Here is a 111,679-nt window from a genome sequence, read left to right as displayed (position 1 = left end):
CCCGGAAACCCCCACCCCCACCCACCCCCACCCCCACCGGGCCTCCGCCCCCCACCCCGGGACGGAGGCCCCACCCCCACCCCCACCACCGGCACACCACCCGCCTCTCACACAAGACCGAACCAGAAACGCTCAGCACGGCCCTCCACACCGAACTCACGGAACAGAGAACGGAAACTGGCCGAAACCCGTTTGCAGGGACAGCCCTCCGGAAGGAGGTTTCTTCCCCTTCTCACCCCTTGCGTCAGGTAGCCGAAAGCCTCTATAAGGTTCCGTGTAGGCATCGGTTGGGATGGCCGGAAAGGTATCCATGCCGCCGACCAGGGGGGACCCTCCACTTCCCGCCGGAAGCACCGTGCGCGCACGCGTACCGACGGAGGACGTAAGGCCATGACCGACAACGACGCCTTTCGCGATGCCATGACCCGTCTGGCGGTCGATTCCACGTTCGCGGAGCAACTCGACGGCGACCCCGAGGAAGTGGCAAGCAGACTCGGTCTGACGCCCGAGCAGGTCACCGAGTTGCGCCGGCTCCGCGTGGAGTCCGGTACGGCCGAGGGACCGTCCACCCTCGACGCGCGGCTGTCCAAGTCGTCGCTGTTCTTCGGCAACGCGGCCCATGCCCTGGCCGCCCACGACGTGCCCGTCGAGACGGGCCCGCACGACGCGGCGGACGCCCTGGGCGATTATCGCGACCTGTCCGGCCAACTCGACGGGACGGCGTCCGACGTCGCCGGCCTGATCGGCGACGCCCTCACCGACACGCCCGCCGGCGACGACGGCTCGCTCCTCGGCGACCTCGGAGGGCTCGGGGAGCTCGGCAACCCGGACGGCATTGGAGACATGGGGGGTCTGGGCGATTCCGGGGACTTCGGAGCCTTCGGGGACTTCGGCTCCTTCGGTGACGGCGATGCAGGCTTCGGCGAGGCCGGACTCGGCGGCCAAGAAGACGGGTTCGGCGACGTGCTCGGAGGCGGATTCGGGGACGGCCACGAAGGCGGACTCGGCAACGGCTTCGGCGGTGGTGCCGGAGACGGGTTCGAGGGCGGCCACGGCGGCGGATTCGGTGACGGCTTCGGCGGCGGCTTCGGCGACAGCACCGGCGGCCACGACGGCGGCTTCCACGGGGGCGGTGCCGAGGGCTTCGGCCACGGCGGCATCTACGAAGAGGGCGACGGCGGCTCCGGGGGCGGCGAAGGCGGTGGAGGCGACTCCGGGGGCGGCGACGGCAGCAGCAGCAGCAGCAGCGAGAACGGACGTCGGCCTGGGGGTGGCGACTCCGGCGGAGGCGAAGGCGGAGGGGACTCCGGCGGCGGAGGGGACGGCGGAGGGGACGGCAGCAGCAGCGAGAACGGACGTCGGCCCGGCGGAGGGGACGGCGGAGGCGGTGAAGGCGGCGGAGGGGACGGCGGAGGCGGTGAAGGCGGCGGAGGCGGCGGCGAAGGCAGCAGCAGTGAAAACGGACGCCGACCCAGTGGAGGAGGCTCCGGCGGCGGCGACGGAGGTGGCGACGGAGGCGACGGAGGCAGCAGCGAGAACGGACGCCGGCCCAGCGGTGGCGGCGGGCGCTCCGAGACGCCCGGTCCCGACTCCGACAGCGCGCGCGGCGGGCTCGTCCGTCCAGGTCTCGACCGGCTCGGCGACAGCCACCTGCACACCGCCGGGCCCGGTCACGACGCGCTCGGCGGCCCGGCCGGCGGTTCCTTCGCCACGGGTTCCTGAGGCGCCGGGCCCACCACCATGCTCTGCCATGCCTGTCGCGTGCACGTGCGGCGCGACTTCCCGTACTGCCTGCGCTGCGGCACCCTGCGCCGGGGCGCGGCGCCGACGTCGTTCGCCGCGCCCCGGCTGCGCGGCCTCGACGACCCCGGCCTCCTCGTACCGCTGACCGGCGAGATCACGACGCTGGGCCGGGGCGCGGACAATGACGTCGTCCTGGCGGACGGCAGTGTGTCGCGCCGTCATGCCCGGATCGTCCGGGACGCGTCGGGCTTCCGGGTCGAGGACCTGGACTCGTTCAACGGCACGGCCGTCGCAGGGGCGACGCTGCACGGCGGTTCGGCGCGCCTGGACGACGGTGCCGAACTGTCCGTCGGCGACGTGCGGATGGTGTTCGAGCAGCCGCGGGACGCGCGGATCGGATCCCGGACCGTCATGGTCGGCACGCAGCTCACCGGGCTGCCGTCCGGCGCAGGCCCCGAGCTGGACGCACCCGAGGCGCACGGCCCGCTCACCACACGGCCGCGTCGCCGCGGCGGCTGGGCGCTCAAGCAGGTGCCCACGAGCGGCCGCGCGGAGCCGTACTGGGTGCTGAGCAACACGCGGACCGGCGGGTACCTCCGGCTCGACGAGCGCGAGGTGTTCCTGTGGAACGCCCTCGACGGCGACGCCACCGTGCGGGACCTGCTCTTCGCGTACGCGGACCGTTTCGGGGAGCTGGCGCTGCCGCGGATCGAGGCCGCGCTGGCGGCGTTCGCGGGCGCCGGGCTGCTGCGCGGCCTGCCGGGGCAGCGGGAGGGGAAGGCGGAGTCCGGGCCGCGTCGGCTGTGGCGGGCTGTGTACCGGACCCTGCTGAAGCTGGAGGTGTCCGTGCCGGGCCTCGACGGGGCCGTGACGCGGCTGTACGCCGGCGGCGGCTGGCGGTTCTTCACCCGTACCGGAGTGGCGCTCGTCTGGCTGTCATTGCTCGGCGGTCTGGTGGTGTTCTTCGCGGTGGCGCAGGGCCGGCAGCACCTCCTCGACTTCGGCGGGTCCGGCGCCTGGGGCCCGGTGGCGCTGGCCGTCGGCTACGTCTCGGCACTCGTGGTGCACGAACTCGCGCACGCCCTCGCGGTGAAGTCGTACGGACGCAAGGTCCGGCGGGGCGGCTTCATGCTGATGATGGGGATGCCGTTCGCGTTCGTGGACACGAGTGACATGTGGTTCGGCACCCGCTGGTCGCGGGTCGTGGTGGCACTGTCCGGGCCGGTGTCGACGGCCGCCCTGGCGGGCTGGTGCGCCGTGGGCGCGGCGTTCCTGCCGGTGGGGCCGGTCTCGGCCGTGCTGTTCCACCTGGCCTTCGGGCTGTACCTGAACACCCTGTACAACTTCAACCCGTTGATGCCACTGGACGGTTACCAGGCGCTCACCGACGCGCTGCGCGTGCCGCGGCTGCGCGAGGAGGCGAGCGCGTACTTCCGTACGGGGTTGTGGCGGGACCTGCGGACGGGCCGCCGGCCGGGGCCTCGGCAGATGGGTATGGCCGCGTACGGCCTGGCCGTGGTCGTCGGGACGTACGGCTTCCTGGTCCTCGCCCTGCTGGCCTGGCGGTCCCGGCTCGGGGAGTGGCTGGAGGGGCGGGTGGCCGCGCCGTGGGACACGGTGATCGTGGCCGTGGTCGTGGCCCTGGTGGCGTTCCCGGTGTGGTCGGCGCCGCTGCGGTGGCTGGTACGGGTGGTGAAGCGGCGTCGCGCGGCGGCGGACGGAGGCAGGGCGCGCCCGGCGGACGGGGTGGGCGTGGACGGCACGGCCGTGGAGGGGACGGCATGAGCGACGTACGGAACGGCGTACGGAACGACGTACGGAAGAACGCACGGAACGGTGGACGGCCCGACGCCCGGGTGACGGACGGCGGTTGGGCGGTTCCCGGCTACGAGGCCGTGCGCACGCTCGGCCGGGGCGCGGGCGGGCGGGTCGTCCTGGCACGCCACGAGGCGACGGGAGTGCCCGTGGCCGTCAAGTACCTGAGCGAACGGCTGCACGGCGACCGGGACTTCCTGGCCCGGTTCCGCGCCGAGGCGCGGCTGCTCGGCGAGTTGCGGCACCCGTGCGTGGTGCGGCTGTACGAGTACGTGGAGGCCCGGCGGGGCGCGGCGATCGTCATGGAGGCGGTCGACGGGGTCACCTTGCGCGAACTGCTGCGCGAGCACGGGGCCACCGGCCCGGAGGCGGCGCTCGTCCTGCTCAAGGGCTCGTTGCTCGGGCTCGGCGCGGCCCATGCGGCCGGGGTGGTGCACCGCGACTACAAACCGGAGAACGTGCTGGTGCGCGCCGACGGTTCGAGCGCACTCGCCGACTTCGGCATCGCCGTGCGCGCGGGTCGCGAGGCGGAGGCCGCGGGCACGCCCGCGTACATGGCACCCGAGCAGTGGGACGGCGAGCCGGCGAGCCCGGCGGGCGACGTGTACGCGGCGACGGCCGTGTTCCACGAGTGCCTCACCGGTCGGCAGCCGTTCGTCGCCGACGACCTGATCGCGCTGCGGCTCCAGCACCTGCGGGCACCGGTCGAGGTGGCCGACGTGCCCGAGCCGGTGCGCGACCTCGTCCGTGCCGGCCTGGCGAAGGACCCTGCGGACCGGCCCGGCATCGACGCGTTCCTCGCTGGCCTCGAACACGCCGCCACGGCCGGCTACGGCGCGGAATGGGAGGAGCGCGGACGCCGCGGGCTCGGACGGCTCGCCGCCCTGCTCTCCCTGCTGTTCCCGTTCGCCACGACGACGGCGGTGTACGAGGCGACGCCGGCACTGACGGTCCTGGGCCGTCTGAAGGGCGTCCTCGGAAAGACCCTGGCCGGGGCGGCCGTGCTGGCCGTGGTCGCGGCCGGTGCGGCAACGGTCGCGAAGGCCGGAACGGTCGACGACACGACGACGACCGCGGCGATCTCCGTCCCGTCGAGGACTCCGGCATCCGGTGTCCCGGCCCCGTCCCCGTCGTCCCTCCCGCCCTCCGCCTCTCCGACACCGAGCGGGTCGCCGTCCGGCAGCCCCTCGGCCGAACCGACACCGAGCGACACGACCACGGCACCGGTCACGGACGGCACGCCGACCACGACCGCACCGGGACCGGACCCCACGGCCTCCACCCCGACCCCGCCCCCCACCACCCCTGCCCCGACCACGCCGCCTCCGGCGACCACGACTCCGGCGGCACCGACGCCGGGCACGGTCACGATCGTCATCGGCTCCCTGCGCCGCGGGCCGGGCAGCACACTGCTCGCCGACGTGACCGTCGACACCACCGGCACCGGTCCGCTGACGCTCACCGCGGACTTCTACGCCAACACTCCCGCCGAGCCCTACGGTTCGCAGTCCCGTCGACTGTCGGGCGGCACGCGGTACTCCCTGACCTTCGAGGGCGACTTCTCGAACCACCCGTGCCGGGGCACCTGGAACATCGCCGTCAGCAGCGATCCGCAGTCCCCGGGCGGAACACGGACGGCCTCCGCCGACGCCCCTCCGTGCTGAACCACCACCCAGGAGAACGAGGCACGATGAGCACACCTCTGACGCCGCCGACACCCCCGGTACCCCCGGCACCCGCCACGGTCGCCGGGCGCGCGCTGTCGGACTGGTCGCGGGACGGCCGGTTCGGCACCTGGTACGCGCTGGGGCCCACCGGCTCGGAGGAACCGCCCCTCGGCGTCCTGCGGATCCACCGCGACCTGCTCGCGCCGAGCGGTGCGCGGGAGCGGCTCGCCGCCGCGGTGCGCTCCGTGGCGAAGCTGCGGCTGCCGGGCGTACCGGCCACCGTCGACCTGCTGCAGGAGGCGGGAGACGTGTGGCTGATCGTCGCGCGCCCACCGGCCCGTACCGTCTCCGACCTGCTCGCCACGGGCGCACCCGGACTCGACGAGGGCAGCGCGGCGAGCGTGCTCAACGAGACCGCGCAGACACTGCTCGCCCTCCACACGGCCGGTCTCGCCCACGGTTCGCTCACCCCCGACCACGTGGTCCTCGCCCCGGACGGCACCGCACTGCTCATCGAGGCGTCACTGGCCACCGCACTGGGCGAGGCCGACACCTCCACGGCCTCCCTCCAGGACGCCGACATCGCGGCGTGGGCGGCGCTCGCCCGTACCCTCGGCACGGCCTGGGCGACGCCCGGTACACCGGCGGCCGACCTGTTCACCCGCTGCTCCGCCACGGCCGGGTCCGCGGGCCTCGCCGCCGCACGTACGACACTCACCTCGACGCGCGCGGCGCTGCCCCGGGACTTCCTGCACAGGACTGCCCTGCGGACGGCGGCAGCCGCCGCCCTGACGGAACTGGCCGGGCTGCCCACGGAGCCTTCGGGTCCTTCTGAGGTGACGGGATCGGTGGAGGACGCGGAGGCGGTGGAGGACACGGGGACGGTGGAGGGCACAGGGGTGGTGGTGGGCGCGGGGGCGGCGGTGGGCACCGCGGCGGACGCCCCTGCCGGCGTCGCTTCGGACGAGCAGGGCACCATCCTCGGCAAGCGCCATCGGAGCGCACCCGCCACGCCTCTTACGCCCCTACCTGACGAAGGCGAGGACGACGGCGAGATCGTGCTCCGTTTCGGCCCCGGCGTCCCCCGCTCCGAGGAGGAGGCCCTGCGCGCGCTGTGGGCCGCCCCGGCATCCGCGCCCACCCCCGTGCGCCGCCGCCGACGGCGCCGCGCCGGTCTGCTCGGCGCCACCGCCGTGCTGGCGGCGGTGGCGGTCGTGCTCTGGCTGCTGCTGCGACCGACGACGGGCCCGGCGGTGACGGCGGTCCGGGTCACGGCCCCGCCGCAGCAGTTGACGTGCGGCGGAACCGCCGAGGTGACCGGTGTGGTGACCACGGACGGCCACGCCGGCCCGTTCACGTACCGCTGGCTGCGCAGCGACGGCCAGCGGTCCGGGGTCCTGACCCGTACCGCCCGCCGCGGCGAGCACGAGGTGGCGCTGCACCTTCGCTGGACCGTCCGCGGCCCGGGCAGGTTCCACGGCGTCGCCCGCCTCCAGGTCCTGCGCCCGGACACGACCCCGCTCGAAGCCGAGGCCGCCTTCACGTACGCGTGTGCCGGGTGACGAGCGCCCTGCCGTCGGCCGGTTTCGGCGAAGCGGCGAGGCCGCGTACGAGACCGGCGGGTGCGGTCGTCTCCGGGCAGGCCGCAGACCTCGCCGAACTCCTCGAAGCCGAACTCCTCGAAGCCATGGTCGCCCCAGACTCTCCGGAGTCCCCCGCCCACATCCGGCAAGCCATGGCGGCCGCCGCCGCACAGCCGGAAGTGCCCCACCGGTTCACCAACGCCTACGCCGACCTGCGCGACTGGCTGCTCCACCCGGCCCGCACCATGTATTTCCTCGCTGCCGTGGCGCAGTGAGCACACGCGTGGCCGAGGCCCCGGGGAACGGACGGTCCCCGAGGCCCATCGGGCGGCGGGCCGACTGCCCCGGATGGTTGACCGCCTGGCCGCGCGGGGGGGGGGCCGGCGGGGGGGGCGGGGGGGGGGGGGGGGGGGGGGGGGGGGGGGGGGGGGGGGGGGGGGGGGGGGGGGCGCGTCCCCCCCCCCCCCCCCCCCCCCCCCCCCCCCCCCCCCCCCCCCCCCCCCCCCCCCCCCCCCCCCCCCCCCCCCCCCCCCCCCCCCCCCCCGCACACGCGGTGGGAGGAACCGGGCGAGCCGTTACGGGACGCGGTCGGCGCGGCGGGCCGCCCGGTACGCACCCTACGTGCGCTACGGCGACCTTTGTGCCCAAGCCGCCGTCGCAGCCCTGAGCAGTCACGCGAATCCCTCGTAGGGACCGGCCGCCGTCCGGTCGTGGGGCCGGGGCCCGTGGTGGGAACGCGGTCTTGAACACCGGCTGTTCAGGATGGCTTGATGGCCTGCGGAGCCGTGGCGTTCGCGGCCCGAAACCCGGGGGGGGCGGGGCCTGTATGAGCGGCGAGCGCGGTGTGGACGTGCTGGTGGTGGGGGCCGGTGTGCTGGGTCGGTCGGTGGCCTTCGCGTTGGCCGCGGAAGCGCCGGGCATCCGTGTCGTACTGGCGGGTGACCCCGTCCGAGCGGGTGCGTCGCGGGCAGCGGGGGCGATGCTCGGTGTCCTGGGAGAGGTGACACCCGCATCGCTCGGGACCCACCACGGTCGGCTCAGGCTGGCCCTGGCCGTCGAGGCGGCACGCGTCTGGCCCTCCTGGAGGCGACGCGTACGGGAGGCGGCGGGTGCCGGGGCTGCCGTCGACGGATGGGGCGCGGGCACCTACATGCTGCTCAACGCGGTGTCCTCCCGCCTCGACGACGCCGCCTTCGCCGCGATCGCCGCCGCGGCGGACGAGTACGGTCTCGGCTGTCACGACGCCGACCCGGACGACATCCCCGGATACCGGCCGCTCGACAACGACCGTGCGCTGCGTGCTCTGTACCTGCCCGGTGAGCGGTTCCTGGACGCACGGACCTGGCTGGCCACCCTCGATGCCGCCCTCGACACCTTTCCCGGTGTCGTCCGCACCGGACCGGGCGACCTCACGACGACCCCGGCCGGCCGGTACCGTCTCAGCACGCCCGAAGGACACTTCACCGCGCCGCGCGCGCTCGTCTGCGCGGGGGCCTGGACCACTCCCCTGCTGAGTGTCCTGGACCCGGATCTGCCCGTCGTCCCCGTTCTCGCCGCGGCCGGCACCGCTCTCACCGTCTCCGCCCCGCAACCTCTGCCCGCCGTGCTCCGCACGCCGAACCGGGCCTACGCGTGCGGCCTGCACGCCGTCCCCCAGGCGGACGGCACCTGGTACGTCGGCGCCACCTCCCACCCTGCCCTGACGCCCTCGACCGCAACGACACCCGGCGCACTGCGGTCCCTCCTCGACTCCGCTCTCGGCCAGCTCCATCACGGCATGACCACCGTCCAACTGACCGCGCTGCACCACGGCAACCGACCCATCGGCCTCGATGGACACCCCGTCATCGGTCCCACGCTCCGCGAGGGACTGTGGGTGGCCAGTGGCACCCACCGCGACGGGCTGCACGCCTCCCCGCTCCTCGCCACCACCCTTGCCCAAGGCCTGCTCACCCCCACCTCCACCGGTCGACCACTCCCCGAACCGCTCCGGCCGTGGGCCCCGTGCCGGACACTGATCACTGATCTCACCCGCGAACAGGCAGCCGCGGAGGCGGCCGCCCATCACGCGGCACTCGCTGCGGAATCCCGCATGCGCCCGCCATTGAGCGGCAGTTGGCCCGACGCGCTCACCGAGTCCTACCTGCACATGATGGAACAGGCCTACACCGCCATGCCCGACGGCTACGTCCCTCCACCGGACCTGGCCCCACTGGCGTACGAAAACACCAGGCCGGCCCTGGCCAAACTCGCCGCCGCCCACCTCGACCGCCACCACCGCAGCACCCGCTAGCCCCACGTGCTTGGACCGAACCGACGGCAGCACCGCCCGGGGCCGGCGACTGCGATCGATCCGCCGACGCCGCCACCCCTCGTCGAGGCCATACGCAGAGCCGTCCGGGAGCCTGCCCTGCATCGCCACCCGCCGTACGCGGCCGCTCCAGAACCGTAGGGCTTCGGCCGATCCACAGAAGAGGTGACCTTCAGCAAGCCCTTGTCGTCGTACAGGCCGGTGTCCTCGTCCCATCAGCCGGCCGACCTGGCCGCCAGGACCGTCTCTCATTTCCTCGGGCCGTATCTGTTCAGGAACAGCACCGGGCCGCCCAGGTCGGCTGTCAGCACCGCGGCGAACGCTTTCACGGTGTACACAGGATCCAGTCGCACGCGGGCGGCCTCGGCCGCGTTCACAGCCGCGGCGGCGTCTCTCCCCCAGCGCCGCAACCTGCTCGCCCAGGCAGACACCACCACCCGGCCCCGCCAGATCGGAACGACCCAGGTGCAGCAGCTCTCCGGACACCTCCTCCTCGACTACGACGACAGGTACCGGATCGGTCGGGTCGGGTCGGGTCGGGTCGGGTCGGGTCGGGTCGGGGTCTATCTGTCCCGCCAAGGCGGCCTTCTGACATGGGCTGTGCCTGACTTCTTCCGCGCCCTGGGCACGGGGATGCCGCTTCCTGCTTTGCGTGTGGCCCTTCGAGACCGTCTACGACAAGCTGACGGCCCCGCTGACGCAAAGCTCAAGTCGTGATCACACGCGCAGGTGGGGATGGCGTTCACCGCAGGCTGGTGTGGAGGAGTCGGCCGGGGTGCGGCCGTTTACAGGGTGCTTCACCCGAAACCGCCGTCCCTGTGGGAGAAGCTCAACCCGGTGCTTCTTCTCTCCTGAGAAGGCCCGGTCAGCGATGGCGAGAGCCAGTCGATCATCCGACCGGCCAGGACTCCGAGGGTGATCCAGTACGGCCAACCAGGTCATGTGTCCCGGGAGCGGAGCGGGCGAACGTGAGCAGTGCGAGAGATTGCCGGGGTTCGCTGCCCCGGAGCCGGTTCGCAGGGTTCGGGAGTCCGTCTCTGACCTACCTGCGGGTCTGCCCACACGGCCGGCTCCGCTACCGGAAGGTTCTCGATGCCCCAGGGCTGCCCGCGGTCGCCTCGTCCATGCGGGGATCCTCCTGACTGCTACTGCGCTCGCGGCGTCCGGATCCGCGGGCGCGCAGGCTGGATCCGTTGCGCCGAGCCGCCCGACGGCAGGGATGTGCTTCCCTGAGTACCCCTGCGCGTCGACGGCGAGGGCAGGGGGCGGAGGGCGGAGGGAACATCGGAAAGACCCAGAGCCGCAGGACAACCGCCGCCGATCACAACCGACCGGGCGGAACGCAGCTCGCCGAGTCCCGCAACATCCACCGGATCGTCCCCGGCGACCTGTTCTGCTCACGCATCGCCCGAGCGCGCGTGCCCGACCTCTTTGGGAGTGACCGGATGTTGAAAGGGCCCTACCGATTCTCCGTCGCGGAGAACCAGTTCTATCTCCTCGACGATGGCGACCTCGACCACGTGAAGAACCGCACGGTCACGGCAGCGGGTAGGAACGGCCTGGTCGCCGGCAGTGAGAACCATGCCGTTGTCCTCGCGGGAATCAGCGCCGGAACAGCGATGATCTCCTACGACCTGTCGCCCGAGCGGCTTGCTGCGGACGACTCGCAAGAGTGGGAGGAGGCCGCCGAATTCGACTACACCTCCACCACCGGAGTCACCCACCTCGCCGCCTGCATGGGGCCCGACGAGGAGTCCGACGACATGGAGGCCTACGAGGTCAACCTGACTTTCAACGGTCCGGGCGACTACCGCATGCGCCTCCACGCCCTGGGCCGGGGGCTCTCCCCCGACGGCGTCCAGGACGAAGACGAGCCCATCGCCGAGCACTACCTGCTGCAGGTCTGGCCGACAACGGGCTGACGGGCGTGGACAGTCATGCACTTCCCCGAGGCCTGTGGTCACGTAATTCCCAGGTCCTGGCTGTGTGAGGGACCAGGTTGGTGAGCATGACGGCGCGGGGCGGATGCATCGGTATGGGGTCCGGTCGAATTGACCGAGCCGTTCACGTTCGTCGTCGATGCCGGCGGGATGCTGCGACTGGCTCCGCGCCACAGCGAGCACGTGGTGTGCGCCGGCGGGAAGGGGCCCTGAGCACCGGTGAGATCAGCTTCCGCGAGGAGTCCGGGCAATGGGTGGTCGAGGAGGTCAACAACCAGTCGACCGGCTACCGCCCGGACGTCATCTCGTGGCTGGCCGTGGTCGATGCCCTGGAACGGATCGGGATGCGTCACCTGTCCGGCTTCGCGCACAAGGTGGTGTTCCGGTGCCGCCGCCCCTGCCGCTCGAAGACCAGTTCGTAAAAGTCGTCGGCCTGAGTCGCACTCAGCTGCCGCATGGCGAAGTCGTCCAGGATGAGGACGTCGGTTCGGATCAGCTCTCGCATGCGCTTGTCTCTCGTATGCGCTTGTCCCAGGTGCGGTCCGCGTGGCCGCCGGCGAGCTCGGCCAGGATCCGGCTGGTCTCCGTGAAGCGGACGTTCGCGCCCTGTCGGACGGCGAGGTGGCCCAGGGCCTGGGTGATGTGTGTCTTGCCGATTCGGGCAGAGCAGCCTGTAGGCGGTGCGGCAGTCCGGGGCCGGTGAGGGCAAGATGTCGTGGGGATGTCAGGTCCTCCTGCGCTCCCGGCACCGCAGAGCCTGTCCTCCCTCGGCGGCGACCGGATCGGCCTTCCGGCCCGGAGACATGCGGCACACGGTCGCCGGACACTACACAGACGTCCCCGTTTGCGTCTCTCTCGCTCCACTTCGACGCAGGCCTTTCCGGGCCGGGTGGCTCGGACCTGCCCATCACGCCCGGCGGGCACTCTGGCCTCACCCGGACGTGGATCCGAGCGAGACGGTGGAACCTCCCTGATGCTTCGGGTTCGTCATGGCGCGGCGGTGTCGATGGTGTCGTCACAGGCGGTGTCCGGCAGGTAGGCGTTGACGACGGCGGTGGCCCACCGGTCGTCGTCGGCTGGAGCGGAAGCGCCTTCGGCTCCCCAGACCCAGCGGCCGCCCTGGTCGGTGCTGTCGGTGACGGCGATGGCGAAGCGGCCGCCTTCGGTGAGCGGCTGGTAGAGCTGCTCTCGGGTGGCGTACGTCCCGGCGCTGGTGCGGGTGACGGACTGGGCGACGGTGAGGGTGGCCGGGGCGGTGCCCTTGAGGATCCTCTCCACGCTTACGGTGCTGATGGCGACGCCGGTGCCCGGATCCTCCGTGTCGGGTACGTACCGGGCGGGGCTGGTGACCGTGCCGATGACGACCGTCGAGGCGAATGCGGCAACGTACTCGGGCTTGCTCGTCGGCGGAACACAGACCGATGACGTGATCAGCCCGGTGTCTGCGGTGTGGAGGTAGTAGGCGGTGCCGGACAGTCCGAGGGCGAGGGCGGCGGCGCCGGCCGCCACGATCCAAGTGCGTTTGGGCATGGTCATCCCCAGAGCTTGCGGTAGTTGGCCTTGTCGACGGCCTGTGGACCGGTGAGCGGTGGGTCCTGGATCGCCTTCCTCATCAGTGACTTCACGCTGTCGGCCTTGTGGCAGAGACCGAGGGCGTGGCCGATCTCGTGCGCGGCGGCGGAGTTCTGGTAGTCCCTGGTCCGGTTGGCCATCATGGAGGTGTTGAAGGTGACGAAATCGGTACCGCCGATGCTGGGGTCGCGTTCATAGCGGGCGACCCACGCGCCGTCGGCGAACGGCCCTTTCAGGTCACGGAACTCCAGGTCGTTGACCGTCAGTGCACTGTCCGGCGCGAACGTGATCTTCGCCCCGCTGTACCGCCAGGCTTTCATGGCGTGCTCTCTCGCCCGGTCGTACTTCGTCTTCTCGGTCCAGCGGATCTCACCGTCGTCGACCGCCGACTTGCTCCGGCTCTCGCTCTCGCCCCGGACACAGGGAGCCGCGCCCACTGCGGCGGCTCGCGCCGGCGGGGGCACGGCGAGCAGCATGGCAGAGGCCACCGCACACGCCAGAGGTAACGTTCGGCACGTCCACATCACAGTGCGTGACTGTAACGGGAACGAAAGAACCCCGCCGCCGAAGCTCACGTGTGAGTGACGCCCGATCAGGCCAAGATCGGTCGGCCGCTCACCGTGGGACGCCAGTTCTTTCGCCCCGATACGAGCCCGTCACCGCGGCGATATACCCGGCTGGGTCGACTTCGAGGACGAGGCCCGAGCAGTCGATGGCGCCGCCGCGCGCCATCAGCTGGGGACGCAAGGGCTCCACGCCGGCGGTCCGGGCCCGCGGCCGGGGCTCGGGCTGTGTGTCCATGGCCGGGCTGATCCGCTGCAAGCCGGGGAAACCTCCCCCATCACCACTGATGCTTTCTACGGCAGAATCGCCCACAGTCCCTTTGAATCGAAGACGTGGGGGCGGGAAGCTGCCTTCGGTTGAGCGGGTTCTGCTTCCGGCTCGCGGCAGTCTCCAGAGCTCGGATGGATCGACTGATGGGCTTCGGTCCGGACTCTGGGATCGAGCTCGCGGTTCGGAGAGGCGGAGGCACCGAGTGCTCAGGGCCTTGTTCTCGGCGTGGGTGACTTCGGCGAGGATGACGAGGCGACGACGCAGATCCCCTGGCTCCCGCGAACATGTTGGAGGCGCTGCCCTCCGTGAGGCACCGGCCGTCGCCGGCTCGACCGTGCAAACGAAGTTTCCCTTCTTGGCTCTTCCAGGCGACCCCGGCCCGGTCAGGCCGGGGGTCAGGAGCGGTATGCGCCCCTGACTCCCTGCTCCCTGCCGTGACCGCAGCGGTGCGGGCGGGCCAGCACTGGCTTGCAGGACCGGCCGGGCGCGCGGCACCCTGAGAGTCGAGGGCAGGTGTCGGCATGCACACCAGCGACGAGATCTACCACCGGGTGCTCTGGGACCCGCGTTTCGACCCCGAGCGGTTCGTGATGGGGATCGCCGAGCGCGGAGCCCCGCCCAAGCGGGTCCTGCTCGGCGACTTCGTGCCGGGCGGGGAGGTCCCCTGGCACCGGGTGGTGTTCTTCGAAGCGGACGGCCAGGTCGTCTGGGACCGCGCCTCGGGCGTCGATCGGCTCGACGAGACCCTCGCCGGGCAGGCCGGTCCCGTGCCGGCTCCGAAACCCGGCGACATCCTCGCCGTCCCGCCGACGAACCGCACCGCCGTCGCCTGGCTGCCGCCGGCGGCGCTGTGGCCGCCGATCCAGCACATCCGCCGCGCACACGACCGGCAGATCCGCCGCTGGCCGCCGCACGTCAACGTGCTCTTCGGTTTCGTCCCCGAGGCCGAGTTCCCCCGAGCCCTGCCGCTGGTCGCCGCGGCACTCGCCGAGACACCGCCGTTCACCGCCCGCCTGGCCGGCGTCCACTGGTTCGGACACCGCGAGGACGCCACCGTCTGGCTCGACCCGGCCGCCGCCGGCCACGAGCCCTGGGCACGACTGCGGGAATCCCTGGAACTCCGCTTCCCCCTGTGCGGATCACACTCGCACGGCTTCACTCCTCACCTCTCCCTCGGCCGCACCCCGGACCCACACCCCCTCGCCCGCAAGGCGGAAACCCTCCTCGGCCCCATGACGGCCCGAGTCGACCACCTGGTCCTGCTCTCCCGCAACGACGACGAACCGATGCAGGTCCGGGCCCGCGTCCAACTCGGCAACGGCGACATACGCCACCCGGAGAACCAGACCCGTCCGGACGACCCTCCGCCACCACCACCCGTCTAGTCCGGCGCTGCACGGTTTCAGCCAGCCCGGCCGGCCAGCCGACCCGGATTCATGAACACCTCGCCCCATCCCCTGCAAGACCAGGCGAGGGATGCTGCTGAGGAGGCTCAGCTGCCTGGCGGACTCGGGGATCGGAGACCCGGCAAAGCCGATCGGCAACGTGGTTGGCCTGTCCGAATTGCACTATGCGGGTGTCGTCGCCGTTCACATGGTCGGCCGACGCGCCTGCAGGACAGTCCGCGCAGGAGGGCTCTCGTACGAGGGTCGGTTGCGCCTGGTTCACGGGGGGGGGACGGTGAGGACATCGACGTATACAGCTCGTGGTCGCCCGCGTGGTCGATGAGCAGGCTGAGAAGTGCGCCGGCGGTGCCTGCGGCGTCGACGGCGGCCTGCTGGATGAGGCTTGTCACTCGCGCGTGGGGACACGGCGGACGCTCGCGGTCGGACCGGCCCGGGCGGACGCTCTCCGCCAGCGCGCTCGCCACGCCGCCGGCGGTAGCCCTGGAAGGCGCCGGGCAGTACCTGTACGTACCGGAGTCCGCCGACGACCCGCCCGCCGGTCGCCGACGGGGCGGGCTGCGGCGGACGCCGGCACGCTGCACCTGTTCCTGCTTCTCGCCTTGATCTCCCGGTCGTCCTCGGCTACCGGGCGTGGGTCCCGTGGCCCTTCCGCGACCAGGTGAACCCGTGTGATCTGGGCTGGTACGCGCAGGGTCTGCCGAGGGCGACCGATCTGTCAGCCGGTCAGCCGGTCACTGTGATCTGCTGGGCCGGGTCTGTGGTGTCGGTGAGCTGGTAGGTGGCGCTGAAGGTCGCGGACTGGTTGCCGGTCGGGCAGAGGAAGCCGCCAGTGGCGGTCGCTGGCACGGGGGCGTTGCTGATGGCCAGGGAGGACGGGGCGCCGTTGGTCCAGTTGCCGTTGACGGTGGTGGGTCCGGTCGGCGAGGCGGTGATGGTGCAGCTGGCGAGACCGCTGGTCTTGAGGACGACGCCGCCCTTGGGAATGGTGAAACCGCCCGTGGCGGGGGCACCGTTCTGGAGGGAGAGCGTCCAGGGGCCGTTGGTGGCGTTGCTCGTGATGGTCACGTTCACGCCGAAGATGCTGGTGGTACAGCCGCTGAAGCTGGGCGGGTTGACGGGGACGGAGATGGGGCCCTCGGCGTTGTGATTGCCCGGGGCGGCGGGGACGGCGTTGTTGGCTCCGCTCGTCGGTACGGACGCGGAGACGGTACAGGTCATCGTGGTCGACCCGGCGACGAAGGTGGCCTTGCCGGTGAGCTTGGCGGCGAAGGAGTGGCCGGCCGGTGAGACGGTGGTCGAGGCGGCCTGGGTACCGGCGGCTCCGAAGGCGAGGGCACTGGCGGCGGCGAGGCCGGCGAGGGGGACGAGCAGCTTGGGCATGAGATCTCCTCGGTGATCGACGGTGGGGTGCGAGGAGGTGCGGGTCGTCGCACGGTGGGGTTGTGCGAGGCATGTACACGTGGTGCGTGGGGGGAACGCGCAAAGCGACTCGAGAGTAGAACTGGCCGGTAGGGGTGTCCAAGCAAGATTTTCGCCACTACTGACAGATCGTCAGGAATATTGACCCGACTCCATACTTGACACCCGGACGGCCGGAGGCGCGCCGACGCATGGCGGGGTCGCCCCACCGGACCGACAGGCGGCGACGGGCTTCGGCGGGGCGATACGAAGGGGACGGGCTGACGCCACCCCTGCCCCTGCGCCCACCCCTGCCCCAGTCGCGCCGGACAGCCCCGCACAGCCCGCAGCAGCACGGCGGCGCGGCTATCACGCTCCGACAGAGGGCTGCGCCGACCTTCCGAACGGCGGTGACGCGCCGACCCCTCGAACTCCCCAAGGTTCCTTGACGACTCAAGAGCCTGGGCAATGCAGTCGATCTTCCCCGACAAACAGGGCGAAGACCTGACGCACCGGACAGTCGATTTCCGAAGTCGAGCAAAACCCCTTGCCCAATGGTCAAGAAGTGTTGACCATTGGGTGCATGCCTACCGATGATCTTCCCGAGACGTTCCACGTCACCACTGACGAGCAGCTACGCGCCGTCTCCAATCTCACGCGTCACCGGATCATGGCCGTGCTCCGCTTCGAGCCCGCGACGATTACGCAGATCGCCGAGCGCGTGGGCCTCGCGAAGGGGAGTTCCAGCTACCACGTACGGCTGCTGGAGCGGGCCGGCCTGGTGAAGGTGGTGCGAACGCGGAAGGTCCGGGGGGTCACCGAGCGGTACTACGCCATGGCCGCGCGGACGATCGAGCTGCCGGATCCGGGCGAGGGAGGCCCGGATGTGCTGATGCGGCATGCGGTGGCGGACCTGGAGGCTTCGCCGGCAGATGGCGAGCGGCACGTACGGATGGCACACCTGCGGCTCACCGAAGAGCAGTTCGCGGAGCTGGGGGCGCGGCTGCAGGCACTGGCGGACGAGTACAGGGAACTTTCCGATCCGTCATTGCCGGATGCGTCACTCGTCTTCGCACTGTTCCACCCGACATCGCGCCAGCAGGCCGAGGAGGACGCCAAGTGACTTCAGAAGGAAGGAAGTTGCCGACCGGGTTCGGACGGCTGTGGACCGCGCAGACGGTGTCCTCGCTCGGTGACGGGGTGACGCACGCCGCGCTGCCGCTGCTCGCGTTGACGTTGACGCGGGATCCGATGGCGCTCGCCGTCGTCACGGCCGCCGGAACGCTGCCGTGGCTGCTCTTCGGGGTACTCGGCGGTGTGCTGGTGGACCGCTGGGACCGCCGGCGCACGATGTGGGTCACGGACGCGGCGCGTGCGGTGCTGCTCGCGATACCGGCGGCAGCGGCCGCGCTCGACGGCTTGAGCGTTCCGCTGCTCGCGGCCGTCGCCTTCCTCCTCGGCCTCGGCGGACTCTTCTTCGACACGGCCGCCACGGCCTATCTGCCGGATCTGCTCGGCCGCGACCCCGCGCTCCTGGAACGCGCCAACTCCCGCCTGCGCGGCACCCAGACCGCCGCGTCCGGCTTCGCCGGGCCGCCCGCGGGCAGTGCCCTGCTCACACTCGGGCGGGCGGTTCCGCTGCTCGCCGACGCGGTCTCGTTCGCGGTCTCCGCACTGCTCGTACGATCGCTGCCCGCCGCACCCCGGCCCGTACCGCAGCACCGTGAGTCGCTGCTGCGGCAGGCGCGGGCCGGCGCCTCGTACGTCTTCCGGGATCGGTTACTGCTCGGGCTCGCGCTGCGGCCGGCGGTCGGGAACATCGCCTTCCTCGCCGTGGAGACCGTACTCGCCCTCTTCGCGCACGACCGTCTCGGCATCGACACCTTCGGCTTCGGCCTGCTCCTCACGGCGGAGGCCACCGGCGGTCTGCTCGGCGCGGGCATCGCCTCCTTCCTAGGCCGACGGCTCGGCACCGGCACCGCGCTGACCTGCACGGCCGCAGTCGAGGGACTCGCCGTCCTGGGCCTCGCCGCCGCCCCGAACCCGTACGTCGCCGGCCTCGCGCTCGCCGTCTGCGGCGCGGGCATGGGCGCCACGATGGTGCTCGCCCCCTCCCTCCGGCAGGCGATCGTTCCCGCCCACCTGATGGGCCGGGTCGCCTCCACCTCCCGCATGCTCGCCATGTGCGCCGCCCCGTTCGGCGCCTTCCTCGGCGGCTGGCTGGCCACCACCTACGACGTACGCACCCCGCTCTACACCGCCGCCGGCCTCCTCCTGGCCGTGACCACCGTCACCGCGAGCATGACCAGCAACCGCCGGGTCGAAGCGGCGCTGCGTGCCGCCGCCCCGGCCAATGCCCCAGACCACCCGGAGTCCCGGGATCCCCTTCAGGAGCGTTCCGTTGAGGACACCGCAAGGTCGTCGAGCCAGCGCTGAGCCCGGTTCGGCGTCCCTCGCCTCGGCCCCGGAGCGTCGGCGCCCACTCCGTGGATCTGTTCGGAGTGGCGCCGGGTGGGTGGTCTCAGCTGATGACGGTCGAGTCGTACACGTTCTTGGCGAAGGCGCGAGCGGTGACGCAGCCCATCCCGGTGAGCCTGGAGGACGCGAGTGCGGCCATGGCCTCCGCGATCTGCTCCTTGGCCCGGAAGGCGCTCTGCGCCACGTTGCCGGCGTCGCGGACGACACTGGACGCTGTCCCCGGCCTTGTCGATCCAGTCCTCCGCCTTCACGGTCCAGGACTCGTCGAACTTCTTGGTCACCGGCTTCACGGTGAACGTGGGAACGACCTTGAGCATCGTACCGCCGTCCGCGTCGGCGGTGACGGTGACGGTGACGGTGACGGTCAGCGGGGCTGTTCCACTCCAAGATCCGTCGATCCAGCCACAGCGGTGCCCGTTGAAGCCGTCATAGGCCCGCTTGTCGTCGTAGGCGTAGACATGGCCATCGAGGGGGATCGTTCCGTTCGCGATGGTGGCCTTGAACGTGTCCTAGCGTTTGATCCCGATGACGGAATCCCGTGTGCGGTCCTCGCGCTGTCCGCCGTCGGCCACGACGAACTCGTAGAACTTGTACGCTCCGTCCGTATGCCACCCGGGGTCGGCGTAGCTGTTGCGACCCACGCCGGTGTCCTCCGCGAAGGGGCTCTCCAGACACCCGAGTCGGCCTTCTGGCTTCTGTAAGAGCGATTTGAATGAGGCGGGTCCCGGTGAAGTCGCCGGACCCGATGGCCATCTTGGCCTGGCAGCCCTCCCCCGCGCGCGACCAGCTCTCGTCGATGCCGGGCGAGGTGCGCGTCTTCAGGTCCACGTTCTTGCGCGACCGGGTGACGGCGCTGAGGTTGAACGTGCTCCGCCACTGGTTCCCCTTGTCCAGATACGCGCTGTACAGCGCCCGGCAGGCATGAGCTCGTCCGGGAACTTCGCCGTGGCCGCCGACTTGGTGGTCCCGGCGACCTCCATCGGGCAGCCGAGGACGCCGTACACAAAGAGGAACATCCCCCGCATCCGGTCACGCGGGCCGGGCGGGCACCGTACCGGCGAGCCCGAGGTCACAGTCCACGTGGAACCTGCACCGCGGCTCCTCGGCCCTCTCCCGTCGCGTACCACAGGATCTGCCCGACCAGACCGACAAAACCCCACGCCTGCCCCACGGTGTACGCCCCGACCCGCTCGACGCGGATCGTCAAGCTCGTGGGTGGGGTCTGTAGGGTGTGTTCGTGGCGAAGTTCGATGAGGTCAAGGCGACGTTCTGGGGCGAGGGGCTATACGAGATTCAGCCACTGTTGACCGACGCGGTCGTCAAGGACGCCGAGCGTCGGCTCGGTGTCCGTCTGCCGGATTCGTTGCTGGAGATCCTCCGGATCCAGAACGGCGGCGTGGTGGCGGACGCGTGGAACGCGTTCCCGACCGATGTGCCGACGTCGTGGAGCGAGAATCATGTTCCGCTCGACGAGATGATGGGCATCGGCCGTCACGACGGCCCGTTGTCCTTGCTGGACACGGCCTACTTGGTTGAGGAGTGGGGTCTGCCTTCGCCCCTGGTTCTGCTGTCCGGTGATGGCCACTGCTGGATCGCTCTCGACTACCGGACATGCGGCGAGTACGGGGAACCGTCCGTGACCTGGTTCGACGTGGACGACAACACGGAGCTCCCGCTGGCTGCGGACTTCCACGCGTTCGTCGAGCGGCTGACCGCGGCAGCGTCGCTCGATCTCGATCACACGGACGACGCCCCGTCGGCGTCATGATCTTGCTCCGGCCGAGCCTGCTGTGCTCACGGTGCCGGCGCTCGTGAGGTGCCTGCGGACCTCGCGGGCGACGAACCTCTTGAGGTACCGCATGATGTCCCTGGTGGATACTTCCTCGGCCGTGCGTCTGACCACGTAGTCCGGCGTTCGCCGGTCGTACTGCATGCGGACCAGGACGATGCTGCAGAGGACGCTGTTGGCGTACCGGTCTCCGCCACCGTTGATGCGATGGCGGTTGGTGCGGCCTGCCGAGTCGATCACCGCGGCCTGGTGGATGTCCATGCGGGTGCCGATTCCGCCGATCACCGCTGTCCCGGGCGCTGTCATGCTCGGCTCCGCTGTCCTTCCGCGTGAGGCAGGAACAGCGTGTGCTGCCCGGGCAGACGGACAAGACAGCAATGAGACTGGGGGCCAAGCTCCTATGAGGTCACGGACCCGCGAGCACACGCGGTGGCATCCCGCGAGGGCCGACAGTTCAACAGACAGACAGTCAAAGAGTCAGGCAGCCCCTGCGTCAGACCCCCGACCCCCGACCCCCGAGCGATGCCGCCTACATCCTCACTGTCAGACCTGGGTGCGAGCGTGTGTACATGAGGGGAAAACGTGACGTGCAGCCGGGCGTAGGAGGGGAATCGGTGACAGCAGTGAATGACGGTTGGACCGGCATGGGCTGGGACTGGACCGACCACGACGACATTCGCCGGCGCCTCGACGAGGGCGCCGATCCGGAGAGATGGAGCGGGGGTCGGCCGCTGCATCGTGCGGCATTGTTCGGCTCGCCGAAGGTCGTCGCCGAGCTGGCCGGTCGCGTGGCGGACGTGGACGCGCTGGAGGGCGGGGTGACGGCCCTGTGGGAGGCCGTCGTCTCCAGGAAGCCGGAGAACGCGCGTGCCCTCGCCGCTGCCGGAGCCGATCCCTGGCGGCCGTCGATCGGCGGCTGGTCACCGGGGAGACTGAGCCTCGCCGGACCGACGCCGGACCTCTTCTCGGTACCGGCGCAGGTGTCCCTGACCGCCGTGGAGCGCGCGGCGGCGCAGGAGGCCGACCGGCTCATCACGGCGCTGGGTGAGTTCCACTACGACGGCACGGGGCTGGCCTGCGTGGCCGGGATCGACGCGGCCGAAGCGGTTCGCCGTCTGGAGGCGGCACCGGTGGAGGGCGAGGTCATCGACGAGTTGCTCGAAGCCCCGTACGAGTACGACATGGAGGAGAGCCTGCGTTTCATCGGCGTGACATCCGTGCCGGGCGGCTGTGTGGTGACACAACCGTGGGGATACGCGCCGCAGATGCCTGGCGTGCTGACCCGGCTGTCCGCCAGGACCGTCTGCTACGGCCTGTACGCCAATCCCAAGAGCGGCAACCAGGGCAGCATCGCCCGTCACGGAGCCGTCGAGGGCTGGGACCTCCACCCGGGTGGTGGACCGGACGAGAACGACGCTCCCGCGGAGGTGCTGAACGCCTACCTCTACCAGTACAAGGCCGTGGCCTACGCCTGCGCTTTCGCGGGACTGCGTCCGACCGACGCGCGCGCCGTCGTCGGCCCTCCCGATGTATGGGTCGAACTGCCGGACCGTGACTACTGGACTCTCTGAGCCGAGCGAACCGCCCTCGGGCGCCTCCCGCCCCGGACTGCCCCCACCGGAGCATCAGGGCGCCCGGCATCTGCCCTTCGAAGGACTCGACCAGCCAGTCGAAGACCATCGGGCCTCACCCGTACGGGCCCCGGCAAGCTCCCTGGCCGCCGAGGGGCGACGCGCTGGGCGTCCTCGTGCGTGTTGTCGGCGCTCGGCAGCCCCGTCCCTATGCCGATGAAGGACGAAGTGTGCGCCGGCCCGTCACAAGTCCCGAAGCACGGGCGTCCTGAGCAGGTCCTCCAACACGGCATTTCTCGATTCAGCCGTCGACCCTTGCCCGCGTGGTCCCGTTCGTGGTCGCCGCCCCGGTCGCACTCGGCAATGACGCCGTCCACCAGAACGGACTCGGAACGCGTGGCGCAAAGCCCGGGTCAGGAACCTGCTCTTGAGGCGAGAAGTTTGATCACGCTCTGTACGTAGGAGTGGGCGGTGCCCTCGCTGATCCGGAAGCCTACGGCGAGTTCCTCGTAGGCGGTGTACTCGCGCGGGTGGACCAGGGCGACGACCGCGCGCCGCGAGTAGCCGCAGCTTGCACTGGCGGCCACCCTCACGGGTGACGATCAGCAGGGATCGTTCCGGCCGCTTGAGTGTAGGCGTGCACGTGAACGTACCCAGTCAGGTACAGACGAGCAGGCCTTCTTCGCTGACCTTGTGACGGCGAAACACCTACGGGGCGTACGAGTTACGACTTAGAGGATGTCTCACGTGGTGAGCTTCGCGAGCCTCTTGTAGCAGGCCAGGGCTGCGGCGAGGCCGAGGAAGGCGAGGAAGTGGCTGCCTTTTCGTTCGTACCGGACGGTGAGGCGGCGGTAGCCGAAGAGCCAGGAGATCGACCGCTCGATCTTCCAGCGGTGCCGGCCGAGGCTCGCCCGACTCGATACCGGGTCGGGCGATGCGCGCGACGAGGTTTCGGCTGCGGAGTCAGCGGAGGTGATCTGCGGAGTAGTACGCCTTGTCCGCCCGGACCGTTACCGGCTTCCTCCGACGTGGTCCGTGCCGGGAACGGACGGCGGGGATACCGAGAATCAACGGCTTGAATGCCTGACTGCCGTGCAGGTTGGCGCCGGACACCGCGACAGTCAGCGGCAGGCCCTGAGCCTCGGACAACACATGTAGTTTGCTGCCCTTCTCGCAGCGATCGACCGGATTCGGCCCGGTCAGCGAGCCCCCCTTTTCGCCCGCACCGACGCGGCATCGACGATCGCGGACGTCCAGTCCAGCTCACCCCTGGCGCCGAGCTCGTCCAGCACCGCCCGGTGCAGCCTGCGCCACAGCCCGGCCTCGGTCCACGCGGTGAACCGGCGGTGTGCGGTGGCCGGCGAGACCCCGAACGTCGGCGGCAGATACCGCCACGCGCATCCGCTCGTACACCACGGCCGTGGACACCGCCCGCTCTTCCACCGGAGCAGTACCCCCACCCTGCGGACGGGACGTGAACCTCGGCGCCAACGGAGCTGCCAGCTCCCACGGTTCGTCCGGAACCAGCCGACGCGACAGATCAACCCTCACGGTGCAGCATCATGCCGCACCACCCGAAGCACCGCATGAGACATCCTCTTAGAAGGCGCCTGGGCGGACAAGGCGCGCGAGACCGAGCGGGACAAGCTTCTGCTGGGCGACCTCCGCAAGGCGGTGAAGTAGCTCAAGGAGCTCTTCACCGAGCTGCGGGAGTAGCGTATGGAACGCTTCGCCGACGCCACGCAGGGCATCTAGGAGCGCCTGCGGCAGGAAAGATGTGACCTCACGGTCGTGAGCCTGAAAGGCAGCAGGGCAGCGAGAAGGCGAACGTCAGCAAGCTCGGTCATGGCGGCCTCCGTCGACGGCCAGGACGCCCCGGACTCGACGTCATGAGCCAGGGGGAGCTTCCTCCCTCGGACTCTCCCTCTTCCTCTTCCTGCCGAGGGCCACGACCGCGGACAGCCCGTTCGGCTTCCTCGTCATCGACGGCCTCGTGCAACCCAAGGACCCGGCCAAAGGGCACGAACTCGCCCAGGTACTGCACGGGTCGGGAAGGTGCTGGCAAATCGTCGTCGCCCACACCCCCCGCCTGCAGAAGTCGTTCACCGAACAGGAGTTGCCGGTCACGGTCTTCCAGGTGACACGTGGCGAGGGGTACCGGGGAGGTCGATCGCGTCGACGACCCGGTCGCCCGGGCCATCGGCGACGCCCGGGCCATCGCCGCCGCCCGAGGCCTTCCTGTCGGGACGTACAGCCACGTACTGACCGGCCTGTGCCGTATCGCCCTGGAGGACGTCTTCCTGGAAGCCGCGTGAATCCGCCACCACCGCACCGGCGGATCGGAGCACGGCCTCCAGGCCGCGATCGACACCGCGAAGAGGGTCCAGGAAGGAGGCCGCGGCCTTCGCCCTCTCCGGCGACGTGAGCGCGATGGCGACGTCAAGGCCGAGGTGTGCCACCGCTACGGGTACCTGGCACGGCTATTGATCCAAACGTGGCAGAAGGGGCCCACCTCGACGGCGCCTTGGCTTCGTTGGTGGGTTGCCAGAGCGCCTGTAGCTCAGTGGCGAGAGCTCCCTCGTTCACGGGAAAGTGATGTTGCCGAGTTTTTGAGAGCGGCTGCGCGCTTGCTTCGAGACCACGGAGGTGCTCTGCACGACTGGTGCGATCGGATCCCACCGATTCATCGGATGGCGTACCCGTCCCACAGCGGGCCGCCGGCCAGGTCCAGTACTTCCGCCACGACCTCGGCGAAGACCTTCGTATCCCCGGCGATCGCCTGCGGGGCGGCTTCGGACAACGCACGGTGCACGCCAGGGTCGGCCGTAGCCAGCCGCCTCGACAACCATTTGCCTGCGCCGAGCCAGTGCCCGCCGACCAGGAGGACCAGCTCCGAGGCACGCTGCAGCATGTGCGAGACCAGGTACACCCGCTCTGCGGGGTCCGTGCAGCCGCGTAGGTCATCGAGCAAGTCGGTCAGTATGTAACGCTGGTAATCACGCTCATGGTCCGAGAGCGGTGGCGGGCCCGCGGCCCAGCGCTTTCCCGCCTCGTCCTGGAGCGAAGAGCCCAGCCCGTCCGCGTCCACCAGAAGCATGCCGTGAGCACACATGGCGAGCAGCGGTGAACGCCGCTTCGCGGTCTCCTGGTCGGCAAAGCTGTGCCAGACGGCCTCCGTCTGCACGAACAGCTCCACCGGCCAGCCGCGATACACCAGGTTCTCCCGGCTGGGGGCGGGCGGCCCATCCAAGATGACCACGATGTCCAGATCGGATGTGGGTGTCCGGCGGTCGGTCAGCACGCTGCCGGCGAGGAAGGCCGCCCGGGCGGCGGGAAACCGTTCCTGCACCAGTTCACGGGCGGTGAGCACAGGGTCATCCATGATCGCAGCTTACGTGCCGACGCCCGTCCCATACGAAGGCGGGCGCACCGCACCACAGAGGCGCTCGTACTTCTCATCGACTTTCATGCGCTCTACGGACACCGAGTGACGCCGGAACCCAGCGACCAGTGATCTCGCTTCTCGGTTCTGGCACAGATCTTGGGAAGCCGTCGCGGAGGGTGAGAGTGCTGTTCGGTTGAGAGGGGTTCAAACCCCGGTGGCTCGACGTGAGGGCTTACCTCGTACCCTCCGCACATGACCAACGATCCGTTCCAGTGCCGCTGTGTCCTCTGCCATGACTACGGCGACCGGGGACGAGGCGGACCAGATGGATCTGACGGTCATCAAGCACGTGCAACAGCACGGATGGCACGTCGTGATGGTTCCCGAAGACGAGATCGGTCCTGGATTCGCCTAGACGATCGGCCTCGCGCACACGTACGCCGGACCTGAACTCGCCATGTTCGGGCTCGATGTCCACGCCATGCACCGCATGCTCGACACCCTCGGGGAGAAGACCGCCGCGGGCGAGGCACTGGCGGACGGCCAGAGCCGTCCCGATGTCGTCGACGGCTGTCACGTCGCGCTCAGGCGTGTTGATCGCGGCTGGTACCGGACCTTCTTCGGACGGGCGATCGCGTTCTACCGACGGCCGCCTCTGCCCGTGCTGCAAGTCGCGTGGCCCGATGCCGAGGGCCGCTTCCACGGGGACGAGCAGGCTGACGAGAGTCACCACGCGTCACAGCCTCAGCTGTGGCTGCCTCCGGGCGACCACCCTGTCGGGGTCTGGACGGCCGAACTCTGATCTCGGAGCACCGTGAGGCGAGCGTTTCGGCGCAGGACGCCGAGGCCTGCCCGGCGGATCAGGGCCGGTTCCCGCTTCTGATCCGTCGGGCAGGCTCTGTAGAGGCGGTTCCCGCCCTACTGCCTTACGTCAGCTGCACCGAGCTGGCACGGTCGTTCATCGCGTCGCCGACGTACGGCGTGGCGTTGGTGTACAGCTGGTTCGTGCCGTTGTAGTAGATGTCCGAGTACAGCGCGACCCAGCAGTTGTTCGCGGGGAGCACGGAGCTGATCGCGTCGTTCCAGCCGCTGAGGTCGGTGTAGCCCCAGTCCCACGTCCCGTTGTCCTTGCACCTATCGGGGATCTCCATGGTCCAGGACGCACCGCCGTAGTTCCAGTCCCAGTAGAAGACGGCGCCGACGACGCCGCCTTCGGCGTTCATCGCGGCGCGCGCGCCGGCGGGGGCGTTGGCGGGGGCGTTGAGCTCGGCCACGAACGCCTTGTCCTTGGCGGCCTTCTCCGGCACCGCGGGGGCGTCGGTGACCCGGCCGTTGGTCGCGTCGGCGATCGCCTCACGGAAGGTGTCGTAACACGTGGTCGTGTGTGTGCTGACGTGGGCGACGCAGTGGGCGCCGGCCTTGGCCCGAGGGGGTGTGGTGGCGGAGGCGGTGGCGGCGGTGCTCGCGATCGCCAGTCCTGTGGAGGCGATCACGATCGCCGCACGCCGTAAGTTTCGTGCGCTTCGTGCGGAGGACATAGGAATCTCCCGAGAACGGTTGGCTGTCTCTTTCGGTTGTGCTGCCTGATGGCAGAGATCAGTGCAACCGCGCTCCGTCCACGATCCGTAAACGATGACTGAACGACGTAACGTGACGTTCCACTCACGTGCTGCGTTGTCGGGGGGCGGACGATCTCGGTGATCGAGCGGCATGCGGGGCGTGGCCGCAAGACGATTCGCACCCACCTCAAGGGCAACCAGGTCCCTGGCCGGTGCCGTCAGAGCCCGGACGCGTTCTCATTCTTCCCGCAGACTGTCCGCTGGCATCGGACCTGGACCGGCTGCCGCCGAACTTGGATCGGTTTCCTGCGGGGCCGTGGCCGTGGCGGTGACCGGGAGGCTTCATCTGTTCGTGCGATAGGTCATGAACCAGTGGGTGTCGAAGTAGTGGGCCATCGTGAAGGGATGATCCTTCTCAAGGAGGATGCGGCAGACGAACTCTGCGGTTGAACAGTCGAAGGGGACGTTCTCGCCGTCGAATGTCTGCATGGTGACGGGCCAGTGGTCAGGGTCTCCGCCGTCGATCCGCCAGCAGTACAAATTCTCGTGCTCGGTACCTGCCCAGACGAGCAGGCCGTCCTCCTTCCAGTCGGTCCACGGTTCCTGGTTCAGCCGGAGGTACGCGTCGAAGGCTCCCTCCCCGAACGTCTCCACCATGCGCTTGTAGTCGCCGGGAAGACGCGTGCCCATGCGCGCCTCGATCTGCACCCAGTCGATGTCCGGTCGCTGGGGCGGCAGGATCCAGCCGGTGATGCCGATGAGCCGCTCGACCCAGTCTTCGTCCTGGCCGGCGGTCCCTGCGGGCAGCACTTGTACCTGCCGCGGGATGACCGCCAGCACCGGCACGATGTCGCCTTGCGCATCCCGTGCGGTCCCTGCACCGATCCACTGCCCTGCATGGGCCCAGGCCATTACCGTCTCGCCCCGGCCTTCGAGAAGGTCCAGGAGACCTGCGCCATGCACCTCGCGCACGCCCGGGTCCGTGATGCCATCGAGGACCAGAGTCCGTGGTGCCCCGTGGCGGGAAGCCAGCTCCTCGACCAGCACATGGGCGTCGATGTCCTGCGAGAGGTACAGAAGCCCGCTCGATTCGGTGGGCCGGGCCAGCAGGCCGTCGAGCATCGGATGTGTGAACTCCATGGAGGACAGGAAAGCGCATCCCACTGACAAGGGCCCGAGATCCAACTTCGACGGCAGTCGGTCCACGTCCGCTGTCCGAGGACACGGACTGCCGGCAGGCGGGCTCGCTGATGACCCACATCGGTGGGCCCCGATCCTGTTCGCCGAGGTCAGTCGAAGCGCCACCGCCTCGCGGTCCTAACCAGCTTGCGGACCACCCGGTCGAGCTTCGCGGGAGCATCCCCGTACAGGCGGGGAGCGGTCGTTCTGATCGCCAGGTCTGTCACTCCCTCTTGAGCCACCCCCGCAGGCGGGGGGCGAGGGCTGCTTCGGGACGTGGCCGGGGTGCTGGGGCCGGGCCGAAGTCGCATGCTCGCCGCCGTACCGCCGTACCGCCGTACCGCCGTACGGCCTCAGCGGCCGGGGATCCGGTGGAGCTCTCATGGTTCGACGTAGTCGACGGCCTGCATCATGCCGAGGTCTTCGTGGTGCAGTTGGTGGCAGTGGGTGATGGTGCGGCCGGTGAAGTCCTCGTACTTCACGAGGAAGGTGACGGAGTCTCCGGGGCTGCCGCCGGTCAGGCCGATGGTGTCGTGCCAGATGGGCGGGTCGAGGCGTTCGCCGTTCCGGTGGGTGAGGAGGACCTGGTTGGTGTGGAGGTGGAAGGGGTGGTTGTGCGCGGGCAGGGTTTCGTCGGTGCGGACGGTCCATCGTTCGACGGTCCCCAGGCGCAGGGTGTGGTTGATGTGATCGGGGTCGAACAGGCCGTAGGCCGGGTCGCGGGTGAGGTCACCGTCGGGGGCGGCCGCGGGGGTCGGGTTGGTGCCCAGGATGCGGAAGGCGTTGGGGAACGGGCCGGGGAAGACCCCGGCATCGGCGTGGAAGACCACTTCCCGGTCTGCGCCGGGGTTGGCGATGTCCCTCTCATCGAGGAACGGCTTGCCCGGCGGCAGCGACGTGGGCAGTCGCATCGGCGGCTCGACGGGCTCTCCCGCGACCTCGATCGTCATCAGGGGGCCGGGTACGCCGTCGGCCCGCAGTTCGTACGCGCCGGGTGCGTGGCCCCTGATCAGTACGTCGGCGCGGTTGCCCATGGCCAGGTCCACCTGGTTCATGGCGACGGGGCTGCTGAAGGTGACACCGTCCTGCGCGATCTGGTGCATCGGCAGGCGCGCGCCGTCTCCGATGACCTGGAGTCGCAGGGCGGTGAACGCGGTCGCGGCGACCAGCCGCCACCGCTGGACCTCTCCGGGGCGCATCCGCAGGGTGGGGTTGACCGTGCCGTTGACCGTGAAGGTGGAGGGGATGCCGGTCACCCAGCCCCCTGAGGTGAAAGCGGGGACCTTTCCGTCCTTGACCTTGAGTTCGTTGATGCAGACGACGATGTCGGCGGCCGCCCTGATCTCGGGGATCTCGTCGACGTCGCCTTCGACGATGATCACACCGGCCATGCCGCCGACGATCTGCTCGGCGATGGCTCCGTGCAGGTGCGGGTGGTACCAGTAGGTACCGGCGGGATGGTCGTCCGGCACGTGGATGACGGTTGCGTATCGCGGCTCCGTAGCTCCGGCGGCGGCCTCTTCCGGGGTGCGCGGGGCGAACTCGCGCAGGACGTTGTCGGCGTGCCCGGACGGGGAGACGTGCATCCCGTGGGTGTGGAGGTTGAAGCTGTTGGGCGAGTGCGGTGTGTTGTGGCCGCCGGTGTGGGGCGGGTTGGGCGGAAGGCCGTTGATGTGCGTCAGCCTCAAGGTCTGCCCGCCGCGCAGGCGCAGGGTCGGGCCCGGGATCGTCCCGTTGTACGTACGCGTGGTGATCCGGCCGTAGCCCGGCACGAAGACGTCCGTGAACCGCACGTCGAGCGTCTGTTCCACCACCGGCGCCCCCGCACCGGACACCGGCCGCGAGGTCGACACCACGGGCTGCGGAAAGGGCCCCGGCGCCGCGACCGCGCGCCGCCCGGACGGGAAACCGCCGGAGACCGCCGCGTAACCCACGGCGGGGAAGGCCTTCAACACCGATCGACGACTGACGCCACCGTTCTCTCCCATGAACGTGCAAACTAGATCAGTTCGGTCAAGGTGACCTGGACGGCACACCGTTCATCCCGCGCACCACCACGAACAGACGACCACCACCAGCCGACCGGCCACGAGCGCACGCACGGTCCGGCGTCGGCCGGCCGACTCCGAAAATGTTAGGTGGCAGCCGAGTCGACGTGGTCGGTCGGGGCGTTCAGCAGGTCGCTTGCCGACCGGTGGATCTTCGCCAGGGCGCTCAGGAGGTGCCTGCGTTCGGCTTGGGTGAGGTCCGCCATGACGTTTTCCTCCATGGAGCGCCGTTCGGCCTCGATCGGTTCCTGCAGCGCGCGCCCCGCGTCCGTGAGCCAGAGTCGGACCAGGCGGTTGTCCCGGTCGTCGCGGCGCCGGGTGATCAGGCCGGCGGTGGTCATCCTGGTGGCCATTTTGACGACGGTGGGCGTCGTGACGTTCAGCGCCGCGGCGACCTCGCCGGGCGTACGGCCGTCCTGTTCCCACAATGCCGCGAGCAGGAGGTTCTGCCCGAGGTGCAGTCCATGGCGGCGCATCGCTCCTTCGGCGAGGGTGCGGAGCGCCTTCGTCGTCCTGCTGTGCAGGTCCAGGAACTCGGGCATCGTCGCCTCCGGTGGTGTGGAGCATCGGCTGACCAGGCAGCCTCGCAAGTCGATTGACGGCTAATCAGTTCCCGGCTAGCGTTCTCGCGAAAATCGCTAGACGGCTAACAACTCTAGGGGGACTGATGATACTGATCACCGGGGCCACCGGAAACATCGGCCACGAGCTCGTCCGCGAACTCGACACGAAGGGCGTCGAGGTCCGTACTCTCATCCGCGACCCCGCCCGCGCCACCGCACTGCCCGCGCGCGCCGATCGCGTCGTCGGCGACCTGGATGAGCCGGCCACGCTGGCACCCGCATTCGCCGGCGTCGACAAGCTGTTCCTGCTCACGCCGGGCATCGGCACCGACCACGCCGTCGCCGCCGCAAAGGCCGCCGGAGTGAGCCACATCGTGCACCTGTCCTCCGCCAACGTCCTGGGCGACCCGATGCCCGCGATGGGCCGCTGGCACCACGAGCGCGAAGAGATCGTCCGCGCCTGCGGCATACCCGCCACGATCCTGCGGCCCGGCGGCTTCATGACCAACGCCCTCGAATGGGCGCCCACGATCCGGGAGGAAGGGTACGTCCTCGACCCGGTCGGTCCCGGCCGCTACGCACCGATCGATCCCGTCGACATCGCCGCCGTCGCCGCCCTCGTCCTCACCCAAAGCACCCAGAGCACCCAGAGCACCCATCAGAACAAGGAGTACGTCCTCACCGGCGACGAGGCCCTCACCGTCACCGAACAGGCCCAGATCATCGCTGCCACCATCGGCCGCACCATCGAGGTCCGCGAAGCCCTCACACCGGCACAGGCCATCCGCTCCCGCTTCCCCGACGGAGTGCCCCAGGCGCTCGCCGACGCCATCATCGAAGGGTTCACGCTCATGCGCGCCGACATCGTCGGGTTCCGCACCGACACCGTGGAGAACCTCCTCGGCCGCAAGCCCCAGACGTTCGCCCACTGGTGCGCGCGCAACGCCGACGCGTTCCGACCGGCCGCCAACGCCTGACCCGGCAGACGACAACGCCACCGTCCACACCCTCCCGCACGATCCCTCGCCGATGCCGCGATGCTCCAGGAGATCCACGAAGGGTTGCAGGTGAGGGAGGACCGGAACTCCAGTCGAGTCCACGGCCCGCCTGTTCCACCAGGCCCTCCCTCCGCCGAGTACATGGAGGTCGATTCCTTGACATCATGGAGCCGTGAATGCCGATGACCTGCTTCTCCTCCCCCTGCTGGTGGTGGACGGAGCCAACGTCGTGGGATCGGTGCCGGACGGCTGGTGGCGCGACCGGCGCGGAGCCGCCGAGCGGCTGCGTGACCGGCTTGCCGCGACCGGAGGACCGGCCGACGGCCCGTACCCGCGACCGTACGAGATCGTCCTGGTCGTCGAGGGCGGTGCCCGAGGCGTCGCCTCAGTTCCCGGCGTGCGAGTCGAGGAGGCTCCCGGCAGCGGTGACGACCTGATCGTCGAGCTGGCCCGGAACGCGAACGGCCGGCCGTGCCTGGTGGTCACGGCCGATCGCGAGCTACGCCGACGAGTGACGCAGGAAGGCGCCCGCTGTGCAGGCCCCCGCAGCGTTCTCCAACCACCCACGTAGGATCCGGAATCGGCATCCCACGTATCCCGCATATCCCGCGCAGCTGCGCTGTTTCAGCCAACGCCTCCCTCTACCTGCCCTTGTGGGGATCAGTGGCCTCCAGCGGGTCAGCCCGGCCGAGCAGCTCCGCGAGCGGGGTGCCGGTCCGAGCGGCGACAATGCGGCGGGCCCGCAACTGGGCACGGGTACGTGGGCGGAACTTCGGCTCCCGCCCGCAGCCACAGGCTTCGAAGCCTTCGTAACGCAACCCGGCGCCCAGGACCGCCGCGACCACCGACCACGCCTTTCGGTTGCTGCGGCGGGGTGCCGCGAAGTCGTGTCCGGCACACAGCAGCGGTCCGGAGCAGCGCGGGCATGTATGCCCAACGTTGTGGGGGTGCCGTTTGAAGCTGACCCGGCACGATACGCACGCGTAGTGCAGCTTGTCATGGACAAAAGCGTAGGTGCACACGCATGAACCGTATCGACGGTGCTTCGTCGTGGGCCAGCACTCAGCAGCGGTGCGATGGCTGGACTGGCCAGAGATGTCGCCGGAAGGGTAGTGGGCTGACGGCATGCCAGGGGTGGACTTGCCGGACCACTCCTTCGACGAGTGGCATCACCGGCTGTCCGACCGAAGTCGGTGGTCCTGAGCTCTTACGGCCTGACGGTGGCCCGTACCGCATAAGGCGTCTTCGGGCAGCTCGACGCCTGGCTCGGCATGCCCCTGACCACCGAGGACCGGGCCGCCGGGCTGCCCTCTCCCCCGGATCACGCCCGTCGGCGAACCGCGGCTCATCGACGAGTCGCGCCGCCTCGGCGAGGTGGACTTCTCCACGGCTGGTACAGAGGACCGCTACCCGGACGTGTTCAGCCTGCTGCCCCTGACAACTGGCGACGCCGATCTCCTCGGTCAAAGCCCCGTACACGCCCCCTGACAACGCGGTCGAACACCGTCTGCCGCCGAGAATGCTCATTACCCTCCAGACAGGGCGGCCACGCTGACAGGATGATCAGCATGACGATGATCGACGGTGAGATAGCACCCGGATTCGAAGCTGTGCGCGAGGCGTTCGCGGCGAACTTCGCCCAGTACGGGGACATCGGCGCGGCCGTGTGCGTCTACCAGCACGGTCGGCCGGTGGTCGACCTGTGGGGCGGTGTCGCCGATCAGGAGACCGGCCGAGCCTGGACGCGGGACACTCTGCAGTTGGTCTACTCGGCGACCAAGGGGACCATCGCGACCGCGGCGCACATGCTGGTCGAGCGCGGCCTGCTGGACCTCGACGCACCGGTGGCGAAGTACTGGCCGGAGTTCGCGGCGAACGGCAAGGCGGAGATCCCCGTGCGCTGGCTGTTGTCCCACCAGGCCGGCCTGGTGGCCCTGGACCGACCGCTGCCCCTCTCAGACGTGTTGGCCTGGGATCCGATGGCGGCCGCGCTGGCGGCCCAGCGCCCTCACTGGACTCCTGGCACGGCACACGGGTACCACGGCCGGACCTGGGGCTGGCTGGTCGGCGAGGTGATCCGCCGAGTCTCCGGGCGGATGCCCGGCCGGTTCTTCGCCGATGAGATCGCCGGGCCGCTCGGCCTGGACTTCTTCATCGGACTGCCCGAGAAGGAGCGCGGCCGGGTCAGCCGCATGGTGTACCAGCAGCCGCCTGTGGACCTCACCGACATCCCCGCCGAATCCATCCCCGAGGAACTCCGCGAACAGGCCGCCGCCTGGAGCGACCCGAACTCCCTCAGCAACCGGGCCTTCGCGGTCACCGACCCCGCCGCGATCGACTTCGACTCGGCGGAGGTACAGGCCGCGGAGCTCCCCTCCTCCAACGGAATCGGCACGGCCCGCGCCCTCGCCCGCATGTACGCCGCGCTGATCGGCGAAGTGGACGGCGTACGCCTGCTCACCCCGGAGACCCTGACGTCAGCGACCGAGGAGCAGGCCTCCGGGAAGGACCTGGTGATGCTGTTCCCGAGCCGCTTCGGCACCGGCTACATGCTGCCCACGCCCGACAACCGCATGACCGGCCCGAACGCCTTCGGCCACACCGGCCGCGGCGGCTCCCTGGCCTTCGCCGACCCCGAACACGGCATCGCCTTCGCCTACGTGATGAACCACATCGTCAGCGCACCGGGCGACGCCCGTGCGACTGCGCTGGCCGAAGCGGTACGGAGGTCGGTGGCATAAGCCGTCGGCGCACGCTTCCCCCTCGGCCAGGCATGCTCCACAGGCATCCCTTTCGGAAGTTGCGGCCCCTCTTCTTCCGTACTCCGCTGACGGCGGCATCGTCGTCGGCTTCCGAGATGATCGCGGTGCCTGACCCTCCGAGAGCCACAACGACACCAGGCACCGGAAAGACGTGACGTTCGGATCGGCGAGATCCAGCATCGTGTCTTCGTCGGCCATGTCCATGCGGGTCAGGGGCATCCGCGGAGTGAACACGGTCACCGAGAACGGCGTGGCGGGTCAGGCGGGCGAGCTGTTCCGGAAAGCGTGCGCCGACGGTCGGTCTTCGTCGGACAACCTGTGCCACCAGTGGGCACATCCGCTCGAGCAATCGCGCTCGCGGCGCCGCGCATCGGCGATCGCGAGGACCGAGATCAGCAGCCGAAACGCTTTGCGGCGCTCGTCGAGGGGGGCGAGGCCGGCGATCTTGCCCAGTTGCTGGTCGATCCGGCCGCGTGTGATCAGTACCGCTGGTGTGTGCGTCGGGCGCAGTCCGGCACGGCTGATGCCCTCCGGCGCATCGCCGGTGACGGCGCGGGCCTGGATGCAGTGGTGGGCCAGGAATCGCAACGTCTGGGACTGCTCCTCCGAGGAGAGGGCACCGAACCACTCGATGCCCTGGGACATCGGGCGCAACCCCTGAGCGAGCTCGTTGAGCATGATGTCGCGTTCGGTCATGGCTGTCTCCCGTGAGGCAGGCGGCGTTCCGCCGCGGTGATCAAGATGCCGAGCAGGACTGCCAGATCGGCCGCTCCCTCGGCGTCATCGGCCCAGCGAGTGGTGTGGAGCGGGTGCACCTGGTCGATCGTCGCTCCTTCGCGGGTCAGGACAAAGGCGAGTGCCGACATCGCCGCGCGGATCCACTCCAACTCCAGCCCGTTTTCGAGCGACCCCTCGTAAGAACAGGAAGGCCCTGCTCAGTCCTGCGGCTCAGGGTCGACTGCCGCAGGGAAACCCAAGCTATCCAGCATGACGACGAAGAGCTCTTCGGCGAACGTCTCGTGGGACCGCAGGACCTCCTCGATCGTGCTCTCGGCCACGTCGTTACCGACTCCCGCAGACCGAACCCAGGCCAGGGCGCGGCGGGCGTCGACGGGTACGCAGGCGTCCAACTCGGCCAGCGGACGGTCCAAGATCTCTGCCGCGATATGGAGGTTCAGCCATGCGTCCCACTGCTCCCCGCCGGGGTCCAGACCCCGCACCAACGCGACGTCGCTGTCGTGCACCAACGCCACGCAGGCCGGAGCCCCAGTCCACTCGACGACCGCTCGCAGGACGTCCTCGGCCCTGCCGGGAAAGGCCCCGTGGAACTCCCACGTCTGCCACCCACCGGGCCGTGGCCACCAAGCGGATATGCCGCCCTCGTCGTCCTCTCGCGCACCGCCGAAGACCGGGGCCTCAATGAGCGGACGCTCACTGCGGCCGAAGACCAACTCCCCCGAGAAACCCATCGTCACTCCTCTCCAGCACCGTTGCTCGCACGATAGGGGCGACCTCTGACAATGGAGTCTCGCCGGACTCGTGCTCGGTTCAGGGGGAATGGTCAGCGGATCTTCACGGTGGCGCAGGTGAACGTCGTGTCCTGGAGCAGCTCGGGAGTGATGGCGACGCCCGTCAGGTACTCGGCCAGATCGAGCCCGGCAGGTCGCGGTCTGCTACATGAGCTTCCTGGAGGAGACCCTGGAAGGCCAGCAGAGCGCCGACGTCAAAGGCAACCACGGCGACCGTCCGGAGGTCATCGACGACGACACGCTCACCTCCGCCATCGCGCTCAAGGACAAGGGCGTCCCTGTCCCTGGGATCGCCCGGAAGCTGGAGATCAAGACCGGCGAGAACGCCGGCAAATGCCCCTCGGTCGTCTCCGTTCACCAGGCACTCGCCGAAGCCGAGGAGGACACAATCACAGCCGCCGACCTGCCGCAGCGGCCCAAGCCCGCACGCGTCCTTCGTCCCTAGGGCCCGCTCTCCCCCGAGGAGGCCGACCTGCGCGGCCCCCTGGTCACCCAGCGCGCCACGCTCACCGCCGCCGACCGCGATGAGGTGCACCCGTGATCCCCGGGCCTCACCGACTCAAGGCCCGCACCCTGCTCCTGGGAGCCGAGGAGCCGGGCTTGCCTGACCTGGCCGAAACCTGGGTCAACGACGGCGGCCAGGGCGAAGCCGGGGTCTGACGCTGAGTGTCGAGCGTCCAGCCAAGCAGCGTCAGGCTTCCAAGATCACGCCATGGCCCCTTGTGACCTCCGATTACGTCGGCGACCACCAGAACCTCTATGGACTCCGCGGACACGGGCTCCCTCTTCTCAGCTCAAAGCTGAGCTACTCGAGTACTCGTACGACGTCTTCGTCCACCACTACGACGCCGTCAGGCACTCGTTCGAGTACGGCCTTGGCGCGCTCGTCGATCTCCGACACCGCGCTGATACACCGCAGTGGCGGGAGGGGGAAACCTCCAGCGCATGCTCACGACAGCGTCGCGCACCTTACGGGTCTGAACCGTTCCCGTGTCCGTGTACCCCAGCGTCACGGCATGGGTTCGGTTGAATGTGTCCACCTTCCTGGTCGGGCTGAGGCCGCCTACTGTCGATCTTGACGTGACTGAGGAGCATGAAGTCAGATGTGGTGAGAAATCAGCATCGCGAAGCAGCAAGGCCGTAGGGGGTTTGGCGTGTTCATCACGGAAGAGGACGTCTTCGATCCTGATGAAGTACTGAGCCTCTACGACTCGGTCGGTTGGGAGGGTTACACCGCCGACGTCGACAAGCTCTGCCGCGGCCTGCGGAACTCTCACCTCGTCATCACCGCACGAGACGGTTCAGGAACACTCCTCGGACTGGCCCGGACCGTCTCCGACGACGAGCACATCTGCTACGTCCAGGACGTCGTGGTCGACCCTGCGCATCACCGGCAGGGCATCGGTCAGGCCCTGGTCGAACACCTCATGCGACGCTACTCGCACTGCCGCTTCTTCCTCCTCTCCACGGACCACGAGTCGTCCCCGGAAGGCAAGCGCAACCACGCCTTCTACCGGAGCCTTGGCTTCCTGTCCTACGAGGAGAAGCAGATGGCGGGCTTCGGACTGCCCAGGAACCGCCCCGACCTGCGTGATACGGCGCCGTAGAGATACGCCCCTCCCGGCTATGGCGAGAACATGCTCACCTTCCTCCGAGAGCGCTCGGCAAATACTGTTCCTGGAGATCGGCGAAGCCACGTCGCCAGAGACGGTCGCGCCGACTTGGGTCGGAGACAGACCAGCACAACAGCATCGTGATCAACCTGGACCAGCTGCCTCGTCATTCGCCAACCCGCGAACCTCCAAGCGGCAGGTGCGTTCCCCACTCCCGTTTCCGTTTCCATCTCCGTCTTCGACGACCGGCACCGTCTGCTTGCCAAGAGGTCGCCTCATTTGGATCAGCGGTCCGTGGCCGTGACGATCATGGAGCGGCTGGTTCTTGATGGACTGTGGGAGTTGTTCCAACGGCTGGTGCCGTCGGCACCCACGCGCCCGCAGGGTGGGGACGGGGTGCCACGGGGCCGGGAAGTCCTGGCTGTGATCGTTTTCGTGGCGGCGTCCGGCGGGCCTGAATCCTGTGGATCGGGGCAAGACGGGCGTCCGGGCGGGTGAGGCGATCGGCTACGACCTGCTTGATCAGCCGCATCAGGTAGGCGACTTCGGTGTCGCCGCGACGCTGGAGGTTCTCGGTCGAGCGCAGGAACACCGTCACGTGGGTGGTCCCCCAGGACCTCGCACCAGGAGAGCACCTCCTCGACGTGTTCGGCGCCCGCTTTGTGGCCGAGGCTCGGGTTGATCATGCCCCTCTGCCGGGCCCAGCGGCGGTTGGCGTCCATGATCAGCCCGACATGCCGGGGCAGCGGGCCCGCCATGACCTCGCGGCGCAGGCGGCGTGTGCAGAGGGAGCGGAGCAGGTCGGGCATGAGCATCGTCGAAGCGGGTCGGTCGGGAGCGGCCCGCAGGTCCTGGAGGGCCTTGGTCGAGCGGTGGTCGGGCGGGGGTCGAGCGGCTTACGGCGTTGATGGCAGGCTGGGCGGATGTCACGCGGCTTCACGACGGCGATGGCAGATCGGGCGAATATCGTGCGGCCTTACGACGCCGATGGCAGGTCGCGCAGATCTCGCAGGGTGCCCGCGCACACCGTCGTCAGCAGGAGCAGGCCCACGCCGGTGCCGGCGCCGAGCGGGTGGAATCCGGCGGCGGCCGAGAGACCGAGGATGGTCGCACCGCCGGTGGCGCTTGCCGCGGCGAGGGTCCAGACGCCGGCCCGGAGGCGGCCGGTGCCGGGTGGTACGACGGCGTCCGCGTCGACGCCGGTGAAGATGCGGGGGATCCGGATCGCTCCGAGGCCGAGGGGGCTCCACCAGGCGGCGAGGACGGCGGTGCGCAGGGTGGGCGGCGAGGCGTCCGCGTCGACGCCGGCGCCTTCACCGTGTTCGCCTACCTGACGACGCAGGTTCGCGTGGTGCGGGCGGACATCCCTGGCAGGACGATCCGTACGACGCGGTGGTGACCTTCACCATGTTCTTCGTCCCACTTCTCAGCGCGCTCGGCGCGGCAAGGGCGCTGCTGTGCCACCGCGACCGGCCACTGTCGCGCTACTGGATCGAGCAGGTGCTTCGGGCCGCGCCGATCTGCACGCTGCTCATCGCCGCCACGCTCGCCACCGACTGGGCGGTGGTGGTCGTACGAGCGGACCGCACGTCCTGGGACGAGGGCGCCCCTGGCTGATCGCGTCCCTGCTGCCGCTCACCGGGACGACGGCCGGGAGCCTGCTCCTGCACCGCCGGGCGATCCGGCGACTGCCGCAACCGGTGCGCGGGGCCGAGGACAGGGGCGAGGACGCGGGCGGGGACTGGCTGGACGATCTCGCGCACCTGCTCGCCGGCCCCCGTTCCCGCTCCCGCTCCCGCACGGGGCGCGCGCTCACCGCGCTGATCGGCCGCCGCGACGTGCTCGGCTTCGTACGTCTCCGTTTTCACCCCGCTCGCCGCCACGGCTGCCCTCGCCGCCGGCCTGCTGGTCGCCACGGGCCTGGCCTCCGGCGAGGGCTGGCCCGGCGTGCTGCTCTTCACCGTGGAGACCGCGGTCTTCGCGGGCGGCACCTTCGCCTTGGTGATGATCTGCAACAGCGTCCTGCGGTTCGCCGCGTCTCCTCCCGCATGGGGGCGCGACGGGCCGCCCGGATCGCGACCGCTGCAGGCGCGCTGGCGCTGTGGGACGCTGCCTGGCGACTGCTCGGGCTCGGCGACCAGGTCGCCCCCCTCGGGCAGTGGGTGGCCGTCGCACTCGCCTTCGCACTCCTGACGGGTGCGCTCGCCTTCGGTGTGGCTGCGGCCGGAACCAGGGAGTGAGTGACAGTGGAAGGCGTCAGCGGTCGGTTGCCGGAGCGCTGGAGGAGGGAGACACCGCCATCGAGGCCGGCTCATCGGACCGATGCTCCGGTGGAGGAGATGACAGCGAGAATGGTCGAGACCCGTGGACGAGAGGTGGTCGGCCATCGACGGACGAAGGGGCTTGCGTCTCCCGTAGGGGGAGACTCCAAGGTATCGGCATGAACGGCGACACGCTTTACTCGATCGGCGAGCTGGCTCGACGGACCGGCCTCACGGTCAAGACCATTCGGTTCTACTCCGATCGCGGAATCGTGACGCCGACGGACCGTAGCCCGGCCGGCTATCGCCGGTACGACGTCGATGCCGTCGCGCGCCTGGACCTCGTACGGACCCTGCGCGAACTGGGGCTTGACCTCCCCACGATCCGCAAGGTCGTCGACCGGGAGCTCTCGTTCCCCGAGGTCGCCACTGCGCATGCCGAAGCACTGGCGGTGCAGATCCGCATCCTGCGCCTGCGGCACACGGTGCTGACAGCGGTGGCCGAGCGCCGGCTCACTCCCGAGGAGACCGATCTCATGCACCAGCTCGCCCAGCTTTCCGAGGACGAACGCCGCGATCTCATCGGGGATTTCCTCGACGCGGTCTTCGACGGCCTCGACGCCGACTCCGCATTCGTGGGGGTCAGGCGCTCGATGACCCCCGAACTGCCCGACAACCCCGAGGCAGGACAGACCCGGGCGTGGGTGGAGTGGGCCGAGATGGCCCTGGACCCTGACTTCCGCGCCGGCGTACGACGAATGGCCGAGCATCTCGCAGCCGAACAGGCACAAGGCGACACCACGGGCCCGCACCGCGACTTCGCCGCCACTGTCCGCGACCTGGTCGCCCCGGCCCTGGCGGCGGGCATCGACCCGGCTTCGCACCACGTCGATCCGATCGTCACGGAGCTTGCGGTTCACTACGCGCGCACCTGTGGCCGCCCTGACGACACCGAGCTTCGCCGTCGGCTGCTGCTTCGGTTGGAGAGCGTGAACGACCCGCGCAGGGACCGCTTCTTCCAGCTCCTCGCCGTGATCAACAGCTGGCCTGCTCCGGAGAGCCTGGCTCCCGTGCTCGACTGGTCCGCAGAGGCCGTACGCGTTCGGGCGCACCGGTAGTGGGCCGAGGACCGTCGATGCCGGGGCCGGACACCGCCGCGTACGACCGGCCGGTGAACGGCACCGTCATACCGCGTGCGGATGCGACGCCGTCCGCTCCCGTCCTCATGCTTCACTCCTGGCACATGCGGGACGTTCCCGCGCTGGTCGCGGCATGCCGGGATCCCGCACTGCGCCACTGGACAAGCTCTGCCGTGGAGAACGATGCCGACGCGATACGGTGGGTGCGGGCCCAGCAGCGAGGACGGGCGGCGGCCGACCAGTTCGGCTTCGCGACCCTCAAAGCGCAACCCGACTAGCCCCATGGGCAGTTGGTCGGCAATGCAGTCCTCAAGAACGTCGCATCCGGCAAACCCTCGGCCGAGGTGGGCTATGGGACCACTGCGCACGCGCGTGGACATGGTGTGGCCCCGCGCCCTGGAGGCCCTCACCGCTGGGCCTTCGACACCCTCGGGCTCGGCGGGTCGAAGCGTCTGGAACTCCTGCATCAGGTGGACGACTCCGTCTCGTGCCGGGTCGCGCAGAGAACCCGGTACGCATTCGACAGAGTCCTGCCCGCGGTGCCGCTCTCCTTCCCCCCCTCGAAGGTCATCTGCGTGTACGACACAGGGAGGCCTGAGATCGGGATCTCGCCGGTCATCATGCTGCCGGCTTGAACGCCAAGGACTCGTGACCGTGGCGACGCGGTCGGCGTACGACGTGGTCTACGTAGGCCCGGTACGGCTCGCGCCCGGACGGGGCGGAGCCGTCGTCGGCGAGGGCCACGCACTACCTGGGCGTGGCCCAGTGGAGCGCGAGCGGGGTTGTGACGCGCCCAGAGTGGCCCCGTCCGCGGCCGGATGATCCTGCCATCCGCGAGTACGTCGCGGACAGCGGCGCCCCCGGTCTGCCGCAGGTGGTCGGTGAACGGGCCGGGGAGGTCGAGCACCACCGTGGTGACGGGCTCGGGCCGCGGCTGCTCGGTGGCTGGGGCATCGTCCCCCGCCTGCTCGGGGGCGCCGGGCAGATCGCGGGCGCCGGCCGCGTCCAGGACGCGGCGGATCATCTTGAGGCTCAGCGGGCTGTCTTGGGCGCGACGCCATGGCGCCGGGCCGGGGCCTTGACCGCGGCGCCTTCCCCGTACGCCTCGACCACCTCGCCCACTTGGCCCTCGCCGGGGGCCTGGAACTCCAGAACCCCGGCGAGCACGGTGACGACATGGGCTCAATCGGACGACGTGCCCGGAGAGCACACGGCGAACCACTGCTCGGCACCGTAGTCCTCGAACCGCTCCACCTCGGTGAACCCCAGCTTCGCGGCGACGCGCATCGATGCCTCGTTGGCGGTCTGGGTGGAGAGCACCACCGGCTCGCCGGGAAGCACGCCGGCGAACCAGTCGAGCACCGCCGCGCACGCCTCGGAGGCGTACCCGCGTCCCCACGCCTGCGGCAGGAACATGTAGCCGAGCTCGATCTCCCCTCCTTCCGGACGGATGTGCCCCTTGCGCTCCGGGGCGCGCCGATCGAGCGTGATCATGCCGATCGTCGCTCCGTCCAGTTCGACCGCGAAGAATCCGAAGCGCCGCCCGGGCACCTCGGGCATCGCGCGCTCCAGCTCGTCACGCGGTCGGGAGCCACCGACGTAGGTGCCCACCTCCGGTGACGCGAAGAGCTCGACGAATGCCGCACGGTCCCGGGCCTCGGACTCGCGGAGCACGAGCCGCTCGGTCTTGATCGGGGCAGGCGGCCAGGCGACGGGGCGCACTGTGATCTCATCCGACATGGAACGGCTCCTGATCTTCTCGGTCACACGATTCGATCTCGTATGGCCATTGCGGGCAACGACTTCTGACGTCATCAGACATCGAGACGCACTCCGGCGAGACGCCAGTTGCGTACGCCCGGAAAGATCCACCAGTCAGGAGCCTCAGATGACCGACAGCGGCGGCGGCCCGCCGCAGGGGGCGCCTCCGACCGGCTGTGCCAGGCCGAGGGGCCTGCCGGCCTCGGCTTCGTCCGCACGGCGATGGTGCGGCTGTCACCCCACTTCAGCGCCGGTCATCCACCGTCATGCTCAACGCGCGGGTCGCTGCAGCGAACGCAGTCCCTGGTCCCGGTGCGACCGGACGATCGGGCAGCGCCCGTGGATGATGTGCTCATGGACCGGCGGGGAACGTCGGGAGCGGATCTCTGGCGAGCCCGTGCGGTACTTCCACGCGATCACCTCGATCATCTGCCGATGATCACACCACTGCCCGCCACCTCATGGAGTCCGGTCCAGTCCGGTCCGGTCCCGAAGCAGCGGCTCGATCCGCGACCACCGCGCATCAGCCGACAGCACGACCGGACCAACACCCCGGCGACCCGAACGACTCGGTCTCGATACAGGATGGGCGCATGCTTCCTCCCCGATTGCTGTGGCGTGATCCGCGACCCATCCCCCGGTTCAACCGGCAGGAACCGGTGACCCAGATCGTCTGTGATCCCGGCTTCTACGAGCCGAGCGATGAGGACGACTGCTCAAGGTTCGGGTACTTCTGCCAGGCACATGACCGCCCCTACCGGCACGAGTCCTGCGGGGAAGGGCCGCATCTCATCGCCCTGTACTGCCACGAGCACGGGCTGGAGAACATGTGGCCGCAGCCACTCATGCTGATGTTCCCTGAAGGGTTCGACCCTTCGCTGAGCGACGCGCAGCTGGCCTGGGCACGAGAGGACGACGACGCTGCCCAGGCATGACCCGAAAGAGACGGCCCAGTCAGACGGCCCAGCCAGACGACCAAGGCGCAGCACTGTCGCCTGCGCACCGAAGACGACACGTACTTCGGCTTCAGCGCCCGCTCGGAAGCGGAGGTGCCCACGACCGCATCCCATGGACCGACGGCAACGAGCGACCCCAGATCACCGCGGCAAGTCCGGTCGCCCCTGACCCGCTCCCACCCGCCAGCTCCGGCTGCCCGTCACGCCAGGCGTCGGCACCAGCGACACACGACCATCCTGTCCACCGACGGAACAAGCGGACCGAACTCGCCACGCCAGACGGCCGGCAGCCGTGCTGGGAGATCGATGTCAAGCATCCAGGGAACCTTCGGGGCTGCCCTTCTTTTCGACCATTACTTTGCCGCCGACAAAGGCGACACCTAGAGCGACTGCGGCCCCAATGCCAGCCGCCACCTTCTTGAACACCCCATCCAGGAACTTCTTATTCTCGCTGTCCTTCTGGAAATCCATCCTTCCGGTTTCCTGGATCTGCTCGATAACGAACCTTCTCTGCTCCCAGCTCAGGTCACCCTTATCGAGTTCGCCCTTGAGGATCTCCCTGATCTCCCGCAAGGCCCTGTGGACATGCTCCTGACTTTCCTTGTTGGCCGAGAGCGTAGCCCCATGCGCCTCCTCTATCGCGTCCACAGCGTCCATAGCGAAATCCTTGAACGCGGGGAACTGCTCAATGAGCTTCAGGGCTACCTCAGTGCCCATATCGGGCACCATGGCCGCGAACCTGATCATCTTGTCCTTCGACAGGTTCCGCCAAGAGTCGATCCCAAGAGCCCGCTTGATCTCTTCTTCATTCTTGTAAGCCATTCCGCGACTTCGCCCCACCCTGTCTCGTTCTCCCACATCCCCATGGCGCCCCCCGTCGGCCGGCAGGGGTCGCCATGCAGCGTACTGCCGCCCGAAGCCCCACCCAGGGCGCACTTGACACAACCACCGCCCTTGCACCTCCGGGTGCGTCCTGTACCTCGGGTACGGCGCGGGCTGACTCCCCGTCACCGTGGATTTTTTCGGGTGACGTTCAGCAGATGCTGCCCTCGTCGATCACCACCCGGCGAGCCGGAACGGTTTCGCGCCCACTACCGCGAACACCCGTCGGCCTGGGGAACTGCGTCGGGCTCGCGCCAGGCGGTGACGACGCGACGGATTCCGGCATCGCGGATGAGCTGGGCACATGGGTGGGGCCGGGAGGCTCCAGAAGGTGGTCGAGGGGGCTGGTCCGGCGGGGTGCGGGACGATGCCGGTCGAGTGCGGCGTGGAACTCGGCGACGCCGTTCTCGGTGGTTGCGGGGGGCGAGGAGGCGTGGCCGGCCTCCTGCCGACTCGTCATGACGCTGGTGTGGGGCTACCGGGAGATCCTCGACGTGCTGACGGTTTTCGACAGCGACGACTGAACTCTCCGAAGCCGCAGGAGCATGCGAGGCACGCATGCTCCTGCGGCTTGTCCGGTCGTCCTGTCAGGCAGTCACACGTGGAAGCCGCCGTGGAAGGGGCCCAGTCGACGTCGATGTCGAGAAGGCGTGCGAGGGCCGGCAATCCGATGCCGTCGGGCCCGACGCCGTTGACGGTGCCCACAGCACCTGCCGTGCCGACCGCGGAGCGGTGGACGGGGGGTGCCTGCACGGGCATGGACAGGCTGACGGGCCGGTGTTCCGATTCTCGGTCGAAACGAGTGCCCATGACGCTCAGCTCCTTCCCTTCCTGATCATTCCGGGAACCCGCTGACGGAAGAGCGGGCGGGGAGCACCGGTGTCCCCGAAGACGCCGAGGACGCTGATGCGGCCACCAGTCTTCACCGGGCCCGTCGTGGGGGTGTTCCCCACAGCGTTCGAGTAGCGTCACGGCCGCGTCGCCGCGGCGTGCCGGCCGCGCGGCGCTATGCGGACAGCAGGCCCGGCAGAAGGCTGATCATCTGCGGCGAGGGGCTCACGTTGAGTTCCCGCGAGAGGAATTCGGAGTAGTGCTGATAGCGCAGCACGGCACTCACCACGTTGCCCTCGGCCAGATGGATCTCGATCACGATCCGTTGAGCGGTCTCCCGAATGGGATCAATGGCGATGGCCGTGAGCGCCGCCTGAAGGGCGGGAAGGTACTGCCCTGCCGTCAGCAGTCGCTGGGCCAGGCCCTCGAAGGCGTAGAGGCGTAACTGGTCCCAGCGTTCGCGGTCCAGGTCCAGCCATTCGTCGGTCCAGCCGGGCAGCAGTTCCTGCGTGAGGTCGTCGATGAGCGCTTCGGCGTCGCCGGGTGGCGGGCCAGGGCCATCGACGATCTTCCGCGCGTCTACGCCGACCGTATGAAGATCGACCCGGATGAGGGGCGACAGTCGCAATCGTTGCCCGATGCAGTCCACAAGAGGGATGCGGCCGGTGCGTCTTCCCCGACACAGAGCCGAGCGCAGATTGGCGGCGGCCCGGTGGTTCGGGTAGTCGGGCCATAGCTGCTGCGCCGCGGCGCCCCGATGGGCACCGTCGCTCTGCGGCCCCAGAAACGCCAGCAGCCGCTGGGCTCCGAGAGACACGCGCACCCTTTGCCCAGAGCAGACGAGCTCGAAGTCGCCTAAGGGCTGTCCCGTAACTGCTGCTTGCCACAGGCGCTGAGCCTTTCCCCGTACGGGGTTCCAATGAGCGCGGGGACGGTGTCAGTGGGCGAGGGCACACTGACTGCATGATCACCTCTTCATCCACCGCAGACGATGCCTCCCACCCCTCCCCTGTCTGGGTGGAGTCGATGGGCGGCCCTCTGATCGTCGTCCCCGTCTCTGCCCTGGCCTCCTGGGGTGGGTGCATGGAGAGTGGTCTTATGGCGGGAGACGCCACCGCTCCAGACGACTACGACCGGGCCTGCGCGGTGGACGATCTGGCCGGTGTGATCCCCATCGACGAGAACGGTGCGCAGGCGCTGGTGCTGGCGGACGAGCCGGCGACCAGCTGCTATCTGCCCCAGCACAGAGCGTTCCTGCGGTGGCTCGCCGCCGAAAGCGAGGCCGGACTGAGCGCCGCAGCAGACGCTGTCCTCGCAGACCCGGCCACAGTGTGGGAGGAGTGCGGCACCTGGGTCTCGGACGGTCCGGCGGTGCTCATGGACTCCGCCGAAGCGGGTTCCGACTTGGGCCTCGAGTACCCCGACGGCGGGATGCCCGCCGAGGCATCGGTCCCGCTGGCCGCCGGCCGCTGGAGGGTCCGCGCCACGCAGACCAAGGTGGGCGAGGAGAACTGGGTCGGTCTGGTCCAGCTCCTGCCCGCCGGATTCTGAACGGGCAGTGCTTCGGTCGGGTGCGGTCAGTCGCGGCGCGCAAGGTTGTGCATCCGGGCGATGCCGAGCATGGCGTGGTGGACGCCGTCGCCTTTGAGACGGCAGTCGCGGAGGATCTTCCAGGTCTTCATGCGGGCGAAGACGTGCTCGACCCGGGCGCGGACGTGTTTGTGGGACTTGTTGTGCTCCTCTTTTCAGCCGCGGAGTTCGCTCTGGCCGCGCTTGCGGCGGTGCGGGATGACGAGTCCGGTGCCCGGGTAGCCGCCGTCGGCGATCGTGGTGGTCTTGCCGACGGCAGCTTTGGCGCCGGACTCCTCCCATGCCTTGCAGTCGTTGCGGTTGCCGGGCAACGGCCGGCCGACCACGACGACCAGGCGGGTGTCGGCATCGATGACGACCTGGTGGTTGGTGGAGTACCGGTAGTTTTTCGACCGCTCGGCCACCGTGTGGTCGCGAGTTGGGACCAAGGTGCCGTCCACGATCAGGACGGTGCCCTTGCGGAATCGCCTGCGGGGCTTGAGCGCGAGCAGGGGACCGAGGTGGCTAACGATGCGGTTGGCCGCGGACTTCGAGACGCCGAACAGCGGGGCGAGCTGCCGCAACGTCAAGTTGGTACGCCAGTAGGCCGTGACCAGCAGCACCCGATCCTCCAGCGGCAGGCCCCACGGCCGGCCTCTGCGAACCGTGTCGACCCCTTCGTGCCGCAGCTGTGTCACCAACGTGCCGAAACAGCGGGGGCTCAACCCGGTGAACGGGGCTATCCAGGACGGCTGCGACGCCGTGATCACACCAGCCACGGCGGGAGCCTCACACGGTTCCCGCCGTGGCTGGTGTGTTGATCACTTGCTGGACAGGCGGAGGTCGCCGGAGCAGGTTTCACATCGGACACGGCCGGAGTCGAAGGTGATCTCCAGGGCGATCCGCCCACTGTCCGGGATGGTCTCTTCGCCGACTGCCAGCACCGTCTCGCCGAGGTGATCTGCGAATGGGGTCTCGCCGCTGACAGGCGCCACCTCGACGCGGCCTGACTCCGCCATGTCGTACCCCGCGAAGGGGGCCGATGCCTCCACGATCAGGCACCAGTCCGAACCGGTCGTGATGCGCGTGGAGACTGCTTCGCTGTCGATCAGCCACACATCCAGTGGGCCGGACGGAGCCTCTGAGTCGTACAGGTGCCACGAGGCGACTACTTGCTCAAGACGGCGTCCGACCAGGTAGTCAGGACGCACACCGCCCCCGTGCAACGGGCACTCGCTCACTATCTTCGACTCCACGCGTCGACCGTACTGTCAGGCGAACCCCCAGCTCACGTCCTTATACGGGACAGCCCTTAGCAGTTCTAGCGACAGTTCGTTCGAGGCTTCGTTCCGCAGCACATCCCCACTTTGCAACTGGCATGTACCACTCGCATCCGGGTGCAGCCCCTCTTCTCCCGTCGGCAGCGACTCCGCGGCCGTGTCCTCAAGCCCTGTGAAACGGTCCCGATTCCGCACCCGGCCTGCGCCGAGAACGCGTACGCGATGCCCCGGCAACGATCGCGGAACGCGTCTTGCACAGTCCGGACAACGGACGCCGCACAGGGCTGGCGGATGCTACCGAGGCTCCCGGCCCCGGGCCGATGTCGCTGCACGGCACCCTCGTCACCAGCCTGATCTTCGGGCAGCCCGGAAAGGGCGTGACCGGCATCGCCCCGCGCTGCCGGAGGCTGCTCCTCCCGGTGTTCCGGGACGGGGACGAGGCCCGGGTCCCCCAGCTGGACCTGGCCCGGGCCATCGAGCGGGCCGTCCAGGAGGGTGCACAGGTCATCAACATCAGCGGCGGTGAGCGCGTTCCGGACGGGCAGCCGGACGAACTGCTGGGCCGCGCCCTGCGACTGTGTGACGACCAAGGCGTGCTCGTGGTCGCGGCCGCCGGCAATGACGGATGCGACGGTCTGCAAGTACCCGCAGCGGTACCCAGCGTGCTCGTGGTCGGCGCGACCGGGCCCGACGGCACCCCCCTGCAGATCAGCAACTGGGGAGCCGCCTACGCCACGCACGGCGTCGTCGCCCCGGGTGAGGCCGTCGAGGGCGCCGCGCCCGGCGGCGGACGGGCGGCCGTCACCGGCAGCAGCTTCGCCACCCCCCTGGTGGCCGGCGTGGCCGCGCTGCTCGTGGCGGCGCAGCCGCGGACGGGGCACCCCGCCGATCCGAAAGCGGCCGGCGACGCCATCCTCACCACCGCGTCCGTCGCCGCGTGCCGCCCCGCCGACGCGCCCGCGTGCCGCCGTTATCTCGGCGGGAACCTGAACGCCGCACGCGCACACGGCCTGATCAGCGCGACAGGAGACACAGCCATGACGAACCTCGACGCAGCAGCCACGCCCGACACGAGCACTGTACTGTCCGGGCCGCCCGAGGCGGCGGGGAACACCACCGACGCGGTCGTTGCGGCCGGCGGGCTGCACGCGCTCGGCGAGAACGGTGCCCCAGGCAACGTCGAGACCGCCCACGACGCGCCCTCCGGTGGGCAGTCCTGGGCGGCTGCCGCCCAGCCCGCGGCCACCCGGCCCCCCGGCGAACAGGCCGCCGGCATCCGGGCCGCGTACGGAGACGGAGGCGGCACCGCAGAGGGCAGCCCGGCCGGTGTCGCGGCAGGCGGGCCTGAGCCGACCGCACCAACCACGCCGACCGTGCAATCGACCGGGACATTCGCCGGCGACTGGCAGGGGCAGAGCGGCCGAGGCCCGGGGGTACGGCCCTCCTGTGGCTGCGGGGGAAGTTCCGCCTCGGAATGCCATTGCGGAAACAACGGCAGCGGCCCACAGCGGCAGTTGATCTACGCCATCGGCACGCTGGGGTTCGGCTATCAGACCGAAGCGCGCAGGGACGGCTTCACCCAGCAGATGAAGAATCCCGTCATCCGGCAGGGCGACACGGACGTCGAGGCGCCGGCTAACCCCTACGACGGACGTCAGCTCGCCGATTACCTCACGGAGAACCCCTGGGCGTCCGACAAGGTCCTCTGGACGTTGAATCTGGACGCCACGCCCGTCTACGCCCTGGAGGCCGAGACGCCGGTGGCCATGGACTGGAACGAGCCCATCGACGTCGATGGCGAGAACGTCGCTCAGGAGCTCCGGAGCCTGCTGAAGAACCTCGCTCACCCGCCGGTCTCCGTCATCTACCGGACGTTCCGCGACGTGCTGCGGGGGCAGTTGCTCAACGACAAGGACCCCGGCCACGTCTCGCGCGTGTCCATCCCCGGTGTGCTCACCGGGCGGACCACCCGCCTCTACTCCGGCCAGGTCGTTCCGGTGGTCGAGGTCAAGAGCCGCGGCGTCTGCGCCTGGAACGAAGCCCAGCTGATCGACTCGATCCTGACAGCGGTCAAGTCGGCGGCCGCCGACTACAGGGAGAGCGCCCTGCCGGACGACGAGGTACGCGATCACGTCAAGGCGTTCCTCAACAAGGTCTACTACCAGTTCCGCAACCTGGGGCAGAGCTCGGCCGACCGCGCGCTGAACTTCGCCGGGACCAACGGCTTCCTGTTCGCCTCCACCGTCAAGGAAGGCCTGCTGGCCCCGGGAGTCACCCATCGGGCCAGGCGGGCCGACGGCACCTTCGAGCAGCCGCGTCTGGACGCGCTGGACACCATCCGTGTGTCGAAGGGCCCGCACTGCCGTCCGGGCTCGGACTGCCAGGACGTCTTCGTGAGCTTCTTCGACCCGGAGAACGACCAGCGTGCCAAGTACGTCTACCAGTTCACCATCGACGTCAGCGACGAGCTTCCCGTCAGCCTGGCGCCCGTGCGCCAGTTCCTGGACCGGTAGGAACCCGTCCGTCCCTAGGAGCACAGGAGTACACGATGACCGACACAAGGCCGCGGCCGACCAGCACGCTGCCCGTCCAGTCCCGCCCCGTCCACCGAGACCAGGGTCCGGACCCCGCGGCAGACCCCCTCAGCAGCGGTGTCGAAGCCTCCAGGAGCCGGTGCGCCAACTTGACCGGGCCCGCCCGGCAGATGTGCTACCAGGCCCTGTACGGACTCTCCACATGACACAGCCGACGGCGCCCCGCCCCGGGCTTCCCCGGGCAGAACCCGTGGAAGCAGAACCCGTGGAAGCGCGCTGACCGCATGGTCTCTCAGCGGTCAGCCGGGACCCCCACCCGCGAGCGGCCGCCATCGGGCCGCAGCGGCTCACCGCGAAGGAGCTACCCATGCGACTCAACCTGCCGGCCCAGACGAAGGCGGTTGATCGCCGCGATCCGCAGGAGCCACTCCTCCTCCTTCCTGGGAAGAAGAGAGTGATCGACGGCATCATGACCGTGATCATGGTGAAGCCCGACGGAGGCTACGGACCCGAACCAGGCGACGCGCCGACGATGTTGAACCTGGATTCCCGGGGCTGGTACTGCCGGGCTGGTTCCTCCTGCACATGGATGGGGCGGATCTGGCCCCACGCCACAACCAGCCTGAAGAGGAATCATGTACCAGAGCGTCTGGGATGCCTTCATCCCGTTCAGCGCGCCGCTGGAGGGCCGCGTCCAGTTCATGCACCTGGACGTCAAGAGCCTCGTCTCGACAGGCGTGGGAAACCTCCTCGACGCCGACGATCCACAGCACTTCGGCACCAACCCCAAGCCGTTGCCGGACATCTTCACACTCGAGTGGTACGACAAGGACACCCTTGCCCCGGCCACGCGCGCGGAGATCCTGTAGGAGTACAAGAACGTCAAATTCAGCAACACCGCTCACGACACCATCGAACAGAAGGAAGCCATCACACGGCTGCGCATCAGCAACGCGTCCATCGACGGCCTGGTGCGGAACAGGCTGTCAGAATTCGAGCATTACCTCCTGGGCCGCACCGACTTCGAGGACCTGGAGAGCTGGCCGGCCGACGCGCAGCTCGGCCTCTTCAGCATGGCCTGGGCCTTGGGGCCGGCCTTCAAGTTCCCCAAGTTCCAGACAGCGGCCCGACAGCAGGACTGGTTGACGACAGCACGGGAAAGCAAGATGACCGAGACGGGGAACGCCGGCGTGATTCCCCGGAACGTCAGAAACGCCCTGCTTTTCACCCTGGCCGACTGGAACGCCGTCCCGCCCCCCGGCGATCTGTCGCAGCTCGTGTACGACGTGTCGCTGGCCCTCGACGCCAACATGCGTTCCGGCAACTTCCCGATCCCACTCAACCTGGCCATCGGCGTGCAGACAGCGCTGGAGACCCTCGGCTTCGACCCACACGGACTCGACGGGGTCTTCGGCAACAACACACGCACCGCTCTGACCTCGTTCCAAAGCAGCAAAGGGCTCAAGACCACACCCACGGCCGCCGGCATCGACGACGTACCCGAAGAGACCATCCATGCCCTCGCCGACGAACTGCAGACCGAGGGATTCGCACACTACCCCTGAACCCGCAGCGCGGGCACGAGAGCTCTGCCGAGCCGACCCCGCTCGGGACCCCGGCGTCGTCCCCCAACCATCACGTGAGCACCACCGGAGACGACGGCCCAGGCGCCGAGCGGGTATTCGTTTGCGTACGAGGGACTGAACCTGCGACGGTCTCGGCGTGAGCGCAGTTCTGGGAGACAAGCACAGGTTCGCCGTCGAGGTCGGCGAGCGGGGCCAGCTGTGCCGAGTGGACCTGTGGGCTGCCGGGGTGTGGCTGACCTGCGACGACAACATGGCTTACACCCCGCAGTTCCGCCGCGCCGTGCTGCACACGGCCGACCGGCTCCGCTCCGGCGAGGGCTCCCCTCCTCCGTACGCCGGCACGTCTCCCGAAGCCACGCACCGGCGTCTTGGGACCGAGACCGACCACGAGCTGCGCAGCCGGTTCCGGGCCCTGGACTGGGGGCCCACGACCGACAACGTGATGGCCCACCTGTTCCGCGAGGGGGAGCACCTGATGATCACGCTGGAGTTCTGGCGTGAAGAACACCTGCTCGCCCACCCCGAGCATGCGCGTGAGGTCTTCGTGGTCGAGATCCCGACCGCGGAGTTCATCGGGATCCTCGACGACCTCGTGTCCGTCCTCGACGGCAGCCGAAAGCCTGAAGCCGGACTGTCATGATCGGCAGCCGGGGCCGAGAGGCTCCGAGGTCACGGCCGGTTGCTTGCCCACCGTCCCGGTCGGTCGATCCGGTACGGGCACTCCGCGCCCTCCCGGCTGACGGGAGTGGGGAACTCGAAGTCGTTACGTCAGGCCCGGCGCAGGGCTACGAGAGTCACACGCAGGGCCATGAGAGTCACACCGCCCAGCTGCCGCCGCACGGCCCACAGCCCGGCCGTCGACACACAGGAAGACCTCGTGAGAGCCGGCTCGCTCCTTCACTCTCACCCGATCAACCGACCATCCGCGGCCCAGAGCGGAGCCCGAAAACCCACCCGTCACATGCGTATCGAAGCTCGGCATGTCGGCCACGGACGGATTCTTCGGCACCCGGGCCGAACAAGGGTCCGTGCGCCTTACATACGATGCCGGGCGCCCAGTCTCGGGCTTCGGGTCTCGTCTCAAACACGTGTGTTCGATATCGAGGCCGCGTCGTTGACCTCGGTGTCGTCGCGGAAGGCAGGCGCGTCAGTGATGGAGGACCGCAGTTGAGCGCAGCAGACACACGCGAGGTCGAGCAGGACGAGCCCACCTCCCGGATGGACCCGCGAGGCGAACACCAGATCTTCGAGCAGATCAAAGCCATCGCCGCCGACCGCATCACCGTCGTCATCGCCCACCGCCTGGAGAACACCAGGATCGGGGACCACATCGTCGTGATGGAGCACGGCCGGATCACCGAACAGGGCCGGTACGACGGCCTCGTCCGCGCCGACAGCACCTTCGCCGAGCTACTGGAGCTCTCCCAGGACCGTTGCTCACTTCCGCCCTGCCCTGTACCGGGTACAGCCAAGGAGGAACCGTACTCCCGTCCCTCTCCGCTGCCGATGGCCGCGTACCCCGTCCCGTTCCCCTGCCCGCTTCGCGCCCCGGCGCGCGCCCCGCACGTGAGGGAGACCCGTCGTGAACACCGCAAGTGAAGGAGTCCCGTCGTGAACACCGCGACCCCCGAGACCGGATCCCCCTCGTACGGACTGGGAGCTCGGCCGGCCGGCACTCGACTCGCGTACCGTCCTCGCCCATCCGGACTGGGCCGAAGGGATGGGCCGCCTCGCCGCCGTCTACCACCGGCACCATCCGGCGGTGCCGGTGGAGGGGTTGGTGAGCGTGGTGCGGCTGACGGCCGCGTACCTGGGGTGCACCGTGTACCCGCTCAACACGGTCGTGGACGACCTCGGACCCGTCACCGAGTCGCTGAAGGCGTACGCCCGGGACCGCGTCGATGCCGCTGTCGTTCTGCGTGAGCGGCTCGACGAGGCGGAAGAGGCACTGAGGCACCACCCCCCGCGGCCCTTCCGGTAGCCCTGTCAGCCCGTCTCCAAGGCGGCCGACGCGAACCCACAAGGCAATTCCCGACGGCCTTGTCTCTCCCCCACCCACCCCCGTCCCCATGACCACCGCTGTGAGGTCCCGACATGCCTTGCGCTTCCTCCTCCACTCCCCCGCTTCTGCCGTTCGCCCCGACCTCAGTGAGGTACTGACATGCGCCCCTCCCGTGACCACTTGCGATCCACGGTCGGCGAGTACCTCGCCCGACACGCCGGCGAGCGCGACACGCTCTCCGGCCTCCTCGCGGCGCTGGACGCGGAAGCGGACCCCACGAGCCGTGCCGCGCTGCCCGGCCACATCACATGCAGCGGCGTCGTCATCGACGCCGTCGGGCGCGTCCTGCACATCGAGCACAAGGCCTCCGGGCTGCTGCTCACCCCCGGCGGCCATGTCGAAGCGGGCGACGACACCCTGCTCGCGGCCGCGCTGCGGGAGATCGCCGAGGAGACCGGCATCCCGTCCTCCTGCCTCGTCCTCACACCGGAGTTCGGGCGCGGGCCGATCGACATCGACGTCCACGGAATCGAGGCCAACGGGCTGAAGGGGGAAGGGCCGCATCAGCACTACGACTTCCGCTTCGTGTTCCGTCTGGCGGCCGAGAGCCCCGATCTCACTCTCCAGGAAGAGGAAGTCGCGGGGGCTGTCTGGCTGCCGCAGGACGGGGTCCGGTCGCCGACACTGCGCGCGAAGCTCCGCGACGCCGCTCTGGAGGGCCCGATCACGCCCGTGAACGCCAGCGCGGTGATCCACGACGGTCAGGGCCGGTACCTCCTGCACCTGAGGGACGTGAAGCCCGGCATCTGGGCGCCGGGATGCTGGGACCTGCTCGGCGGCGGCCGGGAGCCGGATGACGCCACCCTGCTCGACACGGTCGTCCGCGAGCTGCGCGAAGAGGCCGACTTGGAGATCCCCGGCCTCCGACCGTACGCGATCAAGCACGTGACCGGCACCGACGGAACCCTCGTCCCCGTTCAGCTGTTCACCGGCGAATGGAACGGTGACCCCGGCACGCTGACGGTGGCCGAAGGCCAACTCCTCGCCTGGCGAAGCCTCGAACAGCTGCCGTACCTGACGATGCTCCCCTCCACACGGAAGTTGCTCGAACGGCACGCCTTCGAACATCCTGCCGACGACACCGCGCACAGGCCGGTGAAGACCGTGACCGCAGCGGCGCCCCCTGGCACCGAACCCCACATCGTCGGCGTCCACCTCGTCCTCGAACAGGACGGCAAGGTCCTGCTGGGCCGGCGCCATCCCGACTCGGCGTACGCGGGCGGGATGTGGCACGTCCTCGCGGGTCACTGTGAGTACGAGGCAGCGACCGCATGCCTGGTCCGCGAGGCCCACGAGGAGGCGGGGCTGGTTCTCAGCGCGGACGACCTCACCCTCGTCCACATGGTGCACGCGGTCGACCGCCCCGGTGACCGGCCCAGGATCCAGCTCTTCTTCCGCACGCGTGCCTGGGAGGGCACACCCGAGCTTCGGGAGCCGGACAAGACCGTCGCCTGGCAGTACTGGGACATCGACGACCTCCCGGACGCGCTCGTCCCCTACACCCGCGCGGCGATCGAAGGCATCCAGGCCGGCCGCCCCTACACGGAGATGGGCTGGTCACGGTGACCGACTTCTCCGCCGTCGGCGCCGCCTACGCCGAACATTCCGACAGCGCCCGGGGCCGACTCCGCCACGACCTCGTCGAGCGCCGCCTGCGCGCCGAACTGCCCACGTCACCCGTACGGATCCTGGACGTGGGCTGCGGGACCGGCGAGATGACGATCCGACTCGCCGCCGCCGGACACCAGGTGACCGCAGCCGACCCGGACCCCCGCATGCTGGCCGTCACGGCCGACCGCCTCACGGCCCTGCCCGGGCTTCGTGACCGCGTGGAGCTGGTGGAGGCCGGCGTCGACAGCCTCCCCTCCGGCCGTGAGGGGTTCGACGCGGTCTGCTGCCACGGCGTACTGAGGTACCTGGACGAACCCGGTGAGGCGCTCGCCCGGCTGACCGAACAGCTCGCCCCCGGCGGCCTGCTGAGCATCCTCGCCAAAAACCGCCGGGCCATCGGCGTACGCGAGGCCCTGGCCGGTGACTACGAGAGCGCGCACCGGCTCATCGCCTCCGAAGCGGACAGAAGCCCCGGCAACCTCGGCCTGGAGACCCGCGGCGACACCGCCGAAACCCTCGACGAGCTTGCGGCCGGGCACGGTCTCACACCGCTGCCCTGGCAGGGCGTACGGATCTTCCACGACCACCTCGACGACACCTGGGCTCCGGGAAGAGCCGCGTACGAAGCGGCCCTTGAGCTGGAATGGGCCGCCTCCTGGCGCAGCCCTCACCGGGACATCGGTCACCTCGTACACGCCCTGGCCCGTCGACCGAAGCGGAGCCGCTCGTGACGGCCCCCGGTCCTCCGCAGACCGCCGCCCTCGCCGCCGCCTTCCCGGTACACGCGCCGCCACTCGCCGAAACCGCCCCGCACCTCATCCCGGCAGGACTGCTGGAGGAACCTCACCGGTCCACCTCGCCCGACCATCACGCCCACGACCTCCACGCCGGCAACCGCCCCGTCCCCCACGAAGGACGATCCTCATGCCTCTTGATCTCCAACCCGACGCGACGAGCAGTCGTCGTGCCGCCATGGTCGACCGCCTCACCTCCACGGGAACCCTGACCGACCCCCTGCTGCGCGACGCCCTGCTCCACGTGCGCCGCGAGACGCTCCTCCCCCACGCCTACCTCCGGGTCAGCGGCCCGGGCACCGATCCGATCGACTGGCGCCTCCTCGACGGCACCCACCCCGACGACCGTGAAGAGTGGCTCGACCTGATCCACAGCGACGAGTCGGTCCTGTTCCAGCGCGACGGCGAACCTCTCGACGCGCTCACCCGCGGTCCGTTGACCGGCGGCCACATGACCTCCATGTCCACCTACACCCCCGCCACCGTCGAAGCCCTCCAAGCCCTCGGCCTCGAACCGGCCCACAGCTATCTGGAGCTCGGGCCCGGGCCGGGAGTCTCCCTCGCCCTCGCCGCCACCATCACCGGCCCCGGACGCGCCACCGGCGTGGAGCGGGACGAACACATGGCGGCCTTCGCACAGCGGAACCTCGACCACCTCGACGTCGGCGCAACAGTGATCGAAGGGGACGCGCTCGAAGGGCACGAGAACCGGGCCCCGTACGACCGGATCCACTCCGGCATCGGAGTGCCGTGCGTCCCGCCGGCTTGGGTGGAGCAGCTCGCACCCGGGGGACGGCTGCTGACCACGCTCGCGACCCGTACGCCGAGCTGGCCCGGACAGCTCCTCGTCACCCGCACCGACACCGGCCGGATCGAAGCCGTCCTGCGGGGCCGGCCGCGCGGGTACCGGCCGATGCTGGGATACCGGTGGCTGACCGCCCTGGACCACCGGGCACGGATCAAGGCGTCCCCGGGCACGGCGCGGCCTACCCGGCTCACCCCGCCACCGGACGACGCCTACGGCTTCTGGCTCGCCGCCGCCTACCTCGCTCCGGGCCTCGTACGGGACTTCCAGGCGGAGACGATGACGATCGTCGCCCCCGAGGACGACTCCTGGGCCGTGGCCGGCCCGGGCGACGGCACCGTCCACGTCCATGGGCCGCGCGACGTGTGGACCGAACTCGAGGACCTGTACGCCCGCTGGGTACGCGCCGACCGCCCGGACACGTACCGACTCGACCTCTCCGACGACACCGGGATCCAGCACGTCACCTCCGATACGGGACCGAAGGCGCTGAGCTGGTCACTGCCGCCGCTCGCTGTACTCCCCCCGCCGAGGCTGTGAAGGCACTCCTCATCCATCACACCAGCCGCAGCCAGACAGGAGCTGCCCATGCCCACCGACAGGCCCCTCTTCGTCCCCGAGCCGACAGCCTCACCCTGCCGACCTGAATAGTCGCAGGTCAGCGAGGTACGGATGGCTCGGAGTACGGCGCTGACATGTCGGGGCGAACAGCGGGCTCTGCGCATGAGAAGCCAGGGCTTGAATCGGGCGAAAGCCCGTTCGCCGGGGTCGTGTGATCGGGCGTGGTCGCGGTCGAACTGCTGCTCCTGCTCATACATCCGCTGACCAGCCCATTTCACCCGTCCACGCAGAATGGATGAGGTTCAGTACCCCTCGGTGATCTGGGCTCCCTTGTATCGCGGTCTCGGTGCCGGATTCCTGGGCCATCGGGCCTGTCCATGCGGGATGATCACCTCATGGGCAGAGTTATCGATCTTGACGAAGTGGCTGCGGTTCTGGCTGGCCAGACTGTGGTCCGGAGGTCGGCTGCCCTCGAAGGGGGCCAGGTGACCTGGAGGGATGCCGAGGCGTCGTGGCCCCAACCCCTGGAGAACGACAGATCTCGGGCCCATGCCCCCGACTCGGTGACGGCATCGCCGGAGTAGGAGTTCACAGTGATGCCACGCGGTGATATCTGGGTGGATTTCGGTCTCAGCGGGCTTGCCAAGTGGCTGTCCTCGCCTCCCGCGAGCGGTTTGGATCCGCGTGAGGTGGTCGGGGAAGCCGTCGAGTGAGGGGAGGGGGCCTACGCTTCCACCCTGCTCTCCGATGCCGAACGGCTCCTCGCGTCATCGTTGGCCATCGAGGTCATCAACATTCTGTGGAGTGCCGCGGTGAGGCGACCGTACCTGGAAGAGACTCCGGGGCTCGACAGAAGGGCGTGGCTGCGCGAGATCGTGGGGGTGGTCACGGAGCGGTACGACGTGGCGGAGCTGAGCGCACTTCACGGCGACGGCGGGCCGGACGCCGGTCCGGCGCTGCGGACCGACGTTCTGGCGGAGATCGAGGTCATGGCCGCCCCCTTGGCCGCCGCGACCGAGAGTGACCGGTACGGCCTCGTCCGCGGTGTCGTGCCTGCTCTGCGGCGTCTCGTCGACGAGGTCGACCCCGACCTCGGCTTCCGTTTCTTCCTGAGGGCCCTGAAGGCCTACAGAGTCCCGATCACGGAATCCCGCTATCTCCGGTATCACGAACTCGGGGAACGCCTCGGCTACCACGAGCTCGTGGTGGACGACGGCTCGCTCTGGGTAAGGGACGAGGGAGAGGCCCCGCCGGCTTCATCTTCTTCTGCGGCTCCGGCAACGCCGACACCAGAGACTTCTGCACGGTCTCGTAGCTGATGCCGTACTTCCGGATGAGCGCCCGCAACGGCATGCCAGTCCTGCATCACGGCGGATCGCCGTGATGCAGATCGCCCCTGGGCTTCGGCAGCACCCGGGCCCCCTCGTCATACAGGGCACAACCATGGTCCCGAAGTAAGCACCCCGGCGCTCTCAAAAGTCCTTTCTGGCACAGACCTTGGGGAGCGGTCGCGGGAAGTCATCGCGGCGTTCGAGGATGAGGGTGTCCTATCTCGTCCAGTCGATGCGTCTGCCCAGCGAATCCAGTTGCTTGGCTGGCGCAGCCCGCCATTCAGCCGTTCGAATGTTCGCGGCGCAGGTGCTCAGAGCGGGACTGGAGGATGTCCAGGGCCTCGTGGATCGAGCAGCCGAGGTGGTCTCGGAACAGCTTGATGGCCTTGATGGTCATGCCGCTCAGGATCTCTTTGTCTGCGAAAGAGAGCGGGCCGGCCGTCCAGGGGGCGGACGCAGGGTCTCCTCCTGGCCAGTCGACGTCGGTCAGGGTGGCGAGCAGGCGGCCGTCCGAGAGCGCCACCGCCACATCCACGCCGCGAGCCGCCTTCTCCGTGAAGGCAACGGGTGCAGTGTGGTCCAGGAGGAAGACGAAGTGCTGGGCTATACGCTGCCGCCACTCATCGAGCTCGCCGTCGCCGTCCAGGCGCAGGTTGGAGTTCCAGGCCGCCTGGGCGAGAACCGATACGAACAGCCCAAGAAAATCCGACTTCAGCAGGTCGTCCGCGTGCTCGATCAGAATCGCGAGGTCCTGGTTCCCGTGGCCGGGACCGTGCCAGTCGTGAAGGCAGTCCACGAGCGCGTCCCAATTGTGGCCGAAGTAGCCAAGGAACGACAGCTCCCGGGCGAAGGTACGGAAGACGGCCGCCGGATCCCGCATTTCCCGGCCGTCCAGCCTCAGGACCAGACCGTTTCGCTGCACGAGCGCGGCCGTTTCCGACGCCAGCCATGGGTCGGCCGGGGAGGTGAACACGACCCATGGGGAGCGGTGTTCCGTCAGAGTGGGCTTGGTCATCATGGGTGAGATCCTTGCACGGCATTTACTCGGAGCCCGAGCGATTAAAAGAGGGAAGATCGTGCTCAACGAGCACCGTCCGCCCAGATCAGGAGGCTGCCGATGGCCATCGCCCATGCGAACGGACAGCGGGAGGGTTGAGCTTCGGCGCCGTCCTTGTGTTGCGGGGCTACTGCAGCAGGATCATCTTCCGCAGCAGATGGAAGCCAGGTCGTCCGTAGAGCCGCCTTTTGATCTTCTTGATGCGGTTGACGGCGCCCTCGATGCTGCCGGAGCTCCAGTGGCAGGACATCCTTCATACCGGCGTGGTCGTCCTCGCTCAGGGCGGTGGGGTGACGGGTGAGCCAGCCGGTCGCCTGCCGCACCGTCGGCGGCCGCGGTGGTGCGGCAGGCGGAGCCCCGCGCGAGGTGGCGATGTGCGCTCGGCCATGCCGTAGGTGACCGGAGCCTGCTCGGCGACCGGCTCACCGTGGAGGTGACGCTGGTGCCTCCCCGGCGAATCGGCGCTCCAGGTAGGGCTTGCAGGGGTCCAGTCTGCTGGGGCGGGGCCGGTTGTCGCTGATGGTGCCCTGTCATTGTGTTGCGTTCGCGTACCGGATGACGGCGTTGAGGCCCCAGCCCAGGTGCCGGACAATCACCCGGCGTGAGTGGCCTTGGGCGAGCATCTCGTGGACCAGGGCGTGTGCGGCCTTCTTGCGCTCGGCCCGCCGAGTAGCCTCCGGCAACATGCTGCTGGGCGTCGGGTTGCGCAGGCAGTCACGGTGGGCGGCGACGCAGGTCTCCACGGCCCGGCCGAGGCCCTGCCACAGGTGGAATCGGTCGGCGACCTGCCCAGCATCGGGAGCGCCGCGCCGGGCGTCTTCCGCGTAGGCACCGGCCCGGTCCCGGCAGGTGATCTCCACGCCCAGCGCCCACCGAGTACCGAACTGCGGATCAGGCAGCGACACGGCCCTCCGTACAAGGCCATCCATCCCGCGCGGAAACCGAACTGGCAGCCAGCCCGGCGAACCTCCGGCACGGGCAGTCCGCCGACCCGCAGATGAAGCGCCGGACCGTCAGCCAGATCACAAAGCCCTGCACAGCGAGCGGAAGACCCTTCAGCCTGCGCTGGTAACGATCGTGGACCCGGTCCGAGAAACAGACCGCAATCCGGACACGCCGCCGCGGTCGTGCGGCCTCCCACCACCACCTCGACCGTGCCGAACGCGGCCATAACCGCCTCGACCTCCACATCGCCGATCACAGCGAACACCAGCGAGCCCCAGAACGGCGCATCGGTCTGCATGACCAGCACCATCACCGTCCACAACCGACCAGAGCAGCGAACGGAATACACCTGAGGGAGCATCATTTTCGGCTGTGCAGCGACAAGCCGTACGCCGTCTCACCCGAGCCCGCCCCTCACAATCGAACATCGAGGTGACGCTCCGCTACGACTCCCCAAGATCTGTGCCAGAGCCCGTAACTCACCAACAAAATCAGGTGGCTGTGCAGGCGAGAAGCAATAGCGGGTACCGGCGGCTGCGGAGAGCAGCAATGGATCGACCGGCCTCGATATGCCGCCGAGTTCCGGGAGCATGGCGCGCAGACGCGAGGCCGTTCAGGGGAGGACTGCCGGCAGGGGCTTGAGCGATGAAGAAGAGCCGGGCGGACAACGGCCGTGGCAGCGGTCGCGCGTAGGGCCTGTCTGGCAAATGATCACCTGGTTGATTCACGAAGCCAAAGGATCAGCGAGGCCAGGACGACTCCGGTGCGGTAACGGTTGGCGAGCTGTCGAACCTGGTGGCGATCACACGGAACTACTTGAGCCGGGTGAAGCATCGTTCGACCACGTTGCGGTCGCGGCGTTCGGGAATCGTGGCAGCAATGCCCGGCGCCGCGACATGTTGCGGACAGCCCAGCTGGAATACGCCTTGTCGCCCACCACCCGCGTCGGCGTCGCGCGCGGGCGGCCCGTGGCGATGCGTGGGATGCGGATCTTGTCGAGGACCTGGGCGGACGCGGTGGCGTCGTTGGCGTTGCCGGGCGTGAGCACGATCGACAAGGGCAGACCCCGGCCGTCGACGGCGGGGTGGACCTTGGCGGTCAGTCCGCCGCGGGAGCGACCGAGGGCCTGGCGCGCCTGCGAGTGGCCCGTATCCTCCATTTCGGCCCTGCCTGCGGCCCCCCTTTTGTGTGCGTCGGCAGCGTGTTGATGAGCCCGCTTGATCGTGGAGTCGACGGAGACGGCTCACTTCACCCGGCCCACCGCGTCGTCGTGGACCTGGACGTGCTCCAGCAGCTTCGCCCGGGTCCCGTCCGCCTCCCGGCGGGCGAACCGCTCGTAGACGGTCGGCCAGGAGCCGTACCGCTCGGGCAGATCGCGCCGCGGAGCCCCGGTCCACAGCCGCCACAGCGACCCATTGACCACCTGCCGGCGATCACGCCACGGACGCCCACGCCCATCCACCCGCGGCAACAGGGGGCTCAATCCGCCCCCTCACCTCGACCTGCTACAAGATCAATTATCAGGCCGGCTATAGAGTCCCGCCTGTGGCGAATCATCAGGACGAGACCAAGGCGGCCTACGACGGAGTCGTCGAGCTGTACGCATCGCTGTTCGCAGACCGGCTGGAGACAAGGCCGTTCGCCCGGGCCATGATCGGCACCTTCGCCGAACTGGTGCGCGCGACGGGCAATCCGCGGGCAGCGGACGTCGGGTGCGGGCCCGGACATCTGACAGCCATGCTGCACGAACTGGGTCTGGACGCCTTTGGACTCGACCTCTCCCCCGGCATGGTCGACCACGCCCGGCGGGCCCATCCGGCGCTGCGCTTCCAGGAGGCGCGGATGGAGTCCCTGCCGATCGAGGACGGCGTGCTCGGCGGCGTACTGGCCCACTACTCGATGATCCACACCCCTCCGGGGGAACTGCCGAAGCTGCTCGCCGAGCAGGTACGCGTCCTGGCGCCGGGCGGTCTGCTCCTGGTCTCCTTCTTCGGGACCGACGGACCGGAGCCGGTCCGGTTCGACCACAAAGTGGCGCCTGCCTACAGCTGGCCGGCGGACCGCCTCGCCGAACTGCTGGCCGATGCCGGGCTCGTTCCCTTCGCCCGGCTGCTCCACGATCCAGCCTCCGAACGGGGCTTCCTCGACGCCCACCTGCTGGCCCGCCGTTCGTAGGTCCTGCACGGCAATACCCGCCAGATGTCGGCGCGCCTCCGGACTGCCGACTGGGCAGGTGCTCGCTGATCCGACGCGAATCGTCGGACAGGCCCTGGCGGTAGCCCAGGGGCAGCTGGGTCCGGAGGCCCAGTGGGCCAGAGGGTTTCATCTCAGGGCCGATCCCCTCAGGGCACAGATGACACGCCGGTGAAGAGCCTTCGCGTGTTGATGATGATCCTGGGCGGTATGCAGGCCGTCCTCGGACTTGCTCTGCCGACCGACGGCGTGGCCATCGCCACCGCCATCTGGGGCGATGGCGACGCCTCGACCCCGTGCTGCACCACGCCAGGCGAGACTCAGTCCGGGATCATCGGATTCGCCCTGGCGTTCTTCGAGGTGGTGCTCATTCTGGGACTGGTCCGGCTCGCGCCGGCCATCCCGGCAATCGTCCGCTCCAACCAGCCGGAAAGCCATGCGTGGTTCAGTCATCAGCCCCTCTGACGCGGGACCACCGCAGCGGAACCTGGGCACCCGTTACGCGGCCTAGAGGTCCTGACAAAGCCGTTGGACGTGGCGGTGGGTGATGCGGCAGATGGCGAGGCCGAGGAAGGCTTCGTGGATGTCGTCGCGTCGTTCCCATCGGACGCGTAGGCGGCGGAAGCCATGGAGCCGGGCGGCGGTGCGTTCGACGACCCAGCGGAGGGGATCTCCGCGGGCAAGGGCATCAGTTGGGTGATGTCGTTGCGGTTCCCGCCGGTCAGCGACACCGCGAGCGGGATGTCCTGGCCGTCGACGATCAGATGGAGACGATCCCACACGTCGGCCTCGTTCCACGCGGCAAGGCCCCGCCGGCACGTCATGCCGGATCCGGAGCCGAGCGCCTGGGCAGGTACTCCCACTGGATGCCGGTGTGGAGAACGAACGGGATCCCGCACAGAACCTGCCGGTCGGGCACCTGCGTCCGTCCCGCCACCGGTTTCGGCACCGGGACCGGGACCGGGACCGGGAGTAACGGCTCGATGAGGGGCCACAGTTCGCTCAAGACGGTCCACGGCCGGGAGTTCCCCTTCTCCGCGAACGGACCGACGAGCAGCCAAGCCGACGGTCATACGGTCAACGGCTTCTGTCAGGAGTTCCAGGAGACGAGTTCGTGACGTACGTGCCGAGGTCGTCGGCCTCGACGACGCCCGGGAGTGAGCCGCCTTCGCGCAGCGGCGTCACGCAGCGGGTTGCAGTGGCTTCGGTGAGCATCCCGCCAGGCTGTCCGCACTTGGCCGTAGCCCACGCGTGGTCGCCTGTCAGTCCGCAATCTTCCGGGGTCCCTCGGGGTGGCCCCGCTGTTACGTTCCCGAGCGTCGTCCCGCTTCGACCCGGAGGTCATGTTGAGCGCGAAGAACCCCACCCGTCGGAACATCCTGAAGGCAGCCGGAGGCCTTTCTGCCGCGATCGCCGTGGGCGGTGGCGGCGTCCTGGCCTCGGCGGCGCCTGCCGCTGCCGTCGGGGACGGCTTCGGGCTGCGGATCGTGGACCGCAACGAGGCCGACTCGCGCATGTGGTACTACCGCTTCCAGACCAGTGCGATCGGATGGAACCCCGGGGTCAACGTGCTCCTGCCGGACGACTACCACTGGAGCGGACGCACGTACCCGGTGCTCTACCTCTTCCACGGCGGCGGCACGGACCAGGACTTCATCACCTTCGACCGCGAGGGCGTCCGCGACTGGACCGCGGGCCGGCCGATCATCGTCGTCATGCCCGACGGTGGGCACGCCGGCTGGTACTCGAACCCGGTGAGCTCCAATGTCGGCCCGAGGAACTGGGAGCAGTTCCACATCTCCCAGCTGATCCCGTGGATCGACGCGAACTTCCGTACGTTCGCCGAGTACGACGGCCGTGCCGTGTCCGGTTTCTCGATGGGCGGCTTCGGTGCGCTGAAGTACGCCGCCAAGTACTACGGCCACTTCGCCTCGGTGAGCGCCCATTCCGGTCCGGCCAGCCTGCGCCGGGACAACGGCCTGGTGGGTCACTGGGCCAACGCGAGCTCCGCGGCGCTCGACCTGAACGGCGGCACGATCTACGGCGTGCCGTTCTGGGACGAGGCCCGGGTCAGCGCGGACAACCCGGTGCAGCGGATCGAGAGCTACCGCAACAAGCGGGTGTTCCTCGTCGCCGGCACCAGCCCCGACCCGATCAACTGGTTCGACACGGCCAACGAGACCCAGGTCCTGGCCGGGCAGCGGGAGTTCCGCTCGCTCCTCGGCAACGCGGGGATCCCGCACGAGTGGTACGAGCTGCCCGGCGGCCACTTCATCCGCCACGACATGATGCAGCGCGACATCGACGGCGTCATCGACCGGCTCCGCAAGGCGTGATCCGATGCGTTCCCGACCTTCCCTGCGCGCGCTGCGGTGGCTCCTCGCGGCGGCGGCCGCCCTGCTGCCGGCGCTGGTCGCCACGACCCCGGCCGCGGCCGGGACCGCCGGCTCCGCCACGGCGTGCCCGGCCGCCGGCTTCGTGAGCCAGCCGTTCCACCCGGGCCACAACGGCGTCGACATCGCCAACGACGTCGGTACGCCGATCTACGCGGTGGGCGACGGCGTGGTGACCATCTCCGGCTACACCGGTGACTACGGCCAGTGGATCCGGATCCAGCACCCGGACGGCAGGACCTCCGAGTACGGGCACATGTACCAGCGGGACGTCGAGGTCGGCGAGCACGTCGTCGCCGGCCAGCGGATCGCCCTCATGGGTGCCGAGGGCAACGCGGACGGCCCCCACCTCCACCTGCGGATCTGGGGGGACCTGTCGTACTCGTACGGCATCGACCCCGAGGTCTACCTCGCGGAGGGCGGCGTGGTGCTGCCGTGCATCCCGGGCAGTGGTCCGCGCCCCAAGCCGCTCGTGTACCCCGCGGAGTCGGGGCGGGTGGTGTCGGCGCGGTCGGCCGACGGGCGACTTGAGGTGTTCGCCGCCGGCGCGGACGGCGTCCACCACGCCTGGCAGCGGGAGGCGAACCGCGACTGGTCGGAGTGGGAGCGGCTGGGCGGGCCCGTGAACGCCCAGCTGGCGATCGCTCCGAACGAGGACGGCCGCCTGGAGATGTTCGCCATCGACGGGACGGTCTTCCGGCACCGCTACCAGCTCGCTCCGTCCGGCGTCTGGTCCGGCTGGGAGGACTTCGGCGGCGGCGGTCGCGACATCGCGGCCGGCGTGAACGCCGACGGCCGCATCGAGGTCTTCGCCTCCGGCCCGGTCGGCGTGTTCCACCGGTACCAGCTGACGCCGAACGGCGGCTGGTCGGCGTGGGAACCGACCGGCGGCGGGCCCGCCGACAGCCGTATCGAGATGGAGAAGTCGCCCGACGGGCGCCTCGAGGTCTTCGCGCTCAACGGCAGCACGTTCCAGCACCAGTACCAGACGGACCCGAACGGCGGCTGGTCCGCGTGGGGTGACTTCGGCGGCGGCGGTCACGACCTCACGGTCGACCACAATGCCGACGGCCGGATCGAGGTCTTCGCCTCGGGCCCGGTCGGGGTGTTCCACAAGTACCAGACGGGTACCAGCAGTTGGTCGGGATGGGAAGGCACCGGCGGCCCCGCGGACTCCCAGCTCAGCAGTGAGCGCACGGCCGACGGCCGCGTCGAGGTCTTCGCCATGAACGGCGACACGGCCATGCACGCCTGGCAGACCGGGGTGAACGCGCCGTACCACTCCTGGGAGGCCTTCGGCGGGGGCGGTACCGAGGTCACCGCGACCTCCAACGCCGACGGCCGGATCGAGGTCTTCGGCACCAACCCCACCGGCACGTTCCACATCTGGCAGACCGGCTTCTCGGCCTGGTCACCGTGGGGTTGGGTGAACAGCACCGCGGGACCCGGCCTCAGCTGATCCCCACCGGCCGGCCCCCGAGGTCTGATCCCCACCGGCCGGTCCCCGAGGTCTGATCCCCCGACCGCCGCCACCCGTCCGCCCCGCGGCCGGCCGAGCCCTCACGGCGCGGCCGGCCGCGCGGTTCCCCTGGAGACCTTCATGCTTCCGATCAGCAGACGGAACCTGCTGCGCGGCGCCGCCGGACTCGGCGCGCTCTCGGTGCCGGGCACCGCCGCCCGCGCCGTGGCCGCGACGGCCGGGGCCGTCCCGCCCGCCCGGTGGATCGGCGCGGGCCCCTTCGCCCATGCCTACGATCCCTCCACCCCCGCCGGGCCGCGCTATCTCAACGACCACACGCTGATCCAGGCCCAGGGCCGCTGGCATCTGTTCAGCATCGTGGGGAACAGCGCGCCGCGCGGCGAAGTGCCGGACAGCTCGGCGGAGACCTCCTTCGCCCACGCCTCCGCACCGACCCTCCAGGGCCCGTGGACCCCTCACCCCGACGCGCTCACCGTCGCCCCGTCGTACTTCGGCGAGGAGCACCTGTGGGCGCCGCACGTCGTCGAGGCGGGCGGCCGGTTCTGGATGTTCTACGCGGCGGGCGGTGCGGGCGGGGCCGCCATCAACCTCGCGACCTCCACCGACCTGTTCACCTGGACCCGCGAGCCGTCCGGGCCGCTCTTCCGGGGACTGGCCGCCCGCGACCCGATGGTCCTGCGGGTCGGCGGCGAGTGGGTCATGTACTACACCGAGCTCTCGGGCCCGGGCGGCCACCACGTCGTGGCCTGCCGGCGGTCCGCCGATCTGGTGCGCTGGAGCGAGCCGGACGTCGCGTTCACCGACGCGAGCACGGACTCGACCGTCTCGGTCACCGAATCTCCGTACGTCGTCGAACGGGACGGCTGGTACTACCTGTTCATCGGGCCGCGCAACGGCTACACGGGCACCGACGTGCTGGCCTCGCGCGACCCCTTCCGCTTCGACCTCACCGGCCCCGCCGGCCATGTGCCCGGTCACGCGGTGGAGGTGGTCGCCGACGGGGACACGTGGTTCGCGAGCGCGGCGGGCTGGTTCGGGCAGGGCCTGTACGTCGCGCCCCTGGAGTGGCGGGACGCTCCCCCGCCCTGGCAGAGCCCGGACAACCCGGTGGCGGGACTCGACGTGGCCGGCCGGCTCACGGTGTTCGCGCTCGACGCCGCCGACCGCTCGATGCTGCGGCGCGTCCAGCTCGACGCGAACACCGACACCTGGTCGGAGTGGGAGGCCTTCGGAGGGCCCGCCGGAGCGGTTCCCACCCTGGGACGCAACAGCGACGGCCGCCTTGAGGTGTTCTCGCTCGCCCCGGGCGGGGTCAACCTGCACCACCGGACGCAGCGGCCGGACGGCGGCTGGGACGACTGGGAGGAGTTCGGCGGCCCGGCGGGCGCGGCTCCGGCCGTCACCCGCGACGCCGCCGGCCACCTGGAGGTCTTCGCGTCGAGCCCGGGCGCCGCCTCCTTCGCGCGGCGGCGGCAGCGCTCACCCGGTTCGACGGCCTGGGACGCGTGGGAGCCGGGCTTCGGCGGGGCCGCGGGCGCCCCACCGGCGGCGGCGGCCAACGCCGACGGCCGGTTGGAGGTGTTCGTCCTCGCGGTCGGCGGCTCCGGGATCCGCCACCGGTGGCAGGAGTCCCCCGGCGGTGCCTGGACCGGCGCCTGGTACCCCTTCGGCACCGCGGCCGGTACGGCGCCGCGGGTGGCCCGGGACGGCAGCGGCCGGCTCACCGTGGCCGCGATCGGACCGTCCGGCGCGGGGACGTTCTTCCGGCGGCAGACCGTGCCGAGCGGCGGCTGGGACGACTGGCAGCCGCTGTTCGGCTGGAGCGCCGCCGCCCCGGCGCTCGCCCTCAACGCCGACGGCCGTCTGGAGGCGTTCTCCCTGTCCCCCGGCGGTGCCCGGCTCGACCACCGCTGGCAGGTGACGCCGGGCGGGAGCTGGGACGCGGGCGGGGAGTTCGGCGAGCCCGGGACCCTGCTCGCGGCCACGCCCTCGGTCGCCGTCGACGCCACCGGGCGGATCCACGTCTTCGCCGTCACCTCCGAGGGCCGGATACGGACCCGCGTCCAGGACCGGCCGAGCGGCGGGTGGCGGTCGTGGACGGCCTTCGGCGACCGCCCGGTGGCACCTCTGGTGTCGGGCAGTCCCGCACTCTGAGTGCGGGCCGCGCTGCGCTCCGTATGGATCGCGCCAAGTACGGGGAGACGAGCGGACGTTCGGCCGACTCACGAACCCCCCGGATCGCCCCTTACTCCCCTTCGGGCGCCGTGACCTACCCCACCTTGCTCACGGCGTCCACCGTCCTCTGATCCGCGGTTCCTTCGATCTCGCAGTCCCTCGCACGTTTGAGCTGGGATGCTGCGACCACCACGAGGGCTGGCAGACCCATCGGGAGGCGCCGGTGGCCTGCACGGTCGGTCCCGGCCGAAGTGGCCGAAGCACGCCGGTGAACTCTACTGACTGGTGAGTATCGTTCCGCTCGTCCGACAACCGCTGACGGGACGAAGAGGGGGAGCGGTGAGCGGCGTAGTCGTTCATCTGCCGCGGGGAAGCGGTGGCGCCGACGGCGGCGAACCAGGCGGGGACGCGGTCACGTTGCGGCTCGGCCCCGGCCAGGTCGCCCGCTTCGGGCGGGGATCCGCGACGACCCCGGTCGAGCTCCGCCTCGCCGACGCGGCGATCTCCCGGCTCGCCGGGGAGATCCGCGCGACCGACGACCACTGGCAGCTGACGAACCACAGCACCACCCACAGCTACCTGGTGGAGAACCCCGAGGGAGCGGGCGAGTACCTGAGGGTCTCGCCGCGGCGCGTGGGGGCACCCGTCCCGTTCGAGTTCTCCCGTGTGGTGCTGCCCACCCGCGGCGAACTCGCGGTCTCCTTCCAGGTGTTCGCGCCCGACCACGTCTATCTGGACCCGGACGCGATGGGCGCGCCCTGGGGCAGCCGTACGGTCACCGCGTACTCCCTGGACGAGTCGGCCACGTACTTCCTCGTGCTCGTCGCGCTCTGCGAGCCCCGGCTGCGCGACCAGTCCCGCGTGGCGGTCCCCACCACTCCGCAGATCGTCGAGCGGCTCAGGGGGCACGTCACCGGCGGCACGCTGACCGCGCGGGCGATCAGCTCGCACATCGACTACCTCTCCGAGGAGAAGCTGCGCATCGGAGTCCTCGACGCCCAGGAGCCGGGCAAGGGCGACCGCCGCAACGGCAAGCGGGAGGAGATCGTCGGGCTCGCGCTGCGGTTCGGCCTGGTGCGGGAGGAGCATCTCGCGCTGCTGCCGTCCCTGGCGGGGGGCGGCGGGCGGGAGCGGCAGAGGCCGCGATGACGGTGTCGCACGGCCCGCACGACACGACGGGACTCGACCGTACGGAGCTGCTCCCGCCCGGCCACCGGGTGGGCGACTGGGTGGTCACCGAGCTGATCGGGTCCGGGGGCTGGTCCACGGTGTACGCGGCACGGCCCGCCGGGCGTCGCCACGACGGCGACGGCCGGGCGCCGGAGCCCACCGAGGTCGCGCTCAAGATCATGCCCACCGCAGGGCTCGCACCGCGGCAGGCGCGCAGGATCGTGGAGTCCGCCCGGCGCGAGGTCGAACTCGGGCGCAGGGCCGGGCATCCCCGGCTGATCGGCCTGCGGGAGTCCTTCGTCCTCGCCGCCCCGGAACTGCCCGCCCTGGACGGGGCGATCGTGCTGGTCATGGAGCGGGCCGCCGGCAGTCTGCGCGAGCTCCTCGACGCGGGGGTGTCCGAGGCCGATCGCGGCCGGCTGATCGCGGGGATCTGCGAGGGCCTGGCCCATCTGCACCGCTCGGGCTGGGTGCACGCCGACCTCAAGCCGGAGAACGTCCTGCTCGGCCGGGACGGTTCGGTCAAGCTCTCGGACTTCGGCCTCGCCACGGAGCTGACCGGGACGCACGGGTACGTGCCGCCCATGGGCACCCTGGACTACCTCCCGCCGGAGCGCTGGCGGGCGCCCCTCGGGGAGCTCGGCGTGCAGGTCCGGCCGAGTGCCGACATCTGGGCACTGGGGGTCGTCGTCCACGAGGTGTTCGCATCGGGCGCCTCACCGTTCCCCGGCGCCACACCCGTGGCGCGGGGCGCCGCCGTGCAGGAGTACGGCGAGGGGCGCGCGCCGCTGCGCATGGACCCCGCGGTGCCGCCGTTCTGGCGGGCCCTCGCCGCCGACTGCCTGGCCCCGACGCACGTGGCGCGCGCCCCGCACACGGCCGAGAGCCTGCTCGCCCGCATCCAGGCCCGCGGGCTCACGCACGCCACCGCGGAGAAGCACGACACGGGACCGCGGCGGCGGAGCCGGATCCGTGCGGCGGTCCTGGCCGCCGTGCTCTGCGGGACCGCCGGGGCGACCCTGTGGTCGGACGCCGTACGGGAGGACGCGTCCGGTCGTCGTCCCGACGCGGTCAGGATCTTCAACGCGGAGCGGGGCTGTCAGGACCGGACGGACAGGGACCCGCAGTGCAGTCTGGGCCTGGCGATCGACCCCCTGCGGCCGTACGCCGCGGGCAACGTCGTACCGACCCGGGTGTGGCACGGCGACGTCCTCACCGCCGACTGCCTGCTGCCCGACGGACAGCCCGTCATCGACGAGGAGGACCTGCAGTCCACCCTCTGGTTCCGCGTCCGGCTGCCGCACGGCTCCGCGTACCCGACGGCCTGGCTCCCCGCCGTACGCACGAAGGACCGTCCGGCGCTGCCGGGGTGCCCCCGGCCATCGGCCGGACCTCCGCAGCACGGAGGTCCGGCCCCGGGACCGAGCGGGCCCTAGTCGATCGCCGGCCCGGAATCGTTCAGCCAGCCCCATTCCGCCCAGGTGGTGAAGCCGGTCTGCCACCGGTGGTAGACACCGGCGTGGCTGGTGCCGAACACCTCGATGCGGCCGTCCGCGTTGTTGCCCGCGCCGATCTCGGTGCCTCCGCCGCCGAAGGTCTCCCAGGCGGAGTACGCGGCGTTCGGGCCGGTCTGCCAGGTGTGGCTCGCGGTGGCGGAGTTGATCGCGAAGACCTCGACCCGGCCGTCGACCGAACGCGAGGTGGTCAGCTCGGCGTTCGAGATCCCGCCGGTGCCCGTCCACGCCGACCAGGAGGTCGGGTTCGTCTGCCAGCGGTGGAAGACACCGCTCGCGTTGGAGGCGAACACTTCCAGACGGCCGTCCTGGTTGTGGCTGACGGCGACGTCGTGCCCGCCGCCGCCGAAGTCCTCCCAGGCGGACCAGCCGCCGTTGACCGCGGTCTGGTACAGGTGCCCGAACGTCGCGTCCGAGAGCGCGAACACCTCGAGGCGCCCGTCGGGCGCGTTCTCGACGGCGAGCCGCGAGTCGGCCGGGCCGCCGCCGGTGCCCTCCCAGTTCGCCCAGCCGCCGCTGGGAGCGGTCTGCCAGCGGTGGAACACGCCGTTGGCGTTGGAGGCGAACACCTCGATACGGCCGTCGGCGTTGCTGCCCGCCGCCAGCCGGTATCCGCCGCCGCCGAAGTTCGCCCAGGCGGACCACCCCGCGCTCGGCCCGGTCTGCCACATGTGGTCGAACGTGCTCGCCGAGAGCGCGAACAGTTCGAGGCGGCCGTCCGCGTTGGACGCGACCGCCAGCTGCGCGTTGCGCGGGCCTCCCTCGAACCGCCACTGCGACCAGGCGCCGTTCACCGCGGTCTGCCAGGCGTGCCAGACGCCGTCGGCGCCCGCGGCGAAGGCTTCGAGACGTCCGTCGGCGGACCGCCCGGACACCACCCGGCCCGAGCCGTACGGGTGCCTGGGTCCTGCGCTCATGCCGGACCACAGCGCGTTGGCGATGGTCACGGCGTCGCCCGCCTCGACCCCGTACAGGTAGCGCAGGTCCTCCCGCGGCCGCTGGACGTGCCAGCAGACCTCGCCGATCGCCTCGTCGTTCCAGGAGCCGCCCGGATACTGGCTCTCCATCGCGTCGAGGAAGGCGTTGGTGGCGTAGACCGGGTCGAGACGCTGCTCCTTGGTGCCCCACCAGTCCTGCTGCTGGAACAGTCCGATGCTGGTGTAGTCGACTGCCTGGGAGTAGTTGTTCATGCTGCTTTCCACGATGATCGTGGCGATGGCGATGGCCGCGGCCTTCTCGTTGAGCCCGCGGTCCTTCACCGCCTGCGTCACCATGCGCGCGCAGGACATCTTGTAGGCGTCCAGATAGCCGGCCATCTTCGCGTTCAACTGCGGATTGAGCTGGTCGGCCAGGACACCGTCGGTGGCCGACGGTCCAGCCGGGTCACAGGGCTCCGTCGGGATCGCGAACCCCTCCGGGCCACTGAAGTACCTGGAAACGCCGTGCCGGTCCTTGGCCGGTTCCGGCACCGGCCGAGCGGTGGCCGCCGGGGCCGCCATCCCGACGGCAAGCGCCCCGGCTCCGGCGGCGACGACCAGTCGGGTGAGCACGCGGCGTAAGAAGTCTCTTGCCATCACGGGCCTTTCTGTCACGGAGTGAGGGGGAGAGCCCGTCGGCAAGGTAATGGCGAGAGAACCGGGAACGGCATCCGGAACGATCCGGAGTGACATCACCGTCGAGCACCGCCGACCCCGCTCAGGACGTGCCGGGCGTCCTGGTGCGCCCTGCCGGGGCAGGCCAGGCGACCGCGCCGGGCCGTACACGGACACACCGGAGCCATCGACGGCATCGCCGGATCGGTGACCCGGGCCGCGTTCGCGGCCTGGGCCACCCAGTTGCCCATGGACTGACCTCAGGGGCGGAGGGTGCTGACAACACGAGGACAGCAGGGGCTGGTCCGACCACCGCCCCAGCCGCAACAGTGCCGCCCGGCCCGCCGCCCCGCAGCGGAGGGAGCGGTTCTGCGTGGCGCCGGCAACGATCCCTCCACGCTCGCACCGGCCGACGAGGAGCAATGCAACCAAGCGTGTTGCATGAGATCGCGTCCGGGCAGGTCAGGGCCAGTTTCGGAGCTGGCAGGCCCGGACACGACCTTCTGCACCACGTTTCAGGACCACCAGGTCCACCGCAGCAGCCCCTCCTCCGTGTCGGTGACGACCTCGATCTGGCCGGGGATCCGGCAGGTCGCGGCCACCCGGCCGCCCGTTCCTCCCTCAGGTACGGGCCCCTCCCCGATCGGGCGCCAGATGCCGTCCGCGACCGAAGCCGCGCGCGCCGTGCCATCGGTTCCGGTCGTGAAGGCCCAGGCGGTTCCGGGGTCCGGCACCGCCCAGGTCACCTCGCCGCCGGGCAGCGGCTGCCAGCCGTCCTCGGCCCGTGTGGTCAGCCAGCGCACGGGGTCACCTGCGCGCCGACGACCGAGGCTGATTCGTCCCTCCGGTCCGGAGGCGGCAAGCAGCGTCTCGCCCCCGTCGTGTGCCACGGCGCAGCGCGTCACGGGGTACCCCGGTCTCTCCAACTCCTCCCATGTGCCGCCGGACAGGGCCAAGGCGTCGAGGTCCCAGAGCCACAGTGTGCCCAGTACCGAGCGGGCGACGAGAATCCCGCCGGTCATCTCCACCCGCGATCCCGGGGCCAGGTCGAAGCCGGTGGTCCTCACCTGTTGCCACAGCCCGTCGTCGCCAGGAGCCCAGCCCCTGCGGACGAACACCTCGCCGTCCGCACCCGTCAGGCAGAGGTCAGCGGTGACGGAGAGCAGATCGCCGCCCGGGACGGCGCTCAGCGCGCTGCCGGCCCCCAGCGGCACCGCTTCCACCGTCAGCCCGTCAAGCGTCATCGGGCGGACGTCGGACCATCCCTCGCCCCAGTGGCCCTCGGCGTCGCTGACCCGCACCAGCAGCCGTCCCGCGCTCACTGCCCAGACGGTCGCCTGTCCACCAGCGCTCGTCACGGCCGCCCACGACGAGACCCGCGACCAGTCCGGCACGTCCCCCATGGGTTCCACCCTGTTCCACACCCCGACGCTCATGCCGCACTTCGCCCGTTTGTGCCACAACTGCCTCTCTTCGTCGACGAGGAAGAGGTCGTGGTGGTCCAGCCACACCGAGCCGGCCTCCGGTTGCCGGGCCAGCCTCCATCGCCGCGCCCGCACCGCCCCCGGCACCGCCGCCCACTCGGCCCACGCCGACATGCGCACGGCGAACGGTCTCGGTCCTGTCTCACGCCGGTCGCCCTCCACGTCCACGCGGCCGAACGGCACAGAACACTCCCGGAGACGCCAGTCGCCCATGAGCGCCTTGAGCGAGTACGAGGCCTTCCACTCGGGGTCGCCCAGCGCGTCGAGCAGCGCCAACGGTCCCAGCGAATGGGACGGTTCGAGGTCCAGCAGTTCGATCGGGTCGGAGGGGTCAGGGGGTTCCGGCAGCCGGAGTCCGAGCAGCCCCGGGTCGAACGGGTCGCCGCCGGACGCGGGATGGGCCAGCGAGAGCGTCATGTCGGGCGAGCGACGCACCGGACGGTCCAGGAAGATCCACTCCACGTCGTGGGTGGTGTCCTCCCCCACCGGTCCGGCCGCGATCACCTGCCCGGTCGTCAGCCGTTCGCAGCCCACCTCCACCGTCGCGGTCGCCACGGTGAACGCCTCCATGGCCTCGTCACCGGTGTGCAACTGGATCACGAGCGCGATGATCGTCCCGGCTTCTCGTGACCCGGTCGGGGGCTGCTCCACCCGGACGGGGTGCCGGAAGTCCCCGAAGTCGTGGAGCAGTGAGCGGCCGTTCCACTCCAGGCAGTAGGCCCGCTGTCCCCATTCCACGCGGCCGCCCCGTACGAACGGCGTCTCGAACCGCGGGAACAGGTCGGTCGCCAGCTCCCTGCCGTTGAGCTCGAACTCCCCTCCGTCGCCGTTGGCCAGGCGCAATCGGTCCGATCCGCCGCCGGGCCGTGGCACGTCGTAGGTGCACTCGAGGTCCCCGACGTCGTCCACGTGCACCCGGGCGGACGAGACCCGGTCCATGAACGCCTCGAAGCTCCCGAACTCGCTCTTCGAGCCGACCTGCACGATCCAGAGGTTCTTGCCGTTGACGTACCAGTCCTTGTCGGCGAACAGGTCCGGCGGATCCTTCCAGATTCCGTCCTCGCCCTTCTTCTTCAGGCGCCCCTCGTAGGGGTCCGACTCTTTCGTCAGCCATTCGGGGCGCTTGTTGGAGAAGACCCCGACGTATCCCTCCTCGGGCTCGGCGGACGAACCCTCGGAAACGGGGTGGACCACCTTCCCGAACAGCCAGAACCCCTTGGGGCCGATGTGCCCGATGTCGAGCAGCGGGAAGTTCCCGTCGTCGTACGCGGACGTCCGCCGCTCCACCACCTGGTCGAACCCGGCTTTGGGGAACCAGGCGTGCGAGCCCGTCTCGGCGAGGAAGTCCTGGATGTCGTGGAACTCCGACGCCATGATCGCCGCGCCACCGTACTGGACGACGCGGGGCAGCGCCCAGTAACCGGTCCACCAGTCGGGGCCGTCGTCGCCCTTCGGACTGAGGGGGTTCATGCCCTCGACGAACTCGTTGTTGGCGACGACCGCCGCGACCCCGCCGCCGACGGCGCCGACCGGTCCGAGCAGCAGGCCGCCGACCAAGGCCCCCGCGCCGAAGGCGGCGAGGTCGGAGATGTCGAGTCCCCCGAACCCCGCGGTGACGAACACGTTGACCGCGCCGTTGAGCGTGGCCTGTTGGACGCTGCTCTGGAAGTTGAGCTGGCCGTAGCGGAAGTTCTGCGCGGTGGAGAGCATCGCCCCGGGCGAGCGGTAGGTGACGATGTTGGTGCGGGTCCGGCTCGACCCTTCGAGAACCAGGGACAGGTCGTCGGCGGACTGCTCGTCCAGCTCGTCGGAACCGCCGCCTGTGAAGGGGGCCGTCACGAGTCCCGGCAGGTCGAGGAGGCCGCTGACCGGCGCCCGGACGAGGGGCAGGATCGTCTCGACCAGCCACCGGATCGGGCCGAACGCCTCCGCCTTCTCCAGGCCGAAGCGGTGCACCACCCGCAGGGAGTTCCGCACGACCTGTTTGTCGAAGAACGCCGACATGCCCCAGAAGAAGACCGTGTCGTCCTCGACCTGTCCGTATCCCTCATGGGTACGGGCGATCTCACGGTTCACCTCCGCGATATGCGGGAAGTGGCGGGCGCGCCTGCCGGCGTAACCGCGGAGCAGCGAGTCCTTCACCTCGGACTTCTGGGACCAGGTGATGCCGTACTTCGCGGCCTCGTCGAAGGTGACCGAGACCCGGGACCGGTCGGTGAAGGCGTACGGGGGCGGGTTCGTCCCGATCTCCAGGAGCACCTGGGGCACGGGGTACGTCGAAGAGGCGAAGCTCGCGCCGATCTGGGCGTTGCCCTCGTTGAAGACGCCCTTGGCGCCGTAGAGGATCTCCACGACGTCGCCGAGGCCGTTGTCGAAGCCGTGGCTCTTGGACTTGAACTGGCTGCGCCCGCCGGCCGCGCCCATGGCACCGCGATGCAGGAACCGGGCCACGTCGAAGAGCATCAGGTCGACCGCCATCGTGGCCTTGGTGCGCACCTCCTCGTCGAGGGCGAAGTCGACGAGGTTGAGCAGTGCCCAGAGGTGCTCGCGGTAGTACCCGGACGAGTTGTACTCCATCCAGCCGAACATCAGGCGGTTGTCGAGCCACTTCAGGACCCGGGCCCGTCCGCGCTCGCGGCGCCGGGTCCCGGTCTTCGTGCCGGTCCGGTCGCCCGGGTCGGCGAAGAGTGCGCACGGCTGGAAGGTGTCGTCCTCCCAGAGCTGGCCCAGGAGGTACTCCGAGGAGGCGAACATGATGTAGTGGTTCTCCGACCAGAACTCCATCTCCCGGTCGGCCTCGTCCCCGTATCCCAGGGCTGTCTTGACCTTGTTGAGCCGGTCGTTGTCCTTGGCCCGGGGCTTCTCGTCCATCCAGAACTTGTAGGACAGCAGGCCCTGTTTGAGGATCTCGCCGGCCAGCGGCGACCAGCTCGGATCCTGACCGCGCGGGTCGGCGGCGGTCGTCTCCAGGATGTGGCGCAGCCGGGCCGCGGCGCTGTGGAGCCGGGTGGGGAGTTCGGGATCGCCGGTGGCGGCGGCTGTCGCGGCGCGCGCCTCCACGAAGCGGGTGAACCGCTCGTCCGGAGGCGTACGGGTGGTGCGCCAGCGCGGCGTCGTTCCGGCGACGAGACGGGACGGCAGCGGACCGTACCGGTAGAGGATCCGCACCAGCTGGCAGAGTCCCATGTCCGAGTTGGGCTTGAGGCCGACGCACTCGCCGAGCGGCTTGTGGATCACACCCGACCAGTACGCCAGGCGTGGGGACGACGGGGATGCCGTGACCGGAGTCATGGATCCGCCGCCGACGGCGACCGAGAACCGGTAGCCGTACGGCTCCTGGGCGACGTCGAGCAGTCGTACCTTCACCGCCTCGCCCGCCGGGCGCTCGGTGCCGGCGGCCAGCAGGGCCGCGAGGGCGGCGCGGTACGCCGCGGGCGCGGCCGGGTCGAACGGTGGCCGGACCCCGCCCACGGCCTGCGCGAGTTCGGTCTCGAACCCGTCGACGTACCGCTCCAGGCAGGTGACCCACTGCCGTACGTCTTGGCAGTTCTCGCCCGCGGTGTTGTAGAGCTCCGGGATCAGCCACGGTTTCTCGGCGGCCAGTTCGGCGCGGGCGATCGCGGAGGCGATCCCCTCGCCTTCCGGTTTCTGATCGGTGTACACGTCCGGGCGCTCGCGTGGGAACCGGCCGAGCGCGGACGGCGGGTCCGTCACCGACCCGTACGCGCTCGCCTCGTACTCCGTACGCAGGGCGCCGAGCCGCTCCGCGACGCGGCGGGGCTCGCGGGCCCCGAGCCAGTCGCCCATGCGGCCGACGAGCGAGGCGTCGAAGGCGTCGTGGCGCTCCACCTCTGCCTGGGTCCACACGGGTTGTTCGCTGTCGAGGTAGACCCTGCCCGTCTCCGCCCGCTGTTCCGAGATCAGGTCGAGGCGCGGGTCCGTCGAGTCGGGCCGCAGCTTCCGGAAGGCGTCGTAGTTGAAGCGGCGCAGCTGTGTCTCGTAGAACCAGCGGGCCCGGCGTCGTACCGCTTCGCGCAAGTCCTCCGCCATGGCGTCAGGACTCCGGCCCGCAGGACGTGGCGGGCCAGCTGGGCAGCGTGGCGTCGTCCTTGAGGAGCACCAGGGTCGTGGGCAGGGCGACCTCCCACTGCTCCACGCACACCTCCTGCCCGGGAGCGCGGTTGGCCGCTTTGATCTCCTCGATGATCGACAGGTAGTGGTCGCCGTACATGTCGGGGATCTCCTCGCCCATCCACACGTCCCCCGTCTCGTGGTAGTGGGCCAGGGCCGCCTCGAAGCCGGGCCGTACGGGGACGACCACCCGGGCTGCGCCAGCCTTGAGGAACGCCTCGAACTGGGGGTCGGCGTCCTGGGCGAGCAGCATCTCCTGCCATCGCAGGGGGCGGGCCCAGTAGTAGGGGTAGCAGGTGTACATCAGGTTCTCCCACTCGAAGGCGCGCTCGAAGAACGCCACGACGGAGCCCCATTCGCGGACGGACAGGGGATCGGGGAGTGTCGCGCCCGGGGGTGCGGGTGCGGGTGTCGGCGTGGGCAGCCAGGTCGTCGGGTGCTCGCCGAGCAGCAGGAAGACGAAGGCCCGCTTGAGCTCCTGGAGGGTGACCGTGGGGTCGTGGGCGAGCCCGCCCGCGGCGGCGAGCTGCACGCGGACCGCGGTGACGTAGCGGGCCAGCTTCTCCTCGTACTCGGCGAGTTTGCGCTGGTAGCCGCTGATGATGGTGGCGTGGGTCTTGAGCTGCCACTGGGCGTAGGCCTCGTCGGTGCGCTGGCAGACCAGGGCGACGGCGTAGGCCATGGAGGTGACCTTGGAGAAGCTGCCGACGCTGACCGGGACGTCGCCGGTCTCACCGGCCATGGGGAACGAGGCGTTGAGGAACGGGTTGCCCGCGTCCTGGATCCGCCGGTAGGTGTTCTCGCCGACGAAGACCTCGAGCGTCGCCCCGGGCGCCGGGAGAATGTAGTCCGCGTTGGTGGTGTGCACATAGCCGCTGACGGCCTTGTACCCCTCGGGGACGGTGAGCTTGAAAACGCCCTTGTGGGCAACGTGGGACTCGCCGCCGTAGGCCGCCACCGTCTTGCTGCCCTCGATCACCTGCGCCTGCGACACCGTCCTGGCGTAGACGGCCGGCGGAGGGGAGACCGACCCGGTGACGCCGTACTGGGTGGCGTACCACATGTAGTTGAAAGCGTTGACCTGGTCGGGGTAGAGGTCGGGCGTGATCGGCTTGACGAGCTGGAACTGCTCGGGCTGTGCGGCGTCCTTGAGCGCCTGCGTCAGCACGGCGGCCGGTTCGGGCACGACCACGTCGTACATCAGGCGTTTGCCGTAGTTGAGGACGCGCAGGTTGTACACCTTGTCGACCCACTGGTAGATCCCACGGATCTTCTGCGAGCCGTTCTGGCTGTTGTCGAGGATGTGTCCGACCCGCTCGACGTAACTGCGGCCCTCGCGGCTCACCCGCTGGCGGCGCACTTCCGAGGTGCGCCGCTCGACGGACTTGGCGACGACGGTCTGGGCGAAGTTGGTCTTGGTGTTCTCCACGAGCCGGCCGTAGTCGGAGGAGGTCATGCCCTCGCCGGCGTGGGTGCTCTGGTGGCCCGCCTCCCGCTGGGTCTCGGCGGCGAGTTCGTTGCGGTCGGTCGACTGCTGGTCGCGTTCGTCGGACTGAGAGGTCACCGTCTCCTCGGTCTCGATGATCTCCGATTCCTCGGAACGCCGGGTGAACCGGCGGAACTGCTCGCGCTCCAGGACGTTCTCGATGTGCGAGATCTCGCCCGCCCGGTACCCCACCGTCTCCTGGCGTACGACGAGCAGATTGCCCACTCCGACCGGGCGTGTGACCGCTTTGCTGAAGTCGGGCACCTGGGCGGGGGCGTCGTCGGCCGCCGGCACCACCGGCTCGGTCTCGGCGAAGAGCTTCCCGCCGATGCGGTAGACCTTCGCGGTCGTGGGTTTTTCGAGGGGCAGCAGTTCCTCGTTGAGCGCGAGGAGCCGACGCCCGATCCGGTCGAGCGCCTCAGGAACGGAGGTCCGGTGGGCCTCGATCCGCAGCACCGCCAGGGCGGCGTGCTCGGCTTCGTCGAACCTCGTCCACGCCGCTTCGGTCAGGCGCAGCGACGACGGTCCCGAGGCACCCGCCGACTCGTCGCCGGGGGACTCCGCCTCGTACGCGGCGGTGTCCCCCGGTGGTGTCTCGGAGGTGACGAGCTCCAGCTCCTCGGGGCGAGCGGTGAGCAGCCTGTCGTACGCGGCCTGGAGCCTGTCCCGCTCCCGCCGCAGGGTTTCGGTCCGCGCGCGCTCCTCGGCCGGGCCCTCGTCGGCCGTCCGCCGGACGTGGCTCGCGCCCGACGGCTGCGGCACCACGGCCAGCGGGCCGGGCGGGATCCGCAGGGGCCGCGCGAGCAGGCGTCGCACCTCCGCACGGTCCAGCTTGTCCGGTGTCGTGGAGGGGGGTGTGCCGGGGCCCGCTGCCGAGGCGGTGGAAGTGAGGGCTGCCAGGTGGCCGAGGAAAGCGGCGGCCCGCAGCTGGCGGACGACCGTCGCCGCGTCCACGGATCCGTACCCGGTGACGAGCTTCACCGCCACGACCGTGTTCTGCAACAGCTCCAGGTCGCCCTTGAAGGCGGCTCCGGAGACCACCTGGGCGACGGGCGCCCCGAAGGTCGTCTGCACGAGCTGGCGGACGGTCTGGGTGTTGACGACCGCGAGCTTGTCGAGCGCGTCCTCAAGTCCACCCAAGGGCTTGCCCAGTTTCGTGGGGTCGGCCGTCGGGGAGGTGAAGTGGTCGGCCAGGAACTGTCTGGCGAGAAGCCGCACCTGCTCGCCCGGCGACGTCTGTCCCCCACCGACGGCCTGCTCCCCTCCCCCGCCCGCGGCGTCTTCCAAGGCCTCCTGGAACGCGGACTGGTTCGTGGCGTCGATCGCGTCGGTCCGCGCCGGCACTGCGAAGTCGTGCTCGATGTAGCGGAACAGGTCTGTCATCTTCGTCTCCCGCCGAACCGGGGCAAGCTTGGTGACTCTAAGTTACCTAATTGCTCCTTTAGGTAATCGAAGGTTCACTCGATCGGTGGAGGGCGCCCAGTTGCGCGGGGTCCGCGCATGAACGCGCCAGCTCGTACGGAGGGCGCGTACGCCGAGGAGACGCGGGTGACCCGGTGCCGCAGCGTCGCAGCGATCGACGCACGAGCGAGTGTTCGCGTCGATGGACACGGCCCGGGACGGAGGGGTCGCTTTCTCACCGAGTACGCGACGCGGGCAGGCGAGGAGGCCTTCGACGGCGCGCGCAGGCCCGCACTGGAACCACCCTGCTTCCCGCTGACGAGCTCGTGCCGATCTGGGCGATGTCGCTCGCGCGCTCCGCGGTCTCGGGACCGAACCTCCGGCCGGGCTGACGAGGAGCTCTGTGGCCGGTGGGCCGGAAAGACGGAGGCTCTCGCGGAACCCGTCGCCCGGTCCAGGTACCCGGACCGGGCGACAGACGCACACCGCCCTCTGCGGTCAGCCTCCCTGGACCATCAGCGGTCTCCTCTTCACTGCCTCGATGGCCGCCGTCGCTCGATGCGGGGAGTACGAGATCCACTCCCCGTTCCCGTCCGTCAGAGGTTCAGTCCGGCCAGCCTGCGCCGGTCGAGCGGGGACGCGCGGCGATCGAGGCGTTGTTCGAGGAGGTGGCGGGCGGTGTCGCTGTGGCCCGCCTCCACCAGCGCGTACAGCAGGGTCTCCTCGACGACCTCGCGCTGTGCCGCGCTGCCTCCCACGCGGCGCAGCGAGGGCAGCAGTCCGCGCAGTTCCCGTACCGCGGTGGTCCACTCCTCCTCCAGGACCGCTTCCAGCGCGCTGCACAGCGGGACGACGACCTCCCGCTGCACCGGGTCCGCGCCGGCCGCGTGGGTGCGCAGGCGGCGGAGCGCGGGGAGGTCACCGGCGGCGGCGAGGGCGACGGCGCTGTGCAGGGCCGTGAACGCGGTCGAGGGACGTTCGACGAGATCGCGGGCGACCGCGTCGAGCACGCCGTCGACGGGGACGCGGCCGGTCCAGTTCCGGGACATGCGGGCCCGCCACAGCAGGGAGCCGGAGTCGACGAGGGCCCTCACCCCGTTCACCTGGCCCGGGGCGAGCTGGGCGAACCAGCGTCGGCGTACCGCTGCGGAGTCGTCGAGGGCCAGTTCGTGGAGCGCCACGTGCCAGGAGAAGTGCGCCCGGTGCACGGCGCCCCGCCCCTGGCCGCCGATCCAGCCGTCGAGCCAGTCCCGTCCGGTGTGGTGCTCACCGGACTCGTAGTGGACGTGGGCGAGGGCGTGCACGGCGTGGCCGGAGGCGGGTTGTGCGGCGAGCGCCGCACGGGCGAGCTCGCCGGCCTCCTCGATCCTTCCTTGCTCCTGCCGGACGAAGGAGAGGAGCGAGGTGTGGAACCAGTGCCCTTCGTAGGCGGGCGCGGTCCGCTCCACCAGACCGAGGGCCAGTGTGCCGTCGAGATCCGTGACGCCGGAGAAGGCGATGGTGGGGACGGCGATGCCGAGCGCGAACGCGTCGGCGGGGAAGCGGTCGAGGTGGTCGACGAGCGCCGCGTCGCCGTCGCCCGTTCCCTCGCGCGCGACGCCTGCGTGGGCTTCGTGCCCCCTGATGCGGCGCGTGACGACGTCGACGAACGACCGCTCCCGCTCGTCGCCGCGCTCCCGTACGCTGCGCTGGGCGTCCGCGAGCTCCCGGGCGACATCGACGTCCGCTCCGCATTCGTGACCGAGCAGGGCGAGTGCGGCGTGCCCGAGCGCGAACCCGGGGTCCAGTTCGGTGGCGCGCGCGAACGACTCGGCCGCCTTCGCCCGTACGGTGATCACCCGGGCGAGCCCGCAGCGGAAGGACGCCGCGGCTGCGGCATGGGTGGACAGCGGTAGCCCGAACTGGTCGGTGGGCCGGCGGCGTGCCGACCGGGGGGTGCTGGTGAGCGGGGTGAGTACGGCCTCGGCGACCTCCTTGGCCTGGTTACGGATCTCGGGGATCGCGGTCGTCTCCCACAGCTCGCCTCGGCGCGGCGCGCCTAGGGTGAACAGCGGCCGCTCCAGGCGTCCTCGGGCGTCGAACAGCCTGCCGCCGTCGGTGGAGACACCGATGCCCAGCGGTCCGGGTACGGCGAGACCGTCGGACAGCAGCCCGCTCCACAACGGGTCGCCGCCGGCGTCGGCCCTCAGCCCCGGCCCCGTACAGTCCACCACCCATGCCGCGCGCAGCTCACGGCCGTCGGCGAGGGTGACGATCAGGCCGCCGTCCTCTTGTGGTGCCGCGGAGGCGACCCGGCCGGCGTGGACGCGGAGCCTGCGGGCGGCGCGCGCCCGGGCGATGGTCTCGGCGGTGGAGGGTGCCATGCGATGCCGGTGCACGTTCCACGGAGTGGCGTCACGGCCGAGGAACTCCGCCCGCTCGTCGTCGGTGAGGCCCTGCCAGAGCCGTACGATCTCGGGCCGCAGCCCGTCGAATGCGGGCCGCCAGTCGCCGTGGGCGCGGCGCGTGGCGGCGAAGTGCCGCCTCAACTCCCTGCGGAGGCGGTGGAACGGGAGGGCGGCGAGGCCCGGCGGCGGCGGTACGGGGGGCAGCGGGGCGACCGCGTGCGGCTGGGGAAGCAGCCCGCTGCGGGACACGGCGTGCACCGTGCGGCCGGGGCGGTCGAGGACGAGCGCGAGATCGACGGCGGTGAGACCGGTGCCGACGAGGAGGATGTCGTCCGACTCGCCGACGGCGTCGAGCGCGCCCGGCCTCCAGGGGCGGGGGACGAACCGGTCGGAGGCGACCAGCTCGGCCGGGGCCCAGCCGGACCGGCCCGCCGCGGGCCCGGTGGCGAGGACCACGCTGTCCGCCGTCACCGTGCCACCGTCGGCGAGCTTGAGCTCCAGACGTCCCCCGGCCGCGTCGGCGCACCCCGTCGCCCTGGTGCGCAACCGCCGCACGGAGACCGTGCCGTGCGCCGTGATGATGGCCCGGCCGAGCGTGTCGGCGAGATACGAGCCGTAGCGGTACCGGGAGGCGAAGTCCGCCGCGGTGACGGTGGGTTCGCCGTGTCGGCAGAGCCAGCGCCGGAAGTGACCCGGGTCGTCCGGGTAGCAGCTCATGCCGCCGACGGGCACGTTGAGCCGGTGCTCGGGAACCTCGGTGGCGTACGCGGTGCCCCGGCCCGCCTCCGGCGCGGGGTCGACGAGGATCAGATCGAGCGGGATGCGGCGTCGGGCCGCCCCTTCGCACAGCTGGACGGCGACGAGCGCACCGGCCGCGCCCGCGCCGACGACTGCCACGGTCGGTCGAGGACGGGCGGACCCGGCGGACGGCGAGGACACGACAGGTACCACGGACACCACGGAAACCTCCGACCAGGGGTGTGCACTGCACGGCCAATGTTCACTATGTCGATGAACAAAGTGCAGTGACAATGCCGCTTCCGGTCAACACCGACGCGCCGGAGTGGTGTTGACGGCCTGCGAGCACCGCCTCAGGTCAGGTTCCCGCCACTCGTGAGACATTGAGTCCGTGAGGATCTCAGCACGAACCGACTACGCCATCCGGGCCATGGCCGAGTTGGCCTGCTCCCCCGCCCGACCCCTCAAGGCCGAGGACATCGCCGGACGCCAGGACATCCCCGGCCGCTTTCTCTTCGTCGTACTGAGCGACTTGCGGCAGGCACGTCTGGTGCGCAGCGTGCGCGGCCCCGACGGTGGGTACTCCCTCACCCGGCCGCCCGCGGAGATCACCCTCGCCGACGTCATCCGCGCGATGGACGGACCGCTCGTCAGCGTGCGGGACCTGAGGTTGACGGGTCTTGAGTACCAGGGTGCGGCCGCGCCCCTGCCGGATGTGTGGCGTGCCGTGCGGACGAGTCTGCGCCAGGTCCTGGAAAGCACGACCCTCGCGGATCTGGCGACGGGCACACTGCCCGAGGTCGTACGGGACCGGGCCCGCGACTACAACGACGACGTGCGGACGTACCCGTAGCGTCCATGGCCGTTCGGCGACCCACCCCTTACGCTCAAGGATGTGCCGCCCTCCACCGGGACTCCCGAACCCGCCGGATCCACCGAGACTCCTGAGCCCGCCGGATCCGCCCACGGCCGACCGCGCCGGCTGTTCGTCCTGCGGCACGCCAAGAGCGCCTGGCCGGAGGGCGTCGCCGACCAGGACCGTCCCCTCGGCCCGCGCGGGCTGCGCGACGCCCCGGCCGCCGGGAGCTTCCTGGCGGAGAACGGCCTACTGCCCGACCTCACCCTGTGCTCCCCGGCCCGGCGCGCCCGCCAGACCTGGGAGCTGACCGCCACGGAGCTGGACAGACCCGTGCCGACCCGCCACGACCCGCGGCTGTACGGGGCGGACGCCCCAGAACTGCTCGATGTCCTCCACGACGTACCCGACGAAGTCGCGGCCTTGCTCCTGGTCGGGCACAACCCGGGCCTCGAGGAGCTGATCCTGCTGCTCGCGGCCAAGGCGGTCGGGGACGCCCTGGACCGTGTACGGACCAAGTTCCCGACCTCTGCGATCGCCGTCCTTACCTGGTCCGGCACCTGGACAGACCTCCGCCCCGGCGAGGCGCTCCTGACGGACTTCGCGATTCCCCGCGGAGCCCGCGACTCGTCCTGAGCGGGGCACATCCGCGCACCGGGCCGACTACCACCCCTGTTACTTTTTTGTGGCTCGCAATGGGGCCCGGCCTTCCGGTCCGGCATGACTCCCCCGGCCGAACTGGAGATGATCGTCGGTTTCGACGACAACCTCGTAGGGGAAGCGACCCGGGTCGCCAACCAGCTGCACGACCTGCTGCCCCAGATCCACCTGCCACTGGAAAGGGTCCTGGGGCTGAGGCTGCAGCACCCGGCCGTCCTCACCCTGCCGGAACGGTTCGGATCCCCGCCCCAGACATGCAAGGCCGACAGGCACCGGCTGGTCACCCTGCTGCGGCCGAAGGCACCGCAGATGGTCGAGCGGCTCATCGAAGAACTGCGGGAGGCCCGACAATCGGGCTCAGCCGCCCGGCCTACGGCTCCATGAGAAGGACGACTCGATCAGTCCCGACATCGAAGCCGAGGATCGGATGGCCATAGGCACCCTCCCCGTCCATCAGCACCGGTCGGCCCAACCGCCGCCCGATCTCCCGGAGAAAGCCGCACAACACATCGAGTCGTTCCTGCCCCTGCAACTCCCGCAGATCGACGTCGAAGTCGACGACCTCGTCGTCGAGGAAGCGGAAGATCGCCAGCACATCAGCCGTCGGCCAGACCCGCAGGTTCGGGCACTCGGCATCCACCGGACGGGACAGCACGACCTCCGCCCGGGGCACCGGAAGTACCGTCTCTCCCTCCGAGTACTGGCACTTCCAGCCCTTCTCCGCGACAAGGTCGAGGACCGCCTGCCAGCCCTCCACCGAGACATCCGGGACACGCACGTCCGGCAACGATCCCATCGAGTCCGGGTCGAAGAAAGCACTCACGTCATCCCACAGCAGATCAGCCACCCCACCATGCTGCCCGGCTCCCTACCCCGACGTGCCCCCATTCCCCTTGCCCAAAGACATAGGGACACCCCCGCTGGTCGGTCTTGTCCTTCTGTTCGACCAGATACGGCCCTCAAAGGCGTTGCCCCGACGGAGTTGACGAACGCAGAGCCGCGTCGAGGTAGTCCTGCACTGGCTCGAACAGCCCGTACGGCACATACTGCTGGATCTCACCGTGCGGGGCCCAGGTCAGATCGACCGCACTTCATCATCACTCATGATGACCGTCTCACCGCCGCCGGGTCGGCATGCGAGGGAGTGGTTCTCCCGGCCCGTCATGGGGTGAATCCGCTGTCCGAGCACGAGCAGGACGCGCCTGTCCTGAACGACGGCGGCAGCGGCGACCGCCACCTCCGCCTCACCGGTCACCGAGCTTTCCTCCCGAGCGCCGTCGCCGTCGGATCACGCCGACGTGGTCTCAGCCCTTGGTGAGTAGTTCCCTGGCCGCGTAGTAGGCGTGCAGTGCGGCTTCGCTGCCGGAACCCAGGGCAGTCATGATCCGTTGGAAGCGGGCGGAACGGAGGTCGCCGGCCACGATGACGCGGGGGTGCTGGTCGGCGGGCGGGCAGTATCCGTCCGCGCCCCGGGTCAGGTCGCCGGACGGGGCGGTGGGCGCGTTCCCGATGCTGAGGTAGGCGGCGTCCGCAGTGATCGTCTGCCGTACGCCGTCCCGGCCCGTTGCTTCCGCCGACACCGAGGCGCCTTCTGCCGGGCTCAGCGTCAGGTGTTCGACGGGGAGGAGTACGACTCGGGGATCCTCGCGGATCTCCTCGATCTTGTACGCGTCCGCCGCCGGGTACGCCACGAGCAGGCGCGTGTCGGTGGTCGGGTGGGCGCGCAGGAAGGTGCCGATCAGGCGGTCGCCGCCGAGGACGAGGAGGGTACGGCCTTCGGCGGCGTCCGCGTCGGCCTGCCAGAGCGGGGGCAGGGTCAGGCCGTCGGGAGCGGTGATCCAGGCGACGTCGCCGGGCTGGAGGGGGCCGACACCCGTGGCGATGATGGCGTACGGGGCAGTGAGACGGGCGCCGGTGTCGAGCGTGACGGTCACCCTGGCCTCGTCGGCGTGGAGATCGGTGACGCGTCGACCGAGTTCGAGACGGCACAGCTCCGTGCTCTTCAGCTCCGCGACGATGGAGTCGGCCAGCTCGGGACCGCTGGTGTAGCCGCCGAGGACGTTGTTCAGGGCCGGGATCCGGTAGAGGTTGCGGCACAGCCGGTCCGGCTCGATCAGGATCGAGCGCATGCCGACGCTGGCGGCCATGCGGGCGGCGGCGCAGCCGGCCGGGCCGCCGCCGATGATGATCAGGTCGGTGTCGTACAGCGTGTCGGCCATGGGGCTATTCCAGCATCGGGGCCCCCGAGTGCGCAGTGAGTCGCCCCACCACATATCCGGTGGCCTCCGCGGTGAAGAGCGTGCACCCGGTCTTGTCGACGACCGCACGTGCGTGGGTGGCTGCTCCTGCGAGCTCGGGAACGATGTCGGGCTCGGGCGGTTCCTGGAGGCGACGCCACTGGGGGAAAGCGCTCGTAGGGGCTGTCCGGATAGTCCAAGTACTGGGTGAAGCACCACAGGGCCTGGACGGTCAGCTCGCAGATGGCCAACTCGTCGGTGGGGCTTCGCTCGCGGGAGCGGGAACGGGAGCGGGAACGGGAGCGGGAGGCGTAGGCGACGCCGGACCAGCCGGCGTAGGCGGTGGGGACTCCCCGTACGCCGAAGGACACGATGTCCGTGTGGTCGAAGCCGGTGGCGAGGAGCGGCTCCTCGCCCGTGCCGTCCAGAGGCGTGGGCCCGCCCGGGGCCCCGCGGTCCACGGCCAGCGGGAGGGACTGCGCGCCGTCGTCGACGCATTGTCTCCGACGACATCGCCGACCGCCGACGGCTGTCTGGACGGTGTGCTGACAGCTGCGGTCAGGAGCCGAAGGTACGACGGCGCGGAGAAGGGACCGTGCCCAGCAGCTCCCAGAGTGGCGTGGAGCCGGCGGCCCACTGGGCGAGGAGCTCGCGGTCCACCAGGTGAAGCCGCTGGGAGTGGGCGAAAGCGACGGCCTTGCTCGTGAAACGGCCGTTGGTGACCAGTACGACGACATCGCCGTGGTGGACGGGCCGTCCGGTCCCGTTGAGAACATGCAGGTCCGGAGTCCCGACCGCAGCGCCCGCCAGGCCGGCCTTACGGTGCTTGCACTGGATGACCCACAGACGACCGAAGGGATCGGTTGCCTTCACGTCGGCGCCGTTGTCACCGGCCCCGCCGACCCGGGTCGTCCTGGGGCAGCCGTCGCGGCGCATCAGATCCCGTACGGCTTCCTCGAACTGCCGGTGATGCAGGGCATCGATCTGCGGCAGCGCGTAACGCAGCCCTTGGTCCCGCGCTTGGTTCCGACGGGCGGCCTCCTGCTTCCGATGCACCCATGCCCCACCGGCAGTCGCGACGGCCAGAAGGAGCACGATCAGCACCCAGGGATGTGCGGCCAGCCATCGAAGGGCACCGGCGACCAGACTCCACACCACCGCAAAGAGCAGAAGGAACAGCCCGACCCGGTCCCAGCCCAAAGCCCCCCGCCGGCGGCGGGTTGGCACACCGCGCCTGGACGGGCGCCGGGCCGGCCGGCGGCGAGACGCGGATGCGGTACGAGGACGGCGGCCGCCCGGACCGGACCGCGCACTCACGATCCGGCCTGCGAGATGCCGTGAACCAGCTGGCCGATGCCGTTGAAGATGCCCTGGCCCACCGGAGTCGGCGCGATCAGGATTCCCAGGGCCAGGACGAGAAACGCGGTATCGCGCTCCTCGCGACGGCTCCTGGCCTGGGTTCTGCGGCGCAGCCTCATCACCACGATGACCGCGAGCAGCACCGCCACGTTGATCGTCATCACGCGCAACCCACTCCTGCCCGCTTCCCGTCCCGCGCGTTTACCCAGCGCCCTGGACCAGTGCAGCCGGTCACGCCCCCGGTCCGCAGTCGGTCGGTGAACGATGGCGAGAACCCCGTCGGACACTGTCCGGTTGCCGCCCGGACACCCGTTCCCCTGCATGACACACGATCGCGAGGGAGTGGATGCCGCGTGCGAACCCGGCGATACCGGGATCACCAGACAGCGCCGGAAGCCTGTCTCGGGTGCCCCGGATCACCCTGTCTGTCAGCGGTCCGCGCCAGGCCAGGCAGTAGGTGGCCGGCTTTCGGGCTCCATGTCGCCGATCGGAATCCACTCGGCCGGGTGCAGGGCGAAGACGACGGTGGCGGCCCGCTGCGGTTCGGTCGCCAGGCGGGCGTAGCCGATCAGACGGTGCTCGCCGCGACGGCCACCTCCTCGCCGCCCCCGAGGTACGTGTCTGGCACGCCTCGCGCGCCGAGGCCGCCGGTGCGATCGCCCTGTTCGGCGAGAAGTACGGCATGAGGTACGGCGACCACGTCCGTATCGTCGACATCGGCGACTTCTCCCGCGAGCTCTGCGGCGGCACCCACATCGGCCACAGCTCCAGCGCCCGCCCTGTCCGCATCAGCGGTGAAACCTCCGGACCGGTGCCGGCACCGGCACCGGCACGAAAGCCAGCCGCATCCTCGTCCCGACCCCGCGTACGGTCGGCGGCAAGGGCCCGTCGCCAACGCGAGGGACCGCCCAGCTCCAGCACCTCCGCCGGCAGGGCGGATGGGGCGGGTCAGCCGGTGCGACGACCTGCTGTCCACAGACACACAAGAGAAGACCGGGAGCCAGAGCCGGCCCGATCAGGCTGAAGCACCCGGGTTCCGGGCCTCCCGTCGGTTCCCCGACGCTTCCCTCAAGCTGGCGAGTAGTCCACAGCGAACCTTCAAACAAACGAGCGGCGGGACATTTCCCGATGGCATGTGCCGGGCGTGCCGGGGTAGACGCCGAGAGGTGGAGCGCTCGGCGCCGGGCGTGCCTCGGTGATGGTTGGGAGGCCGACGATGGCTCGGTCGGTCGGTATCGATCTGGGAACGACGAACTCGGTGGTCTCCGTACTGGAGGGCGGGGAGCCGACGGTCGTCACGAACGCGGAGGGTGCGCGGACCACACCGTCTGTGGTCGCCTTCGCCAAGGGCGGTGACGTGCTTGTCGGTGAGCTGGCCAAGCGGCAGGCGGTGACGAACGTGGATCGCACCGTGCGGTCGGTCAAGCGGCACATGGGGGAGGCGGACTGGCGGTTCCCCGGGAGCGGCGAGGTCGACGGCAAGCGGTACACCGCGCAGGAGATCTCCGCGCGCGTACTGCAGAAGCTGAAGCGGGACGCCGGGGACTATCTGGGCGAGGACGTCACGGACGCGGTGGTCACGGTGCCCGCGTACTTCGACGACTCGCAGCGGACCGCCACGAAGGAGGCGGGTGAGATCGCGGGTCTCAACGTCCTGCGCATCGTGAACGAGCCGACCGCGGCCGCGCTCGCGTACGGCCTCGACAAGGACGACCAGACGGTCCTCGTCTTCGACCTCGGTGGCGGCACCTTCGACGTGTCCCTCCTGGAGATCGGCGACGGCGTCGTCGAAGTGAAGGCCACGAACGGCGACACGCATCTCGGTGGTGACGACTGGGACCAGCGGATCGTCGACCACCTGGTCAAGCAGTTCAAGAACGGGTACGGCGTCGACCTGTCCAGGGACAAGATGGCGGTTCAGCGGCTGCGCGAGGCCGCGGAGAAGGCGAAGATCGAGCTGTCGTCGGCCACGGAGACCACGATCAACCTGCCCTACGTCACGGCCTCCGCCGAGGGCCCGCTGCACCTGGAGGAGAAGCTCACCCGCGCGCAGTTCGAGAAGATGACCGAAGACCTGCTCGAACGCTGCAAGAGCCCCTTCCACCAGGCGGTCGACGACGCGAGGATCAGGGTCGCGGACGTCGATCACGTGATCCTGGTCGGCGGGTCGACCCGGATGCCGGCGGTGACCGGTCTGGTGCGGGCACTCACCGGCAAGGACCCGCACAAGGGCGTGAACCCGGACGAGGTCGTCGCCATCGGCGCCGCGCTCCAGGCCGGTGTCCTCAAGGGCGAGGTCAAGGACGTCCTGCTCCTCGACGTGACCCCGCTGTCCCTCGGCATCGAGACCAAGGGCGGCATCATGACCAAGCTCATCGAGCGCAACACCACGATCCCGACCAAGCGGTCCGAGATCTTCACGACGGCCGAGGACAACCAGCCGTCCGTGCAGATCCAGGTCTACCAGGGCGAGCGCGAGATCGCGGCGTACAACAAGAAGCTCGGCATGTTCGAGCTGACCGGTCTGCCGCCGGCCCCGCGTGACGTCCCGCAGATCGAGGTCGCCTTCGACATCGACGCCAACGGCATCATGCACGTGACCGCGAAGGACCTGGGCACGGGCAAGGAACAGAAGATGACCGTCACCGGCGGCTCCTCGCTGCCGAAGGACGACATCGAGCGGATGATGCGCGACGCCGAAGCCCACGCCGAGGAGGACCGGCGCCGCCGCGAGGCCGCCGAGACCCGCAACCAGGGTGAGCAGCTCGTCTACCAGACCGAGAAGCTGCTCAGGGACAACGAGGACAAGGTCCCCGGTGACGTCAAGAGCGAGGTCGAGGCCGCGCTCGGCGAGCTGAAGGAGAAGCTCAAGGGCGAGGACACCGCCGAGATCCGCACGGCCGTCGACCGGCTGACCACGGTCGCGCAGCGGATCGGCACCGCGATGTACGCCCGGCACCGGGAGGCCGGAGAGGGCGCCGGGCCCACGGCCGGCGGCGGAGCGGGCGGCGAGGAGGACGTCGTCGACGCCGAGATCGTCGACGAGGACAAGTAAGAGGACGAGGGCAAGCAAGAGGACACGGGCAGGCAGGCGAACGGCAAGCGGGACGACAGCGGTTGAACCGACAGCGGCTGAACCACGTGTCCGAGGTGCGAGGCGATCGAGCCATGACGGAGAAGAAGATCATCACGGTGATCGGAGCGACCGGTCGGCAGGGCGGCGGACTCGTGCGGGCCATCCTCGCCGACCGTGAAGGCGAGTTCACGGTACGAGCCGTCACCCGCCACCCCGACGGGGAACCCGCCCGGGAACTGAAACGCCTCGGCGTCGATGACATCGTCCGGGCCGACATGGACGATCCGCCCAGCCTCGCCGCGGCCTTCGAGCACGCCTACGGCGCTTTCCTCGTCACCAACTTCTGGGAGCACCTGTCCGCCGAACGGGAGAAGGCCCAAGCCCAGGCGCTCGCCCGGGCCGCCTCGCACGCGGGCGTGCAGCACGCGATCTGGTCCACCTTGGAGGACACCCGGGAGTGCGTCCCGCTCGACGACGAGCGCATGCCGACCCTCCAGGAGCATTACAAGGTGCCGCACTTCGACGGCAAGGCGGAAGCCGACCACTACTTCACCGACGAGGCGGTGCCGACCACCTTCCTGCGCACCACCTTCTACTGGGAGAACCTCCTCGGCCCCTTCGCCCCGCAGCGCGGCCCGGACGGCGCCTTCCAGCTCACGTACCCCATGGGCGAGAGCCGGCTCGCCGGCATTGCGGTCGACGACATCGGCAAGACCGCCCTGGCCGTCCTCAGGCGCGGAGCCGACCTCATCGCCGCCACGATCAGCATCGCCGGCGAGCACCTCAAGGTCGCCGACATGGCCGCGGCCCTCGCCCTGTCCCTCGGCGAACCCGTACGGTACCGGCCCCTCACCCCGGACGAGTGGCGCGCACAGGGCGGCCCCGGAACCGCCGAGTCGGGCAACATGTTCCAGTACTACGCGGAGTGCGAGCACCGCTTCACCGCGGCCCGGGACCTCATCGCCGTACGCGACCTCAACCCGGCCCTCCAGGACTTCGCCACCTGGCTCGCCGCCCACCACGACAGACTGCGCACCGTCTGGGCATGACTCCCGGCCGCCGCCGTCGTCGCCACCGACCGGGTCCACGGCCTCGGCGAGGACGACGGCGGCCCGTTGGGCCGTGGGCCGTGGCGGAGGCCCTGGAGGAGGCGCTCATGGGCCTCGACCTGGAGCACACGGGCGAACCGGGCAAGCCCTTCGACCCGGGCCCGCCACGAAGCCGTCGGCCATCAGATCTCGGACGCCGTCGACGCACCGGTCTGCGCGGCCGTCCCGCGCCCCGGCTACGAGGTGGGAACCCGCCTGCTCCGCTCCGCCCGGGTGTCCGTCACCGAGCCCCCGGACGGCTGACGTGCCACGGCCGATCTCACAGCCGATCCCATGACTGAGCCGAGGAGATGCCATGGACACCTCGCTTCCGGACACGATGGCGGCCTGGGTCGTCTCCGCCGACCGCCCGGGGAGCGTGGAGCGCGCGGAACTGCCCGTACCGGCCCCGGCGCCGGGCGAGCTGCTGGTCCGCGTCCGGGCCTGCGGTGTGTGTCGTACGGATCTACACGTCCGCGATCACGACCTGCTGCCGCACCGTGAGCGGGTCGTGCCCGGTCACGAGGCCGTCGGCGAGGTCGTGGCCATGGGCCGTGACGTCACCGGGCCGCCCGGGGCCGGTGCCCTGGTCGGCATCCCGTGGCTCCGGGGTACGTGCGGGGCCTGCCCGTACTGCACGAGCGGCCGGGAGAACCTGTGCCTCTCGTCGGTCCACACCGGCTGGGACGCGGACGGGGGCTACGCCGCGTACGCGACCGTCCCCGCGGACTACGCCTACGAGATGCCCGCCGGATACCCCGCCGAGGAGCTGGCGCCCCTGCTCTGTGCCGGGATCATCGGCTACCGGGCCCTGCGCCGGGCGGACCTCCCCGCCGAGGGCCGGCTCGGTATCTACGGGTTCGGCGCCTCCGGCCACCTCACCGCGCAGCTCGCCCTCGCCGAGGGCGCCACCGTCCACGTCCTCACCCGCTCCCCCGCCGCCCAGGCCCTGGCCCTGGAGCTCGGCGCCGCCTCTGCACGCGACGCCCGGACAGGGCCGCCCGAGCCACTGGACTCCGCGATCCTCTTCGCCCCCGTGGGCTCCCTCGTCCCGGTGGCCCTGGAAGCACTGGGCAGCGGTGGAACGCTCGCCATCGCGGGCATCCACCTGTCCGACATCCCGCCGCTGGACTACCAGAGGCACCTCTTCCGGGAACGGACCGTCCGCAGCGTCACCGCCAACACCCGCGAGGACGGACGCGCCTTCCTGGCCTCCGCCGCCCAGCACAGACTGCGGCCGACGCTCTCCCCCTACGACTTCGCCGACGCCGACACGGCCCTGGACGACGTCGCCGCCGGTCGCGTCCACGGCGTGGCCGTGCTCCGCATGCCCGGACCTGCGGGGCGATGAACCCCTCGATCACCGGCTCCGCTCCCTCGGTCGGACATCGGCCTCGGCGCTGCTGCGGCTCTCCGCCACCGTGTGGGTGGTCACCACGGTGACCAGCGGTCGGCAGGCGGCGAGGAACGCGGGAACGGCGAGGGCCGCGCGGTGAGAGGCCGCCCGGCCGGGCGGGGCGTGAAAACGGCTGACGGCGTCATCCGTCAGCCGTCATCACGGTGCGCCGAGCGCCCCCTGGGGCCAGAACCGGGACAGTGTCGACTCCTTGAACGGCTGCGGGGTCACGGTGAGGTCGCCCGCGAAGGGCCGGTCGAGCACCAGGACCAGGAGCAGGCTGAAGCCGATCAGGCCGGCGACGCTCGCCACGAAGAGGAACTGCATCTTCGGATTGCGCAGGCCGTAGAGGAAGGTCAGCGGGACGATGACCAGCGCGCCGCCGTAGACCAGGACCTGGAGCAGCACCGGAAGCTCGTTCGTGGCGATGTTGATCCGTTCCCGCCGCATGGCGGCCGCGTCGTCGAGGCGGCCGACGGCCTCCCCGTAGAAGGTCTCGTCACGCGCCGTGGCCGGATCGTAGGCCTCCAGCGCCTCGTACACCGCCCCGAACTGCTCGGACGTGGCGGCGAAGCTCGGCCGGCCGTCGCGCATCCTCGGCCACTGCACCTCGACCACGGCGTGCACGTACTCACCCACCGCCTTGTCGATCCGGGCCCGCTCCGCGGGCGGGAAGGACCGGGTGACGCGGACGACCGGGGAGAGGTCCGTGGCTTCCTGGGAGACCACGGTCTGGGTGTGGTCCAGCTGCGTCCACAGGGTGACGACCACGAACGCGAGGATGATCCCGTAGATCGCGCCGAACATGCCCAGTACGACACCGACCATCTCGTTGTGCTCGCCCTCGGCCAGGCGGGGGAACCGACGGCACGCGAGCGCGCTGCCCACGACGGCGACGAGCACGATCCCACCGACCATGATCAGGGTCAGCACGAACGTACTCAGGTGGTTGAGCATCCACAGCGCCACAAGCGGCCTCCTGGGACGTGATTCACCGAACGCCGGCAGCCGAAGGCCGGCGACGGCCACCCCGCTCACTCGGCCGCCTCCCGACAGGCTAGGCAGGGCTGCCTCCCTGCCACGACCTCGTAGGCCCGCCTGGCCTAGCGCGGCCCGGCCCCGCCGGACGACTGCGAGCGCCGCCCGACCATCACCCAGCCTGCCGACGTACAGCGGCGGTGTCGCCCCGGGCAGGGCAGAGGCTCCGGGTCGTGGCTGTGCCCCCGCTCCCCGAGGCCAGGGCCAGGTGGACGGGAAGCGTTTCGAGGCCGTAGATGAAGGTGCTGTTGCGCCGGCGCAGCTCCGTGGGGGCCACGGCCAGGCGCATGCGCGGGAATCTGCGCAGGAGGACAGCGAGGGCGGTCTCGCCCTCCAGGCGCACGAGCGGGGCGCCCAGGCAGTGGTGGATGCCGTGGCCGAAGGCGAGGTGGCCTGCCGTTCGGCGGTGGATGTCGAGGCGGTCGGGGTCGGGGAATCGGTTCGGGTCGTCCCGCAGTGCGGCCAGCGGAGCGGATCCGGGGCGCGCGGACAGCCGGCCTGAGGCGTCGGCGCCACCGCCCGCGCCGTCGGGCTGCTGCCGCGTGAAGAGCGGTCCCGCCCTCTCGGTGTCCTTGCTCAGCCGGGGGTCGGTGAGCACGGCGCGTACGTCGTCGTATGGGATACGGGACGAGGGGGGTGCGCGGCCGCCGCGTTGTCGCCGTCCATGGTGAAGGGTTCAGAGGACGACTTTGCTGCCCTGCCAGATGTCGTCCTGCCAGATGTTCCCGTACAGCCGGTTCCCCGGTGCGTCCGGGTCCTCGCTCGTGCAGTACTCGAAGTGCGCCATCAGGAGCCCGTCCAGGCTCAGCCAGCCGTCGTTGTTGCGGTCCAACTTCTCGAAGGAGAGCAGGGCGTCGGTCAGGGAGGCGCCGTACGCCTTGTGGAACCCGACGAACTCGTTGGCCTGGATACGCCCGTCGCCGTCACGGTCACAGATCGCGAACTGCGCCTCGGCCAGCGGCTTGAAACCCCTCGCGTGCAGATCCGGATCCGCTACGAAAGCGTTGCGCATACCGGAGCGCCACTCCAGCGGTGTGATCTGCCCGTCGTGGTTGACGTCGAACTGCGGGGCGATCTACGTCCAGAAGCTCTCGAGCACGGCGAGTTGGCACGGCACTGCCTGGTCTGCCGGACCACGTTCACCACGGCCAGCACCACCAGCCGCCAGGTCTACTGCTCTCCCACCTGCCGCCGCGACGCCGACCGCCGCCGCGGCCTGGCCCGTGACGAAGAACGAGCCCGCCGCCTCGGCGAGAGTCCACCCTCACCACTGCCGCCGCTGCCCGCACTGCCACCGCCGCCGAAACCAGCCCACCGACCGGGAGGATCCCGCCAAGTGCCCCCCGAACGGGACCCGCTGGAGCCCGCCGTGCCACGGAACTGCCCGCACTACCAGCAGCCCGTCACCATCGTCGCCCTGCTGGCCACCCCCGAAGCCGCCCGCCCCGCCATGCCCGTCCGCAGCCCGGACGTCATCCCGCTGCGGAGGACCCCGTGATCAGCCTGTTCAACCACGGCCAGATCGATGGACTGGTCTCACGAACCCACGCCGAGGGCGTCAACGCCTGGCCCTCACCAATCACCAGGGGCCGCCGGCGGTCGGCGGCCCTTCTCCGCCAGGGCTACTTACCGGCCAGACCCAAATTGGCCCCGCTCCGCAAGTCCGCAAACCCCTGCGCGATGACAGCAGCCGGCTCCAGACACGCCTCACGCGTGTCCGCTGCCGTCGGCCCCGTGGCGCATCCCAGGGATTCGTAAGTACGAACTGCAGCTTGGAGCTTCCGAGCAACGGAATCGAGCGTCGCGAAACCTTGGCGCCCATTGATCTCGCTCAAGGCCAGGCCGGCAGCATCGGATGTGGCATCGGCTGCTGCCTTGCACTTCGCGGTGAACATCTGAGGTGACGACGTCGAGCAGGGAGAGTTCGTCCCCGAACCGAACTGCCGTTCATCCGCCGAGACGCGCTCCTCAACGGCGAGCTTCACCTTCTCGGCGGCCTGCGCCTTCGTCGAGACCGGCTCACTCGACGGCGAGGGGGAGGCCGAGGGCTGGTCCGAGCGATTCACGCCTTCGGAATCGCTGCATCCCGTGATGAGTACCCCTGACAGACCCAACATGGCCACCGCTCGCAGCGCATGCCACTTCATCTTTCTCCCCCTCCGAACTGTCACGTCACCCTAACCGAAGGGTCGGACAAGATCAGAGAGCTGTCAGAAACAGGTACTTATACTCCCCACTCTCGCCACATCACCCAAAACCGGAACAAGTGAGGAAGAGAAGCAGCTCTGGCCGATTTCAAGAAGTCTCATCACCGGTCCGCCCACCGAGTGGCAGCGGGCGGCCGGTTCTGCCCGTTCCCTCTCCTCCTCGCAGCCCGGCGGCGAGCCGACTGCCCCCGAGGGCGCCGAGCCGGAACAGCAGATCTCTGCTACAGGAGCTTCGCATGTCCAGAACCGTGTACGCCTCGCCCTGTGGACAGGCGGCGCGACCGTCCTCGCGGCGACGTCCGTGATGGCCTGCGTCGCGCTGACCAAGCCCATCGCCACCCAGGCACCCTACGCCCTACGCCCAAGCAGCCGCCTGCGTGAAATCCGACGGCACGGTGGACCGACAGACGGGCATCGCCGAGGTCACCCACCCGGAGACCGGCTTCTACCGCGTGAAGCCGACCGCGGTGCCACGGCCCCAGGTCACCCGCTCGATCCCGGTGGCCACGCTGCTGCGGGGGATCGACACCACGGTACGGGCGACGGTGCTCCTCTCGGCCAAGCCCACCGCGCAGTGCGGCAACGCAGCCGACACGACCACCACCGTCGTCACCCAGGCAGACGGCAGCGTCATCAACAGCGAGTTCATGCTCGCCATCCACTGACCGGCGACAGGTGACGGCATGTACTGCATCAAGCTCCTCGTCCTCCCCGCTGGTTCCGCGATGTCCTCATCGCCGGCGCCACCCTCGACTCCCACCCCATCGGCCACGGCTCCGGCCGGGCACGCCACTTCCCGGCCAGAGCCCCCGGGCAGCGGCACATCCAGTTCCAACAGTTCCGACAGTCCGCTGGCAGCCACGCCACAACGTGCCGCTGGGAGCGGTGCGGAGCGGTCGACGGAGGGTCCCACGGGGCGCATCCGGAGATTCCCCCGAGAAAGCCCATGCCCGCAGGTCAAGCACCACTTCTGAGCCTGGGATCCGGATGATCCCCCAGCTTGTGGCGCGGGTCCGATTCCCGTCATCCGCTCTTGGACGAAGCCTCCGGTCAGCGACCTGAGGTTTCGTCATCGCCCAGAAGAACACCGTGGCCTCGGCGGAGATCCTCCGCAGGGCCGACGCGCGTCCAGCCCTGCGGGGATCGGCGAGCCTGCGGACTTCACCTCGGCGGTGTCACAGGAGCGGGAGTGCCCACCAAGTCGAGGGCGCCGCGACGGTGTAACCCAGCGACTCGTACAGCGGCCTGCCCAGCTTCGAAGCGGTGAGGGTGAGCGGCAGGTCCGCCAGGTGGGCGAGGGAGCCCAGCATGACGGCCCGCCCCACGCCACGCGACCGGAAGGCCGACGACGTAGCGACCCAGTAGTGGCTGCCGACGCCGTCCTCCACGACGCTGACGCAAGCCCCCACGGCCACGCCGTCGTGCGAGGCGACGAACACGTCCACGCCCGGCTGCTCCATCAGCGCTGTCGGGAACAACTCGCCGGGGCGGTAGGGCATGAATCCGTCCAGCTCGAAGCCCTCGATCACGATCTGCTCGGCCGCCTGAAGGTCCTCGGGCCGCTGTACCCGGAACACGTCGAGCACCGGTTCGCCGACGGGTCCGGGCGTACGCAGCATGACCGGCATCTGCCAGTTGCGCATGCCCAGGTGACTCAGGTCGGTCGAGCCGAACGGATCCTCGACGTTCACCGGACCCGCGGCCCGGCGAACCAGCTCGCTCAGCTCGGCCAGTTCACCCGGGTCGAGGTCGGTCTCCTGGATCAGGACCCGCAGGCCGGCACGTTCGTCGCCGTCGACCGCGACGAACCCACGGCGTCGGATGACCTCATGTCCCCGGCATCGACCGGTCGCGATCCAAAAGGCTGCGGAGTTACGGGCCTGGCGCATCGGCGCCTCGGCCAAGGACACGGACGTGGGCCGGTCCGCTGAAGTAGATCTTGTGTTCATTACGCCTACGGTAGTGCGCGGTTGACCCGCCACACAGGCCAATTCCATACGCGTCGACTGGGCCACCTCCGGGCCTGGCCACCTGGCGAGTACGAGCGGCTCCGTGCTCCGCGCCGACGGCAGCTGCCGCTTGCCGATGCTTCTCCATGGCCGGACCTGCTCGCTCGACGATCGGTCCGGGAATGCGGGGCCGGGGCAAGGTTGACGATCAGATCACGGACAAGATCTGACCTAGCTGCCACCTGCTGTCGTCTGCGGCCAGGCAACGGAAAGGTTCGGCCACCGCTCAGTGCGGTGCTCACCTCAACAGGTTCTGGCTCATCTTCTGTGATCGGCGCGCCTCCATGAGGACTGCATAAGGCGCACGCTACCTGCGATGGATCGCCCGCGAGCCGGGCACAAGGGGTGGGATTAGGGGCGGGATAGATGAGAGCGTTGTGGGCCTGTGGCCTGGCACTGGGCATGGCCGGCCTGGTGGGGCGCACCGGCACGGCGCAGGACGCGGAAGGCGTAGCGCAAACCGCAACACCCTCTCCCGCCATGCTTGCCATCAGCGGCTCGGTCCAAGTCCATCTGTCCATCGACGACACCGGCCCTGCGATCGGCAAGCCCTGCACGCCTCCGCCGAATGCCAAGACACAGATCGGCATGAAAGTCCGTGTTACAGATGAAACCGGCACAACCCTTGGGAGTCAGACGATTCAGAACGGCCTCACCAGGGGCTCCACGCTCAAGGCATGCGGGCTCGACTTCCCCTTCAAGGTCTCCGGCGCACCCGAGAACTACAAGCTGATCGCCGAAAGCTTCCCTCCGATGCCCTAACACCCGCGCAGACGGGGAGCAGAAGGGGATCAAGGGTGGGCGCGGCAGCGATCATCAGCGCCGTCCTGCACGGTGTGACCGCCGTAGCCGTCGCCCACTGGTTTCCATGGCACGCCCGCCGCAGGGCACCGCCGGATGAACCTGGGCCGGGGTCGGAGCACTTCGCGTCGGCCCCCATCACGTCGATGTCGAACTAGTCTTCGCATCATGGCTTTGCGACCTGATGAGTTCTACGACCATGCACTTGCGGCCTCGGACGCCGAGCATCGGCTTCCGCTGGCACGGATGACCGGCTGGGACATCAGTCCGTTCGAGGAGGGGGGACTGCGTGTCTCGCCCCTGCGGCCGCCGGTCCTGCCCGAGCCGGCACGGCACGGCGAGGACCCGTCGGACTGTGATGCCTGCCGCGAGCGTGGTGAGGGGATCTGGTTCAACGACAACTGGCGGCTCACGCGGATCAAGGGCGTCGGAGTGCCACTGGTGCTCATGCTGCATCCGCTCGACCATCACGACATGGCCGACCTGCCGGACGAGCTGGCAGCCGAGCTGGCAGCCGAGCTGGGCGTGTTGACCACGCACATCGTCCGTCACGTGCAGGCCCTGCCGCACATCTCGCGCGCCCATGTGTACCGGATCGGGGACGGTGGGGCGCATCTGCATATCTGGTTCTTCGCCCGGCCCGCGGGGCAGGCACAGTTGTACGGTTCGTGGCTGCCCGTGTGGGACGACCTGCTGCCCGAATATCCGGCGGACATCGCGGACGCGGATGCTGCGACCGTCGCGGACGCATTGACCGCCTCCGCGGGAGGCCGCCGACAGGCCACCGCCGGGGACGAACCCCACGACTGATCCCCGCGGCAGAGCTCCGCGTCTGCTCGCCGAGCCGCACATGAGGCCGCCGCACAAGGCATGGCCGTCGCCGAGGGCAAGGCTCACCGGACTCGACCGACTCTCCCCTCTCGTGACCCTGGTGACCGCGCTCAGCAACGGCGCTTTGCCGGTGCTCGACGATCCCGACCGGGTCGAGCTCACGGCGCGGTCGGCCGCCCCGTACCGGCGGACGGCGCTGCTGAGCGAACTGAAAAGTGGGCGCGGTCCTGGCTCGGCCGTTCGCGGTGCGCGAGCCCGCCGGGGTGAGGGGCGTTTCGGTGCGGGGGCCACGGCCATCGAGGAGGCGATTGCGCAGGGGCGTCTCGTCGCAGAGGGAGTGCTGTGGAAATTCCGGCACGACCTGATCCGCCAGGCCGTGTACGACAGTCTCGCGACGCCGGTGAAGCATGCGGCACTGCGCAGGGAGGCGGGTTCGGCGCCGCATGCGGCCTGCGGCGCCCGGCGAGGGGACACGCAGGCGCTGCGGATCCTGCGGGACACGGCCGACAGGATCGTGGTCGCCGCGCCGGGGGCGCCGACGTTCTGCTGACCCGGCTGGTCGAGCTCGGCCGACGCGGTGACCGGGACCGGGCCGCCGACGTCTGCGGGGCGCTTGCCACCCTGTCGTTCAGAGGACGCATGGACGAGGCGGTGGAACTGGCCGAAGCCGAGTTCGCGGCCTCGCCTGATCCGACCTCCCCGGCCACGGTACGGCACGGTGTCGCGGCGGCGCCGAAGGCGCCGGCCGGACTCCAGGGGTCCTCGCGCTGCTGGGCCTCTCCCTGGCCGATGAGGGTGTACCCCGATCGATCAGGCGCAGTTGTGGTCCTCGCGCGCACACCCTGATCGACGGCGCTCTCCCCCGCGAGCGAAGACCCGAGCCGCGAAGCCGCCGTCACGGCCGGGACCGAGACAGTCCGGCCGGGCAAGGCCTCGGGGTGCGGTGGTGAGCGGCGGCTCGTGTCGAGGCCACAAGCGGATGACCGGTGCGACGACTGGGCCGCTGCATGCGCCCGGGTCCGCTACTCGTACGATCCCGTCCGCCGGACAGAACCTCAGGAGGGACGTAATGACCGACCCCAATAACACCCGACCTGCCGCCGGGGAGGCGCCAGGGGCGTCACGGAGCCGACTGCAGCGCCTGATGCGGTACATCCCCTTGATCGCACCTCTCCTTCTGTGGTCCGTGCCGTGCTGGGTCCTCCTGTACGCGGGGCAGCACTGGCCACTGCCTGTCGTGATGACCGGCACCGCGCTGTTCGCCCTCGGTCTTGTCGCCATGCCGCTCGCGATGGTGCGCGGCCACGGGCGACGTCAGCAGGACTGGGCCGCGATCGTGGGCGACACCTTGCTGGGCAGCATGTGGGTCCTGTTCACCTGGTCGGTCCTGTTCGGCGTCCTGTTGCGGCTCGCCCTGACCGTGGCCGGTGTCGGTGACGGCCAGGACCGCGCGCGCATCGTCACCTGGGCGGTGCTCGGCCTGGCCGCCGTACTGCTCTTGTGGGGGTACGCCGAAGCCCGGCGCGTGCCGCGCGTGCGCCGACTCGAGGTGCCGCTCCCGCGTCTGGGAGTCGGGCTGGACGGCACCCGGGTCGTTCTGATCACCGACACCCACTACGGTCCGCTCGACCGTGCCCGCTGGTCGGCACGTGTCTGCGAGACGGTGAACAGCCTGGAGGCCGACCTGGTCTGCCACACCGGTGACATCGCGGACGGCACGGCCGAACGTCGTCGCGCCCAGGCCGCTCCTCTGGGCACCGTGCAGGCGACGCGGGCCCGTGTGTACGTCACTGGCAACCACGAGTACTACAGCGGGGCCAAGGGCTGGGTCGATCTGATGGACGAGCTCGGCTGGGAGCCGCTGCGCAACCGTCATCTGCTGCTCGAACGCGGCGGTGACACCCTCGTGGTCGCAGGTGTCGACGACGTCACCGCCGAGTCCTCCGGACTGGCGGGGCACCGCGCCCACCTCGCCGGAGCCCTCCAGGGCGCCGATCCCGACCTGCCCGTCCTCCTCCTCGCTCACCAGCCCAAGTTCATCGACCGGGCGGCGGCCCACGGCATCGACCTCCAGCTCTCCGGCCACACCCACGGTGGCCAGATCTGGCCCTTCCACTATTTGGTGCGCCTCGACCAGCCCGCCGTCGCCGGCCTCAGCCACCACGGCGCTCGCACCCTGCTCTACACGAGCCGCGGCACCGGCTTCTGGGGCCCGCCCTTCCGCGTCTTCGCCCCCAGCGAGATCACCTTGCTCGTGCTCCGCTCCCCGCAACGGTCCGCCTCGTCCTAGGTCTCGCACGCGGACCCGCCGCTGATCGGCTCGCTCCCGGAGTCCCGTACGGCCGATGGGAGCAACACGCGTCTCCACCTGCGTACGCCTGCCCGGTGCCCCGCACGGTGCAGGTGACCGACAGCGGATCGACGAGCCCTCCCCGCCCCACCCACACGGGCCGCCCCGCTGGACCGCCCGGATCGACAACGCTTGCCCCACCACCGCGGCCGGTCTCGCACGGGTGTTTCAGCCCTAAGGCCTGGGCGCGCTCCAGGTCCCGCACTGCGAGGTGAAGCGGATCTCCACGGCGGGCCGCCACGGCTGCCGCCGCCGCGTCCAGGATGCGGTGCAGGACGGGCACCGGGCTGGCTGGATCGGCGATGGCTACGCGTGCCGTGTCGGGATCGTGCAGCAATCCTGGAAGGACTCGGGACGGCAGCCGCGGGCTTCGCATCGCGATCTCGCGGACGCCGGCCGCGGGGCCGCTCGGCAGCCGCACCGCGTCGGCCGGTGACAGCCGGGGGTCCTCGGCTACGCGGCGGCGCACCTCGGCTTCCAGGTCGCGGGCGAGTCGCGCGACGTCGGCAGTCGTGGGCTCCGGGTCGTCCGCATGCGGACGACCCGGAGTGCTGGCGAGCGCCGACGGGCTTCGTAGCAGCGCAGTCCGCAGCGTTCGTGCGGCGGCTTGTCTCCGCGGCCGTCGCGGCGATCGTTCCGCAAGCGGCCCGGGCCGAGATCGGTGGGGGAATCGGCCACGAGGTCGTCGCAGAGGCTCTCTTCGTGATCGACCACGATGACATGCCCGAAGTGTGGGCCCGGCCGGGCGTCGGATCGCCCGGAACTCGTCACCGCGTGGCTCCCCGGCCGGATCCAGCCCGGTGAGCCGGCCAGGCCCCTGCACCACGGCGTCTGGCGCCGTACTCGGTGGGACGTCAGGGTCGTGCTGCCGCGGTTCTGCCGTCGCCCGTTCCTGAGCCGCGGGTCCGCTCCGGGGTTATCGGCCTGTCTCCGCGGTGTTCACCATGGCCAGGCGTCGGTTGTACTGGATCACGTCGTACTTCTGGTCACCGGTGACCACAACCTCCCGGCGCGTGGGAGTGGCGGGGAAGAAGTCGTCGGCGTCCACCGGTGTGCGAGCGGCCACGTACGCCTGTCCTTGAGGGAACGTGTACACGTTGAACCGCGTCTGTTCCGAGGCAGGCACCCCTTGGGGGTACTCGTCGGCGCGAGGGTAGGCCGTTGTGTAGAGGGAGACCGACTCCACCCCGCTCGCGGGACGAACGATCCGCGCGTTCGGGGCGAGGCGGGTGTTCACGCCCGCCGGGTTGTGGATCCATCCCTTCTGCCCGCCGAACCAGATGGCCGTCCAGTCGCCTCGCACATCGGCGACCACGAATTCCTGCCCCCACACCGCGGTGGATCCCCAGTCGTCGATGTGGTCGGTTCCCGCCGAACCGTCCGGATGGAGGGCAAGGTCGGAGACGAGCGGGGCGTCGTCGCGGGGCTCCGTACGGACGTAGAGGAAGTTCGAAGGCTGTGTCTGGGTCCGGCACGTCGGGGCGCACACCGTCACCGTCTGCGGGTTCTTGCCGTACGTCGGGGCGATCGTGACCGCCTGTCCGATCGCGATGTCCCCGCCCGTATCCGCTCCCCCGGCCGCGCGCGCCAGGCGGTGATCGGCGTCGAGGAGAGCCATGAACTTCTCCCAGTCCCAGTAGGGGCCGGGGTCCCAGTGTGCGTCCGGCGCGCGGGCCGGCCTCGGCGGGAGGACGTTGTCGTGTCCGATGATGTGCTTGCGGTCCAGTGGGACGTCGAAGCGCCGTGCCAGGTAGAGCACCAGCGCGGCAGTCGCCTTGTACTGGGCCGGAGTGAACCAGGTGGGTCCCTGGGCGGCGTATCCCTCCAGTTCGATACCGATGCCGTGCAGGTTGGTCCAGTAGTTACCGGCGTGGAATGCGACGTCCTTGGTGGCAACCATCTGGGTCGCCTCACTGCCGTCGGCCTTCATCACGTAATGCGCGGAAACCCCGCTGACGGGATCCTGGAACCAGCTGACTCCCCCGTCATAGGACCCTTCGAGGTCATGGATGACGATGAAGTCGACGTCCATGCCGTTCGAGTTTCGCGCGGACACCTGGTAGTTCGAGGCAGCAGCGGGAACGAACCGGCAGTTCAGCTCGCTGGGGCACTCCGGCACTGCCGCCGCGGCCGACGTCCGCAGCCCCAGGGACGCGAGCTGTGACCTCGTCGGACGGACGGACGGCGTCTTCGGCAAGGACACCCTCTGGCCGTCCTTGCGCACCCTCTGCCTGCCGCTGCGGATCGCTTCGAACACCCCGTCGGCGAACCGTCCGGCCGCGGTGGTGTCGGAGGCCTGGCTGTAGTGCGCCACAGCCCCGTACCAGCCACCTGGGTCGAGCGGCATCTCACGGGTGATCTGCCGCTGGTACGAAGCGAGCAGTGCGGCGCCGCCTCGAAGGTTCTGCAGTTCGTCCCGCTTGAGAGTGCGGGGCGCGACGCCGATCATCGTGGCGGCGGCCTGCAACGTGTGCTCGGACGGGTCGTCGGTGCCCGTGGCGTCCACCGGCCCTTCGCCCGGACGATGGTCGTACGCTCCCCCGGACGTCGTGTCCGTCAGGTGCATCGGACCGTATCCCCCCTTGGTGCTGGGGCGTCCGTCATTGGCCTCCCACCACGAGGACTCGTAGCTGACGCCGAGAAGCACTTCCTTCGGCACACCGAATTCCGCTGCCGCTTGCTCGGCCGCCCGCTCGAAGCCTCCGGGCGTCGCGTCGAAGGGCCGGGCATTCCCAGCGGTGGCGCATCCCCAGACCAGGGCTACCGCCACTCCCGCAGCACCGAAACCCCGGTGCCGCCTGCGTCTTCTGGTCACACCATGTCCATTTCTCTATGGCGGTCGTCGTTCGGTCAAGGCCGATGGCGCGGCCGCCACAATCCTTTGGACGGGACCCTCCCGATCCCACCGACACGCCGAACAGACGCACCCCCGTCACCAGACCAGAGCAGCGATCCCGCGCGTTTCGACCGGTGCCCGTACCGCGGCCAGGGCTCGGTTGTCAGTGCGCCGAGTGAGGACGAGTTCACTGCCCGGCGGGCGTTTGAGTCCGGTGGTGCCTCGCAGGCCGGCTCCCTGGTGGGCACGGTCGGCGAGGATCGGGATGCCCTGACGCCGGCAGATCCGGATGACGCGGTGGGTGCGGTGCTTGGCCGAGCAGTCGGCCCGGCTGTCGCCGACGCGGTCGCATTCGGCGACAGCCTCGACAGGAGGACGAACTCCGGATCATGCTCGCGCAGAGTCTTGAGCAGGCCCGGTACCCGGTCGACGAGCAGACCAGTCACTGCGGTGACGTGGGCGTGGACGGTGCCGACCGATGCCCCGAAGCCGGCCGCGATCCGGGTGAGGGTGTCGTGGCGACGCAGGTACACCAGAGCGACGAGCTCCCGCTGGTGCGGCGGAAGCTTGCACCGTCGGCCACCCTCATGGGTGACGATGAGCATCGTGACCCACTCGACCAAGGCATGTAGGAGGTCGAGTGCGGCAGGACAATGAACCGACATGACTCCTGTGCCGCTGGGTTGACACTTCGAACACCTCCACCGACGGCACGAGAGCCTTGTCCGTTGCGGCCCTCACTTCGGTCTCGTCAGCCTCACCCGATCAGCGGCCACACCGAGAACGCTCGCTCATCGCTCATGGTCAGTCGTGCACAGCACCGTGCCGGCGTCAGCGGGGTGGCGGCGGTAGGACGCCGATCCGAACACTGTGGAGAGCGCGCAGCCGGTGGATTTCCCACAGGGCAATCAGGGTTGTTGTTGCGGCCCCGCCAAGAGGGAGCAGCGGTGAGACGTCCGGCCATTGCATGAGGGGGAGCAGCAAGTCCTGCGCGGCCATCTCCCAGACATATCCGATGGTGATCAGGGCCGGCAGGGCGGGGTGGATCTCCATCGTGCGGAACATGTATCGGTGGATGGCCGGTATGGCGTGAATGAAGAAGCCGACCATGCGGGCTGTGGCATAGATCGCGAGTACCGCTGCGGCGATGAACAGCACCGTGCCCAGCGCCACGGGAAAGCCGTCCACCTTGATGTGGCCGGTGATGAAGACGGCCAGTCCGACCCAGAGCGCGCACACGACCAGCAGGTGCCCGAAGAACGCGATGAACGCGGTCAGTGGACCCCACAGGCGGGAAAGCAGTTCGCCGTGGATCTGGTGGCGAACGAGCGTGAGATAGACCGTCACAACGACAAGCGCGGACAGGGCCAAGGCCACGGGCGCCGCAAGGAGACGCAGTCCGGCGTCCGCCGCCCACGTCAGCGCGTGCACCTGGTACTGGAAGGCCAGCGGGACCTTGACCACCGTCATGATCGCCAGCCCCGCCCAGAAGCGAACGGCCGGCAGCATGCTGTTCATCGCCGGAAGCACGGTCTGCGGCAACGGCTCCATCCAACGGCGCGCCAGAACCCCGTCCTTGTCCAGGACCCGCCCCCCGACGCCACGCCGATCACTCGTGTAATCGTCCACGGGCCGATCGTGGCACCAGGGATGGCCCGGACGGAATCGCTCCGCAAAATAGCCCCCTGAGCGGAGACATTCGCAGACCCGGCAGGGTGAGCGTGGCCGGGGCGCGTCATTTCAGCGGGGCTCGTCCTCCTGGTGAGCATGCATCGATGAGCGGTCGTGCGCGAACGAAGCCTTGGCCGCGGTACGGGCACCGGTCGAACGCGGCATGACACGGCCAAGTCATGGCAGATCTTCCGCGGATCCCGCATCAGCCCCAACCGCATGACCGTCCTCACCAAAGCCGTCCTCACCCTGGAGCGGCACCGCTGAAAAACGCTCGCTGGCGGCCGGCCCAGCCGGGTCATCGTCCACAAGGGGAGCTTCCTCGACGCCATTCCGGATGACCTGTGGACCCGCCGGCTGGGAGAGGTGGGACATGCCCTGGGCTCGGCCGAGAAGGAGGAACGCAAGGAGTTCGTCGCCTGGGTGAACAGCCTGGAGCTGGCCCGCTTCGGTGGCAAGTCGGATCCCGCGCCCCCTGAGAACGTCCACCAATTGCGTATCGTCGGCTACCCCGAGCGCGTCATCCCCCTGCCCAAGGACTACGAGAAGTCCGCCATCGGCGCAGACGGCATGCGTCCGGCGGACGGAATGATGGCGGATGCCAAGTACGTACAGGACGCCGGCAACGACTGCAGGAAGAACACCTGGCGCCGCCCGTCCACCTTCGAGAGCGCGCTCGAGAAGTACCGGCAGGCAATGAACGAGCACCGACAGATCCGGGGATTGGGAATCGTCACCAACACCAAGGAAGCCGCGGCGTACCGGCCGACGCTCATGGTCTTCCAGCAGCTCCCCGGCATCGCTCGGTACGTGAATGACCCGCCCCAGGAAGGACACCTCCCATGACGCACGATGACGGCGACCGGACCACGTTCCTGTTCTACGCCCCGGAGCGGGAGCCGCACGCCTGGGGCCTCGACCTGGCCGGCCTGGGCGAAGTCCTGCGGGAATCGTTCCCCGAGGCCCGCTACAAGGTCCGCCAGGACCACACGCACCAGGGCGAGCCCTATCTCGCCTTCTGGGTGGGCGCCGACGACGGCACCGAGTACGACGGCACCGCCACCGTCCACGGCCGGGACTGCGTGATGCTGGCCGATACCACGGCAGGTGAAGCGGCCCCCTTCCTGCTCTGGCTGCGCGACACCTACCTGCCCGCCCCCGGCCTCGTCCGCTTCAGCAGCGAGCCGGCCGTGGAGCGGGGTATCGAGACGGACTGGCGCCTCCCCGCCAACGGCGACATGGCACGAGTGGCCGACGAACTCCGCCACCACCTCTCGGTCGTGGACGGGGCCTGACTCACTCCACCAGAGAGTAGGGCGGTGCACGGTGTTCGTCGGGTGTGGCCGACTCTCAAGCCTGACGCACCACCAGAAAGAGCGTCACGAGCGTCGCCTCAGCGTCAAGACATCGCC

100 protein-coding genes and 10 pseudogenes are annotated in these 111,679 nt (G+C 70.0%); 61 read left to right on the top strand and 49 right to left on the bottom strand.

What is annotated here, in order from left to right; all coding sequences use genetic code 11:
• Positions 1 to 390: 390 nt before the first annotated feature.
• From ACFYUS_RS23285 to ACFYUS_RS23250, 8 genes are all read left to right on the top strand, one after another.
• Positions 391 to 1,722, top strand: coding sequence for a hypothetical protein (locus ACFYUS_RS23285; protein ID WP_388855107.1), 1,332 nt, complete (start codon positions 391 to 393; stop codon positions 1,720 to 1,722).
• Positions 1,723 to 1,761: 39 nt separating this feature from the next.
• The gene (locus ACFYUS_RS23280) at positions 1,762 to 3,528 is read left to right on the top strand and encodes an FHA domain-containing protein (protein WP_388855104.1); all 1,767 of its coding nucleotides are present in this window, start codon (positions 1,762 to 1,764) and stop codon (positions 3,526 to 3,528) included.
• The gene (locus ACFYUS_RS23275; RefSeq protein ID WP_388855101.1) at positions 3,525 to 5,222 is read left to right on the top strand and encodes a serine/threonine-protein kinase; all 1,698 of its coding nucleotides are present in this window, start codon (positions 3,525 to 3,527) and stop codon (positions 5,220 to 5,222) included. Before ACFYUS_RS23280 ends, ACFYUS_RS23275 begins: the two co-directional genes overlap by 4 nt.
• A 26-nt stretch (positions 5,223 to 5,248) precedes the next feature.
• Entirely contained in the window at positions 5,249 to 6,787 is a 1,539-nt protein-coding gene (locus ACFYUS_RS23270; protein ID WP_388855097.1) for a hypothetical protein, read from the top strand.
• Positions 6,784 to 7,083 (top strand): hypothetical protein, encoded by a 300-nt coding sequence (locus ACFYUS_RS23265; RefSeq protein ID WP_388855094.1) that lies wholly within the window; start codon positions 6,784 to 6,786, stop codon positions 7,081 to 7,083. Before ACFYUS_RS23270 ends, ACFYUS_RS23265 begins: the two co-directional genes overlap by 4 nt.
• Before the next feature lie 551 nt (positions 7,084 to 7,634).
• Positions 7,635 to 9,101: an NAD(P)/FAD-dependent oxidoreductase gene (locus ACFYUS_RS23260; protein WP_388855091.1), complete on the top strand. Its 1,467-nt coding sequence runs from the start codon at positions 7,635 to 7,637 to the stop codon at positions 9,099 to 9,101.
• 1,463 nt (positions 9,102 to 10,564) lie between these two features.
• Complete coding sequence (locus ACFYUS_RS23255) at positions 10,565 to 11,041, top strand: hypothetical protein (protein WP_388855088.1); 477 nt, start codon at positions 10,565 to 10,567, stop codon at positions 11,039 to 11,041.
• Positions 11,042 to 11,247: 206 nt separating this feature from the next.
• Entirely contained in the window at positions 11,248 to 11,481 is a 234-nt protein-coding gene (locus ACFYUS_RS23250) for a hypothetical protein (protein WP_388855085.1), read from the top strand.
• Positions 11,482 to 11,551: 70 nt separating this feature from the next.
• Here ACFYUS_RS23250 and ACFYUS_RS23245 read toward each other — a convergent pair whose 3' ends face one another.
• The 3 genes from ACFYUS_RS23245 to ACFYUS_RS23235 form a co-directional block, all read right to left on the bottom strand.
• A complete protein-coding gene (locus ACFYUS_RS23245; protein WP_388855082.1) occupies positions 11,552 to 11,923 on the bottom strand; it encodes an ATP-binding protein in 372 nt (123 codons plus the stop codon).
• Between the two features lie 123 nt (positions 11,924 to 12,046).
• Positions 12,047 to 12,589, bottom strand: coding sequence for a hypothetical protein (locus ACFYUS_RS23240; protein ID WP_388855079.1), 543 nt, complete (start codon positions 12,587 to 12,589; stop codon positions 12,047 to 12,049).
• A 2-nt stretch (positions 12,590 to 12,591) separates the two neighbouring features.
• Positions 12,592 to 13,119 carry a matrixin family metalloprotease gene (locus ACFYUS_RS23235; protein WP_388855076.1) on the bottom strand — a complete coding sequence of 176 codons (528 nt, stop codon included), beginning with the start codon at positions 13,117 to 13,119 and terminating at the stop codon, positions 12,592 to 12,594.
• An 867-nt stretch (positions 13,120 to 13,986) separates the two neighbouring features.
• Here ACFYUS_RS23235 and ACFYUS_RS23230 point away from each other — a divergent pair.
• Positions 13,987 to 14,850 carry an RNA repair domain-containing protein gene (locus ACFYUS_RS23230; RefSeq protein WP_388855073.1) on the top strand — a complete coding sequence of 288 codons (864 nt, stop codon included), beginning with the start codon at positions 13,987 to 13,989 and terminating at the stop codon, positions 14,848 to 14,850.
• Positions 14,851 to 15,594: 744 nt separating this feature from the next.
• On the opposite strand, the gene ACFYUS_RS23225 is transcribed toward ACFYUS_RS23230, so the two are convergent.
• A complete protein-coding gene (locus tag ACFYUS_RS23225; protein WP_388855071.1) occupies positions 15,595 to 16,251 on the bottom strand; it encodes a hypothetical protein in 657 nt (218 codons plus the stop codon).
• Positions 16,252 to 16,852: 601 nt separating this feature from the next.
• On the opposite strand from ACFYUS_RS23225, the gene ACFYUS_RS23220 reads away from it, so the two are divergent.
• Together ACFYUS_RS23220 and ACFYUS_RS23215 are read left to right on the top strand one after the other, a co-directional pair.
• Positions 16,853 to 17,392 carry an ArsR/SmtB family transcription factor gene (locus ACFYUS_RS23220; protein WP_388855068.1) on the top strand — a complete coding sequence of 180 codons (540 nt, stop codon included), beginning with the start codon at positions 16,853 to 16,855 and terminating at the stop codon, positions 17,390 to 17,392.
• A gap of 17 nt (positions 17,393 to 17,409) precedes the next feature.
• Positions 17,410 to 18,705: an MFS transporter gene (locus ACFYUS_RS23215; protein WP_388855066.1), complete on the top strand. Its 1,296-nt coding sequence runs from the start codon at positions 17,410 to 17,412 to the stop codon at positions 18,703 to 18,705.
• An 85-nt stretch (positions 18,706 to 18,790) separates the two neighbouring features.
• Here the strand turns inward: ACFYUS_RS23215 and ACFYUS_RS23210 are convergent, their stop codons facing one another.
• Together ACFYUS_RS23210 and ACFYUS_RS23205 are read right to left on the bottom strand one after the other, a co-directional pair.
• Positions 18,791 to 18,931 (bottom strand): hypothetical protein, encoded by a 141-nt coding sequence (locus tag ACFYUS_RS23210; protein WP_388855063.1) that lies wholly within the window; start codon positions 18,929 to 18,931, stop codon positions 18,791 to 18,793.
• A gap of 325 nt (positions 18,932 to 19,256) precedes the next feature.
• Positions 19,257 to 19,388: a hypothetical protein gene (locus tag ACFYUS_RS23205; protein ID WP_388855060.1), complete on the bottom strand. Its 132-nt coding sequence runs from the start codon at positions 19,386 to 19,388 to the stop codon at positions 19,257 to 19,259.
• Between the two features lie 104 nt (positions 19,389 to 19,492).
• Here ACFYUS_RS23205 and ACFYUS_RS23200 point away from each other — a divergent pair, with 104 nt between their 5' ends.
• Both ACFYUS_RS23200 and ACFYUS_RS23195 read left to right on the top strand, forming a co-directional pair.
• Positions 19,493 to 19,672 carry a hypothetical protein gene (locus tag ACFYUS_RS23200; RefSeq protein ID WP_388855057.1) on the top strand — a complete coding sequence of 60 codons (180 nt, stop codon included), beginning with the start codon at positions 19,493 to 19,495 and terminating at the stop codon, positions 19,670 to 19,672.
• A gap of 312 nt (positions 19,673 to 19,984) precedes the next feature.
• Positions 19,985 to 20,515: an SMI1/KNR4 family protein gene (locus ACFYUS_RS23195; RefSeq protein WP_388855054.1), complete on the top strand. Its 531-nt coding sequence runs from the start codon at positions 19,985 to 19,987 to the stop codon at positions 20,513 to 20,515.
• Here ACFYUS_RS23195 and ACFYUS_RS23190 read toward each other — a convergent pair.
• Positions 20,510 to 20,842, bottom strand: coding sequence for a hypothetical protein (locus ACFYUS_RS23190; protein WP_388855051.1), 333 nt, complete (start codon positions 20,840 to 20,842; stop codon positions 20,510 to 20,512). The genes ACFYUS_RS23195 and ACFYUS_RS23190 overlap by 6 nt on opposite strands.
• Before the next feature lie 338 nt (positions 20,843 to 21,180).
• Here ACFYUS_RS23190 and ACFYUS_RS23185 point away from each other — a divergent pair, with 338 nt between their 5' ends.
• The gene (locus ACFYUS_RS23185; protein WP_388855194.1) at positions 21,181 to 22,107 is read left to right on the top strand and encodes an ankyrin repeat domain-containing protein; all 927 of its coding nucleotides are present in this window, start codon (positions 21,181 to 21,183) and stop codon (positions 22,105 to 22,107) included.
• Between the two features lie 413 nt (positions 22,108 to 22,520).
• Here the strand turns inward: ACFYUS_RS23185 and ACFYUS_RS23180 are convergent, their stop codons facing one another.
• Both ACFYUS_RS23180 and ACFYUS_RS23175 read right to left on the bottom strand, forming a co-directional pair.
• Positions 22,521 to 22,694, bottom strand: coding sequence for a transposase family protein (locus ACFYUS_RS23180; RefSeq protein WP_388855048.1), 174 nt, complete (start codon positions 22,692 to 22,694; stop codon positions 22,521 to 22,523).
• Positions 22,695 to 22,850: 156 nt separating this feature from the next.
• Positions 22,851 to 23,658: pseudogene (locus ACFYUS_RS23175) on the bottom strand (IS5 family transposase).
• 593 nt (positions 23,659 to 24,251) lie between these two features.
• Here ACFYUS_RS23175 and ACFYUS_RS23170 point away from each other — a divergent pair.
• Entirely contained in the window at positions 24,252 to 24,422 is a 171-nt protein-coding gene (locus tag ACFYUS_RS23170; RefSeq protein ID WP_388855045.1) for a hypothetical protein, read from the top strand.
• 368 nt (positions 24,423 to 24,790) lie between these two features.
• Here the strand turns inward: ACFYUS_RS23170 and ACFYUS_RS23165 are convergent, their stop codons facing one another.
• Positions 24,791 to 25,489: a nucleotidyltransferase domain-containing protein gene (locus ACFYUS_RS23165; protein WP_388855042.1), complete on the bottom strand. Its 699-nt coding sequence runs from the start codon at positions 25,487 to 25,489 to the stop codon at positions 24,791 to 24,793.
• A 460-nt stretch (positions 25,490 to 25,949) separates the two neighbouring features.
• Here ACFYUS_RS23165 and ACFYUS_RS23160 point away from each other — a divergent pair, with 460 nt between their 5' ends.
• Entirely contained in the window at positions 25,950 to 26,294 is a 345-nt protein-coding gene (locus tag ACFYUS_RS23160; protein WP_388855039.1) for a DUF4262 domain-containing protein, read from the top strand.
• A 124-nt stretch (positions 26,295 to 26,418) separates the two neighbouring features.
• On the opposite strand, the gene ACFYUS_RS23155 is transcribed toward ACFYUS_RS23160, so the two are convergent.
• The 4 genes from ACFYUS_RS23155 to ACFYUS_RS23140 form a co-directional block, all read right to left on the bottom strand.
• Complete coding sequence (locus tag ACFYUS_RS23155) at positions 26,419 to 26,985, bottom strand: peptidase inhibitor family I36 protein (protein WP_388855036.1); 567 nt, start codon at positions 26,983 to 26,985, stop codon at positions 26,419 to 26,421.
• Positions 26,986 to 27,393: 408 nt separating this feature from the next.
• The gene (locus ACFYUS_RS23150; RefSeq protein WP_388855033.1) at positions 27,394 to 28,173 is read right to left on the bottom strand and encodes a hypothetical protein; all 780 of its coding nucleotides are present in this window, start codon (positions 28,171 to 28,173) and stop codon (positions 27,394 to 27,396) included.
• A 437-nt stretch (positions 28,174 to 28,610) separates the two neighbouring features.
• A complete protein-coding gene (locus ACFYUS_RS23145) occupies positions 28,611 to 30,218 on the bottom strand; it encodes a multicopper oxidase family protein (protein WP_388855030.1) in 1,608 nt (535 codons plus the stop codon).
• Positions 30,219 to 30,364: 146 nt separating this feature from the next.
• Positions 30,365 to 30,820: a MarR family winged helix-turn-helix transcriptional regulator gene (locus tag ACFYUS_RS23140; RefSeq protein ID WP_388855027.1), complete on the bottom strand. Its 456-nt coding sequence runs from the start codon at positions 30,818 to 30,820 to the stop codon at positions 30,365 to 30,367.
• Positions 30,821 to 30,945: 125 nt separating this feature from the next.
• Between ACFYUS_RS23140 and ACFYUS_RS23135 the strand changes: the two genes are divergently transcribed.
• The 3 genes from ACFYUS_RS23135 (at position 30,946) to ACFYUS_RS23125 (ending at position 34,580) form a co-directional block, all read left to right on the top strand.
• Positions 30,946 to 31,818, top strand: coding sequence for an NAD(P)H-binding protein (locus ACFYUS_RS23135; protein ID WP_388855024.1), 873 nt, complete (start codon positions 30,946 to 30,948; stop codon positions 31,816 to 31,818).
• A 193-nt stretch (positions 31,819 to 32,011) separates the two neighbouring features.
• Positions 32,012 to 32,410 carry an NTP pyrophosphohydrolase gene (locus ACFYUS_RS23130; protein WP_388855021.1) on the top strand — a complete coding sequence of 133 codons (399 nt, stop codon included), beginning with the start codon at positions 32,012 to 32,014 and terminating at the stop codon, positions 32,408 to 32,410.
• Between the two features lie 997 nt (positions 32,411 to 33,407).
• On the top strand, positions 33,408 to 34,580 hold the full coding sequence (locus ACFYUS_RS23125) for a serine hydrolase domain-containing protein (protein ID WP_388855018.1): 1,173 nt from the start codon (positions 33,408 to 33,410) through the stop codon (positions 34,578 to 34,580).
• Positions 34,581 to 34,859: 279 nt separating this feature from the next.
• Here ACFYUS_RS23125 and ACFYUS_RS23120 read toward each other — a convergent pair whose 3' ends face one another.
• From ACFYUS_RS23120 to ACFYUS_RS23110, 3 genes and pseudogenes are all read right to left on the bottom strand, one after another.
• A complete protein-coding gene (locus ACFYUS_RS23120; RefSeq protein ID WP_388855015.1) occupies positions 34,860 to 35,297 on the bottom strand; it encodes a DUF5958 family protein in 438 nt (145 codons plus the stop codon).
• 239 nt (positions 35,298 to 35,536) lie between these two features.
• Positions 35,537 to 36,070: a hypothetical protein gene (locus ACFYUS_RS23115; RefSeq protein ID WP_388855012.1), complete on the bottom strand. Its 534-nt coding sequence runs from the start codon at positions 36,068 to 36,070 to the stop codon at positions 35,537 to 35,539.
• Between the two features lie 92 nt (positions 36,071 to 36,162).
• Positions 36,163 to 36,255 (bottom strand): annotated as a pseudogene (locus ACFYUS_RS23110) (DUF6461 domain-containing protein); the annotation flags it as partial.
• Between the two features lie 23 nt (positions 36,256 to 36,278).
• Between ACFYUS_RS23110 and ACFYUS_RS23105 the strand changes: the two are divergent.
• The 3 genes and pseudogenes from ACFYUS_RS23105 to ACFYUS_RS23095 all read left to right on the top strand — a co-directional run.
• Positions 36,279 to 36,575 carry a hypothetical protein gene (locus ACFYUS_RS23105; protein WP_388855009.1) on the top strand — a complete coding sequence of 99 codons (297 nt, stop codon included), beginning with the start codon at positions 36,279 to 36,281 and terminating at the stop codon, positions 36,573 to 36,575.
• Positions 36,576 to 37,284: 709 nt separating this feature from the next.
• Positions 37,285 to 37,737 (top strand): GNAT family N-acetyltransferase, encoded by a 453-nt coding sequence (locus tag ACFYUS_RS23100; RefSeq protein WP_388855006.1) that lies wholly within the window; start codon positions 37,285 to 37,287, stop codon positions 37,735 to 37,737.
• A 315-nt stretch (positions 37,738 to 38,052) separates the two neighbouring features.
• Positions 38,053 to 38,193 (top strand): annotated as a pseudogene (locus ACFYUS_RS23095) (IS5/IS1182 family transposase); the annotation flags it as partial.
• 170 nt (positions 38,194 to 38,363) lie between these two features.
• Here the strand turns inward: ACFYUS_RS23095 and ACFYUS_RS23090 are convergent.
• Positions 38,364 to 38,465, bottom strand: a pseudogene (locus tag ACFYUS_RS23090) (undecaprenyl diphosphate synthase family protein); the annotation flags it as partial.
• A gap of 185 nt (positions 38,466 to 38,650) precedes the next feature.
• On the opposite strand from ACFYUS_RS23090, the gene ACFYUS_RS23085 reads away from it, so the two are divergent.
• The 4 genes from ACFYUS_RS23085 (at position 38,651) to ACFYUS_RS23070 (ending at position 41,122) form a co-directional block, all read left to right on the top strand.
• Positions 38,651 to 39,142 carry a hypothetical protein gene (locus ACFYUS_RS23085; protein WP_388855003.1) on the top strand — a complete coding sequence of 164 codons (492 nt, stop codon included), beginning with the start codon at positions 38,651 to 38,653 and terminating at the stop codon, positions 39,140 to 39,142.
• Positions 39,139 to 39,360 (top strand): hypothetical protein, encoded by a 222-nt coding sequence (locus ACFYUS_RS23080; protein WP_388855000.1) that lies wholly within the window; start codon positions 39,139 to 39,141, stop codon positions 39,358 to 39,360. The genes ACFYUS_RS23085 and ACFYUS_RS23080 overlap by 4 nt, the downstream gene beginning before the upstream one ends.
• 431 nt (positions 39,361 to 39,791) lie before the next feature.
• On the top strand, positions 39,792 to 39,983 hold the full coding sequence (locus ACFYUS_RS23075; RefSeq protein WP_388854997.1) for a hypothetical protein: 192 nt from the start codon (positions 39,792 to 39,794) through the stop codon (positions 39,981 to 39,983).
• Between the two features lie 200 nt (positions 39,984 to 40,183).
• On the top strand, positions 40,184 to 41,122 hold the full coding sequence (locus ACFYUS_RS23070; protein ID WP_388854994.1) for a MerR family transcriptional regulator: 939 nt from the start codon (positions 40,184 to 40,186) through the stop codon (positions 41,120 to 41,122).
• A 1,053-nt stretch (positions 41,123 to 42,175) separates the two neighbouring features.
• On the opposite strand, the gene ACFYUS_RS23065 is transcribed toward ACFYUS_RS23070, so the two are convergent.
• Positions 42,176 to 42,310: a hypothetical protein gene (locus ACFYUS_RS23065; RefSeq protein WP_388854991.1), complete on the bottom strand. Its 135-nt coding sequence runs from the start codon at positions 42,308 to 42,310 to the stop codon at positions 42,176 to 42,178.
• Between the two features lie 15 nt (positions 42,311 to 42,325).
• Positions 42,326 to 42,883 (bottom strand): GNAT family N-acetyltransferase, encoded by a 558-nt coding sequence (locus tag ACFYUS_RS23060; protein ID WP_388855191.1) that lies wholly within the window; start codon positions 42,881 to 42,883, stop codon positions 42,326 to 42,328.
• Positions 42,884 to 43,563: 680 nt separating this feature from the next.
• Here ACFYUS_RS23060 and ACFYUS_RS23055 point away from each other — a divergent pair.
• Entirely contained in the window at positions 43,564 to 43,839 is a 276-nt protein-coding gene (locus ACFYUS_RS23055) for a hypothetical protein (RefSeq protein ID WP_388854988.1), read from the top strand.
• A 330-nt stretch (positions 43,840 to 44,169) separates the two neighbouring features.
• Here ACFYUS_RS23055 and ACFYUS_RS23050 read toward each other — a convergent pair whose 3' ends face one another.
• Positions 44,170 to 44,682 carry a hypothetical protein gene (locus ACFYUS_RS23050; protein WP_388854985.1) on the bottom strand — a complete coding sequence of 171 codons (513 nt, stop codon included), beginning with the start codon at positions 44,680 to 44,682 and terminating at the stop codon, positions 44,170 to 44,172.
• A 1,066-nt stretch (positions 44,683 to 45,748) separates the two neighbouring features.
• Positions 45,749 to 46,390 carry a BTAD domain-containing putative transcriptional regulator gene (locus tag ACFYUS_RS23045; RefSeq protein ID WP_388854982.1) on the bottom strand — a complete coding sequence of 214 codons (642 nt, stop codon included), beginning with the start codon at positions 46,388 to 46,390 and terminating at the stop codon, positions 45,749 to 45,751.
• A gap of 146 nt (positions 46,391 to 46,536) precedes the next feature.
• On the opposite strand from ACFYUS_RS23045, the gene ACFYUS_RS23040 reads away from it, so the two are divergent.
• On the top strand, positions 46,537 to 47,124 hold the full coding sequence (locus ACFYUS_RS23040) for an Imm21 family immunity protein (protein ID WP_388854979.1): 588 nt from the start codon (positions 46,537 to 46,539) through the stop codon (positions 47,122 to 47,124).
• A 26-nt stretch (positions 47,125 to 47,150) separates the two neighbouring features.
• On the opposite strand, the pseudogene ACFYUS_RS23035 reads toward ACFYUS_RS23040, so the two are convergent.
• Both ACFYUS_RS23035 and ACFYUS_RS23030 read right to left on the bottom strand, forming a co-directional pair.
• Positions 47,151 to 47,921, bottom strand: a pseudogene (locus ACFYUS_RS23035) (transposase).
• A 42-nt stretch (positions 47,922 to 47,963) separates the two neighbouring features.
• A complete protein-coding gene (locus tag ACFYUS_RS23030; RefSeq protein WP_388854977.1) occupies positions 47,964 to 48,398 on the bottom strand; it encodes a hypothetical protein in 435 nt (144 codons plus the stop codon).
• Positions 48,399 to 48,742: 344 nt separating this feature from the next.
• Here ACFYUS_RS23030 and ACFYUS_RS23025 point away from each other — a divergent pair, with 344 nt between their 5' ends.
• From ACFYUS_RS23025 to ACFYUS_RS22980, 10 genes and pseudogenes are all read left to right on the top strand, one after another.
• Complete coding sequence (locus tag ACFYUS_RS23025; RefSeq protein WP_388854974.1) at positions 48,743 to 50,935, top strand: S8 family serine peptidase; 2,193 nt, start codon at positions 48,743 to 48,745, stop codon at positions 50,933 to 50,935.
• A 656-nt stretch (positions 50,936 to 51,591) separates the two neighbouring features.
• Positions 51,592 to 51,825 carry a hypothetical protein gene (locus ACFYUS_RS23020; protein ID WP_388854971.1) on the top strand — a complete coding sequence of 78 codons (234 nt, stop codon included), beginning with the start codon at positions 51,592 to 51,594 and terminating at the stop codon, positions 51,823 to 51,825.
• 102 nt (positions 51,826 to 51,927) lie between these two features.
• Complete coding sequence (locus ACFYUS_RS23015; protein WP_388854968.1) at positions 51,928 to 52,521, top strand: peptidoglycan-binding protein; 594 nt, start codon at positions 51,928 to 51,930, stop codon at positions 52,519 to 52,521.
• 157 nt (positions 52,522 to 52,678) lie between these two features.
• A complete protein-coding gene (locus ACFYUS_RS23010; RefSeq protein ID WP_388854965.1) occupies positions 52,679 to 53,182 on the top strand; it encodes a hypothetical protein in 504 nt (167 codons plus the stop codon).
• Positions 53,183 to 53,742: 560 nt separating this feature from the next.
• Positions 53,743 to 53,976, top strand: a pseudogene (locus ACFYUS_RS23005) (ABC transporter ATP-binding protein); the annotation flags it as partial.
• Positions 53,977 to 54,262: 286 nt separating this feature from the next.
• On the top strand, positions 54,263 to 54,523 hold the full coding sequence (locus ACFYUS_RS23000) for a hypothetical protein (protein WP_388854962.1): 261 nt from the start codon (positions 54,263 to 54,265) through the stop codon (positions 54,521 to 54,523).
• Positions 54,524 to 54,724: 201 nt separating this feature from the next.
• A complete protein-coding gene (locus tag ACFYUS_RS22995) occupies positions 54,725 to 56,170 on the top strand; it encodes an NUDIX domain-containing protein (RefSeq protein WP_388854959.1) in 1,446 nt (481 codons plus the stop codon).
• Positions 56,167 to 56,946, top strand: a complete 780-nt coding sequence (locus ACFYUS_RS22990) for a class I SAM-dependent methyltransferase (protein ID WP_388854956.1) — start codon at positions 56,167 to 56,169, stop codon at positions 56,944 to 56,946. Before ACFYUS_RS22995 ends, ACFYUS_RS22990 begins: the two co-directional genes overlap by 4 nt.
• A 193-nt stretch (positions 56,947 to 57,139) precedes the next feature.
• Complete coding sequence (locus ACFYUS_RS22985) at positions 57,140 to 58,354, top strand: methyltransferase (RefSeq protein WP_388854953.1); 1,215 nt, start codon at positions 57,140 to 57,142, stop codon at positions 58,352 to 58,354.
• Between the two features lie 794 nt (positions 58,355 to 59,148).
• Positions 59,149 to 59,694, top strand: coding sequence for a hypothetical protein (locus tag ACFYUS_RS22980; RefSeq protein WP_388854950.1), 546 nt, complete (start codon positions 59,149 to 59,151; stop codon positions 59,692 to 59,694).
• Between the two features lie 292 nt (positions 59,695 to 59,986).
• On the opposite strand, the gene ACFYUS_RS22975 is transcribed toward ACFYUS_RS22980, so the two are convergent.
• From ACFYUS_RS22975 to ACFYUS_RS22960, 4 genes and pseudogenes are all read right to left on the bottom strand, one after another.
• A complete protein-coding gene (locus ACFYUS_RS22975) occupies positions 59,987 to 60,724 on the bottom strand; it encodes a barstar family protein (protein ID WP_388854947.1) in 738 nt (245 codons plus the stop codon).
• 166 nt (positions 60,725 to 60,890) lie between these two features.
• Positions 60,891 to 61,013 (bottom strand): hypothetical protein, encoded by a 123-nt coding sequence (locus ACFYUS_RS22970; protein WP_388854944.1) that lies wholly within the window; start codon positions 61,011 to 61,013, stop codon positions 60,891 to 60,893.
• Positions 61,014 to 61,293: 280 nt separating this feature from the next.
• Complete coding sequence (locus ACFYUS_RS22965; protein ID WP_388854941.1) at positions 61,294 to 61,668, bottom strand: transposase; 375 nt, start codon at positions 61,666 to 61,668, stop codon at positions 61,294 to 61,296.
• Between the two features lie 763 nt (positions 61,669 to 62,431).
• Positions 62,432 to 63,191, bottom strand: a pseudogene (locus tag ACFYUS_RS22960) (IS5 family transposase); the annotation flags it as partial.
• Between the two features lie 62 nt (positions 63,192 to 63,253).
• Between ACFYUS_RS22960 and ACFYUS_RS22955 the strand changes: the two are divergent.
• Together ACFYUS_RS22955 and ACFYUS_RS22950 are read left to right on the top strand one after the other, a co-directional pair.
• Positions 63,254 to 63,883 carry a class I SAM-dependent methyltransferase gene (locus tag ACFYUS_RS22955; RefSeq protein ID WP_388854938.1) on the top strand — a complete coding sequence of 210 codons (630 nt, stop codon included), beginning with the start codon at positions 63,254 to 63,256 and terminating at the stop codon, positions 63,881 to 63,883.
• A gap of 204 nt (positions 63,884 to 64,087) precedes the next feature.
• Positions 64,088 to 64,366, top strand: a complete 279-nt coding sequence (locus ACFYUS_RS22950) for a hypothetical protein (protein WP_388854936.1) — start codon at positions 64,088 to 64,090, stop codon at positions 64,364 to 64,366.
• Between the two features lie 42 nt (positions 64,367 to 64,408).
• On the opposite strand, the gene ACFYUS_RS22945 is transcribed toward ACFYUS_RS22950, so the two are convergent.
• Both ACFYUS_RS22945 and ACFYUS_RS22940 read right to left on the bottom strand, forming a co-directional pair.
• Complete coding sequence (locus ACFYUS_RS22945; protein ID WP_388854933.1) at positions 64,409 to 64,681, bottom strand: transposase; 273 nt, start codon at positions 64,679 to 64,681, stop codon at positions 64,409 to 64,411.
• A gap of 40 nt (positions 64,682 to 64,721) precedes the next feature.
• Complete coding sequence (locus tag ACFYUS_RS22940) at positions 64,722 to 64,850, bottom strand: transposase (RefSeq protein ID WP_388855188.1); 129 nt, start codon at positions 64,848 to 64,850, stop codon at positions 64,722 to 64,724.
• A 397-nt stretch (positions 64,851 to 65,247) separates the two neighbouring features.
• Here ACFYUS_RS22940 and ACFYUS_RS22935 point away from each other — a divergent pair, with 397 nt between their 5' ends.
• From ACFYUS_RS22935 to ACFYUS_RS22915, 5 genes are all read left to right on the top strand, one after another.
• Positions 65,248 to 66,237, top strand: coding sequence for an alpha/beta hydrolase-fold protein (locus tag ACFYUS_RS22935; protein ID WP_388855186.1), 990 nt, complete (start codon positions 65,248 to 65,250; stop codon positions 66,235 to 66,237).
• Between the two features lie 4 nt (positions 66,238 to 66,241).
• Positions 66,242 to 67,753 carry a peptidoglycan DD-metalloendopeptidase family protein gene (locus ACFYUS_RS22930; protein WP_388854930.1) on the top strand — a complete coding sequence of 504 codons (1,512 nt, stop codon included), beginning with the start codon at positions 66,242 to 66,244 and terminating at the stop codon, positions 67,751 to 67,753.
• Positions 67,754 to 67,894: 141 nt separating this feature from the next.
• Positions 67,895 to 69,928: a family 43 glycosylhydrolase gene (locus tag ACFYUS_RS22925; RefSeq protein WP_388854927.1), complete on the top strand. Its 2,034-nt coding sequence runs from the start codon at positions 67,895 to 67,897 to the stop codon at positions 69,926 to 69,928.
• 360 nt (positions 69,929 to 70,288) lie between these two features.
• On the top strand, positions 70,289 to 71,098 hold the full coding sequence (locus tag ACFYUS_RS22920; protein WP_388854924.1) for a serine/threonine protein kinase: 810 nt from the start codon (positions 70,289 to 70,291) through the stop codon (positions 71,096 to 71,098).
• Entirely contained in the window at positions 71,095 to 72,555 is a 1,461-nt protein-coding gene (locus ACFYUS_RS22915; RefSeq protein WP_388854921.1) for a serine/threonine-protein kinase, read from the top strand. Before ACFYUS_RS22920 ends, ACFYUS_RS22915 begins: the two co-directional genes overlap by 4 nt.
• Here the strand turns inward: ACFYUS_RS22915 and ACFYUS_RS22910 are convergent.
• From ACFYUS_RS22910 to ACFYUS_RS22895, 4 genes are all read right to left on the bottom strand, one after another.
• Positions 72,552 to 74,207 (bottom strand): peptidase M23, encoded by a 1,656-nt coding sequence (locus ACFYUS_RS22910; RefSeq protein WP_388854918.1) that lies wholly within the window; start codon positions 74,205 to 74,207, stop codon positions 72,552 to 72,554. The genes ACFYUS_RS22915 and ACFYUS_RS22910 overlap by 4 nt on opposite strands.
• A gap of 533 nt (positions 74,208 to 74,740) precedes the next feature.
• Positions 74,741 to 79,759: a hypothetical protein gene (locus tag ACFYUS_RS22905; RefSeq protein ID WP_388854915.1), complete on the bottom strand. Its 5,019-nt coding sequence runs from the start codon at positions 79,757 to 79,759 to the stop codon at positions 74,741 to 74,743.
• Between the two features lie 4 nt (positions 79,760 to 79,763).
• Positions 79,764 to 82,709 (bottom strand): hypothetical protein, encoded by a 2,946-nt coding sequence (locus ACFYUS_RS22900; RefSeq protein ID WP_388854912.1) that lies wholly within the window; start codon positions 82,707 to 82,709, stop codon positions 79,764 to 79,766.
• A gap of 614 nt (positions 82,710 to 83,323) precedes the next feature.
• On the bottom strand, positions 83,324 to 86,011 hold the full coding sequence (locus ACFYUS_RS22895; protein WP_388854910.1) for an FAD/NAD(P)-binding protein: 2,688 nt from the start codon (positions 86,009 to 86,011) through the stop codon (positions 83,324 to 83,326).
• A 232-nt stretch (positions 86,012 to 86,243) separates the two neighbouring features.
• On the opposite strand from ACFYUS_RS22895, the gene ACFYUS_RS22890 reads away from it, so the two are divergent.
• The 3 genes from ACFYUS_RS22890 (at position 86,244) to ACFYUS_RS22880 (ending at position 87,752) form a co-directional block, all read left to right on the top strand.
• Positions 86,244 to 86,705, top strand: coding sequence for an RrF2 family transcriptional regulator (locus tag ACFYUS_RS22890; RefSeq protein ID WP_388854907.1), 462 nt, complete (start codon positions 86,244 to 86,246; stop codon positions 86,703 to 86,705).
• Between the two features lie 129 nt (positions 86,706 to 86,834).
• Positions 86,835 to 87,344, top strand: coding sequence for a SixA phosphatase family protein (locus ACFYUS_RS22885; protein ID WP_388855184.1), 510 nt, complete (start codon positions 86,835 to 86,837; stop codon positions 87,342 to 87,344).
• An 84-nt stretch (positions 87,345 to 87,428) separates the two neighbouring features.
• Positions 87,429 to 87,752, top strand: a complete 324-nt coding sequence (locus tag ACFYUS_RS22880) for a hypothetical protein (RefSeq protein WP_388854904.1) — start codon at positions 87,429 to 87,431, stop codon at positions 87,750 to 87,752.
• Here ACFYUS_RS22880 and ACFYUS_RS22875 read toward each other — a convergent pair.
• From ACFYUS_RS22875 to ACFYUS_RS22850, 6 genes are all read right to left on the bottom strand, one after another.
• A complete protein-coding gene (locus tag ACFYUS_RS22875) occupies positions 87,739 to 88,215 on the bottom strand; it encodes a hypothetical protein (protein ID WP_388854901.1) in 477 nt (158 codons plus the stop codon). The genes ACFYUS_RS22880 and ACFYUS_RS22875 overlap by 14 nt on opposite strands.
• Before the next feature lie 228 nt (positions 88,216 to 88,443).
• Positions 88,444 to 88,623 carry a hypothetical protein gene (locus ACFYUS_RS22870; protein WP_388854899.1) on the bottom strand — a complete coding sequence of 60 codons (180 nt, stop codon included), beginning with the start codon at positions 88,621 to 88,623 and terminating at the stop codon, positions 88,444 to 88,446.
• A 49-nt stretch (positions 88,624 to 88,672) separates the two neighbouring features.
• A complete protein-coding gene (locus tag ACFYUS_RS22865) occupies positions 88,673 to 89,587 on the bottom strand; it encodes an FAD-dependent oxidoreductase (RefSeq protein ID WP_388854896.1) in 915 nt (304 codons plus the stop codon).
• A 576-nt stretch (positions 89,588 to 90,163) separates the two neighbouring features.
• Positions 90,164 to 90,805, bottom strand: a complete 642-nt coding sequence (locus ACFYUS_RS22860; protein WP_388854893.1) for a restriction endonuclease — start codon at positions 90,803 to 90,805, stop codon at positions 90,164 to 90,166.
• 113 nt (positions 90,806 to 90,918) lie between these two features.
• Positions 90,919 to 91,128: a hypothetical protein gene (locus ACFYUS_RS22855; protein WP_388854890.1), complete on the bottom strand. Its 210-nt coding sequence runs from the start codon at positions 91,126 to 91,128 to the stop codon at positions 90,919 to 90,921.
• A 404-nt stretch (positions 91,129 to 91,532) separates the two neighbouring features.
• On the bottom strand, positions 91,533 to 91,727 hold the full coding sequence (locus tag ACFYUS_RS22850) for a hypothetical protein (RefSeq protein WP_388855200.1): 195 nt from the start codon (positions 91,725 to 91,727) through the stop codon (positions 91,533 to 91,535).
• On the opposite strand from ACFYUS_RS22850, the gene ACFYUS_RS22845 reads away from it, so the two are divergent.
• The 4 genes from ACFYUS_RS22845 (at position 91,647) to ACFYUS_RS22830 (ending at position 96,479) form a co-directional block, all read left to right on the top strand.
• The gene (locus ACFYUS_RS22845) at positions 91,647 to 91,988 is read left to right on the top strand and encodes a hypothetical protein (RefSeq protein WP_388854887.1); all 342 of its coding nucleotides are present in this window, start codon (positions 91,647 to 91,649) and stop codon (positions 91,986 to 91,988) included. The two genes, ACFYUS_RS22850 and ACFYUS_RS22845, sit on opposite strands and share 81 nt — an antisense overlap.
• 192 nt (positions 91,989 to 92,180) lie before the next feature.
• Entirely contained in the window at positions 92,181 to 94,019 is a 1,839-nt protein-coding gene (dnaK, locus tag ACFYUS_RS22840; protein WP_388854884.1) for a molecular chaperone DnaK, read from the top strand.
• A 113-nt stretch (positions 94,020 to 94,132) separates the two neighbouring features.
• Positions 94,133 to 95,089: an NmrA/HSCARG family protein gene (locus tag ACFYUS_RS22835; protein ID WP_388854881.1), complete on the top strand. Its 957-nt coding sequence runs from the start codon at positions 94,133 to 94,135 to the stop codon at positions 95,087 to 95,089.
• 379 nt (positions 95,090 to 95,468) lie between these two features.
• On the top strand, positions 95,469 to 96,479 hold the full coding sequence (locus ACFYUS_RS22830) for a zinc-dependent alcohol dehydrogenase family protein (RefSeq protein WP_388855181.1): 1,011 nt from the start codon (positions 95,469 to 95,471) through the stop codon (positions 96,477 to 96,479).
• A 204-nt stretch (positions 96,480 to 96,683) separates the two neighbouring features.
• On the opposite strand, the gene ACFYUS_RS22825 is transcribed toward ACFYUS_RS22830, so the two are convergent.
• The 4 genes and pseudogenes from ACFYUS_RS22825 to ACFYUS_RS22810 form a co-directional block, all read right to left on the bottom strand.
• The gene (locus tag ACFYUS_RS22825) at positions 96,684 to 97,493 is read right to left on the bottom strand and encodes a hypothetical protein (RefSeq protein WP_388854878.1); all 810 of its coding nucleotides are present in this window, start codon (positions 97,491 to 97,493) and stop codon (positions 96,684 to 96,686) included.
• Between the two features lie 181 nt (positions 97,494 to 97,674).
• Positions 97,675 to 98,160: a cytochrome P450 gene (locus ACFYUS_RS22820; RefSeq protein ID WP_388854874.1), complete on the bottom strand. Its 486-nt coding sequence runs from the start codon at positions 98,158 to 98,160 to the stop codon at positions 97,675 to 97,677.
• Positions 98,161 to 98,238: 78 nt separating this feature from the next.
• A complete protein-coding gene (locus ACFYUS_RS22815; protein WP_388854871.1) occupies positions 98,239 to 98,574 on the bottom strand; it encodes an EF-hand domain-containing protein in 336 nt (111 codons plus the stop codon).
• A 3-nt stretch (positions 98,575 to 98,577) separates the two neighbouring features.
• A pseudogene (locus ACFYUS_RS22810) lies at positions 98,578 to 98,637 on the bottom strand (EF-hand domain-containing protein); the annotation flags it as partial.
• A 261-nt stretch (positions 98,638 to 98,898) separates the two neighbouring features.
• Between ACFYUS_RS22810 and ACFYUS_RS22805 the strand changes: the two are divergent.
• Entirely contained in the window at positions 98,899 to 99,060 is a 162-nt protein-coding gene (locus ACFYUS_RS22805) for a hypothetical protein (protein WP_388854868.1), read from the top strand.
• Between the two features lie 124 nt (positions 99,061 to 99,184).
• Here ACFYUS_RS22805 and ACFYUS_RS22800 read toward each other — a convergent pair whose 3' ends face one another.
• Positions 99,185 to 99,709 (bottom strand): hypothetical protein, encoded by a 525-nt coding sequence (locus ACFYUS_RS22800; RefSeq protein ID WP_388854865.1) that lies wholly within the window; start codon positions 99,707 to 99,709, stop codon positions 99,185 to 99,187.
• A gap of 437 nt (positions 99,710 to 100,146) precedes the next feature.
• Here ACFYUS_RS22800 and ACFYUS_RS22795 point away from each other — a divergent pair, with 437 nt between their 5' ends.
• Positions 100,147 to 100,434 carry a hypothetical protein gene (locus ACFYUS_RS22795; RefSeq protein ID WP_388854862.1) on the top strand — a complete coding sequence of 96 codons (288 nt, stop codon included), beginning with the start codon at positions 100,147 to 100,149 and terminating at the stop codon, positions 100,432 to 100,434.
• Between the two features lie 510 nt (positions 100,435 to 100,944).
• On the opposite strand, the gene ACFYUS_RS22790 is transcribed toward ACFYUS_RS22795, so the two are convergent.
• On the bottom strand, positions 100,945 to 101,679 hold the full coding sequence (locus ACFYUS_RS22790) for a GNAT family N-acetyltransferase (protein WP_388855178.1): 735 nt from the start codon (positions 101,677 to 101,679) through the stop codon (positions 100,945 to 100,947).
• Positions 101,680 to 102,180: 501 nt separating this feature from the next.
• Here ACFYUS_RS22790 and ACFYUS_RS22785 point away from each other — a divergent pair.
• From ACFYUS_RS22785 to ACFYUS_RS22770, 4 genes are all read left to right on the top strand, one after another.
• Positions 102,181 to 102,540 carry a hypothetical protein gene (locus ACFYUS_RS22785; protein WP_388854859.1) on the top strand — a complete coding sequence of 120 codons (360 nt, stop codon included), beginning with the start codon at positions 102,181 to 102,183 and terminating at the stop codon, positions 102,538 to 102,540.
• Between the two features lie 207 nt (positions 102,541 to 102,747).
• Positions 102,748 to 103,389 carry a hypothetical protein gene (locus ACFYUS_RS22780; RefSeq protein WP_388854857.1) on the top strand — a complete coding sequence of 214 codons (642 nt, stop codon included), beginning with the start codon at positions 102,748 to 102,750 and terminating at the stop codon, positions 103,387 to 103,389.
• Between the two features lie 112 nt (positions 103,390 to 103,501).
• Positions 103,502 to 103,960: a hypothetical protein gene (locus tag ACFYUS_RS22775; RefSeq protein ID WP_388854854.1), complete on the top strand. Its 459-nt coding sequence runs from the start codon at positions 103,502 to 103,504 to the stop codon at positions 103,958 to 103,960.
• Between the two features lie 519 nt (positions 103,961 to 104,479).
• Positions 104,480 to 105,700 (top strand): metallophosphoesterase, encoded by a 1,221-nt coding sequence (locus tag ACFYUS_RS22770; RefSeq protein ID WP_388854851.1) that lies wholly within the window; start codon positions 104,480 to 104,482, stop codon positions 105,698 to 105,700.
• Between the two features lie 976 nt (positions 105,701 to 106,676).
• Here the strand turns inward: ACFYUS_RS22770 and ACFYUS_RS22765 are convergent.
• The 3 genes and pseudogenes from ACFYUS_RS22765 to ACFYUS_RS22755 all read right to left on the bottom strand — a co-directional run bounded on the left by ACFYUS_RS22765 (position 106,677) and on the right by ACFYUS_RS22755 (position 110,225).
• The gene (locus ACFYUS_RS22765) at positions 106,677 to 108,530 is read right to left on the bottom strand and encodes an N-acetylmuramoyl-L-alanine amidase (protein ID WP_388854848.1); all 1,854 of its coding nucleotides are present in this window, start codon (positions 108,528 to 108,530) and stop codon (positions 106,677 to 106,679) included.
• A 171-nt stretch (positions 108,531 to 108,701) separates the two neighbouring features.
• A pseudogene (locus tag ACFYUS_RS22760) lies at positions 108,702 to 109,261 on the bottom strand (transposase family protein); the annotation flags it as partial.
• A gap of 166 nt (positions 109,262 to 109,427) precedes the next feature.
• On the bottom strand, positions 109,428 to 110,225 hold the full coding sequence (locus tag ACFYUS_RS22755; protein WP_388854845.1) for a hypothetical protein: 798 nt from the start codon (positions 110,223 to 110,225) through the stop codon (positions 109,428 to 109,430).
• Positions 110,226 to 110,385: 160 nt separating this feature from the next.
• Here ACFYUS_RS22755 and ACFYUS_RS22750 point away from each other — a divergent pair.
• The 3 genes and pseudogenes from ACFYUS_RS22750 to ACFYUS_RS22740 all read left to right on the top strand — a co-directional run.
• Positions 110,386 to 110,534, top strand: a pseudogene (locus ACFYUS_RS22750) (IS5/IS1182 family transposase); the annotation flags it as partial.
• A gap of 99 nt (positions 110,535 to 110,633) precedes the next feature.
• Positions 110,634 to 111,113, top strand: a complete 480-nt coding sequence (locus tag ACFYUS_RS22745) for a restriction endonuclease fold toxin-2 domain-containing protein (RefSeq protein ID WP_388854842.1) — start codon at positions 110,634 to 110,636, stop codon at positions 111,111 to 111,113.
• Positions 111,110 to 111,562, top strand: coding sequence for a hypothetical protein (locus ACFYUS_RS22740; RefSeq protein WP_388854839.1), 453 nt, complete (start codon positions 111,110 to 111,112; stop codon positions 111,560 to 111,562). The genes ACFYUS_RS22745 and ACFYUS_RS22740 overlap by 4 nt, the downstream gene beginning before the upstream one ends.
• Positions 111,563 to 111,679: the final 117 nt, after the last annotated feature.

Origin of the sequence: Streptomyces sp. NPDC004284 (genome assembly GCF_042874035.1) — a bacterium.
Lineage (GTDB): Bacteria > Actinomycetota > Actinomycetes > Streptomycetales > Streptomycetaceae > Streptomyces.
The sequence above is the reverse complement of the archived record's forward strand: the minus strand, read 5'-3'. Positions and strand labels throughout refer to the sequence as shown.

What these genes read in the sequence shown, in the direction of transcription:
- ACFYUS_RS23230 (WP_388855073.1), top strand. Translation starts at nt 13,987, where the DNA reads ATGCACACCAGCGACGAGATCTACCACCGGGTGCTCTGGGACCCGCGT.
- ACFYUS_RS23000 (WP_388854962.1), top strand. Translation starts at nt 54,263, where the DNA reads ATGGGCCGCCTCGCCGCCGTCTACCACCGGCACCATCCGGCGGTGCCG.
- ACFYUS_RS23025 (WP_388854974.1), top strand. Translation starts at nt 48,743, where the DNA reads ATGTCGCTGCACGGCACCCTCGTCACCAGCCTGATCTTCGGGCAGCCC.
- ACFYUS_RS23160 (WP_388855039.1), top strand. Translation starts at nt 25,950, where the DNA reads ATGTTCGGGCTCGATGTCCACGCCATGCACCGCATGCTCGACACCCTC.
- ACFYUS_RS23135 (WP_388855024.1), top strand. Translation starts at nt 30,946, where the DNA reads ATGATACTGATCACCGGGGCCACCGGAAACATCGGCCACGAGCTCGTC.
- ACFYUS_RS23260 (WP_388855091.1), top strand. Translation starts at nt 7,635, where the DNA reads ATGAGCGGCGAGCGCGGTGTGGACGTGCTGGTGGTGGGGGCCGGTGTG.
- ACFYUS_RS23125 (WP_388855018.1), top strand. Translation starts at nt 33,408, where the DNA reads ATGACGATGATCGACGGTGAGATAGCACCCGGATTCGAAGCTGTGCGC.
- ACFYUS_RS23020 (WP_388854971.1), top strand. Translation starts at nt 51,592, where the DNA reads ATGTACCAGAGCGTCTGGGATGCCTTCATCCCGTTCAGCGCGCCGCTG.
- ACFYUS_RS23190 (WP_388855051.1), bottom strand. Translation starts at nt 20,842, where the DNA reads ATGACAGCGCCCGGGACAGCGGTGATCGGCGGAATCGGCACCCGCATG.
- ACFYUS_RS23150 (WP_388855033.1), bottom strand. Translation starts at nt 28,173, where the DNA reads ATGCTCGACGGCCTGCTGGCCCGGCCCACCGAATCGAGCGGGCTTCTG.
- ACFYUS_RS22835 (WP_388854881.1), top strand. Translation starts at nt 94,133, where the DNA reads ATGACGGAGAAGAAGATCATCACGGTGATCGGAGCGACCGGTCGGCAG.
- ACFYUS_RS23200 (WP_388855057.1), top strand. Translation starts at nt 19,493, where the DNA reads ATGGCCATCTTGGCCTGGCAGCCCTCCCCCGCGCGCGACCAGCTCTCG.
- ACFYUS_RS23165 (WP_388855042.1), bottom strand. Translation starts at nt 25,489, where the DNA reads ATGGATGACCCTGTGCTCACCGCCCGTGAACTGGTGCAGGAACGGTTT.
- ACFYUS_RS22985 (WP_388854953.1), top strand. Translation starts at nt 57,140, where the DNA reads ATGCCTCTTGATCTCCAACCCGACGCGACGAGCAGTCGTCGTGCCGCC.
- ACFYUS_RS22900 (WP_388854912.1), bottom strand. Translation starts at nt 82,709, where the DNA reads ATGACAGACCTGTTCCGCTACATCGAGCACGACTTCGCAGTGCCGGCG.
- ACFYUS_RS22915 (WP_388854921.1), top strand. Translation starts at nt 71,095, where the DNA reads ATGACGGTGTCGCACGGCCCGCACGACACGACGGGACTCGACCGTACG.
- ACFYUS_RS22880 (WP_388854904.1), top strand. Translation starts at nt 87,429, where the DNA reads ATGACTCCCCCGGCCGAACTGGAGATGATCGTCGGTTTCGACGACAAC.
- ACFYUS_RS23120 (WP_388855015.1), bottom strand. Translation starts at nt 35,297, where the DNA reads ATGACCGAACGCGACATCATGCTCAACGAGCTCGCTCAGGGGTTGCGC.
- ACFYUS_RS23285 (WP_388855107.1), top strand. Translation starts at nt 391, where the DNA reads ATGACCGACAACGACGCCTTTCGCGATGCCATGACCCGTCTGGCGGTC.
- ACFYUS_RS22780 (WP_388854857.1), top strand. Translation starts at nt 102,748, where the DNA reads ATGGCTTTGCGACCTGATGAGTTCTACGACCATGCACTTGCGGCCTCG.
- ACFYUS_RS23050 (WP_388854985.1), bottom strand. Translation starts at nt 44,682, where the DNA reads ATGGCTTACAAGAATGAAGAAGAGATCAAGCGGGCTCTTGGGATCGAC.
- ACFYUS_RS22910 (WP_388854918.1), bottom strand. Translation starts at nt 74,207, where the DNA reads ATGGCAAGAGACTTCTTACGCCGCGTGCTCACCCGACTGGTCGTCGCC.
- ACFYUS_RS22830 (WP_388855181.1), top strand. Translation starts at nt 95,469, where the DNA reads ATGGCGGCCTGGGTCGTCTCCGCCGACCGCCCGGGGAGCGTGGAGCGC.
- ACFYUS_RS22930 (WP_388854930.1), top strand. Translation starts at nt 66,242, where the DNA reads ATGCGTTCCCGACCTTCCCTGCGCGCGCTGCGGTGGCTCCTCGCGGCG.
- ACFYUS_RS23070 (WP_388854994.1), top strand. Translation starts at nt 40,184, where the DNA reads ATGAACGGCGACACGCTTTACTCGATCGGCGAGCTGGCTCGACGGACC.
- ACFYUS_RS23225 (WP_388855071.1), bottom strand. Translation starts at nt 16,251, where the DNA reads ATGCCCAAGCTGCTCGTCCCCCTCGCCGGCCTCGCCGCCGCCAGTGCC.
- ACFYUS_RS22800 (WP_388854865.1), bottom strand. Translation starts at nt 99,709, where the DNA reads ATGAAGTGGCATGCGCTGCGAGCGGTGGCCATGTTGGGTCTGTCAGGG.
- dnaK (WP_388854884.1), top strand. Translation starts at nt 92,181, where the DNA reads ATGGCTCGGTCGGTCGGTATCGATCTGGGAACGACGAACTCGGTGGTC.
- ACFYUS_RS23105 (WP_388855009.1), top strand. Translation starts at nt 36,279, where the DNA reads ATGAGCTTCCTGGAGGAGACCCTGGAAGGCCAGCAGAGCGCCGACGTC.
- ACFYUS_RS22970 (WP_388854944.1), bottom strand. Translation starts at nt 61,013, where the DNA reads ATGTCCTGCCACTGGAGCTCCGGCAGCATCGAGGGCGCCGTCAACCGC.
- ACFYUS_RS22770 (WP_388854851.1), top strand. Translation starts at nt 104,480, where the DNA reads ATGACCGACCCCAATAACACCCGACCTGCCGCCGGGGAGGCGCCAGGG.
- ACFYUS_RS23185 (WP_388855194.1), top strand. Translation starts at nt 21,181, where the DNA reads ATGGGCTGGGACTGGACCGACCACGACGACATTCGCCGGCGCCTCGAC.
- ACFYUS_RS22785 (WP_388854859.1), top strand. Translation starts at nt 102,181, where the DNA reads ATGGCCGGCCTGGTGGGGCGCACCGGCACGGCGCAGGACGCGGAAGGC.
- ACFYUS_RS23140 (WP_388855027.1), bottom strand. Translation starts at nt 30,820, where the DNA reads ATGCCCGAGTTCCTGGACCTGCACAGCAGGACGACGAAGGCGCTCCGC.
- ACFYUS_RS22905 (WP_388854915.1), bottom strand. Translation starts at nt 79,759, where the DNA reads ATGGCGGAGGACTTGCGCGAAGCGGTACGACGCCGGGCCCGCTGGTTC.
- ACFYUS_RS23115 (WP_388855012.1), bottom strand. Translation starts at nt 36,070, where the DNA reads ATGGGTTTCTCGGGGGAGTTGGTCTTCGGCCGCAGTGAGCGTCCGCTC.
- ACFYUS_RS22845 (WP_388854887.1), top strand. Translation starts at nt 91,647, where the DNA reads ATGAGGTACGGCGACCACGTCCGTATCGTCGACATCGGCGACTTCTCC.
- ACFYUS_RS22975 (WP_388854947.1), bottom strand. Translation starts at nt 60,724, where the DNA reads ATGATGACCAAGCCCACTCTGACGGAACACCGCTCCCCATGGGTCGTG.
- ACFYUS_RS23220 (WP_388855068.1), top strand. Translation starts at nt 16,853, where the DNA reads ATGCCTACCGATGATCTTCCCGAGACGTTCCACGTCACCACTGACGAG.
- ACFYUS_RS23060 (WP_388855191.1), bottom strand. Translation starts at nt 42,883, where the DNA reads ATGTCGGATGAGATCACAGTGCGCCCCGTCGCCTGGCCGCCTGCCCCG.
- ACFYUS_RS23270 (WP_388855097.1), top strand. Translation starts at nt 5,249, where the DNA reads ATGAGCACACCTCTGACGCCGCCGACACCCCCGGTACCCCCGGCACCC.
- ACFYUS_RS23075 (WP_388854997.1), top strand. Translation starts at nt 39,792, where the DNA reads ATGGGGGCGCGACGGGCCGCCCGGATCGCGACCGCTGCAGGCGCGCTG.
- ACFYUS_RS23040 (WP_388854979.1), top strand. Translation starts at nt 46,537, where the DNA reads ATGATCACCTCTTCATCCACCGCAGACGATGCCTCCCACCCCTCCCCT.
- ACFYUS_RS22925 (WP_388854927.1), top strand. Translation starts at nt 67,895, where the DNA reads ATGCTTCCGATCAGCAGACGGAACCTGCTGCGCGGCGCCGCCGGACTC.
- ACFYUS_RS22865 (WP_388854896.1), bottom strand. Translation starts at nt 89,587, where the DNA reads ATGGCCGACACGCTGTACGACACCGACCTGATCATCATCGGCGGCGGC.
- ACFYUS_RS23275 (WP_388855101.1), top strand. Translation starts at nt 3,525, where the DNA reads ATGAGCGACGTACGGAACGGCGTACGGAACGACGTACGGAAGAACGCA.
- ACFYUS_RS22740 (WP_388854839.1), top strand. Translation starts at nt 111,110, where the DNA reads ATGACGCACGATGACGGCGACCGGACCACGTTCCTGTTCTACGCCCCG.
- ACFYUS_RS22815 (WP_388854871.1), bottom strand. Translation starts at nt 98,574, where the DNA reads ATGCGCAACGCTTTCGTAGCGGATCCGGATCTGCACGCGAGGGGTTTC.
- ACFYUS_RS23085 (WP_388855003.1), top strand. Translation starts at nt 38,651, where the DNA reads ATGGCAGGCTGGGCGGATGTCACGCGGCTTCACGACGGCGATGGCAGA.
- ACFYUS_RS23255 (WP_388855088.1), top strand. Translation starts at nt 10,565, where the DNA reads ATGTTGAAAGGGCCCTACCGATTCTCCGTCGCGGAGAACCAGTTCTAT.
- ACFYUS_RS23240 (WP_388855079.1), bottom strand. Translation starts at nt 12,589, where the DNA reads ATGCCCAAACGCACTTGGATCGTGGCGGCCGGCGCCGCCGCCCTCGCC.
- ACFYUS_RS23145 (WP_388855030.1), bottom strand. Translation starts at nt 30,218, where the DNA reads ATGGGAGAGAACGGTGGCGTCAGTCGTCGATCGGTGTTGAAGGCCTTC.